Source organism: Caballeronia novacaledonica (genome assembly GCF_900258035.1).
Taxonomy (GTDB): domain Bacteria; phylum Pseudomonadota; class Gammaproteobacteria; order Burkholderiales; family Burkholderiaceae; genus Caballeronia; species Caballeronia novacaledonica.
In genome coordinates, this window is sequence record NZ_OGTP01000011.1 from 57,378 (window position 1) to 172,720 (window position 115,343).

Below are 115,343 nucleotides of genomic sequence, written 5' to 3' on the forward strand. Positions count from 1 at the left end.
AAGGCGTCATCGCGATCGAAACCACGGCGATCGGCGCGGAAACGACGCTCGCGCGCATCATCCGGCTCGTCGAATCGGCGCAGGCGGAGAAGGCGCCGATCCAGCGGCTCGTCGATCGCGTGTCGGCGGTGTTCGTGCCGGCGATTCTGGCGATCGCGCTCGTCACGCTCGCCGGCTGGCTGCTGCACGGCGCGAGCGCGGAAACGGCGCTGCTCGACGCGGTCGCCGTGCTCGTCATCGCGTGCCCGTGCGCGCTCGGCCTCGCCACGCCGACCGCGATCATGGCGGGCACGGGCGTCGCCGCGCGCCAGGGCATTCTCATCAAGGACGCGCAGGCGCTCGAACAGGCGCATGCGATCCGGATCGTCGCGTTCGACAAAACGGGCACGCTGACGGCCGGCAAGCCGGCTCTCGTCGCGTTCGATGCCGCGCCGGGGCAGGACCGGACCGAAGCGCTGGGGCTCGCCGCCGCCGTGCAGCGCCTGAGCGAACATCCGCTGGCGAAGGCCGTCGTGGCCGCCGCGAACGATGCGCCGCGTTTCGATGCGAGCGCCGCGCGCGCGGTCGCCGGGCGCGGCGTGGAGGCGAAGGTCGGCGCGCGGCGCATGGCGATCGGCAGCGCGCGCTGGGTCGCGGAACTGAAGCTCGACGTTTCGCCGTCGCTCGCCGGGCGCGCGCGTGAACTCGAAGCGCAAGGCAACACGATCTCGTGGCTCATCGAACCCGATGGCGCCGTGCTCGCGCTCCTCGCGTTCGGCGACACGATCAAGCCGACCGCGCGCGCCGCCATCGACCGGCTGGCGAGCATGGGCGTGAAAAGCGCGCTCGTCACCGGCGACAACGAAGGCAGCGCGCGAAGCGTGGCGCGCGCGCTCGGCATTCCGTCGAATCTCGTGTTCGCGCAGACGCTGCCCGACGACAAGGCGCGCGTCGTCGCGCAACTGAAGGCGTCGGAAAGCGGCATCGTGGCGATGGCCGGCGACGGCATCAACGACGCGCCCGCGCTCGCCGCCGCCGACATCGGCATCGCGATGGCGAGCGGCACCGACGTGGCGATCGAAGCGGCCGGCCTCACGCTGATGCGCGGCGATCCGGCGCTCGTCGCGGATGCGATCGACATCTCGCGGCGCACGTACCGCAAGATCCGGCAGAACCTCTTCTGGGCGTTCGTCTACAACCTGATCGGTATTCCGCTCGCCGCGTTCGGCTTGCTCGATCCGATGTTCGCGGGCGCGGCGATGGCGTTCTCCAGCGTGAGCGTGGTGACGAACGCGCTATTGCTGAGAACGTGGCGCGCTCAGGCCGGCGCGGTCGAGGAAGCGCGTCCGGCCAGGCCGATCACGCGGCCGGCGTAACGCGCGTCCTTCAGCGCGACGGCCGGCTCGGCGGCGATGCGTGCGGCGATGTCGTCATCGAACGATGCGGATTTCGGCGCGCCGCTCGAATCGACGTGCAACATCATTTGCTCGCACGCCGACACCGGCTCGGCCGCATCGCCCTCGAACATCTCCATATAGAGATGCACGCGCTTCTTGTCATGCGCGACGACCCGCGCTTCCACGCGCACCGCCGCGCCTTCCTTGATCTCGCGCAGATAGCTGATGTGCGCCTCGAGCGTGTAGAGCGTGCGCTGCCGCGTGCGGCGGCCCGCGTCGTCGAGACCGATGCGGTCCATGAACGCGTCGGTCGCGAGGCTGTAGATCAGCATGTAGAACGCATCGCGCAAGTGGCCGTTGTAATCGACCCATTCGGGTTTGACGGTGTCGCGATAGATCATCGTTCGTCCTCTAGTCTTCGATGCCGTGACGCGCTTTCGCCTGAGCGATCGCCTCGATCACGCTCGCGATGCAGTCGTCGCGATAACGCTCCAGTTCCTTGATGCCGCGCCCGTTCGTCTGCCGCGACGTGCCGTCCACCACGCGGTCGATGAGCTCGTCGGTCAGCGTCGGCGCGACGAGCTTCGTCCACGGCAATTCGAGCGCGGGCCCGAACTGCTGCATGAAGTGTCGCATGCCCGCCTCGCCGCCCGCCAGCGTGTAGGTGAGGAACGTGCCCATGAAAGACCAGCGGATGCCCGCGCCGTAGCGGATGGCGTCGTCGATTTCGCCGGTGGTCGCGACGCCGTCGTTCACGAGATGCAGCGCCTCGCGCCACAGCGCTTCGAGCAGCCGGTCCGCGATGAAGCCCGGCACTTCCTTGCGCACGCGCAAGGGCCGCATGCCGATGGACGCGTAGAAGCTCATGGCGGCGTCGATCGACTCGCCCGACGTCGCTTCGCCGCCGAGCACTTCGACGAGCGGCAGCAGATACACCGGATTGAACGGATGCCCGACGACGCAGCGTCCGGGATTGACGGCGCGCGCATAGAAATCGCTCGGCAGGAGCCCGGACGTGGACGACGCGATGATCGCATCGGGTTTCGCCGCGCGGCTCACGCGTTCGTGCAGCGCGAGCTTCAGTTCCTCGCGCTCGGGCGCGCTTTCCTGGATGAAGTCCGCATCGGCGACGCATTCCTCGATGGTTTCGACGAAGCGCAATCTTTGCTGCGACGCGCCTTCCGCCAACCCGGCGCGTTCGAGCGCCGGCCACGCATTCGCGACGTTCGCGCGAAGCTGCGCTTCCGCTCCGGGCGCCGGGTCCCACGCGGTGACGTGAAGCCCTGCTCCCAGCGCGCGCGCCACCCAGCCGCTGCCGATCACACCCGCGCCGAGCGCGGCGAATTGCTTGACTTGCATATCGTCGTGTCCTTGTCCGTTCAGGCAAATTGTTCGAGCGCGCGTCTTTCCAGCAGGCGTTCGCCGCGCGGCGGCAGGCCGAGCTTTTTGCGTCCTTCGGCGGGCGTGAGCGCGCGTCCGCCCAGACGTTCGATGATTTCCACGGCGCGCTGCACGAGCGAGCCGTTGGTCGCGTGCACGCCGCGATCGAGCCACAGGTTGTCTTCGAGACCGACGCGCACGTGGCCGCCGAGCAGCATCGCCTGCGCGACCATCGGCATCTGCATGCGGCCGATGCCGAAGCCTGCCCAGTGGGCGCCGGGCGGCAGGTTGTCGACCATCGCTTTCATCGTGCCGGTGTCGGGCGGCGCGCCCCACGGAATGCCCATGCACAGTTGAAAGAGCGGCGGGTCGTCGAGCAAGCCTTCTTTCAGGAGCTGGTTTGCGAACCAGAGGTGGCCTGTGTCGAAGATTTCCAGTTCGGGCTTCGCGCCGAGCTCCTGGATGCGTTTTGCGCCGGCTCGCAGTTGCGCGGGCGTCGATACGTAGATGTAGTCGCCGTCGCCGAAATTGAGCGTGCCGCAGTCGAGCGTGCAGATTTCCGGGAGCAGTTCTTCGACGTGGGCGAGGCGCGTCAGGCCGCCGACCAGGTCCGTGCCCTTGCCGAAGCGCATCGGGTCTTCGCCCGGGCCGATTTCCAGATCGCCGCCCATGCCTGCGGTCAGATTGATGATCACGTCCGTGTCCGACGAGCGGATGCGGTCTACTACTTCCCGATAGAGCGCCGGGTCGCGGCTGCCTCTGCCGGTTTTTGGATCGCGGACGTGGCAGTGGGCTACTGTTGCGCCCGCGCGGGCCGCTTCTATTGCTGCTTCCGCTATCTGTTTCGGTGTTACCGGGATTGAGGGATGCCGGGCTGTGGTGTCGCCGGCGCCGGTTACCGCGCATGTCACTATCACTTCGTAGTTCATTTGGTTTCTCTCGTTGTTTTGAGTTTGGTTAGGGTTCCTATTTCTTTCTTTTTTATGAAATCCTGTTTTCTTAGTGGTCCATTAGCACTGCCCCTGTGCGGGGCGGCAGTCACTTTCTTTGCTGCTGCAAAGAAAGTAACCAAAGAAACAGCTATCCCCAGCCTAAGCACTTCACGCCGGCCGCGGCACAGGCGATTGACCGAATGGCCCCCAGAGTAGCGAGTGCCCTCAAAGGTCTTATCGGACTTGGCTCGCGCACGGTCTGACTCATCGCATCACACAACAAACTGGTTCAGCACAAAACAGCTCCGGCCCGCTTCGCGGCCGATGGGTCAGTCGGCGGGTGGGCTGCGTCCGCTTCTTTCTCGCTGGTTTCCCTCGCAGACCCGACGGCAGCGCGCAGCGCTGTGCCGAAGCTCTTTCGTGCTGAACCAGCGCGCTAAAACATATGGTGCGTCAGACCGTGCGCGATCCAATCCCGGTTGGTCCTTTGAGGGCGACACTTAGGCAAGTGCCATCTGCAAGGAGAAAATTGGCCAAGTTGCGTGTGACCGCGGGCTTGAAAAGCTGCTTTCTTTGGTTACTTTCTTTGCAGCAGCAAAGAAAGTGACTGCCGCCCCGCACAGGGGCAACGCTAATAGACCACAAAGAACACGGGATCCGGCGAAAACGAAAGCGAAAGCAAAAGCAAAAAAACCCATCAAAGCCCGAGATATTGCCGAACGGCCGGCAACCCATCCTTCCCATCGACCGTCTTGACGCCAGCAAGCCATGCATCCAGCACCTGCGGATTCTTCTTGAGGTAAGCCTTGGCCGCATCGGCAGGCCGCTCCTTGTTCATGACCGGCTGCATCAGCCGATTTTCCAGATCGGTCGTAAAGCGCAGATTCGAAACAAACTTCCCCGCATTAGGACACCGCGTCAGAAAATCCGTATTCGTCAGCGTATAGACGCGCGCCTCGCCGTAGTTCGGCCCGAACACCTCATCGCCGCCAGCGAGATAGTTGATCTTCATCTGAATGTTCATAGGATGCGGCTCCCAGCCGAGAAACACGACCGGCTTCTTCTCGCGGATCGCGCGCTCGACCGTCACCAGCATCCCCGCCTCGCTCGACTGCACCAGCTTGAAGCCGCCCAGTCCGAACTGATTGGTGTCGATCATCTTCTGGATCTTCGCGTTCGCGCTGCTGCCAGGCTCGATGCCATAGATCGTCCCGCCCAGCTCGTCGCGATGCTTCGCGATATCCGCAAACGTCTTGATGCCCGCGTCATACGCATACGACGGCACCGCGAGCGTCGCCTTCGCGCCCGACAGATTCGGCGGTTCGAGCTTCTCGATGCTCTTCGCTTCCAGGAACGGCTCGACCGCCTTCTGCTGCACCGGCCACCAATATCCGAGCGACACGTCGATCTGCTTGCTCTTCAAACCCGCGAGCGATATCGGCACAGACGCCACCGTGGTCCGCGGCGCATAGCCAAGCCCCTCGAAGACGACCGAAGCAAGCGCCGTCGTCGACGTGATGTCGGTCCAGCCGATATCGACGAAGCGCACCGTGCGGCAACTCGAATCCTCCGCGTGCGCGCCCGGCGCGACGGCGAACGCGGCGCAGATGCCGGCAAAGATCAGAGTGGAGATCAGACGTTGGGTCATGACAAGCCTTCCGTTGAGGGTTGAATCGATGCGCCGGTTCGAGTGCCGGCGTGCATCAAAAGTAACGCCGCATAAAAGCGCCCGAACGCCCGCGTGCGACCGTGACTTGACCGCTTGCGACCTCTTCGTCACGCGTGGCTTCCCGGACGCATAGCGTTAACGCGAATTGAAATAAAGAGTTTGGAATGGATACGCGTTCATTCCCGCCGTTCAGCATTCGAAAACACGCACTACGCGCTTACGCAAGCTCAATGTTTGCCGAAACGCCACGGCCTCTGTGGCGGGTCGCACATAGCAAGGATTTCTAACCGGGTAATGTCCCGGCAAAGGGCTATGCTCGGCTCGGCAGCGGCTCGGCCAAAGGAAACGGAGAGATTTCCCGCGATGCCGTCGGGCACAGCTATTTACTACACGCTTGCAAATCAAGGCCTGGATAATGGACCGTCAAGACGCTATCCGAGAAAGCGCGCAGCTCTACGCGCGCGAACCGCTTTTTTCGCCTTCCGCCGAGCAGATTTCCGCATCGCGCATGACGGCCTTTACGGAGGCCTTTCAGAAAGCGACGGGCGAGCAATTCGCCAACTACTCGGAATTGCATGTCTATTCAGCCCGTGAGTATCGCCAATTCTGGAAGTGCTTCCTCGAATCGGCGCAAGGGCTCGAATGGTCGGGATCCGATGAACCGGTCTGCATCGGCGATCGATGCGAAACGGCGCGGTTTTTCCCTCACGTCGAATTGAACTACGCCGAGAATCTGCTCGGCAAGCGCATCGCGCCCGACGACGCCCCCGCCATCACCTCCTGCTTCGCCGATGGCCGCCGCGTCACGTACACGCGCGGAGAGTTGCGCGAGCGCGTCATGCGGCTCGCGCAGGCGCTCTCCGAAATCGGCCTCAAGCCGGGCGACCGCGTGGTCGCGATCATGCGCAACGACTGCGAAGCGATCACCGCCGCGCTCGCCGTGACCGCGCTCGGCGCAACGCTCTCGACGGCCGCGCCGGAAAACGGCGTGCAGGCGATTCTCGACCGCTTCGCGCCGCTCGCCCCGACCATGATGTTCGCGCACACGATGCAGCGCCCGTTCGACACCGGCGGCTCGCTCGCGGGGCACGTCGCGGCCGTCGCAGCAGAGCTTCCGTCGTTGACCGACATCGTCTGTCTCGACGATACCGAACTGCCGAGCACGGTCACGCAACGCCATCACGAACTGAACTCGCTGATCGCGAGCGGCGACCCGATGCGCTTCGCATGGAAGCGCTTCCCGTTCAATCATCCGCTCTTCATCATGTTTTCGTCGGGCACGACGGGCAAGCCGAAATGCATCGTGCACGGCGCGGGCGGCACGCTGCTCGAACACGTGAAGGAGCATCGTCTGCACAGCGACTTCGGTCCCGGCGACAAGCTCTTCTTTCACACCAGTTGCTCGTGGATGATGTGGAACTGGCAGATGTCGGTGCTGGCGTCGGGCGTCGAAATCATCACGTACGACGGTCCCGTCGCCGCCGTGGACACGCTCTGGCGTCTCGTCGCCCGCGAACGCGCGACCGTCTTCGGCACGAGTCCGGCTTATCTGAAGATGAGCGAGGATGCGGGCATCGAACCGGCCGCGCAGTTCGATCTCTCCGCGCTGCGCGGCATGATGTCGACCGGCGCCGTGCTTTACGACTCGCAGTTCCAGTGGGTCGACGATCACGTGAAGCATCTGCAGTTGCAATCGATTTCAGGCGGCACGGACATCATCGGCTGCTTCGTGCTCGGGAATCCCAATCTGCCCGTCTTTGCGGGCGAAGCGCAGTGCCGAAGCCTCGGCCTCGACGTGCAGGCGTTCGATCAGGGCGCGAGCACGATCATGCCGGGCGAACTCGTCTGCACGAATCCGTTTCCGTCGCGGCCGCTCGGCTTCTTCGGCGATGAAGACGGCTCGCGCTTCCACAAGGCGTATTTCGCGGCCAACGAAGGCGTGTGGACACACGGCGACGTGATCGAGTTCTCGCCCGAAGGCTCCGCGCGCCTGCACGGGCGCAGCGACGGCGTGCTCAACGTGCGCGGCGTCAACGTGAGTCCGGGGGAGATTTATCGCATCCTGAGCGAGATTCACGAGATTCGTCATGCGATGGTCGTCGCCCAGACCGGCGCCAACGCGGGCGACGCAGGCCAGCGCATCGTGCTGTTGCTCGTGTTGCGGCCGGGCGCGCAACTGAACGCGGCGCTCGCCGCGCGCGTGCGCCGCGACCTCACGCGCCAGGGCTCCGCCGCGCTCGTGCCCGACGTGATCGTGCAAGTCGACGGCCTGCCCGTCACGCACAACAACAAGCCTTCGGAAGCCGCCGCGCGCGATGCGGTCAATGGCTTGCCCGCGCGCAACGTGTCGTCGCTGGCGAATCCGGAGTGTCTCGATCAGATTCGCGAGCATCCGTCGCTTACGCGCGTGAAGCGCGATCTGCCCGCGCCGGGCGAATCGGCCGAAGCGATCGAAGCGTATCTGTGCGCGCTCTGGGAGCAGCATTTCAGCTTCTCGCCGATCGGCCGCGACGACAATTTCTTCGAACTCGGCGGCCATTCGCTGCTCGCCGCGCGCATGCTCGCCGACGTGCAGCGCGCAACCGGCCGCACGCTGCCGCTCTCGACGATGATCGTCGCGCCGACCATCGCGCGTCTCACCACCGTGCTCACCGCCGATCCGAACACGCGCGCGGGCGACTCGACGCTCGTGCAGATGCGCGCGGGCAGCGGCCGGCCGCTCTTCATGCTGCACAGCATCACCGGTTCGGTGATGGAGTGCCTCACGCTCGCGGGCATGTTGCAGAACGAACGTCCCGTGTACGGCCTGCAGGCGCTCGGCCTCGACGGCGACGAAGCCCCGCAGCACAGCGTCGAAGCGATGGCGCGCGGTTACGTGCTGCGCATGCGCGAAGTGCAGCCGCACGGGCCGTATGCGCTCGTCGGCTATTCGTTCGGCGGCCTGGTTGCGTTCGAGATCGCGCAGCAGCTCGTCGCGGCGGGCGAGAAGATCGAAATGCTCTGTCTGCTCGATACCTACGTGCACACGCGCTGCCTGCCGCTCTCGCAATGGACGCGCTATCAGGCGGCCGTGGTCGTGGACCGGCTGCGCGAATTGCGTTCGCTCGAAGCCGGCGCGCGTTTCGGCTACATGCGCGGCAAGGCGGCGGTGATCACCGACCGCGTGCGCATGCGCATGGGCAAGCAGGCGCACAAGCCCGCGCCCGAAGCGGCCGGCCTGCCGCCCGTGCTTCAGCGCGTGCGCGAATCGATGCGCGTCGCGATGTCCACCTACAAGCCGCGCCGCTATGAAGGCGGCCCGATCGTCTACGTGCGCGCGAGTCTGCTCGACAACTCGCGCAGCGATCCGTTGCCGGTCTGGCAGCGCGTCGCGAAGCACGGCTTGCAGGTCATGCAGGTCGATGGCAGGCACACCGATCTCGTCGTCGAGCCGCAGCTCGCCAAGGTCGCGAACACGCTCACGAACGCGCTCGCGAGCGTCTGATCCGCACCGATGTCGGTATCGAATCCGGCCGCCCTACGGGGCGTGCCGGATTGCGCATGCTTTTTGCGCTTGCTAGCGTGGACGGCTTGCTCATCGACTTGCCTCTTTCGATCGAACCGATGTCCGCTCCCCACGATTTCCACTTCCTCTTGCTGCCCGAATTTTCTTCGATCGGCTTCATGTCCGCGATCGAGCCGCTGCGCGTCGCCAATCGCTTCGCGGGCGATCTGTACCGCTGGCATATCGTCAGCGCCGATGGCGGGCCGGTCGCCGCGAGCAACGGCATCACGCTCAACGCCGAAAGCGCGTTCGATCAGGTGAACGGCGCGCGCACGGTATTCGTCGTGTCGGGATTCGAGCCGCTCTCGGGCTACACGCGTGCGATCGGCGACTGGCTGAAGCGCCTCGACCGCGCGGGCGCGACGCTCGGCGGCATCGACACCGGCGGCTTCATCCTCGCCGAAGCGGGGCTGCTCGCGGGCAAGCGCGCGACGGTGCATTGGGAAGCGGCGGCGGCGTTCAACGAACGCTATCCGGGCATCGAGACGAGTCAGGAACTCTTCGAGATCGACACGCGGCGCATCACGTGCGCGGGCGGCACGGCTTCCATCGATCTGATGCTCGACGTGATCGCGCGCGAGCATGGCGCGAGCCTCGCCGCGAAGGTGTCGGAGCAGTTCGTGCTCGGGCGTATCAGACAGCGTTCGGATCATCAGCGGCTGCAGATCGCCGCGCGCTACGGCATTCACAATCGCAAGCTGATTCAGGTCATCGAGCTGATGGAGCAGCATATGGAAGAGCCGCTTTCGCCCGATGCGCTCGCCGAGTCCATCGGCGTGACGCGGCGTCAGCTCGAACGGCTCTTCTGCTCGTCATTGAAGGACACGCCGACGCATTTCTATCTCGGCCTGCGCCTCACGCGCGCACGCGAACTGCTTCAGCAGACCGATATGTCGATTCTTGCCGTGTGCGTGGCGTGCGGCTTCGAATCGCCTTCGCACTTCTCGCGGACGTATCGCGCGCGCTTTCACACGAGCCCGCGGCAGGACCGCAGCGCGTTGCGCGCCGTCCCGCCCGCGCGGCTCGCCGCCGCCTAGAACGAGTGCCGCATGCCGACACGCACATCGGACTGCGTGTTCGATGACGACGGCGTGAAGCTATAGCCGATGACCGCATCGATCGGACCGGACGCGCGCAGATAATCGCCGGAAACGTAGAGGTCCGTGCGCTTCGAGAGCAGATAGTGCAGGCCGAGCGAACCCTGGTTCCAGTGATTGCCTTCGAAGCGCGTGTGCTGATAGCCGCCGTAGAGACTGAGGTCGGGCATGAAGCTGTACGACGCGCCGCCTTCGTACACCTGCATGTGCGAGGTCTGGCCGAGACCCTTGATGGTCGTGTACGTGAAGTTGCCCGACAACATCAGCTTGCCGATGGTCCACGCCGCGCCCACGGCGAACGCACCTTGCTTGTCGACGGGGAACGCATTCGCGCTGTAGAGATCGGTGACGGCGCCCGTCGCCGGATCGACGGAGACGGTCGGCTGGCCGAGGAACGTGCGCGCGCCGATCATCGCGTAGGGATCGAACGCATAGATGCCGTTCGGATTGTTGAGCTGTGTATACGCCGCGCCGACGTTGAAGGTGTTCGCCGCATAGTGCGCGCCGACGCTCCACGCGCTGTTGCGATGGAAGTCGCCCGCCTGGTTGCCGAACGAATACATGCCGCCGAACGTGAAGCCGCCGAAATTGTTCGACAGGAACTTGATCGAGTTCGGCAAGCGGTCGCCGTTCATGCGGTCGAAGTCGCCCTGGTGAATCGCATAGCCGCTCGCCCACGCCGAGATGTTGTAGAGATAGACGAACTCCTCGGTCATGTCGAGCTGGTTGCCGAGCGACACCGTGCCCCACTGATTCTTAAGCCCCACATAGGCCTGCCGGCCGAACTCCGCGCCGCCGAATGCGTACCGGCCATTGCCGAGATGGAAGCCCGACTCCAGCACGAAGACCGCCTGCAAGCCGCCGCCGAGATCCTCCGTGCCGCGAAAGCCGATGCGGTTGCCGTAGGAGATGCCGTCGTCGAACTTCACCACGTGCGAGCCGCCGGTGTTGCTGACCCAGGTGACGCCCGCATCGAGGATGCCGTAGAGCGTCACGCTGCTTTGTGCATGCGCCGCCATCGGCAGGCTCGCCGTGCCCGCTGCGAACGCGAGGCCTGCGATCTTCGCGGCATGTCCTTTTCTCATTACTGGTCCTTTGCTCGTCTTGTTCGATATTGCGTTGGAAAAAGCGATCCCCCGCCTCGCGCGCGCGGCGTGAGGACATGGCGCAAGCTGACGTTGCCGGGAACGGCCGTTAAGCGGCTATCCGACGCGTAGAAACGTGGTGGCGTCGACGTCGTTAAAAATAAGGCCCCATATATGTCGCGGCTCGACCCGTTGCGACGCAAATCTGTCCAGTTGCGACTTGACGTGATGCAGCGTCTGGTCGATAGATTCATCGTTGCCAACCGGCTCGCGGTCAGCCGTTCCCCGCTTGCTCTCTGCTCACTTCACGCCGAGCGCCGTCTGAACGGCTTGCAGGCCGTTGCCGCCGCTCGCCGTGGTCACGCCGTCGAGCCACGACTTCAACAGTTCGGGATGACGCTTGAGCGCATCCGTCGCGGCGGCATCGACATTCGTTTTCTTCTCCAGCACGTCGGTGATCACGCCGTTTTCCAGATCGACGTTGAACGCCATCTGCCTGAAGAGCCGGCCCACGTTGGGACATTGCCGCTCGTAGCCGCTGCGCGCCACGGTATTGACCGTCGCGCCGCCGTAGTTCGGACCGAAGTATCGGTCGCCGCCATCGAGATAGGCGAGCTTGAACTTCGTGTTCATCAGATGCGGTTCCCACGCGAGAAACACGATCCACTTCTTGTCGCGCACGGCGCGCTCCACTTGCGTGAGCATCGCGGTTTCGCTCGATTCGACCAGCTTCCAGTCGCCAAGACCGAAGGCCTTGTCATCGACCATGCGCTTGATGTTCTGATTCGCAGGCGCGCCCGGCTCGATGCCGTAGATGCGGTTATCGAACTTGTCGGCGTTCTTCGCGAGGTCTGCGAACGAATGCACGCCGGCCGCCGCCACATAGTCCGGCACGGCGAGCGTGAACTTCGCGTTCGAGAGATTCGGGCGCACCACGTCGATCGATTTGTCCTCGAAGAACGGCTTCACGAGCGGCGCCTGAGCGGGCATCCAGTTGCCGAGGAAGACGTCGATCTGCCCTTTCTTCATGCCCTGATACGTGATCGGCACCGACAGGTTCGCGATGTTCTGCCGATAGCCCAGCGCCTTGAGTACGATGCCGCTCATCGCGTTGGTCGCGTCGATGTCGGTCCAGCCAGGCCCCGCCATGCGCACCTGCGCGCAGGCCTGCGGCTCGGCGGCAAATGTTTGAAACGTCACGCACGCCAGCGCGGCCGCGAAGAGCGCATGAATAAAGCCCTTTTTCATGGTGCTTTCCTGTCAGATGTGGGGGTTCGTGGGTGGATGATCAGCGCTCGACAGCGGGGAAACGCGCCATCGCTTCGAGATCGTCCAGATCGATGTGATTGCGCATATAGCGCTGGCTCGCATCGACATGCGGCTGCCAGTCCCATGACTGAATCGTGCCGCGTGTCGTCGCCGCGAAATGGAAATGCCGCCGCCGCTGACTCTTCAGTACGTTTTGATGCAACGCGTCGAGGTTCCAGCGGCGCGCGATTTCCGCGCGGAACTCGGCCACTTGCGCGGCGTGACGTTCATCGCTCGCGAGATTTTCGCGCTCGAACGGGTCCGCCTTCACGTCGAAGAGCTGATCGGGATCGACGCTCGTGTGAATGAACTTGAAGCGACCGCGCCGGATCATCACGATCGGCGCGATCGCGCCTTCCGCGAGATATTCGCCGATCGCCTCGTCATGGCCGCCCGTCCCGCGCAGATGCGGCACGAGGCTGCGACCGTCGATGCTGTCGGGCCACGATTGCGGCGCTTCTCCGCGTGCGAATTCGACGAGCGTCGGCAGCACGTCGAGATGCGAGACCGAGTCCGCCACGCGACGCGCGCCGAACTGCTTCGGCGCATGCACGATGAGCGGCACGCGGCAGCCGCCTTCGAAGAACGTCATCTTGTACCAGAGGCCGCGCTCGCCGAGCATCTCGCCGTGATCCGACGTGACGACGATGATCGTATCGTCGGCGAGGCCGGCCTGCTCCAGCGCTTCGAGAATCGACGCGAACTGATCGTCGACGTACGACACCGCGCCGTAATACGCGCGCCGCGCGTTGCGGATCTGACGCTCGTTCGGCGGCGTGCGGTCCGCTTCGTACACGTGACGCAGGCGCTTCGAATGCGGATCGCATGCATCGAGCGAATCGCGATACGAAGGCATGTCGATCTCTTCGTCGTCGTACATGTCCCAGTACTTGCGCGGAATCGCGTAGGGATCGTGCGGATGCGTGAGCGACGCGACCATCATGAAAGGCCGCGCGTCCCTGCCTGCATGGCGCTCGCGTGCGATATCGAAGAGCTTCTGACGCGTGGTGAACGTGACTTCATCGTCGAAATCGAGCTGGTTGGTGCGCACGCACAGCCCTGCGTCGATGACCGAGCTCATGTTGTGATACCACGTCGGGCGGGCGTCGAAGTTCTGCCAGTCGGGCGTCCAGCCGAAATCGGCGGGATAGATATCGGTCGTGAGACGCTCCTCGAAGCCGTGCAACTGATCCGCGCCGCAAAAATGCATCTTGCCCGAGAGAATCGTGCGATAGCCTTCGGCGCGCAGATAGTGCGCGAAGGTCAGCGTTTCGGAGGGAAATTCGGCGGCGTTGTCGTATGCGCCGATGTTCGACGGCAGCTTGCCCGCGAGCAAAGCGAAACGCGACGGCGCACACAGCGGACTTGCGCAATACGCCGATTCGAACACGACGCCTTCTTTCGCGAGCGCATCGATACGTGGCGTCTTCGTCACGCGATTGCCGTATGCGGAGAGCGCGAAGGGCGTGAGCTGATCGGCCATCAGCACAAGGATATTTTGTTTCGTTCCAAGCATGAATGCGTGCCTCGAATAGAATCGTTGACTGAGCGTTCCTGTCACTATTGCCGTTCAAATCGCGGCTGTGAAGACAGCAAAATGTTATGCGTTCATAAGGGGGAGTTATGCCGCGGCCGGACCGCCTGCCACCGATGCAGGCGCTATCGATGTTCGAATCCGCCGCGCGTCTCGCGAGCTTCACGGCGGCGGCGCGCGAACTCGGCTCGACGCAGCCCGCCGTGAGCCAGCGCGTCGTGCAACTGGAGGAATCGCTCGGCGCGCCGCTGTTCGAGCGCGGGCATCGCGGCGTCACGTTGACGGAAGACGGCGCGCGTCTTTTCGATGCGGTGCGTCGCGGCCTCGATCTGATTCGCGCGGCGACAGCCGATATCCGCTCGCGTCACGCGCAGCGCACGCTCACGCTCTCGACGGACTTCGGCTTCGCCACTTACTGGCTGATGCCGCGCCTGCCGCAATTCAAGGCGCTGATGCCCGATGTCGATGTGAAGATCATCACGTCGCAGAGCCTGCCGAGCGCATCGGGCGATCATGCGGATGTCGTGATCGTGTTCGGCGATACGCAAGCCGACTGGGGCGCGAAAAGCGCCGTCAAGCTCTTTCCTGAGCGCGTGATGCCGGTGTGCAGCCCGGCGCTGATCGCGGGCAGAGACGGGCCTGTTTCGCCCGCCGATCTGCTCGGACTGCCGCTGCTGCATCTCGAACCGACTTTCCCCGAGCGCTGGCTTTCGTGGAGCGCCTGGTTCGAGGCGCAAGGCCTTGCCGCGCCGCCGACGCAAGGCGGCTTCACGTTCAACAGTTACGCGCTCGTCGCGCACGCGGCGGTGATGGGTCAGGGCGTCGCGCTCGGATGGGCGCCGCTCATCGACGAACTCGTCGCGACGGGCCAGCTCGTCGCGCTCTGCGATACGCCGCTCGTCACCGATCGCGGCTATGTGCTCGTCACGCCGCGCGAGCCGGTTGCGGCGGTGCGTGCGTTCAGCGAGTGGCTGCTGGACGAATGCGATATCGTCGGCTGACGCTTTCGTACTATCCGCGCGGCGATTCGCTTCTATCCCGCGTGCGCTTGCGTTTGCTCTACTAATGCGTACGCTCGCCGCATTTCGCGGCTGCAACCATTGAATGTGGAGCACGCATGGCAGCCGATTCCCGCTTTGATCAACTGGTGCTTACCGTTTCGTGCCCGAGCGCGGCGGGTCAGGTCGCCGCCATCGTCGGCTTTCTGGAGCGGCATCACGGCTATATCGACGAGCTTACTGTCTTCGACGACGACTTGTCGGAACGCTTTTTCGTGCGCTGCGTGTTTCATGGCGCGCGGCCTGAAGAGGCGCTCGATCTCGCGATGCTGAAGCGGGAATTCGAGCCGATTGCCGCGCGTTTCTCGATGACCTGGGCGATGCACGATCTCGCCGTGCGGCCGAAGGTGCTGCTCATGGTGTCGAAGCTGGAGCATTGTCTTGCGGACTTGCTGTTCCGCTGGCGCATGGGCGAATTGAAGATGGATATTGTGGCTATCGGGTCGAATCATACTGATCTTGCGCATCTGGCCGAGCAGCATGGCTTGCCGTTCCATCATCTGCCGGTCACCGCCGATACCAAAGCGCAGCAGGAAGCGCGTTTGCTCGATTTGTTCGAAACGTCGGGCGCGGAGTTGATGGTGCTTGCGCGTTATATGCAGATTCTTTCGGGCGAGACAAGCCGCAAGCTGGCGGGACGGGCTATCAATATTCACCATTCGTTTCTTCCCGGCTTCAAGGGCGCGAAGCCCTATCATCAGGCGCATACGCGCGGGGTCAAGTTGATCGGCGCGACCGCGCATTTCGTCACCGATGATCTCGATGAAGGACCGATCATCGAGCAGGAAGTCGAACGGGTCGATCATTCTTATAGCCCTGAGCGGTTGTTGACCACTGGGCGAGATGTGGAATGTATTACGCTCGCGCGGGCTGTTAAGGCGTTTATCGAGCGGCGGGTGTTTATTAATGGTGAGCGGACTGTGGTTTTGAGGTAAAGGTTTTGAGTCGATTGGTGTTGCCCCTGGGCGGGGCTTCTGCTTTTCTTCTTGCTGCTGCTTCCTGATTCGCTTCGGACTTCGGGGAATCCTGTGTTCGCGTCGGTCTATAAGCACTGCCCCTGTGCGGGGCGGCAGTCACTTTCTTTGCTGCTGCAAAGAAAGTAACCAAAGAAACAGCTATCCCCAGCCTAAGCACTTCATGCCGGCCGCGGCACAGGCGATCGACCTAATGGCCCCCAGAGTAGCGAGTGCCCTCAAAGGTCTTATCGGGCTTGGATCGCGCACGGTCTGACTCATTGCACCGCATAACAAACTGGTTCAGCGCAAGACCGCTCCGGCCCGCTTCGCGGCCGACGGGTCAATCGGGTCGGCGTGCGCTTTCTTGCTAACAGTTCCATCTCACTGCAGGCGTACTTCGGCGGTTTCCCTTGCATACCCAACGGCAGCGCGCAGCGCTGTGCCGATGCTATTTCGTGCTGAGCCAGCGCGCTAAAACATGTGGTGCGGCAGATCGTGCGCGAGCCAAGTCCGATTGGGCCTTTGAGGGCGACACTTAGGCGAGGGCCAACTTGAGGGAGAAAATTGGCCAAGTTGCGTGTGACCGCGGGCCTGAGAAGCTGCTTTCTTTGGTTACTTTCTTTGCAGCAGCAAAGAAAGTGACTGCCGCCCCGCACAGGGGCAACGCTAATAGACCACTAAGAAAACAGGATTCCCCAAAGCCCAAAACAAAAAAGAAGCGCCGCAGGTAAAAAGAAACCCCCGACGGCGCTCCAGCGTTGCCCAACGCAAAAAAATCACTTAGAAGTCTTAACAAAATGACATTTGCAGCCGTCGCCAGCATATGACGCAGCAAGCGATTTTCATGAAGGCCTCGTGGATGAACGCAAGCCGTTCGAAGCGGATGCGCAGTCGGCGGAAGTTGTGAAGCCACGAAATGGTGCGCTCCACGACCCAGCGTGTTTTACCCAATCCGCTGCCGTGAGGCTGGCCGCGCCGAGCAATTTCCGTGGCGATGCCCGCGGCATGCAACGGGCGTCGATGTTTGTCGTGGTCGTAGCCTCTGTCGCCTTGAACGACCCGAGGCTTCGATAGTGGTTTGCCAGGCTTGCCGCTGATGGGCGGAATAGCCTCGACCAGTGCTTGAAGTTGAGTGACGTCGTTGCGGTTGGCGCCGGTCAGTATCACCGCGAGCGGGATGCCCTGCGCTTCGGTGATGAGGTGGTGCTTTGAACCGGGTCGCGCGCGGTCTGTGGGATTCGGTCCCGTTTTTGACCCGCACCCACAGCACGGATTGAAGAGGAGTCGACGATGACGCGAGACCAGTCGATTTGGTCGGCGGCCCGTAGTCGCGCAAGGAGCAACTCGTGCAATTCGTCCCAGACGCCTGCCTTCTGCCAGTCACGCAGGCGACGCCAGCAACTCATACCACTGCCGCAACCCATCTCGCGAGGAAGAAGGTCCCAGCGCAGGCCAGTCTGCAAGACGAAGAGGATGCCTGTGAGTACCGCACGATTGTCGAGCGGTTTGCGCCCTGGGTAACGGTGGCGCCGTAGTTTTGGAGGGGGCAGTAACGGTTCGATGAGTGCCCAGAGTTCGTCGTCAAGTATGGATTTAGCCATGTCCTTTTCGTCGTCGAAACAATGAAAAGGTTAACAGGATTTATCGAGCGTTAACAGCCCCTTTGTTCATTTTGTTAAGGGTTCTTAGTCCACGAATCCACGCGATCCGAATGAGCGCCGATCCACGCATCAGCCGCCGCCTGCGGCTTCTCGCCATTTTGCGTCGCAAGCATCACGCTATCGATCTCGCCCGGTTTCCACTGAAACTTCTTCAAGAACGCAACCACCTGCGGCGCCTTCTTTTCGAGGTCCGGATTGATCACGTTATCCACGTGCTCGGACTCGCCGAAAACCTTCTTCGGATCTTCAAGGAACTTCAGCTTGTACTTCGCGAACATCCAGTGCGGCTTCCAGCCCGTCACGATGATCGGCTTCTTCGCCGCCTCCGAACGCGCCAGTTCCGCCGTCATCGCCGAACCGGAACTCGGCAGCAGCTTATAGTCGAGGTTGTATGTCTTGATCGCCTCGCTCGTCTTCTGCATCACGCCCGCGCCCGCATCGATGCCGACAATGCGCGAATCGAATTCCGCCTTCTTCGCTTCGAGATCGGAGAGGCTATTGACGTCGACATTCTCCGGCACGATCAGCCCGATCTTCGCGTCCTGAAAGTTCGGACCCAGATTCACGACCTTCGACTTGAAGTTGTTCCAGTACGCGCCATGCGTGACCGGCAACCACGCCGAAAGCGTCGCATCCAGATCGCCGCGCGCCACGCCTTGCCACATCACGCCAGCCGCAACCGGCACGAGTTGCACCGGATAACCCAGCTTCTTCTCGATCACACGCGCCGCGACGTTCGACGTCGCCACGCTATCGTCCCAACCCTCGACGTAACCGATCTTGATCGTCGGCTTATCCGCGGAGTTCGCCACAAAGCTCGCTGCGAGGGCGGTGGTCATCGCCCCAAGCACGAGCATTCTTCTCATCGGTTTCATTCGGTTTCCCCTTAGCGGCCCCACGCCGTGTAGCGGACAGAATCACTAGCCAGAATTGGCGCGTAACGCACTTTTCCGACACCCAGTTGTCAAGAAACGACGCACCCCGATCACGGTCGCGAAGACTTTATTTGTCGACGACGAGATCGCTCAAAGGCTTGCTGCAACACAGCAGCACCATGCCCTGGTCGATCTCGCGCTGACGAATGCCGCCCGCATGCTTCATGCTCACTTCGCCCGACACGAGCTTCACCTTGCACGTGCCGCACATGCCCTGCGTGCACGAAGAAGGCAGACGCACGCCTGCTTTCTTCGCGGCATCGAGTACGTGCTCGCCGCTGCCGCATTCGATATCGCGCCGGCTCTTCGCAAAGCTCACCTTGAACTTCGTTTCGATGGGCGCGGCCTCTATCGTCTCGATGGGTGCAGGCTCGAAGCCCACCGCTTCCTCACGCGCTTCGACGAAATCCGTCTGCGTTGCGAGCGCATCGGCGACATGCGCCGTCGTCAGCACGGCCGCGACTTCTTCGACGACGCCGAACGAGAAGCTCTCCTCGTGATAATGCTTGCGATCGAAACCACCTTCGTCGAGCAGATCGCGCACCGCCTTCATATACGGCGCGGGGCCGCACGTGAAGATCTCGCGTTCGAGAAAGTCCGGCGCGATCAGCTTCAGCAAGGGCAGGCTCAGAAAGCCCGTCACGCCCGGCCAGCTCGTGCGCGCGCCCACACGCTCGCACACGAACGACGTCCGGAAGTTTCTGTGATTCGACGCGATCAGATCGAGCTCGCGCGCGAAGATGATGTCGTCGGGCGTGCGCGCGCTGTGCACGAACACGATGTCGGCATCGTCGCCGAGTTCGTGATGCGCGCGGCTCATCGACATGAGCGGCGTGATGCCCGAGCCCGCCGACAGAAAGAGATACTTGCGCGCTGGATGACGCGCGCACGTGAATTCGCCCGATGGTCCGAGCACGCGCACGGTCGAGCCCGCGACGACGTTATCATGCAGCCAGTTCGACACCTTGCCGCCCGGCACGCGCTTCACCGTGATCGAGATCGTATGCGGGCGCGTCGGCGCGGACGAGATCGTGTAGCAGCGGTTGATCTGCTCGCCGTCGATATCGAGTTCGAGCGTGATGAATTGCCCCGGCTCGAACACGAACGTGCGTTCGCCGGGCGCCTTGAAGAAAAAGCTCTTGACGTCGTGCGTTTCCTGCCGGACGTGACAGCAGACGAGCGTCTCGTCCGTGTCGCAATTCCAGCGCATGGGCAGCGTTCCCCAGAATGTCGGCTGGGTCACGCGGCTTGCTGTCGGCTCGAACGTAGCCTGATCGCGCATCATGTTCTGCTCCCGCTACGACTGCTTTAGCGCATGAAGGAAACGACTTTCTCACCGTGCGACGCATCGACGCCCTGTACCGGCGTATTGGCGTGATCGGCAAGACGTCCGATGTACCACTCGCAAAACTTCTCCACGAGTCCTTCCGTGAAGGGCGAATACGGACCCGGCTCGTACGCGTTGCTCGCGACGCCGAGTTGCGAATACTCGACGAGCGTGCGGTCCTGATCGTTCGTCGCGCGCCATACGGCGGTGAGGTTGTCGGCGTCGTAATCGATGCCTTCGCGCGCATCCTTGTGTACGAGCCATTTCGTGCGCACGAGCGTTTCGCCCGATGCGAGCGGAATCACGCAGAACGTCACGATGTGATCGCTCATGAAGTGATGCCACGAGTTCGGCTGCGTCCAGAACGAAAGCCCGCCCAGATCCGCGCGCTCGAATCCGCCGAGCAGTTTCTTCGATGCAACCTTCGCGTCGAGCGTCTGCGATTCGCCTTCGCGATCGAGCGGCAGGCGTTGCGTGCGAAAGCCCGTCACGAGATCGGCGAGGCGCTCGATTTCGGCGGACGGCAGGCACATGGCTTCCCATTGCTTCGTGCGCTCTTCGACGGTCTTCTCGAACGCCGCCATGCCTTCTTCATTCGCGGGCGAGCGCTGATAACCGAAGCCGTATTCATACAGCGAAATGGTCAGCTCCGGATGGTTCGCGACGCAGTGATAGCACTCGCGATTGTTCTCCATCGTGAGCTTCCAGTTGCCCTTCTCGACGATATCGATGCTCGCCGCGATCTTGCAATCCTTCAGGCCATGCGGCGCGAGATACGGTTCCATCGCTTCGCGCATCACGGCGAAATCGGCGGGCGGTTCATCGGCGAGACAGATGAAGATGAGACCCGCCAGATTCTGCACATGCACTTTCTTCAGGCTGTGTTTGCAGCGGTCGAACTGTTCGCCCATGTGCTCGGCGAACATCAGGTCGCCGGAGAGGTTGTAGGTCCAGCTGTGATACGGGCACACGATATTGCCGAGCGAGCCTTTCTCCTGATTGCACAGGCGCGCGCCGCGATGACGGCACACGTTATAGAAAGCGCGAATCTCCATGTCGTCGTCGCGCACGATCAGGATCGAATCGTTGCCGATTTCGACCGTGGTGTAATCGCCCGGCTCCGGAATGTCCGGTTCGACGGCGACCTGAATCCAGGTCTTGCGAAAAATGGCATCGAGGTCGAGCGCGTGAATTTCTTCGCTCGTGTAGAACGGCGCCTCAAGCGTATGGCCTTTTTTGCGGCGTTCGATCAAAGCGCGAACGTCTGCCGAAACTTTCATCGTGTGCACCTGTATGTGGATCGATGTGGGTCGATAGATCAGTAATCGACGAGTTGATGCTCGCGCAAATACGCCAGAATCACTTGTGCTTTTTCGACGGAACTCCCTTCAATTACGACGCTGCCGCCGCGGCTTTCGGTCGTCGTCGCGCCGAGCATGCGCGCGTGGCCCGAGCGCTTCTCGGGCGCGGCCAGCTTCTTCGGCTTCGCCGTGATCGGGCCGATGCTCCATGCCGTGCTTTCCTTGTCGACGGGCGCATTCGCCGCGACCGGCGCGACGCGGCCTTCACGCATGCGTGCATAGGCGTAGCGCGGCGCGGCGTTGGCGAGCGGATGCACGGCGACGAGCGCGGGCAACGGCGCACGCACGCGGCGGCGCAAGCCCTTCGGCATGAACTGGCGCACTTCGACACCTTCCTTCGTCACGCTGACATCGACGGCCGCGCCGACGAGCGGAACGTTCAGCGCATCCGCGAGCTTGTAGGGCAGCGTGCCGCTGTCGTAAGCGCCTTCGGCGCGCGTGCCGGTGAACACGAGGTCGTAACCCGCAAGCCGGGCGGCGAGCGCGGCGCACGCGTCGCCTTGTGTGTTGAGCACTTCGACTGTCGGCGCGCCGAGCGCGAGATATTCGGCGAGCGCCGGATTCGCGGGATCGCCCGCGTGCAGCACGTCGAGTTGCGCGCGCTGCGCCTTTGCAATGTCGATGGCGATGGTCAGCGCGGCCGCGTCGTTGCGGCTGTAGCGCGGCGTACCGCTGACCGGATGGCGGCCGATGGAAATCAGAACGGCGATCTTCATGCTGCAACTCCCTCGGCAACGTGCGCGGTCTCGACGATCGACGCGCCGCTGGCACGCGCGGCGCGCGCGGCGGCGGCGGCATCGGTCAATGCCTTGATCGTTTCCTGCGTGTCCGCGACGATCGTGAGATTCGCGCGCTTCGCGATCGGCGCGCTCGCATCGAGATTGACGGCGATCACGTGCCGGCAATCCTTGATGCCTTGCAAGTGCTGCACCGCGCCCGAGATGCCGAACGCGATATACACGCTCGCCTCGACGGTCTTGCCCGTTGCGCCGATCTGCTTGTCGCGCGTGAACTTGCCGTCGTCCACAGCGACGCGGCTCGCGCCGATCGCCGCGCCCAGCGTGCCCGCAAGCGTCTCGAATGCGGCGATGTCGGACACGCCGTTGCCCGCCGACACGATGAAGTCCGCTTCTTCCAGCGCGACCTGCGCGGCGTCCATTTCCTCGACGCCGAGATCGACGTAAGCGCTCGCTTTCGATGCGGGCACGATGCCCTCCGCATTCACGGCCTCGCCCGCGCCGACGAACGGCAGCTTCGCATCGACGGAATTAGTTGCAAGCAAAACTATATCGGGCAATGCGCGCGATGCGAGCGCGCGGCCCGCGTGCGCACACGACGCGACATGCGCCGCATCGAGTTCGACGACCTGCGTCGCGATCGACGCATCGGCGCGCGCGGCGTAACGGCGGCCGAGATCGCCGTCGCCGGTTGCGTTGTCGGGCATGAAGATATGCGCCGGCGTGAAAGCCGCGACGCATGCCGTCAACGCGCGCACTTCTTCATCCGGTGCGTAATTGCGCCGGTCGAATGCGGGCAGTGCGATATATCGATCCGCGCCCAACGCCGCGGCATCGTCCTTGAACTCGCCGAACGCGATCAGCACGACTTCCGTTTGATCGTCGGCGAGCAAGGCGGCGGCGGCCAGCGCCTGGCGCGCGTGATCGTCGAGCGCGCCGCGATCCGTGTGTGCGGCGACGAGCAGCGAGCGCGTCGCGGGCTTCGTCGTGCGGCGCGGCTTCAGCGCTTCCTTGTGACCGCCGTGCATGAAGTTCAGCACGACGCCATTGCCGATTTCGCCGAGCGTGATGCGCTTGAGTCCATCGGCCGTGATGATGAACGGCCGGCGCGGATCGATGCGTTTGATGTCGTTCATGGCTTCACTCCAGCGCTGCGGCGACGAGTTCCGCCACGTCGAGCACTTCGGGACGAGGACCGACCACGCCTTCGAGCATCGCGGTGCATTGAGGGCAACCGACCGCGACAACTTCGGCGCCGACCGATTGCGCATCCGCGATGCGGATATCGGGAATGCGCTGCTTGCCGGGGATATCCGTCAACGGCGCGCCGCCGCCGCCGCCGCAGCAGCGCGCGCGCATGCCGTGACGTTCCATCTCGACGACCTTGATGCCGATGGTCTTCAAGAGCTTGCGCGGCGCTTCCGTTTCGCCGTTGTAGCGGCCGAGATAGCACGGATCGTGATACGTGATCTTCTTGTCCGCGAACACGGCGGCGGCCTTCGGCGAGAGCTTGCCGCTCGCGACGAGTTCGGCCATGAACGCGGTGTGATGCTGCACTTCGTAATAGCCGCCGAGCGCGCGATATTCATTGCGCAGGCTGTGCAACACGTGCGGATCGGCGGTCACGATGCGACGGAACTGATACTGCGAAAGCGTATTCATCAGCTTCGATGCGCATTGCTGGAACGTGGCTTCGTCGCCGAGACGGCGCGCCGTGTCGCCGGTATCCGTTTCGACGCCGCCGAGCACCGCGTAATCGACGCCCGCCTTGTTCATCACCTTCGCCAATGCGCGCAGCGTGCGTTGATAGCGCATGTCGAATGCGCCTTCGCCTGCGATCAAGAGCACATCCACGGGACGGCCCGGTTGCGCGACCTGCACTTGCAGATCCACCGACCAGTCGTAACGCGCGCCGATGTCGTAGCCGTTCTGACTGCCCGTCTCGCGCAGATTCGCGAGCGTGACCGGACCTTTGCCCGGCAGGTCGCCTTCCACGAGCGTCTGATTGCGGCGCATGTCGACGATCGCATCGACGTGCTCGATCAGCATCGGGCACTCCTGCACGCAAGCGCGGCATGTCGTGCAAGACCAGATCGTGTCCGCTTCGATCATCTGCGAGATGAGCGGCTTGGCCGGACCGCCGCTGTGCCTGCCGACGGAAATGCCGGGCGTCGGGCTGCCCGCGTATTGCGCGTCCGATCCGCCGACCATGCCGACGACGAGATCCTGAATCAGCTTCTTCGGATTGAGCGGCTGCCCCGACGCGAACGCGGGACACGCGGCTTCGCACTTGCCGCATTGCACGCAGGCATCGAAACTCAACAACTGATTCCAGCGAAACTCGACCGGCTTGCCAACGCCGTATTCCTTCGCATCGAGCGCGGGCTTTTTCAGCGCGGTCGGCGGCACGACTTCATGCTCGGTCTGCGCCTTGAAGCGCTCCTGACGCGGATGGAACGCGAGATGCAGGAGACCGGCCATTGCGTGTTTCATCGGGCCGCCTTGCGCCGCGCCGAAGGTCATCGTGTACGCGCCCGCCGCGATCAGCAACGCGACGATGATCGCGAGCGCGCCGGACATCCACGACGCGGGCAGCAGCATGAACAACGCCAGACCGAGCGCGAACGAGCCGAGCAGAAGCGGCAGTCTGTCCCACGGCCCATGCGACAGACGCGCGGGCACGTCCTTCGCGCGACGGCGCCGGTACACGAACACCGCGCCCACGAGCATGACGATCGCCGCGATGAAGATCGCGCGGTCGAGCCAGACCGAGTAGATCGCGAGACCGTAGTTGATGAAGACGAGCGCCATCGCGAGGATCGCGCCGCCTGCGGTGGCGACGTGCGTCTTCGCGATGTACGGATCGCGCGCGACGACATGATGCAGATCGACGAAATAGCGCTTCGGGATGGTGAGCAGATTCGCCCATCCGTACAGGCCGGCGGTCGTCGCGCGGCCTTCGCGCCAGTAGGCCGCGCGCTTGAGCAAGGCGAACGCGAGGCCCGCCATCGAAAGCCACAGCAGCGCGGTGATGACAAACACGGGGTTCATCGTCGAATACCCTCGTCAGAAGTCTTTGCAGAGGCGCAGCGAATCGTAGATCGCGCTATGGATGTTGTGCATTGAGATACAGTCGCCGACGCGAAACAGCAGGAAGCGTCCGTTGCCGAGTTCTTCGCTCAGCGACGGCTGCGGCTCCGAAGCGAAGAGCGTGTGCACATCGATCTGCCCGCGATTGAGCGACTCGGGTTTCAGCTTCCAGTAGAGCGCGTCGTTCGGCGTGATGCCGTTCTCGATCACGACCTGATCCACCGCGCGCTCCTCCTGCTCTTCCGTGTATTCGTTGCGGATCACGGCGATCTTCTTGCCGTTCTCCTCGTACACCTTGTCGAGCCAATAGTTAGGAGTATGGATGACCCCTTGCGCGTAGAGCCGCCGATAGAAGATCGGGAACGTGGTGCCGCCGGTGTCGTCGGCGACCTTCACGTCCGGCGTGACGATCTCGACGTTATTGCCCTTCGACGCGATGAAATCCGCCACGCCCGCGCCCGCATGCGTCGATACGCCGTCGTACACGAGCACGTTCTTGCCCGGCTCGACCTTGCCCGAGAGAATGTCCCACGAACTCACCGCGAGACCCTGCTCGACACCCCACGCGGGCACCTGACCCGTGAACGACGAGCCGCCCGTCGCGAGCACGACGATGTCCGGCTTCTCGGCCATGATCGTCTTGTCGTCGGCGGCGACACCGAGACGGCGATCGACGCCGAGGCGCTTCGTCTCCATGTCGAACCAGCGCACGATGCCGGCCATCTGCTCGCGCTGCGGCGCCTTCGCGGCGAGCATGATCTGGCCGCCGACGTAGTCGTTCTTCTCGAACAGCACGACGTCATGGCCACGCGAACGCGCGACACGCGCCGCTTCCAGACCCGCGGGCCCCGCGCCGACGACCACGACCTTGCGCTTCGGTCCGCGCGTCTTTTCGATGACATGCGGCATCGTCGCTTCACGCGAAGTCGCCGCGTTCTGCACGCACAATACATCGAGCCCGTTGTACTGACGGTCGATGCAATAGTTCGCGCCGACGCACTGCTTGATCTCGTCCTCGCGGCCGTCGCGAATCTTGATGACCATGTGCGGATCGGCGATCTGCGCGCGCGTCATGCCGACGAGATCGACCATGCCGTTCGCGAGCAGACGCTCGGCCTGACCCGCATCGCGAATGCTCTGCGCATGCATGATCGGCAGCTTCACGACCGACTTGATGCCCGCCGCGAGATGAACGAACGGCTCGGGCGGGAGCGCCATCGGCGGCATGCAGTTGGCGAGCGTGTTGTGCGTGTCCGCGCCGGAGCCGATCACGCCGATGTAATCGATGAGGCCGCTTTCGGACATCGCCTGCGCGATCTCCTTCAGGTTCTCGTGAGAGAGGCCGTCTTCGTGGAACTCGTCGCCGCACATGCGCAGGCCGACGCAGAAGTCCGCGCCGACCGCTTCACGCACGGCCTTCAGGACTTCGGTGCCGAAGCGCATGCGGTTTTCCAGCGAGCCGCCCCATTCATCGGTACGGAAGTTCGTGCGCGGACTCCAGAACTGATCGATCAGATGCTGATGCGCCGCAGAAATCTCGATGCCGTCCATGCCCGCATCTTTCACGCGCTTCGCGGCTGCCGCGAAGTCGGCAATGATGCGCTTGATCTCTTCCACTTCGATGATCTTCGCGTTGCCGCGATGCACCGGCTCGCGCACGCCCGACGGCGACATCAGATGCGGCCAGTGCTCGCCATGCCACGCGGAGCGGCGGCCCATGTGCGTTGCCTGGATCATGATGAACGCGCCATGACGATGCATCGCTTCGGCGAGTCGCGAGAGCGGATCGATAACCTTGTCGGTCGCGAGGTTCACCGACTTCCACCAGCCTTGCGGGCTGTCGATCGAAACCGGACTCGAACCGCCGCACACGGCGAGACCGACGCCGCCCTTCGCCTTCTCCTCGTAATAGCGGATATAGCGGTCGCCGGGCAGGCCGCCCGGTTCGGCATAGACCTCCGCGTGCGCGGTGCTGACGATGCGGTTGCGCAACGTGAGCTTGTTGAGCTGAAGAGGCTTGAAAAGGTTCGGGTAACGCATTGCGATCGACCTCGGAATGAATGTGCTTCGGGCTTGCGCTTACAGCGGCGACACTTCAAACACGCAGTGATCGTGTCCTTCGGCGGCGCATTGCGTTTCGATCGACTTCGAGCGCGGACCCTTTTTCGCGCTGTCGGGCGCTGTGTCGTTGACCCAGTCCATCGCGCCGGCGAACCAGCCCGCGAACATGTAGCAGAGCTTGCCCCGCTTGCCCGGCTGCTGAAGCACGAACGACGAGTGACGCAGATGAATGCGCGCATGCGACGTCGCCGGATCGGCCTCGACGATGTCGAACAAGCCCCAGCCGCGCTGCGACAGACGCTTCAGGTAATGCTCGAACACGGCCATGCCGCTGATGCCGTGCTTCTCGGCTTCCTTGTCGCACCAGTGATACGCGGACTTGTAGCCGGCCTTGTAGAGAATTTCGGCGTACGTCTCGCGGCCGAGCGCTTCCTCCACGGCGACGTGATTGTTCGTGAAGAAATGACGCGGCACGTAGAGCATCGGCAGCGCGTCGGTAGTCCACACGCCGGTTTGCGGATCGACGTCGATAGGCAGTTGAGGTTGCATCGCAGGGTCCTTTGTATTTGTCGTTGGTGATCAGACGTTCCAGACTTCGCCGAAGAAGCGCATCCAGTTCTCGCCCATCACCTTCTTGATGCGCGACTCGCTCCAGCCCGCCTTTTCCATCGCGGCGGTGAGGTTCGGAAATTCGCCGATCGTGCGGATGCCTTCCGGATTGACGACCTTGCCGAAGTTCGTCAGACGACGATAGCGGCCCTTGTCGTGCGTGATCCAGTCGAAGAATTCGGTGCTATAGCCTTGCGTGAAGTCCGTGCCGATGCCGACGTTGTCTTCGCCGATCACGTCGATCGTGTATTCGATTGCTTCGAGATAATCGTCGACGGTCGCGTCGGGGCCTTTCTTCAGGAACGGCGAGAACATCGTCACGCCGACGAAGCCGCCCGCATCGACGATCTCGCGCAGTTGATCGTCCGTCTTGTTGCGCGGATGATCCTTCAGACCCGAGGGGCAGCAATGCGAATACGTGACCGGCTTTTTCGAGCAGGCGATTGCGTCGGAAGAAGTCTTCGCGCCGACGTGCGAAAGATCCACCATGATGCCGACGCGATTCATTTCATGAATCACTTCCTTGCCATAACCCGACAGGCCGCCGTCCGGCTCATAACAACCGGTGCCCACGAGGTTTTGCGTGTTGTAGCAAAGCTGAACCACGTTGACGCCGAGTTCCTTGAACACTTCGATATAACCGAGGTTGTCCTCGAACGCATACGAGTTCTGAAAACCGAAGATAATGCCGGTCTTGTTTTCCTTTTTCGCGCGCAGGATGTCGTCGGTCGTGCGCACGAGCGTGAGAATTTCGCTGTATTCGCGGATTTGCTGCTTCATTTCCGCGATGTTGTCGATGGTCTTCTGAAAGTCTTCCCATACCGACACGGTGCAGTTCACGGCGGTCACGCCGCCTTTTCTCATGTCCTCGAACACGGAGCGCTCGAACTTCGAGATGTTCAGTCCGTCGATGATGATGCTGTCATTGTGGAGGGTGCTCATCTGGGTGTGCTCCGCATAGCCGGGTAGAGGGGAAAGACGCAGGTTTCGCGGGCCTTGCGGCGCCTGATCGATGCCTTCGTCGTTGCGTCTATTCTTGACTTTCGCCCTGCCGGTCAATTTACGAATTTAGACGTGTTCTTTACCTTTTCCGACATGCGCGTCTGTTTTCGACAAGTGGCGATCCGGGTTTCGGTGTAGCGCATGAATTCGGGCGTTGTGCTGCACTGCATCGGAACGATCGTGCGCTGCGGCAGTGCGCGGCTATGTCGTATGGCCCCGCGTTTGTGCGCGCCCGCAGCGAAGCAATGTGCGAGGCCTCGCGTGCTCAGGGTTTAGCCTGATGGCATGGTAGTTGCACTCGCAACCAAAATTGCAAAAGTGGTGAAGCGCCGCATCGACGGCGCCAACAATCGATTCCAAGGAATCAGTTCTCACATGTCCTCCGACCGCACGGCGTCGTTGTCACACTTCGCGTTCATGCCGCTTCCCAACTTCACGATGATCGCGTTCACCAATGCGATCGAAGTGCTGCGCATGGCGAACTACCTGACCGGGCAGCCGCTTTATCGATGGTCGATCGTGAGTCCGGACGGCGGCCCCGTGACGGCGAGCAACGGCCTCTCCGTCGATACCGGACCGGTCGATTGCGTGGGACAGCCTGACATCGTGTTCGTGGTCGGCGGTATCGACGTGCAGCGCGCGACAACGCCCGCGCATCTCTCTGCCTTGCGCCGCTTCGCGCGCACGGGCAGCGTGCTCGGCTCGCTTTGCACCGGCACCTATGCGCTGGCGCGCGCGGGTCTGCTCGCCGGATATGCGTGCGCGATCCACTGGGAGAACATGTCGGCGCTCAAGGAAGAGTTTCCCGACACGCGCTTTCTAAAAGAGTTGTTCGTGATCGACCGCGATCGCGTGACGTGCACGGGCGGCGTCGCGCCGCTCGACATGATGCTGAATCTGATCGCCGCGCGCGTCGGCACGGCGCGGGTCACGCAGATCGCCGAGCAGTTCATCGTCGAACATGTGCGGGATACGAGCGCGCAGCAGCGCATGCCGCTGGTGGCGCGTCTCGGATCGGCGAACAAGTCGCTTTTCGAAGTTATTTCGCTGATGGAGAACAACATCGAAGAGCCGTTGTCGCGCGAAGAACTGGCGCGGCTGGCGGGCATGTCGCAACGGCAATTGCAGCGGCTATTTCGCGAGCATCTCGGCATGACGCCGACGCATTATTATTTGACGCTGCGTTTGCGGCGCGCGCGCGAACTGCTGCTGCAGACCGACATGTCGATCATGCATATCACGATGGCGTGCGGCTTTCAGTCGGCGTGCCATTTTTCGAAAAGCTATCGCGATGCTTTCGGCACGGCGCCGACGCGCGAACGGCGCAAGCAGGTGCCACCGCTTTCCTCCGTCTCCGCGATGGTGGCGTGATCGTTCAGATTGTTCAGATCGACATGTGAAGCCGCGTTTCGCAGACTTCGCATCCGCCGACTCTTTCCGTCCGGAACACGCCGTCCAGCGCGAAGCCGAGCGCTTTATAGAAGCGCAAGCCGTGCGCGTTTTCTTCCAGCGCCCAGAGCGTCATTTCCCGATAGCCTTCGCTCGCCGCGGCGTTGATTGCTTCGTCGATCAACATCCTGCCCGCGCCTTGGCGCCAATGCGCCGGATCGATATAGACGGCTTCGATCTCCGCGTCCGTCCTGCCTTTGTCGTGGTCACGCGAAGGACCCCATGCGATCCATCCGAGCATGACGTCGTTGCGTTGCGCGAGCATCACGCGTGGCGTGTTGCGCGCGATCATTTCGGTCCATAGGGCCCGGCGTTTTGCAACGGAAAGGGAATCGAGAAATTCGGCGGGAAAGATCGAACGATAAGCGGCCTGCCAGGCCCTGACGTGGATGCGCGCGATTTCCGCGGCGTCGTCGGGGCGCGCGAGGCGGAAGGTAAGCGCAGTGCGGAGATATTCGGCCTTCATGCGTCAAGTATGACGCGGATTTGGTTTTTGTTTGCTTGTGGTTTTGCCGGATTTCGGAATCCGGATTTGCTTTGGACTTCGGGGAATCCTGTTTTCGCGTCGGTCTATTGGCATTGCCCCTGTGCGGGGCGGCAGCCACTTTCTTTGCTTGCTGCAAAGACAGTAACCAAAGAAAGCAGCTTTTATCGCGCACGGCGTGGGGGCTTTTTGAGGCTTCGAAGGTGTGAGTGAAACTTGCTTTCGTGTCGGTTTATTAGCGTTGCCCCTGTGCGGGGCGGCAGTCACTTTCTTTGCTGCTGCAAAGAAAGTAACCAAAGAAACAGCTATCCCCAGCCTAAGCACTTCATGCCGGCCGCGGCACAGGCGATTGACCTAATGGCCCCCAGAGTAGCAAGTGCCCTCACAAAACTCACTCGGCTTGGCTCGCGCACGGTCTGACATATCGCACCACACAACAAGTTGGTTCAGCACGAAATAGCGCCGGCCCGCTTCGCGGCCGATGGGTCAATCGGGGGGGCGGGCCGCGTGCGCTTCTTTCTCGCTGGTTTCCCTCGCATACCCAACGGCAGCGCGCAGCGCTGTGCCGATGCTATTTCGTGCTGAACCAATCTGGCGGGAGGCGCGATGCGGCACACCGTGCGCGAGCCAAGCCCGATTGGGCCTGTGAGGGCGACACTTAGGCGAGGGCCAACTTGAGGGAGAAAATTGGCCAAGTTGCGTGTGACCGCGGGCCTGAAAAGCTGCTTTCTTTGGTTACTTTCTTTGCAGCAGCAAAGAAAGTGACTGCCGCCCCGCACAGGGGCAACGCTTATAAACCAATAACAAATCGGGATCCGGCGACACAACGAAGCCCCCGAACCCCAAGTGCCAAAATCCACCCTCAAGCCGCTTTCAACACCCCATGCGGATCGATAACAAACTTCCTCGGCGCACCGCCATCAAACTTCCGATATCCATCCGGCGCTTCATCAAGCGAAACGACCGTCACATTGACGATATCCGCAATCGGCAAACGGTCCCACAAAATCGCCTGCATCAGATTGCGGTTGTACTTCATCACCGGCGTCTGTCCGGTATGGAACGAGTGCGACTTCGCCCAGCCGAGACCGAATCGGATGCTCAAACTGCCCTTCCTCGCGGCGGCATCGACCGCGCCGGGATCGTCGGTCACGTAGAGCCCCGGAATGCCGATCGCGCCCGCCGCCTTCGTGATCTCCATCAGCGAGTTGAGCACCGTCGCGGGCGCTTCGTGACCGCTGTCGCTTCCGTGGCCGTGCGCCTCGAAGCCCACGCAATCGACCGCGCAATCCACTTCCGGCTTCCCCAGAATCTGCTCGATCTGCTCGCCGAGCGTCGCATCCTTCGACAGATTGATCGTCTCGAAGCCCATCGCGCGCGCGTGCGCAAGACGCTCCTCGTTCATGTCGCCGACGATCGTGCACGCCGCACCCAACAGCCGCGCCGATGCCGCCGCCGCCATGCCGACCGGACCCGCGCCCGCGATATACACCGTCGAGCCCGGCCCCACGCCCGCCATCACGGCGCCGTGATAACCCGTCGGAAGAATGTCGGAGAGGCAAGTGAGGTCGCGGATTTTCGACATCGCCTGCGCCTTGTCGGGAAACTTCAGCAGATTGAAATCCGCGTACGGAACCATCACGTATTCCGCCTGGCCGCCGATCCAGCCGCCCATGTCGACATAGCCATACGCGCCGCCCGCGCGCGACGGATTCACGTTCAGGCACACGCCCGTGTGCTGCGCCTTGCAGGTCGGACAACGGCCGCACGCGACGTTGAACGGCACCGACACGAGATCGCCGACCGCGAGCGTCTCCACATCGCGCCCCACTTCGATGACCTCGCCCGTGATCTCATGGCCGAGCACAAGGCCGACCTGCGCTGTCGTGCGGCCGCGCACCATGTGCTGGTCCGAGCCGCAAATATTGGTGCTGACGACTTTCAGAATGACACCGTGGCCGATGTCGCGGCCGCGTGGATCGACCATTTTCGGATAGTCGATGGACTGCACTTCGACCTTGCCCTGCCCCAGATAAACGACGCCGCGATTGCTGCTCATTGATCGTCTCCATGTCTCGTGGACGGCACGCGCGGTGCATCTCGACGATGACCACGCCCGTGCAACGAGGGTAGCGCTGTCGCCGAAGCGCGACTGTCACTCAATGCGACGCGCGTTTGACTGAAACCGACATCGTCTGTTTTTATTGATTGACCGTTCAATATAAAAAAACTAGTATCGGCGCAATCCTTCGGTAACGGAACACCATGCCCAAGCTCGGAATGCGCGAGATCCGCCGCGCGCAACTCATCGACGCCACGCTGCACACCATCGACCAGTCGGGGCTCGCGGGCGCGACGCTCGCCTCGGTCGCGCAGCGCGCAAGCACGTCGACGGGAATCGTCAGTCACTATTTCGGCGACAAGGACGGCCTGCTCGAAGCCACGATGCGTCATGTGCTGCGCTCGCTATGGCAAGGCACGTCGCGCCGGCGCAAGGCCGCGAAGCCCGATCCGCGCTCGAAGCTGCGCGCGGTCGTCGCGGCGAATTTCGACGTCGAACAGGTGAACGGACCGGTCATGAAGACGTGGCTCGCGTTCTGGTCCGAAAGCATGCACAAGCCGGAGTTGCGGCGGCTGCAGCGCGTGAACACGCGGCGTCTGCATTCGAACCTGTGCGCGGATTTCTCCAGAGCATTGACGAAACCGGCCGCGCGCCGGGCCGCGAGCGGTCTCGCCGCATTGATCGACGGCCTGTGGCTGCGCGGCGCGCTCGCGGGCGAACCGTTCGATACGAAAGGCGCGCTGCGGCTCGCCTACGACTACATCGACCTCGTGCTGGACGCGCGCGGTTGAGCCAACAATTTTGAAGGAGCGCGACATGTCCGCATTCGGAGAGCAACGGCTTTACATCGGCGGCGAATACGTCGATGCGACGAGCGGCGAAACCTTCGACACGCTCGATCCCGCGACGGGCGAAACGCTCGCGCGCGTGCAGCAGGCATCGCAGGCGGATGTCGATCGCGCGGTGCGATCGGCGCGTGAAGGCCAGCGCGAATGGGCCGCGATGACCGCGATGCAGCGCTCGCGCATCCTGCGCCGCGCGGTCGATCTGCTTCGCGCGCGCAACGACGAACTCGCCGCGATCGAAACGCGCGACACCGGCAAGCCGATCGCGGAGACGCGCGCCGTCGATATCGTCACGGGCGCGGATGTCATCGAGTATTACGCCGGGCTCGCGACGGCCATCGAAGGCGAGCAGATTCCGCTGCGCGAATCGTCGTTCGTCTATACGCGGCGCGAACCGCTCGGCGTGTGCGCGGGTATCGGCGCATGGAATTACCCGATTCAGATCGCTTGCTGGAAGTCCGCGCCCGCGCTCGCCGCAGGCAACGCGATGATCTTCAAGCCGAGCGAAGTCACGCCGTTGACCGCGCTGAAGCTCGCCGAAATCTATACCGAAGCGGGCGTGCCCGCGGGCGTGTTCAACGTCGTGCAGGGCGATGGCCGCGTCGGCGCCATGCTCGCCGAACATGCGGGCGTCGAGAAGATTTCGTTCACGGGCGGCGTCGAGACGGGCAAGAAAGTGATGGCGCGCGCGGGCGGCTCGACGCTCAAGGACGTGACGATGGAACTCGGCGGCAAGTCGCCGCTCATCGTGTTCGACGATGCGAACCTCGAACGCGCCGCCGATATCGCCATGAGCGCGAACTTCTTCAGCTCGGGACAGGTATGCACGAACGGTACGCGCGTGTTCGTGGAGCGCGGTGTCATCGACCAGTTTGAAGCGTTGATTCTCGCGCGTGTGAAGCGCATTCGCATCGGCGCGCCCGATGATCCCGACACCAACTTCGGGCCGCTCGTGAGCGCGGCGCAATTGCAGAAGGTGCTCGGCTTCATCGAGAGCGGCAAGCGCGAAGGCGCGCGGCTCGTCGCGGGCGGTACGCGCATGACCGATGGCATTTTCGCTCGCGGCCAGTATGTCGAGCCGACCGTGTTCGCCGATTGCCGCGACGACATGCGCATCGTGCGCGAGGAAATTTTCGGTCCCGTGATGAGCATTCTCGCGTTCGATGACGAAAGCGAAGTCATCGCGCGCGCCAACGATACGGACTACGGTCTCGCGGCGGGCGTCGTGACGGAGAACCTGTCGCGTGCGCATCGCGTGATTCATCGGCTCGAAGCGGGCATCTGCTGGATCAATACGTGGGGCGAATCGCCGGCGGAAATGCCCGTGGGCGGCTACAAGCAATCGGGCATCGGGCGCGAGAACGGCATTACTACGTTGCATGCCTATACGCGCGTCAAGTCCGTTCAGGTCGAGCTCGGCCCCTATCAGCCCGTGTTTTAAGGAGCATTCTCGATGAGCGCGAACGAATACGACTACATCGTCGTCGGCGCGGGATCGGCGGGCAACGTGCTCGCGTCGCGTCTCACCGAAGACGAGGACGTGACCGTGCTGCTGCTCGAAGCGGGCGGGCCGGACTATCGCTTCGACTTTCGCACGCAAATGCCGGCGGCGCTGGCTTATCCGCTTCAAGGGCGGCGCTATAACTGGGCGTACGAAACCGAGCCTGAACCGCATATGAACAACCGCCGCATGGAATGCGGGCGCGGCAAGGGGCTCGGCGGATCGTCGCTCATCAACGGCATGTGCTATATCCGCGGCAATGCGCTCGACTACGACAACTGGGCGTCGATGCCCGGCCTCGAAGACTGGAGCTACCTCGACTGCCTGCCCTATTTTCGCAAGGCCGAGACGCGCGACGTCGGCGCGAACGCGTATCACGGCGGCGATGGCCCCGTGCATGTCACGACGAGCAAGCCCGGCAACAATCCGCTTTTCGCCGCGATGGTCGAGGCCGGCGTACAGGCGGGCTATCCGCGCACCGAAGATCTGAACGGTTATCAGCAGGAAGGTTTCGGGCCGATGGATCGCACCGTAACAGCGAACGGACGGCGTGCAAGCACGGCGCGCGGGTATCTGGATCGCGCGAAACATCGCGAGAATCTCACGATAGTTACGCATGCAACTACCGACCGCGTGTTGTTCTCGGGCAAGCGTGCGATCGGCGTCGCGTATCTGCAGGGCGGGCAGCGTGTCACGGCGCACGTTCGGCGCGAAGTGCTCGTGTGCGGCGGCGCGATTGCTTCGCCGCAGTTGTTGCAGCGCTCGGGCGTGGGGCGGCCGGCGTGGCTGAAGGAGCTGGAGATTCCGGTGGTGCACGATCTGCCCGGCGTCGGTGAGAACTTGCAGGATCACCTCGAGATGTACATGCAATACGAATGCAGGGAGCCCGTGTCCCTGTATCCGGCGTTGCAGTGGTGGAATCAGCCGGCGATCGGGCTCGAATGGATGCTCAACGGCACGGGCATCGGCGCGAGCAATCAGTTCGAAGCAGGCGGGTTCATCCGCACGCGCGACGACGATCTCTGGCCGAACATCCAGTATCACTTTCTGCCGGTGGCGATCAACTACAACGGATCGAACCCGATCAGGATGCATGGCTTTCAGGCGCATGTCGGATCGATGCGCTCGCTAAGCCGTGGCCGCGTGAAACTCAAGTCGCGCGATCCGCAAGCGCATCCGGGCATTCTTTTCAACTACATGGCCGATCCACTCGACTGGCGCGAGTTCCGCGATGCGATTCGTATCACGCGCGAGATCATGCGTCAGCCTGCGCTGGACCGGTATCGGGGACGCGAGCTTCATCCTTCCGACGACCTGCAAAGCGATGCGGAACTCGATGCGTTCGTGCGAGCGAAAGCGGAGACGGCTTTTCACCCTTCCTGTTCGTGCAAGATGGGCTATGACGATATGGCTGTCGTCGATGGCGAAGGACGCGTGCACGGGATGGAAGGACTGCGCGTCGTCGATGCGTCGATCATGCCGCAGATCACGACCGGGAATCTCAATGCGCCGACCATCATGATGGCGGAGAAGATTGCGGATCGGATTCGGGGATTGCAGCCGTTGGAGCGCGTTGCTACGCCCTACTTCGTGGCGCATGGGAAGCGGGCGCGGGGAGGTGGATCGTTGCGGAGGGAGCCGATGGAGAGGGTGTGAGGGGCTTGGTTCTCCCGCCCACGCGGAGCCAGATCACCCTCGCGAAAAATCCATCAACCGCCAAACCGCGCGCGCGCCGCCGCCGCAACCTGCATCAACGCCTCCACGCTCAGGCGCGCAGCAATCGTCTTCACATACTCATGATGCCGCGCTTCGAGCGGCGCATCGAGATACTGCGCGTGCAGATAGCGAATCAGCGCAATCCGCCGATGCTTCAGCGCGATGCTCCGATCAAGCAACGCGAGCGCCGCGTCCGCGTCGTGTTTCTTGCACGCACGCTCGGAGAGTCGCGCGGCGGCATCGCGCGACGCGTTCATCGCATGGACGCGTGAAAAGCAGCGGCATTCAAGCGCCACGCCTCGAAATCCGCACGCCGCCAGTCGAGTTCGAGCCCCAGCCGCTTCGTGCCTTCGCGAATCTTCGGCTTGTGCAGCGTGAGCGTGATTGCATCGAGCGCGGGCCATTCCTCGAACGACAGCGCGGCAATCTCCACCGCGAGCGTTTCCAGCAATCGCGTATGCGCCTTCGCTTCGAGAAAGGCACTCACGCGATTGCACCACGCTTCGTAATCGATGAGACCATCGTCCGATTCATGCGGCATCCCGCGATAGCGCAGGCTCGCATCGATGCAGACGACTTGCGGCCCTTCATGCTCATGTTCGTACAGGCCGACGCGCGTCTTCACGATCAACTCGTCGACGATCACGCGCCAGCCCTGTCCACCCGCTTCGAGCGGTTCGAACGGCTTCATGAAAGAAGCGGCTCGGCGGCGTCGAGCATGATCTTCACGAAGTAATCCGCGAAGCTGCGGCGCACGATCATCTCGAAGCGATCGCCGCCGAGCGGCACGAGCGTGAGAGAGGCCTTGAAATAGTGGCTCTGCGCGCACTGCCCCGCGCCGAAGACCTGCGGATGCAGATCGAGCGGACAGCCGCGCGCAAGCACTTCACGCGTCTTCGGGCCGTCGATTTCGAGCATCGTATAACCGCTGCCGATATCCACCGCCGCCGAGAACTGGCCGACGAACGCCTCGCGCAACTTCGCTTCGAGCGGTGCGGGACGCGACGCATCGTGCGACGCATCCGAACACACGAGCCATTCGTCGGGGCCGAGCCACAGCATCGTGTAGCCGTTGCCGCGCGCGACGGTGTTCGCCTTCTCCGGCGGCGTGCAGCCGATCACGTTCTGCACTGCCTTCACGAACGCCGCATCACGCGTGTCGCCACGCACGTTCACGAGTTCGAGAAACGGCCGCTCCGTCAGACGAAACTTCTTCGGCGAGCCGCTTTGATGCGCCTTCATCAACGCATCGGCGCCGACGAGCGGGGACTCCTGCCAGGTGCCCGTGAGGCCTTGCCCGCCGATGGCGCGGTCGACGACCGTCGCGGATGCCTTGATCTCATTCAACATGCTGACGTGCTCCTTCGCTGTCGTAGAACACCGAACTGGTGATCGTTGCGTTGACCCGCTTGCCGTTCGCGAGCGGAATCATGACCGATTCGCCGATCTTGTCGAGACCGCCCTTCACGACGGCCAGCGCAATCGAGCGCTTCAAAATAGGGCTGTAATAGCTCGACGTGACATGACCGAGCATCGGCGCGGTATCGCCCTGAAACGGACCCGCGACGATCTGCGCGCCTTCCGGAAGCACGAACGCGGGATCATCGGTCAGGAGTCCGACGAACTGCTTTCGCCCTTCTTTTGCCGTATCCGAACGCGTCAGCGAACGCTTGCCGATGAAGTCCTTCGACTTCGCGACCAGCCCGCCCATGCCGAGGTCGTAAGGCGTCATCGAACCGTCCGTATCCTGGCCGACGATGATGTAGCCCTTCTCCGCGCGCAGCACGTGCATCGTTTCCGTTCCGTACGGCGTGATGTCGAATTCCGCGCCCGCAACCATGAGCGCTTCCCACACCGCACGTCCGACATTGGCCGGCACGTTCACTTCATACGCGAGTTCGCCCGAGAAGCTGATGCGCATCACGCGCGCCGACGCGCCCGCCACCGTGCCATCGCGATAGCTCATGAACGGGAACGCCGCGTTCGCGAAGTCGATGTCGTGGCACACCTTCTGCAACACCTTGCGGCTGTTCGGGCCGACGACCGCGAAGGTCGCCCAATGATCCGTCACCGATGCAAGCCGCACGCGCATGTCGGGCCATTCCGTCTGCAGCCAGCGTTCGAGCCACGTCAGCACGCGCGCCGCGCCGCCGGTGGTCGTCGTCATCATGTAATGCTGTTCGCCCAGGCGCACCGTGACGCCGTCGTCGAAGATCATGCCGTTTTCGTCGAGCATCAGGCCATAGCGGCACTTGCCGATTTCGAGCTTGCTCCACGGATTCGTGTACATCCAGTTCAAGAGCTTGGCGGAGTCCGGGCCCTGAATGTCGATCTTGCCGAGCGTCGATGCATCGAGAATGCCGACGCTCCGACGCACCGCCAGCGATTCGCGCGCAACCGCCGCGTGCATGTCTTCACCGGCCTTCGGGTAGTACCACGGACGCTTCCAGTTGCCGACGTCCTCGAACATCGCGCCGTTCTCGACGTGCCATTCGTGAATCGCGGTCTTGCGCACCGGATCGAGAAACTCGCCCAGCTCGCGGCCCGCGAAGGTGCCGAAAGTGACGGGCGTGTAGTTCGGGCGGAACGTCGTCGTGCCGGTCTCGGGAATCGTCTTGCCGAGCGCCTGCGCGAGAATCGCCATGCCGTTGATGTTGCCGAGCTTGCCCTGGTCCGTACCGAAGCCCATCGCCGTATAGCGCTTCACGTGCTCGACGGATTCGAAGCCTTCACGCGCCGCCAGATAGATGTCCGCTGCGGACACGTCGTTCTGGAAGTCCACGAACTGCTTCGGGCCGCGCGTCGACATGTCCCGGTCGCCGACGATCCACAGCGGTATCATCGGGGCTTCGACGATTTCAGCGACCTGCACCGGATTCGGCTTCACGACGATATGACCCGCCGCACGCGCCGCTTCCGCGCCCGCATCGCCGCCGAAACGGATGCCGCGCGCCAGCGAGAATTCGCCCGCGCATGCGCCGACGCTGCTTTCGAGCTGCATCGCCTTGCCCGGAACGAAGCACGCCTTTTCTTCGTGCCAGTGCGCCTTGCCGCCCGATTGCGCGAACAGGTGGAGCACCGGGCTCCAGCCGCCCGACAACGCGACGAGATCGCATTGCAGTTCCGTCTGCTTCTGGCCGACCTCGCCCTTCGCATACGAAGCCACTTCCACCGACGCGACGCGCAGCTTGCCGCGCGCAACGGTGATCACCGCGTCGTTCATCACGCGCACGCCGTAGCGGCGCGCCGCCGCGGGCAACGTGCCTTTCGATTCGGCCGGACGCGGATCGACGACGGTCACTTCGGCGCCTGCCGATTTCAGATCGAGCGCGCATTGATACGCGTCGTCGTTGTTCGTGAAGACGACGGCCCGACGACCGGGCAGCACCGCATAGCGATGCAGATACGTCGACACCGCCGACGCCAGCATGACGCCCGGCAGATCGTTGTTGCCGAAAACGATGGGACGCTCGTGCGCGCCGGTCGCGAGCACCACGCGCTTCGCACGCACTTTCCACAGCAGTTCGCGCGTGCCCTTGCGGCGCGACACGGGCAGATGTTCCGTCAGGCGCTGCGTGATCGTGACGAGGTTGTGATCCTGATAGCCGAACGCCGTGCTGCGCGCGAGGATCTTCACGTCGGGCATCTTGCGCAGTTCGGCTTCGATTTTCTGCGCCCATTGCAGCGCGGGCTTGCCGTCGATCTCCGCGCGGCACGACAGGAGCGAGCCGCCGAGTTCGCGCTGATCGTCGACCAGAATCACGCGCGCGCCCGACAGACCCGCCGCATGCGCAGCCGCGAGACCCGAAGGCCCGCCGCCGACCACGAGCACATCGCAGTGCGCGAAGCACTTGTCGTAACGATCGGCGTCGAGCTGTTTCGGCGCTTCGCCGAGACCCGCCGCATCGCGGATCACTTCTTCGTACTTCGGCCAGAGTTTGCGCGGCCACATGAACGTCTTGTAGTAGAAGCCCGCGGGAATGAAGCGCGCGATCTTCTGATTGACCGCCATGCGATCGTTCTCGATGTTCGGCTTCGCGTTCACGCTCGCAGCAACGAGACCTTGATACAGCTCGACTTCCGTCGCGCGCGCATTCGGCACCGTGTACGCGCCGGTTTCGAGCTGCACGACTGCATTCGGCTCTTCCACGCCCGCCGTGACGATCCCGCGCGGACGGTGATACTTCCAGCTACGCGCGACGAAGCGCTCGCCATTCGCGAGCAGCGCGGACGCGAGCGTATCGCCTTCAAAACCCTGATACGTCTTGCCGTTGAACGTGAAGGTCACGGGAATCGCGCGATTGATGCGCCCGCCCGTGCCGAGTCGGTCTTTCTGGCTCATTTCGACGTGCCTCCGTTAGTCGTGTCCATCACAGCCAGAGGACGGTCGAACGTCTCGTAGCCTTGAATCTCGTATGAAACCGTATCGCGCTGCGCCTTGAACCAGCGGCGGCATCCTTGCGCGTGCATCCATTGCTCGCGATGCACGCCGCGCGGATTCTTGCGCATGAAGAGGTAGTCGCCCCATTCCTTGTCGGTGAGCTTTTCCGTGTCGAGCGGACGCGCGATATCCGCTTCGCCGCCGCACGAGAATTCGGTTTCGGCGCGCGGCCCGCACCAGGGGCATTCGATCAGCAACATGTCTTGTTCCTCGATGCGGTTAGTGAGCCACGGCAGCCGCGCCGTGTTCGTCGATGAGATGTCCGGTATAGAAGCGATCCAGCGAGAACGGCGCGTTCAACGCATGCGGCTCGTCCTTCGCGATGGTGTGCGCATACGCCCAGCCCGAACCCGGCGTTGCCTTGAAGCCGCCCGTGCCCCAGCCGCAGTTGAAGTAGAGACCCTTCACGTCGGTCTTGGAGATGATCGGGCACGCATCCGGCGAGACGTCGACGATGCCGCCCCACTGCCGATTCATGCGCACGCGCGAGAACACCGGGAACATTTCGACGATCGCCTCCAGCGTGCCTTCGATGATGTGGAAGCTGCCGCGCTGACCGAAGCCCGTGTACTGATCGACGCCCGCGCCGATCACGAGATCGCCCTTGTCGGACTGGCTGATGTACGCGTGCACCGCGTTCGACATCACGACCGTATTCACGACCGGCTTGATCGGTTCAGACACGAGCGCCTGCAACGGATGGCTTTCGAGCGGCAGACGCACGCCGGCCATGTCGGCGAGCGTCGTCGTGTTGCCCGCCGCAACGACCGCGACTTTCTTCGCCTTGATGAAGCCCTTCGTCGTATCGACGCCCGTCACCTGATTGCCGTCGCGGCGAATGCCGACGACCTGGCAGTTCTGGATGATGTCGACGCCCGCCTGATCCGCGCCGCGCGCGAAGCCCCACGCGACCGCATCGTGCCGCGCCACGCCGCCGCGACGCTGAATCGACGCGCCCAGCACCGGATAGCGGCTGTTGAGGTTGATCGTCGGCTCGATTTCCTTGATCTGCTGCGGCGTGAGGAACTCGGCATCGACGCCGTTCAGGCGGTTGGCGTTCACGCGGCGCTCCGTGTCGCGCACGTCCTGCAGCGTGTGCGCGAGGTTCATCACGCCGCGCTGCGAGAACATCACGTTGTAGTTGAGGTCTTGCGAGAGCCCTTCCCACAGCTTCATCGCTTTCTCGTACAGCGCGGCCGATTCGTCCCACAGATAGTTCGAGCGCACGATGGTCGTGTTGCGCGCCGTATTGCCGCCGCCTATCCAGCCTTTCTCCAGAATCGCGACGTTCGTGATGCCGTGCTCTTTCGCGAGGTAATACGCGGTCGCGAGACCATGACCGCCGCCGCCGACGATCACCACGTCGTACTCGCGCTTCGGCTCGGGACTTCGCCACTGGCGCTCCCAGTTCTCGTGATACGACATGCCGTTGCGCAAGAGGCTGAAGATGGAATAGCGGCTCATGGTGTTTCTCTTCCTTCGTGGTGTCCTGAATTCAGCATTCGATGACGTTGACGGCGAGGCCACCGCGCGACGTCTCCTTGTATTTCGTCTTCATGTCGGCGCCGGTTTCGCGCATCGTCTTGATGACCGAATCGAGCGACACGTAATGCGTGCCGTCGCCCTTCATCGCCATGCGCGCGGCGTTGATCGCCTTGATCGCGCCCATTGCGTTGCGTTCGATGCACGGAATCTGCACCAGCCCGCCGACCGGATCGCAGGTCATGCCGAGGTTGTGTTCCATGCCGATTTCCGCGGCGTTTTCCACTTGAGCGGGCGTGCCGCCCATCACCGCGGCAAGCGCGGCGGCGGCCATCGAGCACGCGACGCCAACTTCGCCCTGACAGCCGACTTCCGCGCCGGAGATCGAAGCCGTTTCCTTGTAGATGATGCCGATGGCCGCAGCCGTCAGAAGAAAGCGCACGATGCCTTCGTCGTTCGAGCCGTGCATGAACTTCACGTAGTAGTGCAGCACGGCGGGAATCACGCCGGCCGCGCCATTGGTCGGCGCGGTGACGACGCGGCCGCCCGCCGCGTTTTCTTCGTTGACGGCCATCGCGTAGAGATTGACCCAGTCGAGCATCGACAAGGGATCTCGCAGCGATTCTTCGGAACGCGAGCGCAACGAGGCGCTGAGATCGGCCGCGCGGCGCTTCACGTGCATCGGACCGGGCAACTCGCCGCGTTCCTTGCAGCCACGCTCGACGCACGCGGCCATCACGCGCCACACCGCAAGCAGGCCTTCGCGCACGTCGGCTTCGCTGCGATTCGCGCATTCGTTCTGCATCGTCACGTCCGCGATAGACAGACCTGTCTCCTGACAGACGCGCATCAGGTCGTCGCCGGTGCGAAACGGATGCGGCACGACGTTGCCCGCGCGCAGACCGTTCACGCGATCGCCTTCGCGATTCACGACGAAGCCGCCGCCGATCGAGTAATACTCTTTCTCGACGAGCAACTGGCCGTTCTCGTCGAACGCCTGAAAGCGCATGCCGTTCGGATGCACGATGCTCGATCCCGGCGCGCCCGGCATCAGCTTGCGATAGAAGCCGATGTGCTCGCGCTCCTCGAACGCGACTTCGTGCGTGCCGAGCAGCTTGAGGCGCTTCGACGCGCGAATGTCGGCGAGGCGCGGCGCGATCGTGTCGGGATCGATGAGGTCGGGCAGATTGCCTTCGAGACCGAGCAGCACGGCCTTGTCGGTGCCGTGGCCCTTGCCGGTTGCGCCGAGCGAGCCGAACAGCTCGGCGCGCACGCGGGTGACGAAGGCGAGCAGATTGGCGTCCTCGATATGCGACGCGAAACGGCACGCCGCGATCATCGGTCCGACGGTATGCGAGCTCGACGGTCCGATGCCGATCTTGAACAGATCGAAAACGCTGACGTTCATGGGCGAGTCCCTGGTTTGGCGTTGCGCACGATGCGCGACCGTGGTTTCGGTATGTCGCTCATTGCACCAAACCCTGAAAAGACCCGATAGAACAAAGACGCCATCGAAATGGGATCGCGGCGTCAGGGCTTCATCGCCGCCTGCTGCTTCGCGACGGTTATCGACGCCGATCGCGCTAACAGAGCATTTCGCATCTGGCGCGTTTTTGCGCACTTTCGTTGCACTTTCCTGATTTTTGAGACTGGTCCGAATCGCTGCGCGGGCATGCATCGGTATATTCCCTAGGTTCCCGGACGGACCGCGCCACGCGGCTTCCGTCCGCTTCCTCCTTGTCTCGCTTCTCTGGTTTGCATCGATGGAATCTCACGCTCTTCCCGATCAGTTCTTGAAATCCTGGGTTCTCGCTTTCCTCGTCGGCGTGGCTGTCGTCGGCACGCTTCAGGCAGCGGACCTTCTCGCAGTCGATCACGTGCTCACGCGCCAGGCGCCCGTCTGGGGCGCGCTCATGCTGCTCTGTTCGATCGATCCCGTGTTGCGCTACCTCGGCGTGTTGAAGGCCGAAGTCGAGCAGCGCTGGGGCGATTACACCATCGCGAGCCTGCTCGGACGCTCGACCGGCGCGCTCGTCGGCGGCGCCTTCGCCTGGGCGTTCGCCGTGCTCGGCGGCTGAAGGCCTTCGCTTTCCAGTCGTTCGCAATCACGCGGCGGCCGTCTTTCTGACACGCTCCCGGCGCTCGCGGGCGAGTGTTATGCTCGCTGGATAACCTCCAGCCGCATGTCTTCCGCATGAACGCCGCAGAGCCTCTTCCGCCGTCTTCCGTCGACGGTCAATCGAAATCGCGCATTCGCTTCGGCATCATCCTGCTGCCGAACTTCACGCTGACCGCGTTCTCCGGTTTCGTCGACCTGTTGCGTCTGTCCGCCGACGAAGGCGATTTCAGCCGTCCGGTGCGCTGCTCGTGGAGCGTGATCGGCGAGACGCTCGCGCCGGTGCGCGCGAGCTGCGGCATTCAGATCACGCCGTGGGAAACCTACGATCAGGCCGAGCCGTTCGATTACGTCGTCGTGGTGGGCGGCCTGCTGCATTCCGGACCCGCCACCAGTGACGCGACGCTGCAGTTCATCCGCCGCGCGGCCGCGTCGAATGCGACGCTCGTCGGCATGTGCACGGGCGTGTTCTCGCTGATGCGCGCGGGCGTGCTCGAAGGGCATCGCATCTGCGTAAGCTGGTTTCACTACTGGGATTTCATCGAGCGCTTTCCGCACGCCGACGAGAAATCATTGATCGCGGATCGCCTCTTCGTGATCGACAGAAGGCGCATCACGTGTTCGGGCGGGCGCGCATCGATCGATGTCGCCGCCGCCATTCTGCTGCGTCACTTCGAAACGGCGACGGTGCAAAAGGCGCTGCGCATCCTGCTCGTCGACGACATGCAGAAGGGCAACGCGCCGCAGCCGCATCCGCCCGGTCTCGCGCCCGCGACGCATCCGAAGGTGAAACGTGCGATCCTGCTGATGGAGCAGCACGTCGGACGTTCGCTCACGCTCGATGAACTCGCGCACAAGCTCGATCTGTCGACGCGGCAACTCGAACGCCTCTTCAAGGCGGAAACCGGCAAGGCGCCGCAGGCGTACGCGAAGCAGGTGCGGCTGCGCACCGCCGCGTGGCTTCTGACGAGTTCGGACAAGACGGTGGCGGATATCGCGTCGAGTTGCGGTTTCTCCGATGCATCGCATCTCGGCCGCGAATTCCGCAAGCAATTCGGCTTGCCGCCGATGATGTATCGCGAGCAAGGCGGCGCGCCGGATGCGCAGGAAGCCGATCAGGCAATGGACTACGACGAAACTTTCCCGGGCCGCGCCCAGGCGATCTAGCAGAATCTGTTCACGTTTTCCGCGGCTCATCAAACCAAGGAGGAACGGCATGGAGACTCACGGATTTTCGCAGGAAGAATGGCAGGTGCGGTGCGAACTGGCGGCGCTTTATCGCGTGATCGGCCACTTCCGCTGGACCGACATGATCTTCACGCACATCAGCGCGCGCGTGCCGGGAGCGGATCATCACTTTCTGATCAACCGCTATGGCGTGCTATTCGACGAGATGCGCGCATCGGATCTCGTGCGCATCGACAGCGAGGGACGTCCGGTCGAAGCGCGCGCAAGCGACGATCCCGCGCGCTATCGCGTGAATCCGGCGGGCTTCACGATTCACTCGGCCGTTCATATGGCGCGTCCCGATGTGGCGTGCGTCGTACATACGCACACGGCGGCGGGCGCGGCGGTATCGGCGCAAAAGCAGGGCCTTCTCCCCATCAGCCAGCATGCGCTGAAGTATTACGGGCATCTCGCCTATCACGACTATGAAGGGATCGCACTCGATCTCGCGGAACGTGACCGGCTCGTCAACGATCTCGGATCGCACAACGCCATGATTCTGAAGAATCACGGCTTGCTGACTTGCGGGAAGTCGATTCCGGAGGCGTTTCAGGAAATGTACTTTCTTGAAAGGGCCTGCGAGATTCAGATTCGCGCATTGGCGGGCCATGCGGAATTGAATCTGCCGTCGCAGAGGGTTTGCGAGTTGACGGCCGAGCAATATCGGCGGGACGAGTCCGACGGGATCATGGCGCTGCAGTGGGAAGCGGCGTTGAGGATGATCGAAGGCGCGAAGCCCGATTACCGGAGCTGACGCGCCTTCTTCGCATCACTGCGTTCAGTTGCCGGCGACGTAGGCCTTCACCGCCGGCAACCCATCCTTGCCATCGAACGTCTTCACACCCGCAAGCCATTTATCGAGCACCGCCGGATTCGCCTTGAGCCATTCACGCGCCGCCTTGTTCGCATCGGTCTTGTTCATGATCGGCAGCATCACGTGGTTCTCGATGTCCGTCGTGAACTGCAGGTTCGACACGAGCTTCGCGACATTCGGGCAGCGCGCATCGTAGTCCGTCGGCGTGACGCTCAGCACCTTCGCCTCGCCGTAGTTCGGACCGAACACGTCGTCGCCGCCGGCGAGATAGTCGATCTTCATCTGCACGTTCATCGGATGCGGCTCCCAGCCGAGGAACACGATCGGCTTCTTCTCGCGGATCGCGCGATTCACCTCGACCAGCATGCCCGCCTCGCTCGATTCCACGAGCTTGAACTTGCCGAGCCCGTACAGGTTGTTGTCGATCATCTTCTTGATGAGCGCATTGCCGTCGTTGCCCGGTTCGATGCCGTAAATCTTGCCATCCAGCTTGTCGTAGTTCTTCGCGATGTCGCTGAAGTTTTTGATGCCCGCCTGATACGCGTAATCGGGCACGGCGAGCGTGTACTTCGCGCCGGTCAGATTCGGTGTCGGCAGAACTTTGATTTGATTAGCTTTCCTGAACGAATCGATCATCGGGTCCATTGTCGGCGACCAGTAGCCGAGGAATACGTCGATCTGCTTGCTCTTCACGCCCGCGAACGTGATCGGCACGGACGCGATGGTCTTCGTCGGGTTATAGCCGAGTCCCTGAAGAATGGTCGATGCGAGTCCGGTCGTCGCGGCGATATCCGTCCAGCCGACATCGGCGAAACGCACGTTTTTGCATGCGGCGGGTTCGGCGGCATAGGCTCCCGACAAACCGGATATCAAAGCTGCCGCGATCCACAAGCGTTTCATCTATCTCTCTCCCGATTTTTTTAAGGCATGAAGCGGCCCGCGCGCGCGACCCGAAAGCCCGCGCGGACCGAAGAAAAAACAGACTGGAAAGACGTCAGGCCGACAAGCGGCGCTCCACGCTCGGCGCATGCCCGAACTGCGCGCGATACGCCTTGCTGAAGTGACAAGGCGAATGGAATCCGCAGATGCTCGTCACGCGCGCGATCGATGCATCCGTGTTGCGCAAGAGTTCACGCGCGCGGCGCAAACGCAGCGTCAGGTAGTAATGCGTCGGCGATACGTTGAGGAACATCTTGAACATGCGCTGCAAGTGCCGCTGCGACAGATGCACGAGGCGCGCGAGTTCTTCGAGCGACAGCGGCTCTTCGATATTCGCCTCCATCAGCCGCACGACTTCGACAAGCTCGGCGCGCGAGAAACCGACGCGCGCATCGACGGGAATGTGCTGGTAATCCGTCGATCCGCGTATGCGCTCGACGATGAACTGCTCCGACACCTGCGCCGCGTGCGCCTGCCCGAGCCGCATGCCGACGAGATTGAGCATCAGATCGAGCGGCGCGGTGCCGCCCGTGCAGGTCAGGCGATCGCGATCGATCACGAAGAGTTCGTCCGCGAATCGCACATGCGGGAAGCGCTTGTTCACCGGCGACATGTCTTCCCAGTGCAGCGTGCAGCGATAACCGTCGAGCAGCTTCGCCGCGAGCAGCGCATACGGCCCGGTGCAGATGCCGCCGAGCGGAATGCCCGCTTCATGCGCGCGCCGCAGGAGTTCGATCACCTTGTCGTCGACATAATCGGCGACATGCCAGCCCGCGCACACGATCAGCACGTCCGGCATGCCTGCCTCGTCGAGCGTCACGGTCGGCTTCACGGTGATGCCGTTGCTCGCGCGCGCGGGCTCGCCTTCCGGCGTGATGATCGACCATCGATAGTGCTGCTCGCGGCCCACGTAGTTGGCCATGCGCAGCACTTCGACCGCGCTCGTGAACGCGATCATCGAAAAGTTCGGCAAGGTGAGAAAGCCGAAGTGCGCGAGATTGGACAACGGTGAATCGGTAACCGCTGGAACGATCGCGTCGCGCTTCATGGGTCGATGCCTTCCTAGCTTTGTTGCGTCGCCGGTTCGCGGCGCACTTTCATCACGCTCTTCAGGCCGGCGAACAACGGGGCGCGCGCCATGCCGGGCGAACGTCCGAAGCTCTCGGTGATGCGGTCGAGAATGATCGCCAGCAACACCACCGACAAGCCGCTCTCGAAGCCGAGGCCGATATCCAGGCGCTGAATCGATGCAAGCACGTCGTTGCCCAGGCCGCCCGCGCCGACCATCGACGCGATGATGACCATCGACAACGCCATCATGATCGTCTGGTTCACGCCGGTCATGATCGAAGGCAGCGCGTTCGGAATTTGCACCTTGTAGAGCAATTGCCACGGCGTGCAGCCGAACGCCTGACCCGCCTCGACGATCTCGCGATTCACCTGCTTGATGCCGAGCGCGGTGAGACGCACGGCAGGCGGCATCGCGAAGATGACCGTGGCCAGAATGCCCGGCACGCGTCCGAGGCCGAACAGCATCGCGGCGGGAATCAGGTAGACGAAGGCGGGCATCGTCTGCATCAGGTCGAGGACCGGACGCACGGCCATTTCGACGTACTTGCTCTTCGAGGTCCAGATGCCGAGCGGAATGCCGAGCAAGAGACTGATGAACGTCGACGACAACGTGAGGCCCAGCGTGATGACCATCTGGTCCCAGAAGTTCGTCGCGTAGATCAGCAGCAGCGAAGCGAGCACGAACGCCGCGAATCGCCAGCCGACACGCCACAAGCCGATGCCGACGAAGATCGCCATCAACAGCCACATCGGAATGGCCTGCAGGCCGTGCTCGATCGCCGCGGCGAACGTTTCGATGACCTTGCCGATGGAGTCGAAGGTTTTCGCGTCGTGATCGAGGAGATAGTGGACGCCGTGGTCCACCCAAGTGCCAAGCGGAATGATTTCAGACATGGGAACCTCGATGGTGCGTAAGGACCTTCAGGACGTTGGTCTTGTTGATCGAACCGCAATACAGACCGTCGGCATCGACGACCGGCAGCGGCGCCGGGCTCGCGACCACGCGATTCACGACGTCGTCGAGCGCCATGCTGCACTCGACGCATTCGATGGGATTGATCTGCGGCGCGGCGTTGCCGTTCGCATCGCGCCCGACGAAGCCGCGGATGCGGCGCTGCGCATCCAGCACGAACGCGTAGTCCGCGCTGCCGTTGAGCGTCGCCGCGATGCTCGACGCGTCGATCTGCGGCGAGTGCCTGATGAGCGGCACGTCGTCCGTCTGCATCAGGTCGCCCGCGGTCAGATAGCGGCTCGTGTCGATGCCTTCGAAGAACGCTTCCACGTAGTCGTCGGCCGGATTGGTGATGATTTCCTGCGGCGTGCCGATCTGCACCACGCGGCCGCCTTCCATGATCGCGATGCGCGTGCCGATGCGCATCGCCTCTTCCAGATCGTGCGACACGAACAGAATCGTGCGGCGCTGCTCGCGTTGCAGTTCGAGCAGCACGTTCTGCATTTCCTTGCGCTTGAGCGGATCGAGCGCGGAGAACGCCTCGTCCATGATCATCAGCGACGGATTCACCGCCAGCGCGCGTGCAAGACCCACACGCTGCTGCATGCCGCCCGATAGTTGCGCGGGCAACTTCTGCGCGAACGGCGCCAGGCCGACTTGTTCGAGCACCGTCATCGCGCGCGCCTCGCGCTCCTTCTTGCCGACGCCCGCGACCTCGAGGCCGAATGCGGCGTTGGAAAGAACAGTGCGCTGCGGCATCAGTGCGAAGGACTGGAACACCATGCTCATGTCCTTGCGGCGCAGGGACGTGAGCTCCGAACGCGGCACGGCGGCCACGTCGCGGCCGTCGATCAGCACTTTGCCGGCCGTCGGTTCCACGAGCCGGTTGATGAGGCGGATCAGCGTGGATTTGCCCGAACCGGACAGACCCATGAGCACGAAAATCTCGCCTTCCTTGACGTCGAAGGAGACGTTATGGACGCCGACGATCTGTCCGGTGCGCTTGAAGACTTCTTCCTTCGTCGCGCCACCGGCCAGCATGTCCAGCGCCTGTTTGGGACTGTTGCCAAATACTTTGCACAGTCCTTCGACTACTACCTTGGGGGAATTCATCGAATATCTCCTGGCGTGGGCGGACGCTCGTCCGCGCTGTGCATACATAGTTGCCAGAAAAAAGTCACATCAGCCGACTATTTGCGACAACCACCTGTGGAAATACGACACCGGAATAAGGGCGAAAGTGCCAACTGATATGCGAAGCCTTGCTGGACAAGGGTTTGCGGGGAGCGAATAGAACGAACTTGCGCTTTTCGGCGTGTCGCGCAAATACAAGTCGCTGCGCCATTTTGCGATGCAGGCGCCTTGTGATGACGCTGTCAGCGAGTCGAAAGGAGTCGCGCGCGAGACGCGAATGGGAGATGCGTCCGGCAAAAAGCCGAAGCGGTGTGAAAACTGCTAGAAAAACTACAGGAAGAGGAAGAAGTGGCGGGCGGGTCGTACGGCGAGTGCCGTCGTATGTTGCTCGTGTTCTGTTTCCCGCGCCGCCTCAGCTACGCATTACAGACGGAAGCCGAAAGCCGTGCCGCGTGCCTTGCGCTGACGCTCGGATTCACGGAAACGTGCTTGATACGAATAGTCTTTGTCCATCGGCAGGTGCGCCGGTTCGAACATCGAAGCGAATTTTTGCAGCAGGGCGAAGAGGTAGCTCATGACTGACTCCGGTTAGCGGTAGAGGGTTTTCCCTTAGAAAGAAGTATAGGGTTAAGCCTTATGGATTTCTAGTGCAATGCAACATTTCTTGGAAAGAAATTTGGTAGTTTTTCTACCAAATTGCCGATTTGGCTTGCTCGAAAAAAAGGGTCAACCCGGAGAAGCCCATACGAACGGCTCCGATCGCCAGGACGAGCGAAAACGCGACACACCGCCGCACGGCGGGGTGTCGCGCGAATGTGACAGCGGGGATCAGTGCGCCGAAGAAGTGGCGCGATGGTGCGCGTGACGCGCGTGCTTTTTCGGCGCGGAATCGGGCTGCGCGGCGCTGACGGGCTGCACCGGCGCTGCGTCGGCGGAATCGCGGTGCATGCTGACGGTCGCCGAATCGGTGTCGAAAAGCGAGGCGAGCGTCGCCTGCTGGTTGAGCATCAACTGCTCCGTGCGGTCCTGCTGCAGCTTGCCGTCGCGGCTCATGCGCAGCAGCACGGCCGTCTGCGCAATGCCCGTCGCCACCGTGACGAGCATCACGCAGACGATGATCGTCAGCATCGTCTTCATGCGGCGCGCGTGGGCGGCGGCGGACGTGCGCTGCTCGGCGATCACCGCGTAGAGCGCGTCGATCGTGTCCGCGAAGGCTGTTGCGCGGGCGCGGTCGAGTTCAGGCGCGGCGGCATCGGGGGCGCTGGTCTTCGCAAGCGGCTCGGCGGCGATGCGTTCCCCGCGATCGCGTCGATCGCGTCGGTCGCTCGCGATCAGCGCCGAAGCGAGCACGGCCGGCGACGGCGATGCGCTCTCCGGCGCGACGCACGTGCTGATGTTCGCCGATCGCGTCGCGGCAGCGGCGATCGCTGCGGTCTTCACGGCGGATTGGCGCTCGTCCGGCTGCGGCGCATCGACGTTCGGCAGATCGTCCTGGAACAGGCCCGGCGCCGGCTCGACCGACGCCAGGCTCCCGCGCGCCGCGCGTTTCGCGACAGCGGAATCGGCCGCATTGCCGCCCGGCGACGCCGTCGCGCCATTCGATTGCACCGCCGCGAGAAACACGTCCGGCAACTCGAAACCTTCGAATGTGCCCTGGCGGATATCGGTGTTCATCGCCTGAACGTGCGCGCGTTCGGCGTCTTCGGCGAACAGGTCGAGCGTCGCGCCGCCGCGCGCACCTTCGCTCAACTGCGCGAGGCGCTGCGCCGAGCGCGCGGCGCGGGCGAGTTTCTTTTCGGTGTCGACACTGGCTCGCGTGGCCTGCGATTGATGCGTTTGCGCCGCACGCCGGCGCGCGTCGGAATCTCTCTTTACTGCGGAATCTGGCATAGGTTCGAAAGGCGGCGGCGTTTATCACCGGCGCGCAAGGCACACCAGCGCTCTGGCGATGATTTCGAGAGGCCGCATTGTCGCATGGCTGCGCGCGCAAACCAGCAACCTTCAGGCGATTTCAGGCCGCATCGTTCTCGCGAAACCGGCATGTTGTGTTCTCCTCGCGCCGAGAGGCTCAAAGACGCATCGCGCGCCGGGCCGCGTTTGCTATGCTTTCCAGTTGCGCAGGCCTCGCACGGCCGCGCGCCCATCGAAACAATCAGGTGTTCCTATGCAGGATCAGCAATCAAACGATTCGTCGCGCACGCCATCGACGAACCCGGAATCCGCCGCGCCGTTGCGCGCGCATTACGCGAACGTCGTGTTGCCCATCTGGCGCGGGCGCGGCTTCAACGCGGCGCTCGGCCTCGCGCATGAAGCCGTCGCGCCGGGCGATCACACGCCGTTGCCGCCGAAGCGCTATCGCGCGATGGCCTGCGCGCGCCAGCTATTCGTGTTCTCGGAAGCCGGCGATCTCGCGCACGCCGCGACGCTGTTCGAATCGCTGCGGCACTATTTTCAGGACAAGCGGAACGGCGGCTGGTTCTATAGCGTGGATGCAAGCGGCGCGCCGCTCGAGCGTCAGAAAGATCTGTACACGCATGCGTTCGTCGTTTTCGCGTGCGCGCATTACGCGAAGAAAAGCGGTTCCGCCGACGCCTTCGCGCTGCTCGATGAAACGTCGCGGCTCGTCGAAGCGCGCTTTTCGGGCGACGGCGATCTACTGAACGCGGCGCTGTCCGAAGATTTCGGCGCAACGATCGAAACGCCGTTGCAGAACCCGCTGATGCATCTCGCCGAAGCGTGGCTCGCCGCGCGCGAAGCAACCGGCGACGCCGCCTACGACAAGCGTCTCGCGCAACTCGCGCAATCCGTCGCGAATACATTCGTGCATGCGCAGAGCGGTTCCATCGCCGAATTGCCGATGGGCGCGGCGGGCAACCGGCTGGAGCCGGGTCATCAGTTCGAGTGGTATTTCCTGGCGCTCGGAAGCGGGCATCCGGCGTTCGAGGCGGCCGGGCTCAACGCGGGGCTCGCGCGCGCGTTCGATTTCGCGCAGCAGCGCGGCGTGGACAAGGAAACGGGCGGTGTGTATGCCGCCATCGACGAAGCCGGAAATGTGATCGACGGCACGCAGCGCATCTGGGCGCAGACGGAGTATCTGCGCGCGCTGGCCACGCGCGGCGATGCGCTCGGCGGGCAGATCGAGCGCTTTCGCGCGCGCTTTCTGCATGAAACCGGCTGGGTCGAATGCCGCTCGGCGCAGGGCGACATCATCCGCGCGGAAATGCCGTCGACGACGCCGTATCACCTCGCGACGTCGTACGCGGCATTGCCGCTCTGAGCCGACTCAGGCGAGCTGGAACACCGAGACAGCCGCCTTCAGTTGCCGCGTCTGTTCGTGCAAGGACGACGCGGCCGCCGCGGCCTCTTCGACGAGCGCCGCGTTCTGCTGGGTCATCTCGTCCATCTGCGTAACGGCCTGATTGACCTGCTCGATGCCCACGCTCTGCTCCAGCGACGAGGCGCTGATCTCCGCCATCATCTGCGTGACGCGTGAAATCGACGTCGATACTTCGCGCATCGCTGCGCCCGCGCGCTCGACGAGCACGGAGCCGTCGCTCACCTGCGCGACCGATTCGCCGATCAGTTCCTTGATCTCCTTCGCCGATTGCGCCGAGCGCTGCGCGAGGCCGCGCACTTCGCCCGCCACGACCGCGAAGCCGCGTCCCTGCTCGCCCGCGCGCGCCGCCTCGACCGCCGCGTTCAGCGCGAGGATATTCGTCTGGAACGCGATACCGTCGATGACCGAGATGATCTCCGCGATCTTGTCGGAACTCGACGCAATGCCGCGCATCTTCTCGACGACATCGTCCACCACGCTCGAACCGCGCGATGTCGCATTGAGCGCCTCGCCCGCGAGCGTGTTCGCCTCGCGCGCGTGTTCGGCGTTCTGACGCACCGTCGCGGTCAGTTCTTCCATGCTCGACGCGGTTTCTTCGAGCGACGCCGCCTGATTCTCCGTGCGCGCGGACAGATCCGCGTTGCCGCTCGCGATTTCATCGGCGCCGAAATTGATCGAATCCGACGTCTCGCGCACGGTCTTCACGGTGCTCGCGACGCTCGCCTGCATCGTCGCGAGACCCGCGAAAAGGCGGCCGATTTCGTTCGTGCCGCGATCTTCGATGCGCTCGTCGAGACGTCCCTTCGCGATGCGTTCGAAATGGCGGCCCGCCTCTTCCAGCGGCTGAATCACGCCACGGCGCAGCGCGACGTGCACGAGCGCGATGCCCGCGACGAGCGCCGCCAGAATCACGATGCCCACCGCGCGGAACCACGCGTAGCGCGTGTCGATCGACGAGAGATAGCCGCGGCCCGCTTCATCGCCGAAATTGACGAAATTCTGCTGTTCCGCGAGATAGCGATCCTGGAAACCCTGCGTCGGCTGATCGAGGAACGCCTGGATATTGCCGGCGTCGAGATACTGGACGAGCTCGCTCAGCGCCTTCGAGTATTCGGCGTATTTCGCCTGCAGCGCGGTCGTGCGCGCCGTGTTTTCGTCGCCGGTCTTCGGCGCGTTCAGGAACGCGGTGAACGACTTGTCCGCCGCCGCGATCTGCTCGCGCGCGTGCTGCACGATTTCCGTCGGCTCGGTGCCGCCGCGCACCATGCGCGTGCCCGCGCGCGACAGATTGATGCGCGCGTCCATCAGATGCTGCGTGGTCTTGTTGACCGCGTTGACCTGCTTCAAGGCGATATCGGACAGGCTGCCGACGTCGTCATGCGTGCGCGAGAGCGACCAGAAGCCGAGCCCTTCGGTCACCAGTTGAAAGAGACAGAACACCACCAGAACTGCGAGCAAACCCGATGAAACCTTGATCTTTCCGAACATCACTGGCACCCACGCTTTCCAAATTTAGGCCCGCTGCTGCGGGGACAGTGCGGGTTTACGGCAGTCGGGCCGGAAAGCTTGAATCGTTTGCCTCGAGATGGGTCTACACCAATGACGCACGCCAGCCGAAACGCACCATTGCACAATTTTTGCGTGACTTCCTTGCAGTGCGGCCGAACGCTTCCTATTGTCTTTGCAGGACGGCACCGAACCCACCAAGGAGTGTCCGAATGGCCGAAATAGTCGATATCGCGCGCGGTGCGCTGAATGCGCAACCGTTCAGCGCCTTGCTCGGAACCAAGCTGATGCAGGTCGATTCAGCGAGTCTCACGCTGTGTCTCACGATCAGGGACGAGCTGAGGCAACAACACGGCTACGTACATGGCGGGGTGGTGAGTTATCTCGTGGACAACGCGCTGACCTTTGCGGGCGCGCTGCGGCTCGGGCCGAAGGTCGTCACGGGCGAATACAAGATCAACTATCTGCGGCCGGCCGTTTCAGGCACGCTGATGGCCCGCGCGCGCGTCGTTCACGCGGGCATGACGCAGGCGACCTGCCAGTGCGACGTATTCGTCACCGATGGCGGCGCCGAGCGGCTCGTCGCGGTCGCGCAGGGCACGATTACGCGCATCGGCGAAGGCGTCTCCACCGAACCGGTTTTTCACGCCTGATTCCTCAATCCCCGTCCTCCAAAGCAAAAAACCTCGCCGTGGCGAGGTTTTTTGTTTGCCGCACGCGTGCGCTTACTGCGCGGCGACCGTCTTCTGCGTCTGCTCGCCCAAGCCCTGAATGCCGAGTTTCATCGTCTGGCCGGCCTTCAGATACACCGGATTCGGCTTCACGCCCATGCCGACGCCCGGCGGCGTGCCCGTCGAAATGACGTCGCCCGGCTGCAGGCTCATCACTTTCGACAGATACGCGACGAGTTGCGCGACCGTGAAGACCATCGTCTTCGTGTTGCCGTTCTGATAGCGCTTGCCGTCGACTTCGAGCCACAAATCGAGCTTCTGCGGATCGGCGACTTCGTCTTTCGTGACCATCCACGGACCGATCGGGCCGAACGTGTCGAAGCCCTTGCCCTTGTCCCATTGCGTGCCGTGTTCGAGCTGCCATTCGCGCTCGGAGACGTCGTTGATGACGCAATAGCCCGCGACGTAGTCGAGCGCGTTCGCTTCGTCGACGTACTTCGCTTCCTTGCCGATCACCACGCCGAGCTCGACTTCCCAGTCGGTCTTGACCGAGTTGCGCGGAATTTCGACGTCGTCGTTCGGGCCGCAAATCGCGCTCGTCCACTTGCCGAAGATGACCGGCTCGGTCGGCACGGGAAGGTTCGATTCGGCGGCGTGATCCGCGTAGTTCAGGCCGATGCACACGAACTTGCCGACCCGGCCGACGCACGGCCCGATGCGCGGATTGCCATCGACGACGGGCAGCGACGCGATATCGGCTGCGCGCAGTTTCGCCAGGCCCGCTTCGGTCAGCGTCGCGCCGGCGATGTCATCGACGATCTTCGACACGTCGCGAATCTTGCCCTCGGCGTCCAGCAAACCCGGTTTTTCCTGACCCTTGGGGCCGTAACGAAGCAGTTTCATCTGGTTTGATCCTCCTGGTTCGGATAAAGAATGCGCGGTTGGTCAGTTCGACCAGCCGCCATCGATGACATGAATCTGGCCCGTCGTGAACGACGATTCGTCCGATCCGAGATACAGCGCCAGCGCCGCGATCTCTTCGGCGCGGCCGACGCGTCCCATCGGCTGGCGCGCGACGAACGCCGCGTGAACCTGATCGACGCTCGCGCCCTGCGCCTTCGCCTGCTCCGCGATGCGGTCCTTCAGCGACGGCGACTCCACCGTGCCGGGACAGATCGCGTTGCAGCGCACGCCGCGCGTGACGAAATCGGCCGCGACGGACTTCGTGAGCCCGATCACCGCCGCCTTCGACGCACCGTACACGAAGCGGTTCGGCACGCCCTTCACGCTCGACGCCGCCGACGACATGTTGATGATCGAGCCGCCGCCCTTTTCCAGCATCTTCGGCAGGAACGCGCGAATCGTACGATACATCGCCTTCGCGTTCAGGTCGAAGGCGAAATCCCAGTCTTCCTCGCTCGCTTCGAGAATCGAGCCGGCGTGCACGAAGCCCGCGCAGTTGAAGAGCACGTCGATCGCGCCGATTTCGTCGGCGAGCGCGTTGATCGCTTGCGGATTTCGCACGTCGAGCGTGCGCACGTCGAACGGCTTGCCTTCGAGCGATCCCGTGCGGATGTCCGTGGCGATCACGCGCGCGCCCTCCGCCGCGAAAAGCTCGGCCGTCGCGAGCCCGATGCCTTGTCCCGCCGCCGTGATCAGCGCCGTCTTGCCTGCCAGTCTTTGTACCATCTACCGCTCCAGTCGAAAGTGTTTTTGAGACATGCCGGGTATAGCAGCCGTTTCAGAGGCGATAGAACGCGCGGGCGTTCGCGCCGAAAATCGCGGCTTGGTCGGCTTTTTCGAGATGCGACGTGAGGTTGCGGGCCGTGCTGTGCCATGCAGTGTAACTGCCGTTCATATCGAGCACGGGCCAGTCGCTGCCCCACATCAGGCGCTCGGGACCGAAATGTTCGAGAAGATGCGCGACGTAGGGTTTCAAGGTTTCGCCGGTCCAGTTCGCGTTTGCTTCTGTCGCGAGACCGGAGAGTTTGCAATGAATTCGTTGCGGCAAGGCGGCGAGTTGCGCGATGCCATCGGCCCAAGGTTGCCATCCGGATGACAAGCCGTCGCGGATCGGCGGCTTTGCGCCGTGATCGATCACGACGCGCAGCTTCGGATACCGCTCCACGAATTCGATCAGCGACGGCACATGCCGCGCGAAGATCAGCGCATCGAAAGCGAAGTCGAGGTCGATGAGGCGTTCGATCGCATCCTTGCGCGGCGCGTGCGCGATCCACGTGTCGTCGGGCAAGTCTTGCAGCATCGGGCGCACGGCCTTGAACTTCGGCTCGGGCGCGAATTCGTCGATGAACTTCGATGCATCGGGCGAATCGAGCGGAATCCAGCCGACGACACCGGCGATCGATTCTTCATGGCGCGCGAGATCGAGCAGATAGCGCGTTTCATCGAGCGTCGGCGCAGCCTGAACGACGACGGTTCGTTGAACACCGACAGACTCGCGAAGCGGCGCGAGATCGTCAGGACCGAACACGCGATACAGCGGCTTCATGTCCGGCGTGAGCCATCCATAATCGCCACGCGACGGATCCCAATAATGCTGATGCGAGTCGATGTTCATCGCGGCACCGGCGCGTTCGCGTGAAGCAGACCTTCGGCACGCAGCGCGTCCCATAGCGCGGACGGAATCGGCGTCGCGAACGATGCCGCGTTCTCGCGCACTTCATCCGGCGTGCGCGCGCCCATCAGCACCGTGGCCACAACTTTATGCGCATAAGGAAACTGGATGGCCGCCGCGGACAGCGCGACGCCGTGCGCACGGCACACGCGCTCCAGCTTGCCGACGCGCTCGACGATTTCCTTCGGCGCTTCGCCGTAGTTGAACTTGAGGTCGCCGTGCGCGTTCGCATCGAGACCGCGCGCGAGAATGCCCGAATTGAACGCGCCGCCGAGCAAAATGCTCACGCCGCGTTTTTCGCATTCGGGCAAAAGATCGTCGAGCGTGTTTTGTTCGAGCAGCGTGTAACGGCCCGCGAGCAATGCGCAGTCGATGTCGAATTCGGCCATCGCTTCCATCACGGCCGCGCCTTCGTTCACGCCGAGGCCCACGGCCTTCACGCCGCGAGACTGCTTCAATTCTTCGAGCGCGCGAAAGCCGCCTTCATCGGCGAGTTGCTTCCAGTAGTGCGCGTTTTTCTCGCCGTGCGTGACGCGGCCGATGTCATGAATCAGCACGATATCGATATCGATCATGCCGAGCCGCATCTGGCTGTCTTCGAACGAGCGGAGAATGCCGTCGTAGGTGTAGTCGTAGATCGCCTGGAACGGCAGCGGCGCGGCCCAGCCTTCGCTGCCGTCGTAGGCCGCCGTGCGCGGGACGAAGCGCCGGCCGACCTTGGTCGAAAGAACGAAGTCGCCGCGCGGATAGCGTCGCAACGCATCGCCGAGACGATGTTCCGCCTTCGTGTGACCGTAGTGCGGCGCGGTATCGAAGCAGCGGATGCCGGCTTGCCACGCGGCATCGACGGTCGCGCGCGCCTCGTCTTCCGTCAACTCGTGATACAGCCCGCCGAGCGGCGCGGTGCCGAGCGACAGCGCCGTGACTTCCAGCGCCGTCCGGCCGATTTTGCGTCGACTTGAAACTGTCATCTGCAAACCTCGAATGAATTTGAGGTGGCGAAACTCAAGCCGCCACAGTAACGCGTACCGCGCCGCCGGGCAAACACGCGGGGCCGACCGGTTCGAAGGTTTTGTAAGTCAGGATGAATTCCTGATGCCCGAGCGCCTCCGACTTCGACGCCGCGCCCGCCGCCACCGCGACGGTGACATCGACGATTTCGCGGCCCACTTCGTCGAGCGTCGCGCGGCCTTCGAGGATGCGGCCGGCGTCGATATCCATATCGCCGGACAGGTTGCGATACGTCGACGGATTCGCGCAGACCTTGATGACCGGCGATATCGCCGAGCCGACGACGGAGCCGCGCCCCGTCGTGAAGAGAATCACGTGACAGCCGCACGCGATCAACTCGCCGATCTCCGCGTTATCGCTGATATTGGGAAAGCCGAAGCGCGGCTCGCCATCGGGGACGACATCGAGCAGATAGAGCCCGCCCGTCGGCGGCACGTCGCCCGGCTTGATGATGCCGACGATCGGCGACGCGCCGCTCTTCGAATACGCGCCGAGTGATTTTTCTTCCTGCGTCGTCAGCCCGCCGTCCGCGTTGCCGACGGAGAACGAGCCGTGGCCCATCGTCGTGTAATAGCGCGCGGCCTTCTGCACGCACTCGACGATCGCGTCGCCGAGTTCGGGCCGCGCCGCGCGCCGCTTCATATGGAACTCGCAGCCGACGAGTTCGCCCGTTTCCTCGAACACGCACGACGCGCCCGCGTCGATGAACGCATCGAATGCGCGCCCCACCGCCGGATTCGCCGTGATGCCGCTCGTGCCGTCCGAACCGCCGCAGATCGTGCCGACGATCAGCTCGTCGAGCGCCATCGGCACTTTTTCTTGCGCGGCAAGCGATGCGCGCGCCTCGCGCACCCAGTCGAGTCCGTTCTGGATCGTGCTGCGCGTGCCGCCTTTTTCCTGAATCGTCAGTACGGCGGCGGGCCGCCCGCTCGCGCGCACGACATCGGCGAGATAGTGCTTGTTCATGCTCTCGCAACCGAGCGACACGAACAGCACCGCGCCGACGTTCGGATGCGTGCAGATGCGTTCCAGCATTCTTTCGGCGTAGCTGTTCGGATAGCAGCCCGGAAAGCCGATCAGATGCACGGGCGGTTCGGCTTGCGGATCGAAGGAATCGAAGTCATCGAACGATGGACGAAAGTGCGCGACGATCTCGCGCGCGACGTGATGCGCGCATTCGACGAGGTACGCCACCGCGACGACATTGCGGACGCCCTTCCTGCCATCCGCGCGGAGATAGCCTTGCAGTGCGGGAGTGTTCATTGAAAGTGTTCAGTGCTGCACGTAGGCGTGTCCGGCATCGTGCGTGTAAGTGGGGATGTAGTCGCTTTCCAGATTGTGCGTATGCAAGTGCTCGCCGCATGCGACATCGACACTGACGTGACCGATGATCGCGCCGTAGCGCAGCACTTTCTCGTCCTTCGACAACGCCCGCCGCGCGAGCTTGTGCGCGAGTTCGATGGTCGTCGCGAGCGTGACCGACTGGCCTTCGATCATCAGCGTTTCGCCCGCCGGCAAACGCGCGGCGGCGATCAGGCAGTTGTCTTCCGGACTCAGCAGGATGAGGCGCGGGTCGGTTGGCTTTTGCATCGTCGATATCTCAGTTTTGCGCTTCGCCGCCCGCGATTCGCGCCACCATCAGCGAGCCGAGGATGATCGCGCCGTAGATCGCCTGAATCCAGAACGAAGGAACCTGCGCAAGTGTCAGGAGGTTTTGCACGACGCCCAGCAGCAAAACGCCTGACAGTGCGCCGAGCATCGTGCCCTTGCCGCCATCGAGCGAGATGCCGCCGATCACCGCTGCGGCGAACACCGTGAAGATCATGCCGTTGCCCTGATTCGCGTTGATCGCGCCGACGTAGCCCGTGACGATCAGACCGCCGATCGACGCGAGCACGCTGCCCAGAACGAACACGCCCCACGTGATGCGCTCGACGCGAATGCCCGCCGCGCGCGCCGCTTCCGGATTGCCGCCGATGGCGTAAAGCGCGCGTCCGAGGCGGTGATAGCGCAGCAAGAACGCAGCCACGGCGAACGCCGCCGCCGCGAGCCACACGGAAACCGGCAGGCCGAGCACCAGCGTGGTCGCGAGTGTGAAGAACGACTGCGGCATGTCGAAGAGCGTGCCGCCCTTCGTCGCGCCGACGAGCATTCCGCGCAGCACGATCAGCATCGCGAGCGTGACGATGAATGCGTTCAGCCGTAGCCGCACGACCAGAAAGCCGTTGACGAAGCCGATCAGCGCGCCGACCGCCACGATCGCCGCGAGACCGGCCGCCGTCGGCCATTCGAGGCCGAAGCCCGCCGACGCCGCCGGCATCACGAGCATCGCGCCGACGGCGGGCGCGATGCCGACCGTCGATTCGAGCGACAAGTCGAACTTGCCCGTCAGCACGATCAGCGATTCGGCGAGCACGACGAGCGCGAGCGCCGCCGACGCGCCGAGAATGCTGATCAGATTCGCCTGCGTCAGAAAACTCGGGCTGACGAACGCGCCGATCGCGAGCAGCAACGCGAGCGCCGGCAAGAGCGCGAGATCGCGAAACCGCGCGAGTTCGATGCGCGGGCGCTGGCGCTGCATCGGCAGACCGGCCATCGCGGAACTGGAAACGTCATGCTTCATGGAGACTCACTCCTTCGACGGATGCGATGAGTTCATGGTCCTGCCACCCGGCAGGGAATTCGGCGGCGATCGCGCCACGGAACATCACGAGGACGCGGTCGCAGGTGCGCAGGTCGTCGAGTTCGCCGGAGACGACGAGCACCGCCTTGCCTTCCTCGCGCACACGTTCGACGACGCCGAGCAGCGCTTCCTTCGATTTCACGTCCACGCCCGCAGTCGGATCGATGAGCACGAGCACGTTCGGATCGGTCGCGAGTGCGCGCGCCATCACGACCTTTTGCTGATTGCCGCCCGACAGACCTGACACTTCGTGCTCGGGCCCAGGTGTTTTGATGCCGAGCGCCGCGATCATGCGGCGTCCGAACGCGTTTTTCTTCGCGGGCGTCGCAATTCCGAAGCGTCCAAGTGTTCGCGCGATCGTCATCGACGCGTTTTCCGCGACGGACTGGCTGAGCACCAGACCTTCGCGATGCCGGTCCTTCGGCACGCAACCGACGCCGCTCGCCAATGCGCCGGGCACGTCGCCAGGCGCGAGCGTGCGGCCGTCCACCGTGATCGTGCCGCTGCGTTGCGCCTTCAATCCGGCGACGGCTTCCGCGACGCTCGTGCGGCCGCTCGTCGTCGCGCCCGTCAGGCCGATGACTTCGCCGCGCCGCACCGCGAAGCTGACGTCGGCGTAGTCGGCGCCGGAGAGCCCGGACACGGAAAGCGCGATCGATGCGTCGGCGGGCAAAGGCGCGCGCGTCGCCGCATCGGTGACGGCGAGACCGCCTTGTTCGCCCGTCATCGCTTCGATCAGCTTGTCGCGCGGCAACGCCGAAACCGGTGCGCTGACGATATGCCGCGCATCACGCAATACGGTCACCGCCTGACAGATTTCGTACACTTCCTGCAAGTGATGGGAAATGAACAGGAAAGTGACACCTTCTGTCTGCAACTCTTCGATACGCCTGAAGAGACGCTTGATCTCATCGCCGTCCAACTGTGCAGTCGGTTCGTCGAGGATGATGAAGCGCGCGCCATAGGACAGCGCCCGCGCGATCTCGACGAGCTGCCGCGCCTCGACGGTCAGATCGCCGGCGCGCGCGTCCTCGCGCACGTCGATCTTCCAGTGATCGAGCAAGGCGCGAGCGTCGCGACGCATCGTGCGCCAGTCGATCAAGCCGCCGCGCCGGTGCTGCCGGTTGATGAACAGGTTCTCGGCGACCGACAACTCGCGGATGATCGTCGAATGCTGATAGACGCACGCGACGCGCTCGCGCCATCCGTCACGATCCGCGAGCGGCGGCGCGGGCTCGCCGCCGAAGCGGATCTCGCCGGCGTCGGGCTTGCGCAGGCCGGTGATCATCGAGACGAGCGTCGACTTGCCCGCGCCGTTGCGCCCGACGAGCGCATGCGACTCGCCGGGCAAGACGCGCATCGTGACGTCGGAAAGCGCTGCCGTCGAACCGTAGCGCTTCGTCAGCCCGAGTGCTTCCACGACCGGCGCGCTCATTTGATGTTGTTGCCCCAGAGGGACTTGTCGTCGACGTTGGCTTTCGTGACGAGCGGCGCGGGCAACTGATCCTCCAGAATGCCGGGCGCGCGCTGGACGATAGTGCTGCCGTGATCCGTCGGGCCGGGCTTGAAGGTCTGCCCGGCGAGCGCCGCCTTGATATAGAAGAGACCGTATTTCGCGTACAGATCGGCGGGCTGCGAGATGGTCGCGTCAATTTCGCCGCGGCGGATCGCATCGTATTCCTGCGGAATGCCGTCGTTGCTCACGATCACGATGTGCTTCGGATCGCCCGCCTTCACGAGCAGTTGCTTGCGGCGCAGCGTCTGCAACGTCGGCGACAGATAGACGCCGCCCGCTTGCATGTAGATGGCCTTCACATCGGGATTCGCGGTCAGCAGGCTGTCGAGCGCGGTCGCGGCGGCGTCGCCTTTCCATGCGGCCGGAATTTCCAGAAGACTCAGCGACGGATATTTCTTCAAGCACGCGCGAAATGCCTCGGACCGGTCGCGGCCGTTCACCGACGCCAGATCGCCCATGATCTGCACGACCTTGCCCGACTTCACGTGCTCGCCGATGTACTCGCACGACTTCGTGCCGTAGGCGCGGTTGTCCGCGCGAACCACCATCGCGACCTTGCCCTGCGTCGGCGCGACGTCCACCGCGACGACCGGCACGCTCTTCGCCGACGAAGCATCGAGCGCGCGGCTGATCGCCGCCGAGTCGAGCGGCCCGACGACGATGCCCTTCGCGCCGAGGTTGAGCAGGCTGTTCATGTCGGTGATCTGCTGCGCGGGGTCGCCGTTCGAGTTGACGGGCGCGAGGATATCGAGGCCCATTTCCTTCGCGTATTTCGGCAGGTAGTTGTTGTACGACTGCCAGAACGGCGATGTCAGCAGCGGCAAGCCGAGCCCGACTTTGCCGCTCTCGGCGGCGTGCGCCAGACCGATGGTGCCGGCCGCAGCGAAGGCTACGGCGAGTGTCTTCGTGAATCTCATGCGTTTGTCTCCTGATGTGTGCGGTTCTTCGTGACTGCAACGTGGGGCTTCGGGAAACTGCCGGTGCATCTATTCATCAGTGAACGTATTATTCATATACGCACAAATCGAAGTCAAGGACGAAGCGCGGCGAAACGGGTCGGTAATTTCCCTAGCCGTTTTCGTCGACTGACAGAAGGCTTAAACTCGGCGCGAATTCATGAACCGACTCAGACTGCCCATGGACCTGGAAGACAACGACGCCGACCGCTATCGGGCGCCCGCCCTCGACAAGGGGCTCGATATCCTCGAACTGCTTTCGGAGCAGAAGTCGGGACTGACGCGCGCGGAAATCACGAAAATGCTCGGGCGCAACGCGAGCGAGATGTATCGGATGCTGGAGCGGCTCGTCGCGCGGCAGTATGTCGTGCGCTCGCCCGAAGGCGACCGCTATTCGCTGAGTCTGAAGCTCTATGCGCTCGCGCATCGCCATCCGCCGATGAACCGGCTGATTTCCGAGGCGTTGCCGGTGATGCAGCGTTTCGCCGATTCCGCCGAGCAATCGGTGCATCTCGCCGTGTACGACCGCGGCAATCTGCTCGTCATCGCGCAAGTGGATGGCCCCGGCACGTGGGGCATTTCGGTGCGGCTCGGCTCGCGCGTCGGCCTGATCGACACCGGCTCGGGCCGCGTGATGCTCGCTTTCCAGACCGGGGAGCAGCGCGAGCACATGCTTGCGGAGCACACCAAGGTCAAAGGTGAGCTTGCGCTTGATCGCGCGATGCTCGACGCGGACTACCGGCGGATTTGCGAACTCGGCTATTCGAAGAAGGACAGCCAGCAGACGTTCGGCGTGACGGACGTGACATTTCCGCTGCTCGGTCCATCGGGCCAGGCGATCGCCGCCCTCACCTGCCCGTATATGCGGCGCATCGATGAATACGTGGCGCCGTCGGTCGACGATGTCACGGCGTTGCTGAAAGACGCTGCGGCATCGCTTTCGATGATGCACGACTGAGCGGCACGCGCCGCGCGCGTTAGAATGGCGGCCCTCTCAAAAAGCCGGCGCGCGGCGTAAAGCGCGCCGCCGTATTCAATTCGACGCATTCCCGATGGCGAAACTCCTTTCCGATTCCGAATTCCTCCGATTCACCGACCTTCAGCAAAAGCAGGCGAATTTCACGATCACGTCCGACGAAGCCGACGAGCTGCGCGAGATCGTCGCGCGCGCGCAGAAAACGCGCGACGATCGCGCGGCCGCGATGCAGGCGATCGAAACGTATATCGCGCAGTTCGACATCACGCCCGACGAGCTTTTCTCGGCCGAGCAGATCGGCGATGCGGCGCGCACGTTCGGCCTGATTCCCGCCGCCAAGAAGGAGCGCACGCTCCCGCCGCAACTGACGCACAACGGCAAGCCGTATCAGTGGACGTCGCGCGCGCTGCCCGATGACATCCGCGTTCCGCTCTTCGACGCGTTCACGTCGGGGCAATCGGTCAAGCCGTTCATCGCGACATTGAAGGACACGTCGCGTTGCGCGTTGACGATCGCGCGGCTCGAAAAGGAAACCGGAAGTACGTACGCCGAAACATTGCTCGACGAGCTTTCGCTCTCGCGCGCGCAGATCGACGAAGCGCTCGCCCGGCTCGCGGCCTAATCCGCGCGCGGCTGTGCCGCCTTATCGCACAGCCGCATCCTGAAACCGACGACACCCGGATCTTCGGTCTTCGTCAGCTCGAAGCCGCTGTTGCGTGCGAGCGCGATCATGCCGGCGTTCTCGCGCAAGGCTTCGCCGACCATCCAGCGCGTGCCGCGCTGCTTCGCATAGTCGATGATGCGCGACAGCAGCAGCTTCCCCAATCCCTTACCCTTCATGTCCGAGCGTGCGGCGACGGCGAACTCGGCGGTCTCGTTGTCCGGATCGGCGATCGCGCGCGCGACGCCGAGCGTCTCGCCCGCGCCCTCGCCATTCGTCCGCGTGACGATCAATGCCATCTCGCGGTCGTAGTCGATCTGCGTCATGCGCGCGAGTTGCGAGTGATCGAAGCTGCGCACGGCGCCGAAGAAACGCAGTCGCAAATCTTCGGCGGTATTCGCGGCGACGAAAGCAACGTGCGCGTCTTCGTCCTCGGGGCGAATCGGCCGCACGGTGATGCGCATGCCGCGCCAGTCGAGCGTTTCTTCGAGGCTGCGCGGATACGGCACGATCGCAAGCGGCTTGCGATGCGCGCCGAGCGTGAGCTGCGGCTCGTGAACTGCGACCGAATCGCGCGTGACGCGCAGCGTGAGCCGCAGCGCAACGATTTCTTCGATATAGCAAACGAGTTGCGAAAGCGCGGTCAGCGCATTGAGCAGCGTCTCGGCGGGCAGTTCGCGTGAGCGCGGCGAACGCATGACGAGATCGCGCGAGAGTACGGGATTGAGCGGCGGCAGCGCGAACTCGTGAAGCGCGTCCGCGAGTCCGAGCGCGCCTTCGGCCCTGAACTCGAACACGGGACCGAACACACGATGATTGAGGAGCCGCGTTTGAATTTCGACGGCGTCGCTCGTCAGCGAGTCCGGCGGTCCCGGCTTCACCGTGATGCCGAAGCGAGCGAACACGCGCGCCGCGCGCTCCCCGTTCAACTCGGCGATGCCGTTTCCCAGCGCGTTGCGGATCTCGCACTGCGCGGCGTCGATATCTTCCGGGATGTCGGCGGGGAGGCCGTCGGGTGTTTGCATCAGCAATTCGCGGCCTTGCCGGAAATCGACGAGACGCGCGAAACCGCGTGCGAGCCGGTGCGGCGTCGTGTGCACTGGAATGCCGTTCGCGTGCAGTTCGTCGCGCGTGGCCGAATCGACGCAACCGAAAAAGCACGCCAGCAATCCGCGATACGCGTGACGCCGCTCGGCGATCAGCGTGCGCGCGACGTCCGCGACGGGGGCGCTGTGGGTCGGCGCGTGCACGACGAACACGGTGCCGGTTTCGCGATGCGACGCCAGCGCCTCGAGCGCGGCGCCGAAGTCGGCGGGCGTGGCATCGTCGCCGAGAAGAAGCGGGTTGCCCGCGCGGGCGCGAGGCAGCGCGGCGGCCACGGCATCGCGCGCGGCGGTCGGCCAGTGTGCGAGATCGGCGCCTGACGAGCCGAACGCGTCCTGCGCGAGCGTCGCGACGCCGCGGTCGCTCGTGATGACGGTCGCGACATCGCTTGCGGCCACGCGGCCGATGCCGAGCGTTTCGATTTCGTCGAGCAGGTCGTCGAGTGAATCGACACGCACGAGTCCGGCGCGACGGAAGGCCGCCCCGTAGAGACGATCGAAAGGATCGTCGCGACCGGTGCGAAGCACCAGGACGGGCTTGTTTCGCGCGGCGGCGCGCGCGGCGGACATGAACTTGCGCGCAGAGCGGACGGTTTCGACGGCGAGGAGGATCGCGCGTGTCGACGCATCGCTTGCGAGGAAATCGAGGATGTCGCCGGAATCGACGTCGGCTTCATCGCCGAGCGCGACGATACGCGAGAAGCCGAGACCCCGCGCGCGCGCCCAGCCGAGCACGCCGTTCGTCAATGCATTCGATCCGGACACCCATGCGACGCCGCCTGGTTTGACGCTGCATGCGGGCGCTCCGAGACATGCGCCGATCGCGGGCGTCACCACGCCGAGACTGGCCGGCCCGATGATGCGCAGGAGGAAAGGCCGGGCGGCGGCAAGCGTGCGAACGGTCCATTCGTCGGCTTCGGCATGGTGCTTGTCACTTGATGACGATGAACGTCCGCGCTGCTTCGCATCGCCAACGATCACGACAGCTTTCGTTCCTCGTCGGCCCAGACGTTCGACGAGTTCCGGCCACGTGTGCGGCCGTGTGCAGAGCACGGCGACGTTCGGCGCTTCGGGCAACGCATCGACGTCGGCGTACACGGTCTCGCCGCCAAGCGATTCATGTTTCGGATTGACTGGCCAGAGGCGGCCTTTGAATCCCGCGCACTGGATCCGCGCCCATACCATCTCGCCGATGCTGCCCGCACGCGACGAGGCCCCCACGATAGCGATCGACTTCGGTGCGAACAGGATATCCAGATTGCGAACGGTCATGGCGTGCTCCGGCACGAGCGGCTGTTTGAACAGCGCTAAGGATAGGCGATTTTGGTTTGCGGCTGATGACGAGACGCCGAGGTGCTCGGTCGGACTTTATGCGCATAAAGTTCCGGCGGCGCGGCTTAGTCGTGCGCCGCTTTCCGAACGGACTCATGCCGACTTTATGCGCATAAACCTCGTCCGAATGGCCAACGAAGTTCATTTGTTGTCGTTATCACTGGAAAAAAAACTACGCCAATGTAGAATTCAACGAACTTCAAAATTCGGAGCAAAACGTGGCGGCGGAAATCATAGCGATCACGCAGCAGAAGGGCGGCGTCGGCAAAAGCACGATTGCAATGCACCTCGGTGCAGCCTTTCACGAAAAGAAGAAGCGTGTGCTGGTGGTCGACGCGGATGGTCAGAACACACTCATCCATTGGTCGAGCGCCGCCTCGGATGGCGCGAGCGGAATTCCGTTCCCGGTCGTCAATCTCTCCGAAGCGGGAGGGCAGATTCACCGCGAGATCAAAAAATTCGTAAACGACTACGACATCATCGTGGTGGATTGCCCGCCGTCGATTACCGAGAAGGTGTCCGGCGTCGTGTTGCTCGCGGCGAGCGTCGCCGTGATTCCGACGTCGTCATCGCCGGCGGACTATTGGTCGAGCGTCGGTCTCGTCAAACTCGTTCAGCAAGCACAGGTGATGAACGAAGACTTGCGCGCCGTCTTCCTCCTCAACAAAACGGAGGAGAAGCGAATGCTGACGCGCGAGCTTAAGGTCGCGCTCGAAGAACTCGGCTTCCCGCTGCTGAAAACCCAGATTCCAACGCGCGAGTGCTACAAGCAGGCGATGGCACTTGGTGTGACTGTCCTTCAAATGAGCGATCGCGGGTCGCGTCTGGCGGCGACGGAGATCCGCGCCGTGGCGGATGAGATCCTCGACATGCTCTCCTGACTTTATGCGCATAAAGGACCCTGAATGAAACCGTCCCAGTTTGCAAAGGGCTTCAAGGCTCGCCCCGATTCGACAAGCAGCGAAAAACGCACGGCACTTGATCGCCTCAATGCGATCGATGGCATCGTAGACATTCAGCACGTCGGGCAGGCTGCCGCGAACGGCCGGTCGAGTGCATTCGTCGCCGAAGATACCGCCGAGACCAATGCCGGGCCGGAGTCCGATGAATATCGGGCCTGGCGGCGCGCCAATCGTTATACGGCTGGTCAAGTGATCGAACTGCCGCTCAAATCGATCAAACCTAGCCCGTTCAACCCGCGCCATTTCTATCTCAAGACTTCGATTGCGGAACTGGCGGTCAATCTGGCGAAGCAGGGACAACAGCAGGCGATCCACGTCATTCCTGACTATGAAAGCCCCGGAACGTTTTTCGTCAGCGATGGCGGCCGGCGTGTGCGGGCGCTGAAAGGAGCGAACAAGGAAACGGTCAAGGCGGTGGTCGTCGATCTGCCGATCGGCATTCAGAGCTACAAGCTGGGTTATGACCTGAACGTTCAGCGCGATTCGCAGACCGTGTTCGACAACGCCGTCGTCTGGCGACGCTTCCTCGACGAGCAGCATTTTCAGAGCCAGCGCGAACTGGCAGATCACCTGGGCCTCGACGAATCGACGATCGCCGTGGCATTGTCCATCGCGAAGCTTCCCGAGAACGTCATGCAAGAGATGGTCGCGCGACCGGATCGATTCGGCTCGAACATGGCTTATCAGATCACGCGATATCACACGGCCCGCGGCAGCGATGCCACATTGCGACTCATCAACAAGATCACCTCGGACGATCTGAGTACGCGTCAGGTCGCCGACATCGTCAAAGGTCGCGCGAGCGCTCAGGAAACGCCGAAGACGCCAAGCCGTCAGCGCTATGCGCAGCGTCTCGAAATCAAGCTGGATGGCGTTGCGGTCGGCGATCTGAAGTCATATGGGGAAGATCGTCTCGAACTTCGTTTGCGGGGATTGTCGCGGGAGAAGCGTGACGCATTGCTGCATCAGATCGAACTCATGCTTCAGCCTGCCGGAACCAAGGAGTGATGGTGCGAAGGGGTGCCGTAACCGTCGTTCGGCAGCCCTTCCGATTTGAGCGCAAATCAGCGCGACTGATTCAGCGTAAATGCCAGCAAGTCGCCATCGGTAGGCTCGCCCCAGGTTTTGCGAGCCAGCCAGTCAAAGAAGGATGTCTCGGCGAGCTTCGAATCCAGCCCGCGCTTGCGCCAATCGTCGCGCATGTGGGTGCCCAGCCCCGGCAGCACGTCCTCCTCGAACGACTGTCGCGCGATCTCCCGTTCTTCCTCACCTTGCTCGTCGTACAGCACGCGCGCTTCCTTGCGACGGTAGGCGGAAAACTCGCTTAGCAAGCGAGCCTTGAGATCGTCGGCGGCGGTGGCGCTCACTGGCGGGCGCATGCCGGTACCGGTCGATGCAGCAGGCAGCGCTTCCACCGGCGGCGCATAGCCCTTCTTCAGCGCGTCCTTGAAGAGCGCCGCGGCGCTGCGAACCGGCGGCAGCGTCGTGCTGCGCATGCGCTGCTCCGTCATCTGCAACGCGGCGCGGATGCGATTTTCTTCGCTGTCCGCGTACAGCGTCTGCGCGTCTTTTAGCGGAATGCCAATCTTCACCATCCGATCCACGAGCGTGCTGTCGAACACGTTCGGATGTTCATCGAGCGCGAGCATCGGCTGCTTTCGTTCGGTCACGCGGAACTGAATCTCGGCGACACGTCGCCCTTCACGATGTTCGACCAGTTCGACGAATATGTTCGTCACCGCATTCACTTCTGCAATCGCGGGACGCAGATAATCGCGCTTGAAGTATTTGTACTCGCGCTTGGCTTCGTCGCCGGCTTCTGTGTCGGGCGTGCCGGAAAGAATCGGGCGCCACCATTCCCACGTCTCGCGCATCGTCAGATGACTGGGATTGGTCAGGTAACGCACGCAAATCTCGTACAGCGCAAGGCCAGCGCTGCTGCGCAACTGGCTTTGGAACTGCAGACTCAGGCGAGCATATTGGACGGGATCCAGCAGCTTCTTTTTGATCTTGGGCGCGAAGGAGAATTCGACCCAGACGCGACGAGTCGTTGGATCCTCGAGAATTTCGGCGTCGGCGATCAGCGTCGAAATTCCCCATTTCCGACCGGGCTTCTGGCTCGACGTACCCGTACTCCACTCGACCTGCACCGACACCATGCGGCGCAGATGCTCTTTGACAAGCGCGGTATCGTTCGAGTCGAACGCCGAGTTCGCGACGATATCCGACAGCAGCGCGCGATACGTGTCGCCGGCTTCGTCGGCTTGCTGCGCAACCGCGAGGAGCACGTTGAAGAGCTTTCTGGTGAGCAGCGTGATCTTGCCGCTCTTCGGCTGTATCGCAATGGCCTCGACCGCCTTGCGCAATTCCGCCGAACTCGGGCTGACTACGTCGGTTTTCTTCGCGCGCTTGGTGGCCATGAAATGGTCGGGATCGATATTGCGAGCAAGGATACCGACCGGGGTGAACGACGTCTATAGGGGTGTCATCACCTTAAAGGGGTGAAGTTTGGCCGAACGATCCGACTCACTGCGGTGCGTTCCCGTAAACCCTCACCGCTCACCAATCCAATTCATCTCATATATGCAAGCCCCACGCGGGTAAACGCAATACAGCATTTTCGACGCCTCTCTGCAAAGCCTCGACAGGGGTCCCGAAAACACTCACCTGAAAATTTTTAGGTGCTTTCCCGACTGTGGTACGTGTGACACAGACGGCGCTGCGCAGGTTTGTTGCACATAACTCGCGGCGGTTGAGGTGCATTTCCTGCGATAAAAGGTCTCACTCATAGATCGAGTCAGCGGTGTGTCCCGAATAGCCTCACCTTCGAAGAGCGCTTCCCCGCAGGGCGGGCCCGTCGTATCTAGATTCAGCGCACATCCTCTCCCGAAGGTTCTCACCTCAGCCGAGATTCGATACTCCGCCATGGATCTTAAAGGTCCAGTTTTCTGCTCCCGCAAAGACTCACCTTTGAGCGCGGTCATCGAGAAAATGCGCAGATCCGGGCACTTATGTCACTTTCTTCACAAAGATATGAACGCGTTGGGCTCCCGCAAATTCTCACCGGTCGATACACCATGAGATATGCAGACGCTGCGCATCACTCCCGGATCTCCTCACCATACCGTGCTTCGGAAGCGTCGGCATTGTTCTAGACTGTTGATTTTATTGACTTTTTTGCGATGACGCTCGAGATTTCCCTCGGTTTCGGTTTCGAATCAGCAAGCCGCATCCTGCATTTCCTCACCTTGCGAGCCGACACAGCAGGGCAATGAAGCGAGGGAGTCGCCCAATCCTCTCCTGGAAACACTCACCTTTGGCACTCAAAACTCAGAGAAATCGAGTCAACCGGCCAAATTTGAGGGACGGCGGCGACGATAGTTCTGTAGTCACTCCCGCAAACGCTCACCTTTCGCCATAACGGAGCAAAATTTGGACTCGAAAACGGCGGCACACCTGAAAAGACTCACCTTCTGCTCCACTTCTTCCCTGAAAGTGCTCACCTATAGGCATAAATTACCGATTCCACGCCGTTTACCGTGCTTCGTCGGAACTCCTGCAAACTATCACCCCTTAACAACGAATCAACGCGACTCTGTCCCGAGCTATCGGGGTTGTCGCGGCTTGATCCCCCGAATTCGCTCACCTTCACGTTTTCGTCCTTTCCCGAACCCGCTCACGTTCCTTCCCGCGAGTACTCACCGAGCATCCCGAAGCCCGCCACCGATCGCTCCCGGAGAGTTTCACCATAGTTCCCGTATGCTCTCACCCGGCCACCCGCAAAGCCTTACTGCATAAGGCTTTGCCTTGGCGTTAACAGGGTTAACAAGGGTTCAAGGGTGTTTACTTCTAATACTCTCAAAGACAACCGAGCCATTAGCGACCAGAGCACCATCCAAATCGCGTGAAACAACAGCAGAAAGTGTCGATCGGGCTAAAATCGTCGATAATTCAGGCAGTTGTAGGGACAATCTCAGGATGTTTCACAGAAAGCCCCACCGCGAGTAGGTTGAATTGGCTCAAACGCAGCAACCGATCCAGGAGCGAGGTCAACGTGTGTCAGTCGACGAAATTGGTAACGTTCAACACGTAAAGCGTTATGATCGCGATGTTGAGAGCAGCCAACTAGCCCTATGAATCAGCACACCCGCGACACACTGCGCCAAGAAATCGAAGCGATGCGAGCCGAAGGCGCCCGTCGCCAAGATCTCTCGCAACACGCGTGCAAGCGACTTTTTTTCGACCTCGGAATCCGACCTTCGGTCGCAACCGTCCGCGAACTCACCCAAACGGGCAGCGCGAGCGATATTCCCAAAGATATCGAAGCCTTCTGGGCCGGTTTGCGTTCGGCGCTGCGCGTGCGCATCGACGCCGGGGCGATGCCGGAGTCGCTCCAGCAACGCGCCGGCGAACTCCTAGCGGCGCTTTATGACGAGGCCCAAAAACTCGCGCTTTCGACCCTCGACGACGACAAAGCTCGTCTCGACGCCGCCGTCCAGGCCGCGCAGGCGCAGGTGCGCGACGCCAACAGTCGGCGAGAGGCGATCGAGCAAGCTCATCAGCGAGCCGAGGCGCGCGCCGAGGCAAACGCCGCCCAAATCGCCGCTTTGGAAGCCGACCTGAAGGTACTGCGAGATCAGAAATCCGGCGCTCAATCAGGCTTGCGCGAAGTCATCGCGCGTTGGGAAAAGGAAAACGAGACGCTGTCGGAGCGACTGCGGCGGGAACAAGAGTCGTCCGGGCGTCTGCGCGACCGTGTCGATGAACTTCAGGGCGAACTTCGCCACAAAACGGAGCACTACGCGCAGCAGATCAAAGACGCGATCAAGGAAGCCGAGCGACGCGTTCACCCGATGCTGGTCGAGCTAGATTCCTTGCGCGGCATGGCCGCCACCCATCAGGCGGTCTCGCGCGAGGCGAGTCAGAAAGAATTCGATTTCATTCAACAACTTAGCGCCGCAAGGACGCGCGCCGACCGGCTCGAATCCCAAGTGCGGGCGCAGTCCGACGAAATCGATGCCCTTGTTCTCGAGCGCGACGCCCAGCGCGTCCAGTCCGGTGCCAGCGCCGAAGTCGGCGCGTTGATCGCGTCGCTGGTGACCGAGGGCCGTCTGAGCGCCACCGAAATCGCCAGTTTGGGAACCCAAGTGGATGCGCATGTCGTCGCGCCCGCCGCCTGTCCGGCGTGCGAGACCGGCGAACCGGAACTTCAGCGCCACGAAGACGAATACGAGCTCTCCTGCCCAAATTGCGAGCGGACATCGGGCGAGGCGTCATCCAAGATCGCGGCGGCCGACGGTTTCATCCGGTCGGCGCGCGTCAACGCATCCTGATCGCTCGTCAAAGGTGAGAGTTTTCGGGATCGTCGGCAAGTCCGGGCAAATCCGCGTCCGGAGTGCCATCGGCGCGCGCCTGAGCGATATCCCGCTCCCGTATTTGCTCACCCATCCATTCCTGCCACGCGCGAAGCAGCCGATGGACGGAGATCGTCTGCTGAAATCCGAGCCACTGACCGACGCGGTCAGGATCCGTTCCGTTCTCGAAGTGTTCGGCTGCGTACGTGTTGCGCAACGTCTGCGGACTGGCCCGCGCGACGCGTGATTCGGCGATGCCCGACGCGGCCACGACCGCGTCGATCGCGCGCAGCATCGTGGCTTTGTGCATGGAGCGCCCGGACGGCGCCGCCGGGAACAGCAAATCGCCCGCGAGCTCGGCCGTCTTGCGCTCGCTGATCCAGTTGTCGAGCAATTCGACGGCGAACGGCGCGAGCCGCGCCTGCCGGATCAGCAGCGGATTCGACGCATCGACGGTAATATACGGCGCGCCCGCCGCGTAGCACTCGACGGTCAACTGCGCCGCCTCGCCCGTCTTCACGCCTCCGCCCAGAAATACGGCGACCAGTGCCCGGTCGCGCCGCTCGCGCCAGCGCTGTCCGGCCGGCAGAGCGCCCATCGGTGAAAACAGGTGCGCGACGAGCAGCGTGCGCTCGTCGTGTGTGAGAAATCCGGTCGGCTCGTTGTCGCGCGCCTTGCGCCACGCGGCGTCGCCATCCTGGGCGATGAACCGGGCCGGGTTCGTCGCCGCCGATTCCACTTCGCGCACATGATCCAGCACGCGCTCGATCAGTCTCAGATAGCGCATGCGTTGCGGACGGCGGATGTCGAGTTGCGCCACGAATTGTTCGATGACTGGACGTTGCACCGTATGCAGCGTCGCGCGCTTCGCGGCCAGCCACTCCAGAAAGTTGCCCCACTGCGCGCGATACACATCGGCCGACGACGCCCGGAACGATTGTTGGGCGAGCCACGCATCGAATGCGGCATGAGGATCGGCCTGCCAGTCGGCGCGCTGTTGATCGAAGAGATCGGAAGTGTTCGGCATGGTGTCGATAGGCGCATTGCGCACTGTATTGCACTGCGCACAGGGTCGGGCTTCGAGCGCTGGACGTCAAGCGGAGGTGTTCGCCAAAGTGTCAATCACTGTCTTGCCGCGCGTGCGGTTCGGTGTTCAGGAGCAAAGTGAGTGAGCGATGGCCCGGTAATCCTGTCGGGAACGCCGCGCGTGAGCACACGTCGCGGGGCGCGCAAACCCTTCAGCGACGACACGATTCGCGAATCTGCCACGCTTGCAGTTGGGCAATCGCCCGCGCACACGCGAAGTGGCAAACGAAGACGAGGCGTTCCGATGCGGATACGTTGGCTGACCTTGGCCCTGAAGCTGCTCGATGCGGGGTGAGTTGAACCAGGGCACGCGAGCCTTGCCGCGTGCCGGACGGGTGCGCGCTAATGCGCGGCGATGACGGCCTGCGCTTGTCGCTGTCGCGCCGCGCGCTCGTAAGCGTCCACGGCGAAACCGAAAACGGCGGGCAAGGCGTCGGACGATGCGACGTCGACTACATCGTCAGTCTCGGGGAAATGGAAGTCATCGGGACGCGCGAACAGTTCGCGCAACGCGGCCTCGTGCCGTCCGGCAAAGCCAAGGTCCGCCACAGCCTCGGCCTCGATTGCGTGCAATAGCCGCCACGTCAACGGCACGCCCTTGTCGATGTAACGTCCCGCGATCTGACGCGTGATCCGCTCCAAGTCACGCACCGCGCGGGCAAACTGTCTCCTGCTCAGGTTTTCGCCATTCGAATCCATGATTCACCCCCTTCTCCAACTGGTCTTATTATACTGTATAAACATACAGTACTTGTTGCAATGAAAATAGCGTCGCGCTACTCGACCCGGGTGTATGTGCGATTCCGCCTACGTGCGTTTCAGACATGCGCCGCTATGCGCGCCGGCGGACGAAGCGCATCGTTGAACCATGCTTAGGAAATCGCCTGAGCGGAACGGGAAAGCGCTACTGCGTTCGTTCGACGGCACTGCGCGGCCAACAGCGCTGCAAACCACGGGAGAACTGAGATGAACAAGGATCAAGTCGAAGGCGTCGGCAAGCAGGTCAAGGGCAAGATCAACGAGGGTGTCGGAAAAATGACCGGCGACACGGCTCAGGAAGCCAAGGGCGATCTGCAACAAGCGGCGGGCAAGGTCCAGAAAGGTGTGGGCGATGCGCGCGAAGATCTGAAGGACACTGTAAAGAAGAATCCGTAAGGCGAGCACATCAGCGCCGCGAAGCCGGCGCGACTTCGAGCGGGACGTGCGTGGAGTGCGTCCCGCTTTCTATTGCCGCCGCGCGACTTTACGCGCATAAAGTTCCCGGGCGGTGCGGCCTCTCAGCCGTGAATGACGACCAAAAGTGCCTTTGCGTCCGAGCGTCCCACGTTACGGATCGCGTGTGCTTCGTCTGCTGCGTAACGCGCGGTTTCCCCCGTTTTCAGCCGACGCGTCGCACCTGACGCGTTAACTTCGATCGATCCGTTCAGCACCGTGAGATGCTCGCGCGTTCCCGGCTCGTGAGCATTCGACGTGAGCGCCGCGCCCGATTGCAATGTGAGTTCGTACCATTCGAACTTGCCGGCGAGTTCTATCGGTCCCCAGACACGTAACTGGTAGCCGCCGTTATCGCCGGACAATGTCGGTATTTCGTGCGGCCCGGCAACGCGGATCGCTTCGACGGGCCTTTGCTGCGCGAACAATTGATCGAGGCTGATGCCGAGCGCGTTGGTCAGTCGCCAGGCGACCGCAATCGTGGGATTGGCCTTGTCGCGCTCTATTTCCGAAAGCATCGATTTCGATACACCCGCCGCCCGCGATAAATCGTCGAGCGTCAGCTTTCGTTCATTGCGCAGGCGTTGAATGATCTCTCCGACGCGCGGCGGCGTTGCACCTGCCGCCGCCGAATCGCCTGCTTTTCCATCTGCACTCGTGCTTGCCATGAATCGACCAATCCCGTAGAGTGTTCGGTATATCGGAAAAACGTTCGAAATATCGAACATGTCCGATGTGGTGAATGCACTATAACAGGGACAAGGGCCGCCCGCGCGCACTGTGCGGGCCGGGCGCTACGATCAGCCAAAACAAGGATAGCGATGAAAGACCGATACCTCTCCCATTTGCGTTCGACGCTGGACGAGATCCGCGCCGCGGGCTTCTACAAAACGGAGCGTGTTATCGCGAGCCCGCAGTCATCGGATATCCGGCTCGCGAACGGAACCGGCGTACTGAACTTCTGCGCGAACAATTACCTCGGTCTTGCCGACGATCGCCGTCTCGTCGAAGCTGCAAAGGCCGGACTCGACGCCGATGGCTTCGGCATGGCGTCCGTGCGGTTCATCTGCGGCACGCAGACCGTGCACAAGGAACTCGAACATGCGGTCGCGCAATTCCTCGGCACCGACGACGCGATTCTCTATTCGAGTTGCTTCGACGCGAACGGCGGCCTTTTCGAGACGCTGTTGACCGAGGAAGACGCCATCATCAGCGACGAGTTGAATCACGCGAGCATCATCGACGGCGTGCGGCTTTCGAAGTCGAAGCGCTTGCGTTACAAGAACAACGACCTCGCGGATCTCGAGGCGCGCCTTCAGGAAGCCGACGCGGCCGGCGCGCGCTTCAAACTGATCGCGACCGATGGCGTCTTCTCGATGGACGGCATCATCGCGAACCTTGCCGGCATTTGCGATCTCGCCGACCGTTACGGCGCGCTCGTCATGGTCGACGATTCGCACGCAGTGGGTTTCATCGGGGAAAACGGGCGGGGCACGCCGGAGCACTGCGGCGTGCTGGACCGTGTGGACATCATCACCGGAACGCTCGGAAAGGCGCTCGGCGGCGCGTCGGGCGGATATGTCGCCGCGCACAAGGAAGTCATCGATCTGCTGCGTCAGCGCAGTCGGCCGTATTTGTTCTCTAATACTTTGGCGCCGAGTATCGCGGCGGCATCGCTGAAAGTGCTCGAATTACTCGACAGCGACGAGGGCGCTGCTCTGCGCCGTCGCGTCCGCGAAAACGGCGCGCACTTCCGCCACGCGATGTCCTCGCTGGGCTTCGATCTGGTTCCCGGCGAACATCCGATCATTCCGGTCATGCTCGGCGATGCGCAACTCGCCTCGAAGATGACCGATGCATTGCTCGAAGAAGGCGTCTATGTCATTGGCTTCTCCTATCCCGTCGTACCCAAGGGACGCGCACGCATTCGTACGCAGATGAGTGCGGCGCATACGCCGGAACAGATCGATCGCGCAGTCGATGCGTTCGCGCGCGTCGGCCGATCGCTCGGCGTCATCGGCTGAGCAAGCCGCGGACCTTTATGCGCATAAAGCACGAGGCACGGGTCACGAGTCCGCAGCCTTCGAAGCAGAACCAGAAGACCAACCGTCAGGATCAAACGTAATGAAAGCCCTCGCCAAACTCGAACGCGCACCCGGCCTCACCTTGACGCGCGTGAAGCGGCCCGAAGTCGGCCACAACGACGTTCTCATCCGCATCCGCAAGACAGCGATTTGCGGCACCGACATCCACATCTGGAAATGGGACGACTGGGCGCAGAAGACGATTCCTGTGCCGATGCATGTCGGTCACGAGTATGTCGGCGAAATCGTGGAAATGGGTCAGGAAGTACGCGGATTCGCCATCGGCGATCGCGTGTCTGGCGAAGGCCATATCACCTGCGGTTTCTGTCGCAACTGTCGCGCGGGCCGTCGCCATCTGTGCCGCAATACAGTCGGCGTCGGGGTGAATCGCGAAGGCGCCTTTGCGGAATTTCTCGTGATTCCCGCGTTCAACGCATTCAAGATTCCGCCCGATATCTCCGACGACCTCGCCGCCATCTTCGATCCGTTCGGCAATGCGACGCACACGGCACTTTCTTTCAATCTCGTCGGTGAAGACGTGCTGATCACCGGCGCCGGGCCGATTGGCGTGATGGCCGCCGCGATCGCGCGGCATGTCGGCGCACGCAACGTCGTCATCACCGATGTCAACGACTATCGCCTCGAACTTGCACGCAAGATGGGCGCGACGCGCGCGGTCAATGTGGCGAACGAAGACTTGCGCGACGTGATGAGCGAACTCGGCATGACCGAGGGCTTCGACGTCGGTCTGGAAATGTCCGGCGTGCCGAGCGCATTCACGGCAATGCTCGAATCGATGAATCACGGTGGCAAGATCGCACTGCTCGGCATTCCGCCGGCGCAGACCGCGATCGACTGGAATCAAGTGATCTTCAAGGGCCTCGAAATCAAGGGCATTTACGGACGGGAGATGTTCGAGACCTGGTACAAGATGGTCGCGATGCTGCAAAGCGGTCTCGACTTGTCGCCGATCCTCACGCACACCTTTCCTGTCGACGACTATCAGCAGGCGTTCGACACGATGCTCTCCGGCAACAGCGGCAAAGTCGTGCTGGATTGGACTACGGCGTGAAATACGCTGCTCGTCATTGAGCAGAATCCGCCGGCGGCTTCGAGAACTCGGCCTGGATGGCGACGTGCACATCGTCGCCGACGGCCGGATACCACGTCGTCAATCCGAACTGCGCGCGGCTGAAATGTCCGTCGGCCGAAAAGCCCAGCGTTTCCTGCTTTGTGAGCGGATTGATCGCGTGCCCGTTGAAAGTCACGTTCAGCGTGACCGGCTTCGTCGTGCCGCGTATCGTCAGATCGCCAGTCAATACGCCCTTGTCATCGCCGGTGCGCTGGAACGCCGTGCTGGCAAAGACGATGCTCGGATAACGCTCGACATCGAACATGTCGGGCCCTTTCAACATGCGATCGAGCAATGGCACGTTGGTGTTGACGCTCGACGCGTCGATGGTCGCTCGCACCGTGCTTGCGGACATTCCGTCCGCATTCCAGTCGAGTTGTGCCGTTGTCTTGTCGAATCGGATGACGAAGCGCGAGTAGTGAAAATGATCGACGTCGAAGCTCACGTTCCAGTGATGCGGATCGAGCTGATATCGCCCCGGCGGCACGCTCGATTCGCTCGACGACACGCGATGCGTGACGACCTGCAGCGGCGTACACGCCATCAATGCGGCCGCCGCCAGAAATGGAACGAGACGCTTATAAACGTTCATCGCGCTTTGCCTCGAATACAAGAAAGATTTCGACAAGTTTCGCCGAGATCGTAAAAGCCTGCGCAATCCGTCACGCGCTTTTCGTCAGCACACACGAAAATGCGGCGATCAGGTAGAGTTCGCCTCGACCTTCATCTTAAAAAAAGGCGCCATCGCGGACGCGCGACGGCGGAGAACCCATGCGCACAGGGCTGTCCCGTTTCCGAAACTTTCGCGCGCACTTGCTGACGGCCATCGCTCTCGCAGCGTCGGCCTGGACGCCCGCCGCTCACGCGAGCTGGTGTGGCGACGGTCTCTGGCTCGACGCGATGGTCGCCTCACATCACTTTCACCCGGACAAGGACTTCGAACAGTTCAATCCGGGCATCGGCGTGGAATGCTGGGTCGCGCCGCAATGGGCGGTGACGGGCGGCTACTTTCGCAACTCGCTCTCGAAGCCGTCGTTTTATGGCGGTGGCGTCTGGGGTCCGGACTTTCTTCACTGGAACTACATCAGGCTCGCGGTGATGGCCGGTCTCATTTCCGGCTATGACTACGGCAGCTACGGCATCGGGCATAACCATACGGTCGGTCCCGTGGCCGCGCCGCTCATCATGCTCGAATACAAGCACGTCGGCGCGAACATCATCCTGATTCCGCCGATTCCTTCGAGCGATCTTCCCTTCACGCTCGGTTTCATGCTCAGAGTGAAATTCTAGGGAATCCGAACTAAATCAAGTCGCCCGTCAAAGCGAACGCGCCGCATGCTGCAGGCATTCCAGGAACACGGTCGCGGCGGGCGTCAACGGACTATCCCGCCGCGTCACGACTCTCACCGACACCGCCGGCAACGGATCCGCGATCGGGAAAATGGCAAGCCCTTCGCTGACCCACGGATGTTCGAGCAATGCGGCGGGCAGCGCGGCCAGCACATCCGATCCGCGCAACAAGCCATGCGCGATGATGAAACTCGGACACTCGATCACGCGATTCGGCACCGCCAGGCCGCGCTCGGCATACGAATTGAGCAGCGCCTGCGTCGAACTTTCCGGCGACGGATTCAGCAACCATTCGGCATCCGACAGTTCCGCCAGCGACGTGCAGTGCCGCAACGGATGATCCGCGCGTCCGACAATGGCCGAGCGGCTCTCATACAGTTCGATGTGATCGAACTCCGGCGCGAGATGCTCGGGCACCACGACCGCGACGACGAAGTCGAGCGAGCCGTCGCGCAAACGCGGCATCGCGACGCCCGGAAAGCCTTCGATGAAACTCACGCGCGCGTTCGGCATTTGCCGGCGGAACGCGCGATAAGCCTGCGGCAGTATCGATAACGCAGCCGTCGGCGTGACCGCCGCGCTCACGCTTCCCGCACCCGCGCCGTTCATCTGCATGATGTCGTCTTCGGCGCGGCGCACTTCGCTCAGGATGAGATGCGCGCGCACGCGCAACTGCTGCCCGAACGCGGTCAACTGCACGCCGCGTGCGGTGCGCAGAACGAGCGGCACGCCGAGATCCTGCTCCAGTTCCTTGATCGCTTTCGTCAGCGCCGCCTGCGACAAATGAAGCGCGCGTGCCGCCGCGCGGATGCTGCCTTGCTCGGCCGTCGTCAGAAACGCGCGCAACTGGTGGATCTTCATGCTCATGGGCGACACCTAAGGGTTAGCACCGACAACTAATCGTATTCACGCAATAAATTTACCGTCTTTTGGTTTGCTTTTAGGCTTTATATGCTTGGACCACGTTGATTTCGCATCGAGCAAGGAGTGTCACATGCTGTCAGTCGAGCCCGTCATCCCCGGCATTGCCGCCATCGCACCGGAATTCGTCGATGTGCGCCGGCGCATTCACGCGCATCCCGAACTTGCGTATGAAGAGACGCAGACGAGCGATCTCGTCGCCGGATTGCTCGCGCAATGGGGCTACGAAGTGCATCGCGGGTTGGGCAAGACGGGCGTCGTCGGCGTCTTGACGGAGGGCGCGGGCGGCAAGCGCATCGGCCTGCGCGCGGACATGGACGCATTGCCGATCGAGGAAGCGACCGGCCTGCCGTACACCAGCAAGCACGCGCGCACGATGCACGCATGCGGCCACGACGGCCACACCGCCATGTTGCTGTGCGCCGCGCGCTATCTCGCCGAGAGCCGCCAGTTCTCGGGCACGCTGATCGTGATCTTCCAGCCCGCCGAGGAAGGCGAGGCGGGCGCCCGCGCGATGATCGAAGACGGCCTCTTCGAAAAGTTTCCGTGCGATGCCGTGTTCGGCCTGCACAACATGCCCGGCCTGCCCGCGGGCGACATGTTCTTCACGCCGGGCCCGGGCATGGCCTCGTCGGACCGCGTGAACATCACGGTGCGCGGCGTCGGCGGTCACGGCGCGATGCCGCACGTCGCGTGCGATCCGATGCCCGCCGTCGCGTCGATCATGCTCGGGCTCAACAGCATCGTCGCGCGCGAAGTGGATGCGCAAAAGCCCGCCGTCGTCACCGTCGGCAGCGTGCAGGCGGGCGAGGCGTGCAACGTGATCCCCGAGACCGCGCTGATGAAGCTCTCGGTGCGCGCACTCGACGCCAACGTGCGCAAGCAGCTCCAGGAACGCATCACGGCGCTCGCGAACGCGCAGGCGCTCGCGTTCGGCTGCACGGCCGAGATCGATTACGAACTCGGCTATCCGGTGCTCGTGAATCACGCCGGACCGACCGCCTTCGCCACCGATGTCGCGACGAAAATGCTCGGCGCGCAACGCGTCGAACCTGCCGCGCGGCCGCTGATGGGCAGCGAGGACTTCGCGTTCATGCTCGAAGCCTGTCCGGGCACGTATGCGTGGATCGGCAACGGCGTCGGCTCGAAGGGCGGCTGCATGGTCCACAACCCGGCCTACGATTTCAACGACGACATCCTCGCGATCGGTGCGAGCTACTGGGTGCGCCTGGCCGAAGCCTGGCTCGCCGACTGATCCCTTCGGAGCACATCATGAACGCACCCACCCTCGCCAGCGCGCCGGCGAATGCATCGACGAAGACGAGCCGCGCAGCGCGCACGCGGCTCGTCATGGCGGCGGCCGTCGGCAACGCGCTCGAGTTCTACGACTTCACCGTCTATGCGTTCTTTGCGCTCGTCATCGGCAAGGTGTTCTTTCCGGTGAACGATCCGGTCGGCCAGTTGCTGCTCGCGGTCGCGAGCTTCGGCGTCGGGTTTTTTACGCGGCCCGTGGGCGGCCTGCTAATCGGCATGTACGCCGACCGCGCCGGCCGCAAGAAGGCGATGCTGCTCACGCTCGGCCTGATGGCGCTCGGCACCGCGATGATCGCCGCCGCGCCGACGTTCGCGCAGGTCGGTATCGCGGCGCCGGTGATTCTCGTGATCGCGCGCCTGATTCAGGGCTTTTCGGCGGGCGGCGAAGTGGGCGCATCGACCACGCTTCTGCTCGAACAGGCGCCGTCGAATCGACGCGGTTTCTACGCTTCGTGGCAGTTCGCGAGCCAGGGACTCTCGGCGCTCGCGGGCGCGCTGACGGGCGTCGCGCTGACGGCGACGCTCTCGGCGTCGCAACTCGAAAGCTGGGGCTGGCGCGTGCCGTTCGTCGTCGGCACCGCGATCGTGCCGGTCGGCTGGTGGCTGCGCCGCACGATGGAAGAAGCGCCGCGCGAATCCATCGAAGCCGCGCCGAAAGCGCCGAAAGCGCCGAAGCTGCCGCTCGTCACCGTGCTGCGCGAGCATGGCCGCGCGGTGCTCAACGGCCTCGGTCTCACGATCGGCGGCACGTCGGCGCACTTCATCATCGTGTTCTATCTGTCGATCTACGGCGTGAAGACGCTCGGCCTGCCGGGCTGGACGGCAATGCTCTCCGGCTGCGTATCGGGTGCGATTCTCTTCGTCGTCGCGCCGATCGGCGGCTATCTGTCGGATCGAATCGGCCGCAACAAGCTCGCGCAGACGACGCGCATTCTGCTCATGCTCGCGATCTGGCCGGCCTTCGTCATCCTGAATAAATCGCCGACGGCCGGCACGCTGCTCGCGGTCGTCACGGTGCTTTCGATCGTGCATTCGCTCAATGTCGGCCCGACCGGCGCGATGCTCGGCGAACTGTTCCCGCGTTCGGTGCGGGCGACGGGCGCGGCGATCGTCTACAGTCTCGGCGTCGCGATCTTCGGCGGCTTTGCGCAGTTTTTCGTGACGTCGCTGATCGTCATCACGAAGAGCGTGATGGCGCCCGCGTGGTACGTGATCGGCTGCGGCGTGCTGTCCGTGATCGCCGTGGCGTGCATGCGCGACAGAGCGAAGGAAGCGCTCGACTGATCGTCGAAATCTTGCGATTCGCGCGCGCCGGATGCGAAGCGAGGTGTATAACTCGACGTATCCGGGTTTCGAAAGGCCGCCCACGCGGCCTTTTTTCACTGGATCCCACACTATGAAGAACGCGCGATAGAAGGGGACATCCATGCGCAGACTCCGCTCGCAAAGCTGGTTCGGCGGCAACGACAAAGACGCCTTCATTCACCGCTCGTGGATGAAAAATCAGGGCATTCCTCACGATCAGTTCGATGGCCGGCCGGTCATCGGCATCTGCAATACGTGGTCGGAACTCACGCCCTGCAACGCGCATTTCCGCGAGCTCGCCGAATACGTGAAGCGCGGCGTGCGCGAAGCGGGCGGGCTGCCGCTCGAATTTCCCGTGATGTCGCTCGGCGAATCGAATCTGCGGCCCACGGCCATGCTGTTCCGCAATCTCGCGTCGATGGACGTCGAAGAGTCGATTCGCGGCAATCCTATCGACGGCGTCATTCTGCTCGTCGGCTGCGACAAGACCACGCCCGCGCTGCTGATGGGCGCGGCGTCGTGCAATCTGCCCGCGCTCGCGGTATCGGGCGGGCCGATGTTGAACGGGCGCTTTCGCGGCGGCACGATCGGCTCGGGCACGGGCGTCTGGCAGATGTCGGAGGAAGTGCGCGCGGGCAAGATGACGCAGGAAGCGTTCGTCGAAGCCGAGTCGTGCATGAACCGCTCGCGCGGCCATTGCATGACGATGGGCACCGCATCGACCATGGCGTCGATGGTCGAAGCGCTCGGCATGGGCCTGCCGCACAACGCCGCGATTCCCGCCGTCGACGCGCGCCGTCAGGTGCTCGCGCATATGGCGGGACGGCGCATCGTCGACATGGTCAAAGAGGATCTCACGATGGACAAGATCCTCACGCGCGAGGCTTTCGAGAACGCGATCCGCACGAACGCGGCCATCGGCGGATCGACGAATGCGGTCGTGCATCTGATCGCGCTGGCGAAGCGTATCGGCGTGGAACTTAAGCTCGAAGACTGGGAGCTCGGCTCCGAGGTGCCGTGTCTCGTGAACCTGCAACCATCGGGCGAGTATCTGATGGAAGACTTCTATTACGCGGGCGGCTTGCCCGCGGTGCTGCGTCAGCTCGGCGAACAAGGCTTGCTGCATCGCGATGCGCTCACGGTGAACGGCCGCGCGATCTGGGACAACGTGAGCGAAGCGCCGAACTACGACGAGAAGGTCATCACCACGTTCGAACAGCCGTTCAAGCCGCACGCGGGCATCGCGGTGCTGAAGGGCAATCTCGCGCCGAACGGCGCGGTCATCAAGCCATCGGCGGCGACGCAATCCCTGCTGAAGCATCGCGGGCGCGCGGTCGTGTTCGAGAACGTCGAAGCGTTGCACGCGAAAGTCGACGACGATTCGCTCGACATCGACGAGCACTGCGTCATGGTGCTGAAGGGCGCGGGACCGAAGGGTTATCCGGGTTTCGCGGAAGTCGGCAACATGCCGCTGCCGAAGAAGGTGCTGCAAAAGGGCATCACCGACATGGTGCGCATTTCCGATGGCCGCATGAGCGGCACGGCATACGGCGCGGTCGTGCTGCATGTTTCGCCGGAAGCGGCGGCGGGCGGACCGCTCGCGCTCGTGCAGACCGGCGACATGATCGAACTCGATGTCGCGGCGCGCCGTCTGCATCTCGAAGTCTCCGACGAAGAGCTGGCGAAGCGCCGCGCCGCATGGCAGGCGCCCGAGCTGCCGAAGCGCGGCTATTACCGCCTGTATGTGGAGCACGTCTTGCAGGCGGATCAGGGCGCGGACCTCGATTTCCTCGTCGGTTCGAGCGGCGCGCCCGTGCCGCGCGATTCGCATTGAGCGGAGGCGATCGATGTCCGTACATGCAACGCCGCCGTCCGGCATGTGGCCCGTGCTCTATGCCTATTTCGACGCGCTCAACCGGCTCGACCGCGACGCCACACGCAAACAGATCGACGCGACCATTGCGGCGGGCGCGCCCGCCATCGTCACGCTGGGTCTCGCAACCGAAGTGAATCGTCTGTCCGACGCCGAAAAGCGCACGATGATCGACGACTGCGCCGCGCACATCGCGGGACGCGTGCCGCTCGCGGTCACGATCACCGGCGACAGCGTCGAGCGGCAAGTCGCGCTCGCCGACTATGCGCAGGAACGCGGCGCGTCGTGGCTCATTCTTCAGCCGCCATCGATGCGCGGCGAGCCCGAGGCCTTCTACTACGAGTTCTTCGCGTCCGTGCTCGAACGCACCGGCGCGAACGCGGGCATTCAGAACGCGCCGGAATATCTCGGCGTCGGTCTGTCCGCCGATTCGATCGCCGCGCTCGCGGCCGAGCGGCCCAACTTCCGTCTGCTCAAAGGCGAAGGCCCGGCCGTGACGATCCGCGCGACCATCGAACGTTTGCGCGCGCTCGAACAGACGCTTGCGGTGTTCAACGGGCGCGGCGGACAGGAACTCGTCGACAATTTGCGCGCGGGCTGCGACGGACTGATCGTCGCGCCGGACGCGTACGATCGTCAGGTCGCGATTTATCAGGCGTTCGCCGAAGGGCGCGAGCACGACGCAGAGTCGCTGTATGCGGACACGCTGCCGGAAATCGTCTTCGTGATGCAGTCCCTGGAAACGCTCACCTGTTACGGCAAGCGCATCGCGGCATGGCGCATGGGCTTCGATGTCGTACACGATCGCGGCGCGCGGCCGAGCCCGTTCGGCATCGAATGCGCGCGGCGCTTCGCGCAACACCTCGGGCCGGCAACGCGCGTCTTGCGCCGATGAATCATCGGACCGGGCGGCGCGCGAAGCGCTGCTCGGTCACCGGCGTGCCCCAGCGCGCGCCTTCGGCTTCGTCGGTCAAGGTGAAGCCGAAGGACTCGTACAGATGGCGCGCCGTGTCGAGACTCTTGAAGGTCCAGAGATACGTCTCGTCGTAGTGCGCATCGACGAAGTCCATCGCGCGCGCCATCAATTGCCGGCCCATGCCGCTGCGGCGCAATGCATCGTCGACGATGAACCAGCGCAGATGCGCGACGCGCGTCGACGCATCGCCGTCGATCGCCAGCGAGCCGAGCGTGCGCTCGCCCTCCACGACGAGCCACAGCGCCTTGCCGGGCGCGGGCAGGCTTTCGGCGAACGCGGCCAGTTCCGTCGCGACCTTGCGCTCGAAGAACACGCCGAAGCCCGCATGATGCGCATAGAAGCGCGCGTGCAGGCTCGCCACGTCGCCGATGCAGCCCGGCCGATACCCCTCGACGATCCGCGCGCCGTGCGCATGCGCGGCGTGCGGCGTCTTGCGATCGTGACTGTGCGCGAGCGCATCGGCGTAGAGCGCGAGCGAGCGCACGAGCGTCTGCTGATCTTCGGGCACCATGCGGCGCAGCGCATCGGAAACCTGATCGGTCGCGAACTTGTCGATTTTTCTGCGCAGCTTCTGGCCTGACGTCGTGAGATACAGCTCGGACGAGCGCGCATCCACGCCCGATGTCTGCCGCGCGATGAGCCCCGCCGCTTCGAGCCGCGCGATCTGCCGGCTCGCGTTGGACTTGTCCAGCCGCAGAATCTGCGCGATATCGCGTGCCTGAATGCCGGGCGTCGCGCCGATCTCGATGATCGCGTGCACCGCCGATGGCGCAAGGCCGCTGTCCGCGAGCGTGTTGCGCATGAAGCCCAGTTCGCGCACGAGTTTGCGCGAGAACTCACGCAGTTCGAGGATGGTTTTGTCGCGCGGCTGAACGGGTGTGTCGATGAAATCCATGACGTCTCCATCGGTTGCGAAGCGCAACCACATCCGTTCAATTTAGTTGCGGATTGCAACTTTCGCAAGAAAAATCGCGCTCCCGAAAGAACTCACCTTTGGCGGCGATCGCCCGAATCTTGATAGATGCTTAGGTAAGCAAACTAATTACTATTGAAATGCCCGTGACGCGAGGAAATCGTCGTGGACGAAAAAAACCCGGCGGAGAAGCCGGACGAAGGCGATCGGGCGAATTCCGAGTTCACTCCCGACCGCGTGGCACTCTGGCGGACGCCGCCGTGCGCGGACAATCTCGTGCGGCGCTCAGCCGTGAGCCTGCCGGATGAAGTTCCACATGAAGTTGCACGAGCCAGCCGCCGGGACAGCTTCCGTCGATCACGAGCCGGTCCGCGGCCCATGCGATGCGATGCGCCGTGCGGGCGGCATCGAATGCGAGCTTCGCGATGCGCCGCACGACGATCACGATGCCCAAGGCGCTCGCGAGCGTCGCCACGCGCATGGCGGTGTGTTCGAGCGCATGCACGTGGCCCGAGCAGCCGCATACCGTGAGCCACGCGGCATCCGACACGGCGATGCACAACGCGATCAGCACGGTATTCGCACGCAGGGCAACGAGAGTGGACGATCGCACCGGCATCTCCGGGTCGCGCGGCCGCGAATCGGCGCGCTCGACGGTATAGTGCGGGGATGAAGCTTATGCAATGCTTAAGCAGAACGCGCGCAACGCCGACAACGAAGCCGCGATGTGCGGCGGCGCGCATGGCTTAAGCGCCGCGTAAGCGTGCAGGCCCGAGAATCGGTGGGCATTGGTTCGAGCCTGGAGAAAGCGCATGCGCCTGTTAGTGGTGGAGGACGACGAGATGATCGCGGAGAGCGTGCTCGCTGCATTGCGCCGCGCGAACTACACCGTGGACTGGGCACAGGACGGCCGCGCGGCGGAGCTTTCGCTTGGCAACGGCGTGTACGACCTCGTGCTGCTGGACCTGACTTTGCCCCGGCGCGACGGCCTCGACGTGCTCGGCGCCTATCGCAAGAATGGCGGCGATGCGCCCGTGATGATCCTGACGGCGCGCGATGCAGTCGATGACCGCATCCGTGGACTCGATGCCGGCGCGGACGACTACCTCATGAAGCCCTTCGATCTCGACGAACTCGCCGCCCGCGTGCGCGCGCTTCTGAGACGCCGCACGGGCCACAAGCATCCGGTGTACTCCCACGGCGAACTGAGCCTCGATCCCGCCGCGCACGAAGCCAGCAAGGGCGGCGTCGCGCTCAATCTCGTGCCGCGTGAGTTCGCGCTGTTGCAGGCGCTGATCGAGGAGCCGTCGCGCGTGTTTCGCCGACCGGAACTCGAAGAGAAGCTGTACGGCTGGGGCGAGGAGATCGGCAGCAACGCGATCGAAGTCCACGTGCACAGCTTGCGGCGCAAGATCGGCGCGGAGGAAATCGTGACCGTGCGCGGCGTGGGTTATCGACTGAAGAGGGTCGGATGACGTCCATTCGCCGATGGCTGCTCGGATGGCTCATTTGCGGCCTCGGCATCGCCTGTCTGATCGCGGGCGTCGGCATATTCAGCACCGCGCGGCTGGAAGCGGGCGAGCTCTTCGACTACGAGCTGCGCACCGTCGCACTCTCGCTGCCGCACAACATCGACGCCGACGACGTCGCGCAGGGGCGCAATCCCGAACTGCACGGCATTTCGGACGACCGGCTCGTCATCGACATTTGGGACCGCTCGGGCCGGCTCATTTATCACTCGCCGCACGAGCCTGCGCTGCCGCGCCTGGGCGTCGGCTTCGAATCCGCCGAGCGCGAAGGCTTTCGCTGGCGGGCGTTCGGCGTCGAGCAGCCGGACCGCTTCGTGCAGGTCGCGCAGCCGTATTACATTCGCGACGACCTCGCCATTTCGCTCGCGCTGCGCACGATCTGGCCGCTCGCCGTGCTGATTCCGGTGATCGTCGTGATCGTGCTTTTCGTCGTCGCGCGCGGGCTTTCGCCGGTGCGCTGGCTGTCGCACTCGGTCGCCGCGCGTTCGCCGGAGTCGCTCGAACCCATCGCGTTCGACAAGCCGATGCCCGACGAACTGCATCCGCTCGTCAACGCATTGAATGATTTGCTCGCGCGTCTGGGCGACGCGTCGCAGGCGCAGCGCACGTTCGTCGCGGATGCGGCGCACGAACTGCGCACGCCGCTCACGGCGCTCAAGCTGCAAATCCAGGGCGCGATCGGCGACGGTTCGCTTCAGGTCGATGCCGCGACGATCGCGAAAATCGACGGCCGCTTGAACCGCCTCATCCATCTCGCGCAGCAATTGCTCAGCATGGCGCGCGAGGATGCCGCGCGCGAGGCGGCCATCGCACCGATGAGCCTGCGCACGCTGTGCGAAAGCCGCGTGAGCGATTTTTCCTTGCTGGCCGAAGCCCGTTCGATCGACCTCGGCCTCGAACTCGAACAGGCGCGGGGCGAGCACGACGCGTTCACGATCATGGGCGATACGCACGCGCTCGCCGTGCTCGTGAACAATCTGCTCGACAACGCGATCCGGCATACGCCGTGCGGCGGCCGCGTCGACGTGACGTTGCGGCGCGAAAGCGAACGTATCGCGCTGACCGTGCTCGACTCAGGTCCAGGCATTGCGGAAAGCGAGATCGATCGCGTATGCGACCGCTTTTATCGCTGCGCCGGCACGTCGGGGCATGGCGGCGGACTCGGCCTTGCGATCGCGCTGCGCGTCGCGCAACGGCATCACGCGACGCTCGAAATCACGAATCGCGTTGACGCGAGCGGGCTTATCGTCAGAGTGCGCGGCTTGCGGGCGATTCCGTCGACAGCCCACGCGAAGGATATCGTCAGTGGAATGCATGCCTGAATGAAAGCGCAAGAAGCGGGGCGTCGCGCGTGTCGGGCGCGATCACGCTTGTCCTTTCATCGCTTCATGCCGGGCTTATCATGAAGACGTTCTTCCTTCTATGCGTATGTCTCGTGTGGACCGGCGCCGCGTCTGCGGCCGATGCCGCAGCACCCGACGCGGCTTCCGCTGCGGCATCCGAGCCCAGGACGCTGAAAGAGCGCCTCGGCGACAAGGCGAGCGACGAACAACGCGTCGACAATTGCCGCGTGCCCGCCGATCAACGCGGCACGAAGGTTCGCCCCGACCGATGCGCGCCCTGATGCGCAGGCGAATGTGTTACCTTTCGAGGATGAACCATTTGGTACAAACTCAAGGAGCCCGCCTTGTCTTCTGCTCAAACTTCATCCGTCCTGCGCCTCGGCATTCTCGGCGGCGCGAACATCGCAAGGCAGTTCGCGCGTGACGTCAGGCCGAGCGAGCGCGTGCGCGTCGTCGCCGTCGCGAGCCGCAGCGACGAGAACGCGAAAGCCTTCGCGGAAGCGAACGGCATCGAAAGCTGGTTCGGCAGCTATGACGCGCTGCTCGCAAGTCCGGATATCGATGCCGTCTATATTCCGCTGCCCAACAGCCTGCATGCCGAATGGGCGATCAAAGCGGCGGATCACGGCAAGCACATCCTGTGCGAAAAGCCGCTCGCGCTCGATCGCGACGAAGCCGCGCGCATGTTCGAAGCCGCCGATCGCAACGGCGTGATGCTGCTCGAATCGTTCCCGTACTACTTCCAGCCGCAGACCGCCGCGATGATGACGTTGATCGGCGAAGGCGCGATTGGCGAAGTGCGCGCGATTCAGGCGTGCTTCGGCTTTACGGTGGGCAATCCCGGCGCGAACATCCGCATGAAGCCCGAGCTCGGCGGCGGCGCGCTGCTCGACGCGGGCAGCTATCCGCTGAGCTTCATCCGTCTCGTAATGGGAAGCGCGCCGCAGCGCGTCGATGCGATCGCGACGTGGGCGGACAGCAAGGTGGACATCAGTCTCATGGCGACGCTCACTTATGCCGATGGCCGTCGCGCACAAGTCTCGTGTTCGATGGACGCGGCGAATCATCGTTACGCGACGATCATCGGTTCGCAGGGGACCATCGACACCGAGTATCTCAATTACACGAGCGCGGAAACGGCCGGCGACCGTTACGGCTATCTGCCGAGCCAGATGCGCGTGCGGCGCGGCATACCGAATTCGGTGCCGTTCGAGCCGGTTGCCTCCGATGTCGGCAGCGGCTTCTTCTTCGCGGCGGAAAGCTTCGCGCGCATGGTCGCGGCGCGCGACGCCGCTGCGATCGAGTACTACGCGCAAGTGAGCCTCGACAATGCCGCGACGCTCGCGGCGATCATCGAAAGCGCGCGCGGCGGGAAGTCTGTGACGCTCTGAGCGACGAGCCTCATGCGGATCGCTCGTTCGAGAGACGTTGCGTCGAGGCGTCTCGTCAGTTCGCGCCCGTCAACGCGATGACGAGATCGAGGAACGCGCGCGTCTTCGCCGGCGGATGATGCCGCGACGGATAGAACGCATAGAGCGGAAAGCGCTCGTCGGGCCAGTCGGGAAAGAGATCGACGAGCTTGCCGTCGGCGAGCAGGTGTTCGTGGCCGAGCAGCAGAATCTGCGCGATGCCGTAGCCCGAGAGAATCGTGCCGAGCATCGTGCCGGGATCGTTGAGCGTGAGCCGGCCGCGCGTCTGCACAGTCAGGCGCTTCTTCTTGCGATGAAACTCCCACGCGAACGGCCGCCCCGTGCCGGGATCGCGAAATTCGATGCACGTGTGCGTATCGTCGGCGAGCGCTTGTGGCGTCGCGGGCTTGCCGTGCCGCTCGATGTACGAAGGCGCGGCGACGGTGCGCACCGGCGTATCGAGCAGCTTGCGCGCGACGAGGCTCGAATCGCGCGGCTCGCCGAAGCGCACGGCGAGGTCGAAGCCGTCCGCAATGATGTCGCCGAGACGATCGCTCGTGATGAGCTCCAGTTGCAGATCGGGATGCGCGTGCAGGAACGCGTCGAGCTTCGGGCCGAGCAATAGCCGCGAGAAAATCGGATCGACATTCACGCGCAGGCGGCCGCGCACGGCCGTCGCGCCCTCCGACGCGGTGGCGGCGGCTTCTTCCAGTCCCGCGAGATGCGGCATCACGTGTTCGAAGAAACGCCGGCCGTCATCGGTGAGCGAGACGCTGCGCGTGGTGCGGTCGAACAGACGGATCTTCAGGCGCGCTTCGAGCCGTGCGATCGCGCGGCTCACGCCGGGCTGCGACATGCCGAGACGATCGCCCGCGGCGGCGAAGGTGCCCGCATCGACGATCGCGGCGAATACGCTGATGCCGTTGAGGATGCGTTCGTTGAAAGCGGGCATTCATGCCTCTATGTCATGAACTGAAAGGCATTCATGTTAGCGCGATGCGATCGGCTTCGCGCTCATCGCGGCTGGCGATCGCCCACGGCGACTGTTGCTCGTTTCCGATCTGGAAAAAGAAAACGCTTGCCAAGCGCTCGCTGAAACGATATCGCTTTGACGCTGCGAGTATCAGCGTCGAATTTTTGTCGCGCGACCGCTGCCCGGGCGCACGGGTGAGCCGTTTCCATCTAGGGGATGAACATGAACCTTGGTGCATACTTCACGACGCTGGCCCAGCCGGTCAAGCGCGCGCCTTTTGCACTCGTGGCAGCCGGCTTGCTGAGCGTGGCGATCTCCGGGCAGGCGCAGACCAGCTCGCAGCAGACGTCGAAGCCGAACATCGTATTGATCGTAGGCGACGATGTCGGCTGGGGCGATCTCGGCGTCTATGGCGGCGGCGAAGGACGTGGAATTCCGACGCCCAATCTCGACAGAATGGCCGACGAAGGCATGACCTTCTTCGACTTCTATGGCCAGCCGAGCTGCACGCCGGGCCGCGCGGCGCTTCAGACGGGGCGCAATCCGAACCGCAGCGGCATGACGACCGTCGCGTTTCAGGGCCAGGGCGGCGGGCTTCCTCATGCAGAGTGGACCTTGGCGTCGGTGCTGAAGCTCGGCAACTACAAGACCTATTTCACGGGTAAATGGCATCTCGGCGAAGCCGATTACGCGCTGCCCAACGCTCAGGGCTACGACGACATGAAATACGTCGGGCTGTATCACCTGAACGCCTATACCTACGCCGATCCGAAATGGTTCCCGGAAATGGATCAGCCGACACGGGACATGTTCACCAAGGTGACGAAGGGCATGCTGTCCGGGAAGGCCGGCGAAAAGGCGCATGAAGATTTCAAGCTGAACGGTCAATATCAAAACGAACCGGATAAACGGATCGTCGGGATTCCGTTTGTCGACCGGTACATCGAAAAAGCCGCGCTCGACGATATCGACGAAGCTGCGCAGAGCGGGCAGCCGTTCTTCATCAACGTGAATTTCATGAAGGTTCACCAGCCCAACATGCCCGATCCCGATTACATCGGCAAATCGCTGGCGAAGTCCAAGTACGCGGACTCGCTGGTCGAGCTCGATGCGCGGGTCGGCCATATTCTCGACAAGCTGCGCGAGAAGGGGCTCGACAAGAACACGCTCGTGTTCTTCACGACCGATAACGGCGCCTGGCAGGACGTCTATCCCGACGCGGGCTATACGCCGTTCCGCGGCACGAAAGGAACCGATCGCGAGGGCGGCACGCGCGTGCCCGCCATTGCGTGGTGGCCCGGCAAGATCAAGCCGCACTCGCGAAACTACGACATCGTGGGCGGTCTCGACTGCATGGCGACGTTCGCCGCCGTGGCGGGAGTCGATCTGCCGAAGAACGATCGCGAGGGCAAGCCCATCATCTTCGACAGTTACGACATGTCGCCGGTGCTCTTCGGCACGGGCAAGAGCAAACGCACGGCATGGTTCTATTTCACCGAGAACGAGTTGACGCCGGGGGCGGTTCGCGTCGGTCAATTCAAGGCCGTATTCAATTTGCGTGGCGACGCAGGCGTGAAGACGGGCGGTCTCGCAGTGGATTCGAATCTCGGCTGGAAAGGGCCCGAGAGCTACGTCGCGACCGTGCCGCAAGTGTTCGACCTGTACCAGGACCCGCAGGAGCGCTACGACATCTTCATGAACAACTATACGGAGCACACCTGGACGCTTCCGGCGTTAAGTGGCGCAGTGAAAGACGAGATGAAGACATACGTGCAATATCCGCCACGCAAAGCGCAGAGCGAAGCCTATGCGGGCCCGATTACGCTCAGTCAATACGAGCGCCTGAAGTTCGTTCGTGACGAACTGGAGAAGAACGGGTTCAGCATTCCGCTGCCGACCGGGAACTGACATATCGGGGATTCCGGAACATCCGGTTATCCAGCAGCAAGCGACCAGCGGGAATCGACATGCATGAGATCAGCGACGGCACACGGGTGCAGCCGGTTTCTTTTCACAAGGCGCGGCCGCGCGCGCCGGAACCCGTCGCGCCGGCGCAGAAAGGGCGCTTTCATACGATGGCGAAGGCCATCGGTTCGACGTGCAACATCGACTGCACTTACTGCTATTACCTGCACAAGGAACATCTGCTCGATCAGCATCGCGGCCGCCGGATGGAAGTGTCGATGCTGGAGCGCTACATCCGCCAGTACATCGAAGCGCAAAACGGCGACGAGATCATTTTCTCGTGGCAAGGCGGCGAGCCCACCATGCTGGGCGTGGAATTCTTCCGCGACATCGTCGAAATCCAGAAGAAATATGTCCCGGAAGGGCGCCGCATTTCGAACGATCTTCAGACCAACGCGACGCTGCTCGACGACCAATGGTGCGCATTCCTGAAGGAACATGACTTTCTGGTGGGCGTCAGTATCGACGGGCCGCGCGAGTTGCACGACGCGTTTCGACGGGATCGCAAGGGCATGCCCACCTTCGACAAGGTGATGCAGGGCGTCGGCTATCTTCGCAAGCACGGCGTGGCGTTCAATACGCTCACGGTCGTCAACCGCGTCAACGCGAAAAGGCCGCTCGACGTCTATCGCTTTTTGCGCAACGAACTGGATTCCCGCTACATCCAGTTCATTCCGTGCGTCGAGCCGAAAGACTTTCACAGCGTCGCGCCTCAGCACTGGCCGGCAGAATCGCTGCCGACGCTCGGAAGCAGCGCCGCCAGGCCGGGCAACCCGGACTCCGTCGTGACGGACTGGTCGGTCGATCCGGACGACTGGGGCTACTTCCTGTCGCGGACCTTCGACGAATGGCACAGAAAGGACGTGGGCCGCGTGCTGGTCAATCTCTTCGAGACGGCCGTCGTCCAGACGATGGGACGCCCCGCGCAGACCTGCGTGACCGCCGAGTTCTGCGGCAAGGCGCTGGCGATCGAACACGACGGCGAGGTCTATGCCTGCGATCATTACGTGTACCCGGCGTGGTCGCTCGGCAATATCCGGACGACGCATCTGGGCGAGATGGCGTTCTCGCCGCAACAGCAAAGCTTCGGCTACGCGAAGCGGGATACGTTGCCGGCGTACTGCCGTCAATGCAGGCATCTGAACGTGTGCTGGGGAGAATGCCCCAAGAATCGCTTCGTCCGCAGCCCGGAGGGTGAAGCCGGCCTGAACTATCTGTGCAGCGGCATCAAACGATTTCACGATCACGCGGGGCCTGCGCTCAGGCAACTCGCGAGGCAGTGCGCTTGAGGGAGCATGTCGCCCGCGCGACGAATGCGACGCGCCTAGCATCTCCGATGTCCGTTTCGCTCTGAGCGTCGAGCGTCCAAAAAAAAACGGGCCCCACGGGGCCCGGCAAATCACTCCAGCACGGTCACTTTTACGCGTGGCGCGCCTTCGCCACCTTATCCACGGACATCGAGTCGGCGCGCAAGCGCTCATACTCCTGCTCGCTCATCGGCACGGCGTCCTTCTTGCCCAGATCGTTCAGGCGGATGCGATACGTCTCACGCGCCGAGTAAGCCGCGATCGCCGCGATGATCGTCACGCCGAACGCAATCGCGCCGACCGTCAGCGGGATGTTGTTCGATCCCGGCGGCGCGACCGCCGCGAACAGCGCGGGCAGGAGCGCGGTGATCGTCGTGCCGATGTTCTGCGCAATCGCCATCGCCGAAACACGCGAGCGGGTCGGGAACAGTTCCGGATAGAAGCTCGGGAAGATCGCGTTATAGCCTTGATACACGACGCCCCACATCAGGAGCGACATCAGGAACGCGAGCGGCACGCTGTGGATGCTGATCGCATAGAGATACGCGAACGCGAGCAGACCCGAGATCAGCGAGCCGCCGATCATCATCGGGCGACGGCCGATCTTGTCCGACAGGTTGCCGACGAACGGAATCACCAGCACCGCGACGATGTTGCCGACCACCGGAATCCACAAATACACGCTCTTGTGGAAGCCGATGCCATACGAAGACTGCACCGCGTACGCCGCGCCGAAGATCGTCGCCACGACCGGAATCACGTTCATCAGCGCCATGCAGACGACGCGGATCATGTCGGGCGTGCTGTTGGCGAACGCTTCCTTGATCGGCGACTTCGGCAGATCGCCGTGCGATTCCTCGGACGTGAACGCCGGCGTTTCATGCACTTCCTTCCGGATGATGTAGCCCGCGACCAGCACGAACGCCGACAGCAGGAACGGCACACGCCAGCCCCACGCGTTGAACATGTCTTCCGGCATGAACGTGGCGAGCGGCAGGAACACGGCGGCGGCGAGAATCTGGCCGGCCTGCACGCCTTGCAGCGTGAAGCTCGCGTAGTAGCCGCGGCGTCCGAACGGCGCGTGCTCCAGAATCATCGAACTGGCGCCGGAGATTTCACCGGCCACCGCGAAGCCCTGAATCAGGCGCAGCACGACGAGCAACGCCGGAGCGAGCATGCCGACGCTGTGATACGTCGGCAAGAGACCGACGGCCATCGTCGAAAAACCCATCAGGAACATGCAGATGAGCAGCACGTTCTTGCGGCCGTGCGTGTCGCCCAGATGGCCGAGCACGAATGCGCCGATCGGACGCGCAACGTAGCCCACGCCGTACGTCGCGAGCGACGCGATGATCGCCACCTTCGGATTGCCCGACGGGAAGAACAACTGCGGGAAAATGAGCGCTGCTGCCTGGGCGTAAATGAAGAAGTCGTAATACTCCAGCGCCGAGCCGATCCAGCCGCTCGCGGTCGCTTTTTTCGCCTGGCGGCCGCCGTGCGCGTCTTCCTTAGGGCTAGCCATAGAGATGTCTCCGAAATGGGTTTATGGAGTTGAGCCTGGAAACCTGGTCGAGCGGCGGAGCAGTCGAAACCGTGAAATCGCGCGTCGCTCTGAAAGTGATTGGAGAATAAAAGCGCAGCCCTTCCGGATCAACGCTTTGTGACAAATTTTGCGCGATTATCGTACGCAAGTGTCCGATAATCGATCACTTTGGGGGTTAGCACTAGCAAATGGCTTTGGTGGATCGCCGAAACATCCGTTCTTCCATAACTAAACAAGCATGTCAGCATGACTAAACCGGAACTCGACAAGCGCGACTGGATCGCCGGTCTCGAAAAGGGTCTTGCGATCCTCGAAGCCTTCGACGATCAGCACGCGCGCATGACGCCCACGCAAGCCGCGATGCGCACCGGACTCACGCGCACCGCCGCGCGCCGCTATCTGCTGACGCTCGCGCATCTCGGCTACGTGCAGACCGACGGCAAGCTCTTCAATCTGACGCCGCGCGTGCTGCGCATGGGCTGGTCGTATTTCGAATCGGCGCGGCTGCCGCGCATCGTCCAGCCTTATCTGCAGCAGTTGAGCGCGCTGATCCACGAATCGGTGTACGTGAGCGTGCTCGATGACTGGGATCTCGTGATCATCGCGCGCAACGGCTCCACGCGCGTCATGACGACCGGCTTCGTGCTGGGCGCGCGCGTGCCGGCCGCGCTGATGTCGGGCGGCATCGCGATGCTCGCGTACATGGACGAGACGGCGGTGCGCGGATGGCTCGACGCCACCGAGTTCAAGCCGTTCACGCCGCTCACGATCACCAACAAGGAGCGGCTGTACGACAAGATCCGGCAGGCGCGCGTCGACGGGTACGTCGCGATCGAGCAGCAATTGCAGATGGGCGTGCGTGGCGTCGCGGTGCCGATGAAGAACCGTCATGGCGAAGTGATCGCGGCGTTGTCGGCGAACATGCCGATCGGCAAGGAGACGAGCGAGGCCGCGCTCGCTCGCGTGTTGCAGCCGTTGCAGGAAACGGCGTTGTCGATGCTGAACGTGATCTGAGGTGAGGGTTTTCGGGAGGATGCCGCCGGAAGGCGTCCGAGGCTTATGTCTGAAGGCTTTCGGCGGCATGAATCGCGCTAAAGGTGAGGGTTTTCGGGGCATCGATGGGTGTTATCATGTATCGCAATTGCAATACAGAGAGGCGATCATGAAATCCGCGACCATTCCGGCATTGCGAGTCGAACCCGAACTGCGTCAGGCCGTTGAAGACGTGCTCGGCGAGAACGAAACGCTTTCGTCATTCATGGAGTCCGCATTGCGCGCGGGCGTTGCCCGACGCCAGCTCCAACGCGAGTTCATTGCGCGCGGACTCGCGGCACGCGAGGAAGCACGGAGAACCGGCGAGTATTTCGACGCAGACGATGTGCATGCCGAACTCCAGGCGATGTTGAATGCGGCGAAGTCCGAACGGGAGCGTCATTGACTTACACCGTCAGATACACGCGCGCCGCACGCGACGATTTGATTCGCCTGTTCCAGTTTCAGCTCGAGCGCGATTTGCAGGTCGCGGAACGAGCCGTGGAAGCCATCCGCGAAGGCATCGGAGTATTGAAGAACTTCCCCTTTACCTGCCGGAAGGCGGACGAGAAGAATCCCTTTCTACGTGAATTGCTCGTCTCGTTCGGCACTTCGGGCTATGTCGTGCTTTTTGAAATCGACGACGACACGGCCGTGAGCATCCTCGCTATCCGCCATCAGTTGGAAGAGGACTATCACTGATACGCGACGTGCGTGTCATCGAGAGGGCAGCGCTCGACGTGCCGGCCACGCCCTCACTCTCACCTAATTCCCGGTCCCTACACTCCTTTCCATGGTTGCGGCGACAAACCCGGTCAACCACATCGCACATCGACAAAAGGAAAGGGGAACGAAATGACCCAGCTCAACGCATCGGCGAACGCACGCAAGGCGCGCAGCACGGGCTTGCTTCTCAAGCTTTCGGCGCTATCCGTCGTCACCGCGCTTTCGCTCGGGCTCGGCTCCGCGCCGGTCTACGCGCAGGCGCTGCCGATGGACAACGCCGCGCCTGCCCACGTGCAGCCGCTCGACATGCGCACGCTTCACACTCAACTGAATCTCACGGCCGATCAGGAAGTGCAGTGGCAAGCCGCGCTCGACGCGATGCGCGAAAGCCACTCATCGGAACGCATGAACGCCGACCAGATGCAGGCGCGCATGCAGACGATGCTCAAGCAGCCGATCCTCGATCTCTCCGCGCTGCACGCGATGGACCAGAAGATCCGTCAGCAGGACGCGCCGCTATCCGAGCAGTCGGCGAAAGCGTGGCTCACGTTCTACGGCAGCCTGAACGATCAGCAGAAGACCGCCTTCAGCGATGCGATCAGGCCGCAGTTCGAGAACATCGCGCATCATCCGGCGCGGCCCTACGATCCGCGAACCGGGCTCTGACGCCGCGACGCTCAGGACGCGCCCGTGAAGATCGGCCCTTGTCCGCCCGGCACGAACGCGCGCGGCGCATGGTCGACGCTCGCGCCGGAATGGTCGCGCGCCGCCGGCGCCGGTGCGGGATCGCGCAACGTGACGGCGGTTTCCGGCGTGATCGGCACGCTCGGTTGCGCGAGCAGTTCGGTCTTGCGCATCGAACCCGCCGACGTCCCGAAGTAATACCCGATGATGCTGATCCACGCGGTCCCGAGCGCGCCGACCACGACGTTCACGAGATCGCGATTCGCCTCGGGCAACGCACGCAGCGCCATCAAAAGCAGGATGCCGAAAAAGCCGGCGGTGACGAACATCGCGAGGACTTTCGGCACCCAGTCCTTGTTCGCGGTGCCCATTGCGCGCGCATCGGCGCGGTCGCCCGCCGCGATGCGCGCCATGTCCGCTTCGAACGACAGGCGCGCCTGCGCCGCCGCCACCACCAGTTGTTGCAACTGCAACGAGTTCGCGCTTTCGGCCTGACCGATCTTGTCGAGCGCGGCGGGATCGTTGAGCGCGGTCTCGACGACATCCGGATCGTTCGGCGTGTCGAGCGCATGCGAGATGATCGCGGCCGCCGTCGTCACGCCGAGCCCGACCGGCCCGCCGACGAGCCCCGCGAGCAGAGGCGCCTTCGCGCCGATGGTTGCCGCCACTTTGGTCCAGTCCATCATGCTGCTCCCAGAAGAAGATTCGTCGCCATGCGGTCGGTCCAGCCGCGGCTGAACGTCGGCCACGCATGCAAGCCCTTCAGATAACGCAATCGATACGCGATGAAGCGCAGCACGAAGCGCATCGGATCGGCGGCTTTCACGGCATCGACGGTATCGGGGCCGAACTTGCCGTCTTCCTTCGCGCCCGATGCCTTCTGCATCCACAGCACGACGAGGCCGCCGTTGTAGTTCGCATCGAAGATCTGGAAGGCGACGCGCGGATCGAATTCGTCGAGATGCAGCGGATCCCAGTACTTCTGCTTGGCGATGCGTTTCGCTAGGTCGAGCGGCAGGTCCTTCATCGCGCCTGCATAGCCGTAGCCGCGCGCGACGCGCGCCGTCACGCCCCACATCGTTTCGCCGCCGGGGTCCGCCGGATGAAATGAGTAGCCGCCTTCGCTGCCGATCAGCGCTTCGAAGGCGTCGTCGAAATTGTTCATGGTGATCTCCTTGGCGCCTGCGCGTGCCGCCGGTAACTCGCGATACGAAGGCCGCGGCGCCGGAAGAAACGGGCCGGCGCACGAGGTGGCCGGCCCGGTCGCGTCGAACAGTGGCAGGCAGTCATGACGCGACGGCAGAGCCTTATGCATCGGCTATGCCAGCCGCGCGATGAAACGTGCGGGAGCCTTGTCCAGCAAGGCTCGGGCTTCACAGGACGACGAGCGAAGAAAAGCGAACTGTCGTGCGCCGGCCAACGCTTTCGAGCGCGATTGTTCGGGCTGCTCAGACATCGACGTCCCGCGCGGCGCGCTCATTCGATGCTCATTGTCCGAGCCTACGATGCGAAGCAATCAGGCGGCGCGGTCCTTATCGAAACCATCGCACTGCCTTTCGTTGACGACGTTTCATCGAGGAGAAATGCCATGCGCCACTATCCATCGGACAGTCCCCGCGCCGCTGCGCGCATCGTCGTGATGTCGCTGATCGCGGACGGACATATCGGCAGTGCGGAAATCGAAGAGCTCGAACGGCGCGGCTTCTATGCGCGGCTCGGGCTTCATGCGGGCGAGTTGCACGAGGTCGTGCGCGAAGTCTGCGAAGACCTCACGCGTTGTTCCTTTCTCACGTGGGACGACGTGTGTCGCGTCGATCCGCGCGTCGTGCAAGCGCTCGCGGGCGAAGTGCGCGACGCGCGCATACGACGCGACGTGCTCACGCTCTGCGAATCGGCGGTGGTCGCGGACGGCATGATGACCTGCACCGAAGCCGCCGTGATCGATGCCGTCAAGCACGCGTGGCGCATGCATTGAAGCGCAAACCATCCAACGGAGACGACATCATGCAAAAGCACATTCTCGTTGCAGTGGGTCCGGGAAACAGCCATGCCGCGCTCACGCTCGGCATCGCGCGGGCCCGCGAATGCAATGCGCGCCTCACGGCGCTTCATGTGGTGGACCGCATGCCGTTCTGGGCGATATCGTCCGCGCAGTACGACTTCGGCGCGGCGCTCGCGCATGTCGACGAACTCGCGCGCGAAGTCGAGAAGCGCACGCTTCAGGCGATACGCGCGTCGAGCATCAACGGCGTATGCGTGACGATGGACCTGCCAGGCGGCACGACGCTCGGTCGCGTGATCGCGCAGGCGGCGCGCGAGTTCGACGCGGACCTCATCGTGATCGGCCGCACGAAGGCCGCGAACTGGCGCTTCTGGGAAGAGCGCGTGTCCGACGCGGTGAGCCGTCACAGCAATCGCCGCGTGCTGATCGCAGCGAATCATGCGGGCAATGTAGCTCCCGTTGAAACAAAAGCGACACCGTTGCGTTTTACCATCGTCGATTCGACGCAGCGCGTCACGTCCCCGTAACGTTCGAGAGGAAGCTCGCCATGCCGGATCGCATCAAGCCGTCCCGACGCACCTTGCTCAAAGGTCTCGTATCCGGCACGGGGCTCGCGCTCACGGGCGCGGGTCTCGCCGATGCGCTCGCGCAAGGCGTCGCGCCCGGCGTCGTCACCGCCGACAAGTTGCGTCCGCAACTACCCGGCGGCGTGATGAGCGGCGACGTCACGGCGACGAGCGGCATCGTCTGGAGCCGCACGGACCGGCCGGCGCGTATGATCGTCGAGTACTCGACGAGCGAGCGCTTCGACACGTTCCAGCGGCGCATCGGGCCGGCCGCGCTCGAGGGCAGCGGTTTCACGGCGCGCGTCGATCTGACCGGCCTGCCGCCCGCCGCCGACGTGTTCTATCGCGTGCGCTTTGCCGATCTCGTCGATGGCAAGGCCTACAGCGAGCCGGTGACGGGACGCCTGCGCACGGCATCGCTCGATGCGAACAAACCGATCACCTTCGTCTTCTCCGGCGATGAAGCGGGGCAGGGCTGGGGCATCAACGAGCGCTTCGGCGGCTATCGCATCTATGAGGCGATGCGCCGCGAAGCGCCGGACTTCTTCATCCATCAGGGCGACCAGATCTACGCGGACAGCGTGATCGAACCGGAAGTGAAGCTGCCCGACGGCACGATGTGGACGAACATCGTCACCGAAGGCAAGTCGCATGTCGCGCAGACGCTCGACGACTATCGCGCGGCCTTCGCCTACAACCAGCTCGACAGGAACAAGCGCCGCTTCGCCGCCGAAGTGCCGTTCCTCGTGCAATGGGACGATCACGAAGTGCGCAACAACTGGTATCCGGGCCAGCAGATCGGCGAGGCGGAGAAGCGTTATCAGACGCGCGCGATCAACCTGCTCGAAGCGCGCGCGAAGCAGGCGATGTTCGAGTACAACCCGTATCGCATCAATCAGCTCGATCCGGAGCAGGTGTATCGCGGCTTTCAGTTCGGTCCGCTGCTCGATGTGTTCATGCTCGACGAGCGTTCGTATCGCGGCGCGAACTCGCCGAACAGACAGACCCGTCTCGATGCCGATTCGGCCTTTCTCGGCTCGCAGCAGACGGCGTGGCTCAAGCAATCGTTGAAGGCGTCGCGCGCGACGTGGAAGGTGATCGCGAGCGACATGCCGATTTCGCTCGTCGTCCCCGATGCGAACCCCGACGTGCCGAAGGGCACGTTCGAGGCATGGGCCAACGCCGAAAACGGCGCGCCGCTCGGGCGCGAACTCGAACTCGCGGAGATCCTGCGCTTCATCAAGCGGGAAGACATCAGGAACGTCGTGTGGATCACCGCCGACGTTCACTACGCACAGGCGACGCACTACGATCCGTCGCGGGCGAAGTTCACGGAATTCAAACCGTTCTGGGAATTCGTCGGCGGGCCGATCAACGCGGGCACGTTCGGACCCAACGATCTCGACACGACGTTCGGTCCGGAACTGCGCTACGTGAGCGTGCCGAAGGACAATCCGCAGAACCGCTCGCCCGCGGCGCTGCAGCAGTTCTACGGCCGCGCGAAGATCGATCCCGCCAGCCGCGCGCTGACGGTTTCGCTGCACGATCTCGACGGCAAGTCGCTCTACGAAGTGAAACTCGACGTCGAGGCCTGAACGTAGCGCTTATCCTGCGAGCTTCGCCGCCAGTTCGGCGACATGCTTGCCCTGATAGCGCGCGATATCGAGTTCGTTCTGCGTGGGCTGGCGGCTGCCGTCGGCGGAGGCCATCGTGGTCGCGCCGTAGGGCGTGCCGCCCGAAACGTCGCTCATGTTCGTGAGCCCGGCGCAGGCATACGGCACGCCGACGATCACCATCCCGTGATGCAACAGCGTGGTATGAAACGACGTGATCGTGGTTTCCTGCCCGCCGTGTTGCGAAGCGGTCGATGAAAACACGCTGCCGATCTTGCCGATGAGCGCGCCTTTCATCCACAGCCCGCCGGTCTGGTCGAGGAATGTGCGCATCTGGCCCGCCATGTTGCCGAAGCGCGTCGGCGTGCCGAAGATGATCGCGTCGTAGTCCGCGAGCTCGTCGACGGTGGCGACGCTCGCCTGCTGATCGAGCTTCACGCCGATCTTCGCGGCCTGCTCGGCGGGAATCGTTTCGGGCACGCGCTTCAGCGTGACTTCCGCGCCCGCGACGCCACGCGCGCCTTCGGCTATCGCGTGGGCCATCGTTTCGACGTGACCGTACATCGAGTAGTAGAGAACGAGTACCTTCGCCATGATGTGTCCTTGTGTGAGGGTGCATCGGATGGAGACGCGCGGCTCCTTGCGCGCCTTAAAAGATAGCACCGCCTCGCGCATCCGCAAGGAACTGGCCTGCCCGCGCGCACGCGATGCGTTCATGGGCGGGCGGCGTTTCTCCGGCGAAAATATCGAAAATCGAAACGGAGACGCAATCGCCATGAACGGCCACGCCTTGCTCAGCGCAAATCTGCTCATCGCCTATTCGGCGTATTTCGTCGGCACGGCGAGTCCGGGGCCGAGCAATCTCGCGATCATGTCGATCGCCAGCACGTCCGGGCGGCGCGCGGCGTTCACCTTCGCGGCGGGCGTGATGTCCGGCTCGTTCTTCTGGGCGATGCTCGCGGCGCTCGGCCTCTCCGCCGCGCTGACCGCGTACTCGGGTTTTCTGATCGGCGTGAAGATCTGCGGCGGGCTCTATCTGCTGTGGCTCGCGTTCAAGTCGGGACGCGCGGCGCTGAAGCCTCCGCTGCGGGACGCATCGGCGGATGCGCAAGCGCCGAGCGGGCGCAGGCTCTATGCGCGCGGCGCGCTTCTGCATCTCACCAACCCGAAGGCGATTCTCGTGTGGATGTCGGTGGCGGCGCTCGGTTCGTCGGCGGGCGAGGGGCCGGGGCATATGCTCGTGGTCGTCGCGGGGTGTCTTTGCATCGGCGCGTGCGTGTTCGGCGGCTATGCCGCGCTCTTCTCGATGGCGTCCGCGCGGCGCATCTACACGCGCATCCAGCGCGGCCTCGATGCGTGCCTCGCGCTCGTGTTCGGCGCGGCGGGCATTCGCCTGCTGACTTCGCGCGTGTAGCGGATTTGCCGCACCTCGCGCGGTTCGGCTTTGCATCCGGTCGATGGGCGGCTACGCTCAAGCCAGACGCCTGAAATCGCCAGAACGATGCCGACCGACGACTCCTCCCGCAACGCCCGCCCGATTCCGCGCGAAAGCGCCGTCGCGGTGGGCGCGTTCGTCCACATCGTCGGCGACGCATTTGCCGCGCTCGGACGCGAACTCGCGGCGATCAGACCGACGCCCGCCCGCGCGCTCTTCGCGACGCAGGCGATGCTGTCCGTCGGGCTCGCCGTGGCGCTCGCCTACGCTTTCCACCTGAGCAACATCTGGTGGGCGGCGATCAGCGGCTTCGCGGTGATGCAGTCGAAGTTCTCCGCGTGCGCGCAGCGCGGCGTCCAGCGGGTGGTCGGAACGGTCGCGGGCGCGATCATCGGCGCGGTGGCGGGCGCCTTGATCGGCGACGTTCCGTGGATCTTCGTGCCGTTTCTCGGCGTGATCGTGGGCGTGTCGGTGTATCGCGCGCTCGTGTCGGACGCGGGCTACGCGTGGGTGCTGGGCGCGGTGACAGCGCTGATGGTGACGTTCGAGGCGCATCGGCTCGTCTCCGCGGCGGCGACGGCGTCATTCGCGCTGTTGCGGGTCGCGGAAGTCGTCGTCGGGACGGTGGCGTGCGTGGCGGTGTCGGCGCTCTTTCATGCGGGCGTGCAGCACTATCGCAAGTCGCGGGGCGCGCCGCCGGTGCCGCGCGCGCAGGCGGCATCCACGGTGGATCGCGTCGATGGCGCCAGCGCGCAAGCGGTCACCGTCATTCCGTCCGATGCGGCGCAGGCCGTGCAGGCGCTCGATGCGATGCACGTCGCGCGCGCGGAGCAGATCGCGCTCGCGATGCGCAAGCGGCTCGCGTGGCAGAGCGCGTGGTCGGTGATGATCCTGGCGGCGCTCGCGTACACGTGGGACCTGTCCGGCTTCGCGCAGGCGATGGTGACGGCGGTCGCCGTGCTGATCCTGCCCGCATCGGCGCTCGGCAAGCCGACGAGGAAGCCGATCGCCGAGCGCATGATCCAGCGCTTCATCGGCTGCCTGCTTGCGGGCGCGGTGAGTCTCGCGCTTCTGCCGTTATTGGGCGATAACGCGCTCGCCTGCATGGCGGCGCTGTGCGCGGGCGTGTGGCTCGGCTGTCACGTGCAGACGGGCACGCAAGGCGCGAGCTATGTCGGGCGGCAGTTCGGCATCGCGTTCATCATGGTGTTCGTGCAGGACCATCACTGGTCGTCGGACCCGATGCCGGCGCTGATGAGGCTCGTGGGGATTCTGGGCGGGATCGTGGTGTTGTCGGGGGTGATGGCGGCGGGCGCGGCGTTGGCGGCGAGAAGGGCATCGCACGTCGCGATGCGGTGAACAACCATCACCGCATCGCGCGAAACCTCAAGCCTCTTCCGCCCAGGCCTGATTTTCCCTTGCCATCAACGCACTCGAAGCCGCCGGTCCGAATGTTCCCGCCGTATACCCACGCGGCCGGTCGCCCAGTTCCTTCCAGCCGTTGAGAATCGGTTCGACCCACGTCCACGCCGCTTCGAGTTCGTCGCGACGCATGAAATGCGTGAGCCTGCCGCGAATCACGTCGATCAACAGGCGCTCATACGCTTCCGCGCGGCGTTGCGTCATGGCCTGCTGCAGATCGAGATTGAGCGTGACCGGCTGCATGTGCATGCCGCTGCCGGGCTCCTTCGCCATCATCTGCAACTGGATCGATTCCTCCGGCTGCAGCATGATCGTCAGCCGGTTGCCATAGTGACGCGGACCGTCGGGAATGATCGAGAACGGCAGATCCGCGAAATCGATGACGATCTCCGAGCGGCGATTCTGCATGCGCTTGCCGGTGCGCAGGAAGAACGGCACGTTCGCCCAGCGCCAGTTGTTGATATGCGCACGCAACGCGACGAACGTCTCCGCGCGGCTGTCGGCGGGCACGTTCTGTTCTTCGAGATAGCCCTTCACTGCTTCGCCGCCCACCGCACCCGCCGTGTACTGGCCGCGCACGGTGTCGCGCGCGATATCGGCGACGGTCATCGGCCGCAGCGACTTCAGCACCTTCAGCTTTTCGTCGCGCACGGCGTCCGGGTCGAGCGACACCGGCGGTTCCATCGCGACGATGCACAGCAGTTGCAGCAAGTGGTTCTGCACCATGTCGCGCAACGCGCCGGTGTGATCGTAGAAGCCCGCGCGGCTGCCCACGCCGACCGTCTCCGACACCGTGATCTGCACGCTCTTGATATACGGCGCCTGCCACAGCGGCCCGAAGATCGCATTGCCGAAACGCAGCACCATCAGGTTCTGCACGGTTTCCTTGCCGAGATAATGGTCGATGCGGTAGATCTGCTCTTCCTTGAAGTGCTTGCCGACGGCGTCGTTGATCGCGCGCGCGGACGCGAGATCGTGGCCGAGCGGCTTTTCCAGCACCACGCGCGCGTGGTCGTCGAGAATGCCGGCGCCGTCGAGGTTCTCGCAGATGGTCACGAACAGTTCAGGCGATGTCGACAGATAAAGCACGCGCTGCGAAGCGGGGCGCACGGCCTGCGCGAGACGCTCGAAATCGCCGGGATTCTCGACGTCGATGCGCACGTAGTCGAAGAGCGCGAGGAATTTGTCCCACGATTGCGCATCGAACGCCTTCGCGTCGATGAACGGACGCGCCTGCGATTCCATGAAATTCCTGAGGTAATCCTCGCGCGTCCAGTCCTTGCGGCCGATCGCGAGAATGCGCGTGTCGGCGGGAAGGTTGCAGTGGTTGTGCGCCATGTAGAGCGCCGGCAGCAGCTTGCGCGCCGCCAGGTCTCCGCCGCCGCCGAAGATGATCATGTCGAGCGGGCGTTCATTCGAAGGAGAAGTTGAAGTCGTCATGGTGCGTGAGCCGGTAAAGGTTCAGGAAAGCCGAAAGCGCGCCGATCGGTGCGATCGTTCGAGACAGCTATGTTGCATGTTTTGCCGGTACTTTGCACGGCGGGCGTGCTAACGGACGTTCGATTCGCCGGCCGATGGACGAAATGTCACCGAAGGCGCGTATGCCCGGCGCGCGTCAGCGCAGCGAGGTGTCCGAGCGCAGCGTCGTCACGGCAAGATCGAGAAACGCGCGCACCTTTTGCGTCACGTGACGTCCTTCGCGATGCACGAGATGGATCGGCAGCGGCGGCGGCTCGAACTCGGGCAGCACGATCGCGAGACGCCCCTCGTTCACATGTTGCGCGACCTGATACGACAAGAGCCGCGCGATGCCGAAATCCGCGAGCGCGGCGGCAATCGCGGAATCGTTGGTGGTCGTCGTGAGGCGCGGGTGAGCGCGCACGGTGACCTGCCGCTCGCCATCGAACAGGCGCCACTCCGGCGGCGTCGATGCGCCCGTCGACGCGATGACCACGTGTTCCGCGAGATCGTCGGGATGACGCGGCGTGCCGTGCGCTTCGAGATAAGCGGGCGATGCGCACAGCACGCGCCGCACGCGCCCGACGTTGATCGCCTGCAACGACGAATCCGGCAATTGCGCGATGCGCACCGCCACGTCGATACCCTCGTCGACGAGATTCACCACGCGATCGACGAACCAGCAGCTCGCATCGGCTTCGGGATAGCGGCGCAGATAGTCGAGCACGACCGGCGTGACGTGCAGCCGGCCGAACATCACCGGCGCGGTGATCGCGAGCAGGCCGCGCGGCGACGAATGCGTGCCGGTCGCGGAGAGATCGGCGGTCTCGATTTCGCCGATGATGCGCCGGCAGTCCTCGAAATAGCCGCTGCCCGCGTCGGTGAGACGCACGACGCGCGTCGTGCGCGTGAGCAGGCGCACGCCGAGATACTCTTCGAGCTCCGTCACGACGCGGCTCACGACCGACGGCGATACATCGAGCTTGCGCGCCGCCGATGCAAAGCCGCCCGTCTCGACCACCGTGACGAAGGTCGTCATTGCCTGTATACGGTCCATGGGAAAACGCGAGGCATCCAAGCATGAAAGATGCCGTGCATTCTCGGGGATATGCGCGCGGCGCACAATCGGCAACCGCTTCACCGCGGGATCAAAGATCGAGCGCCAGCTTGCCGCTGTTATCCGCGGCCGGCACGGCGCAGCAGATCAGCGCTTCGTCGTCGCCGGCATGGAAGGCCGGCTCGCTTTCATACGACACCGCGCCCTGCACGACGCGCGTCCTGCATGTGCCGCACGTGCCGCCCCGGCAGTTGAATTCGGGCGACAGGCCGCTCGCTTCGGCGAGTTCCAGCAAGGTGCCCGCGCCGGGCTTCCATTGCGCGCTCGTGCCCGACTTCAGAAATTCGATCTTCACCGGCTGCGTCGCGGCGGGGCGCATCGGCTTGACGTCGGCGCCGCGATCCGCCGTGCGCTTCAGCGCCGAAGGACCGAACGCCTCCGCGTGGATGCGCCCGTCGGCGACGTTGAGCGCGCGCAGGCCGTCGTAGGTCGTCTGCATGAACGCGCCCGGACCGCACAGGTAGAAGTCGTAGTCGTTGAAGGGCAGGCGGCTCGTCAGCAGGTCGATGTCGATGCGCCCCGATGCATCGTAATCGCGCCCGAACTGCGCGCCGTTCGTGTCGCTCAGCACGCGGATCACGTTCACCGCGCCGCCCGCGCTCTGCGCGAGGGCCGCGATTTCCTGCTCGAACGCGCGGCTCGCGAGCGAATGCGCCGACACGATCATCCACACCGGACGGACGCGCCGCTTTCTCAGGCCTTCGTAGACCACGTGACGCAGCATCGCGAGCATCGGCGTGATGCCGACGCCCGCCGCCATCAGCACGGCCGGACGACGCTCGAACGGATCGATCGTGAAATCGCCGGCGGGCGCGCGCGCTTCGATCACGTCGCCGGCTTTCAGCGTGTCGTGCAGATGCGCGGATACGCGTCCGTCGCGCTTCACGCTGATGCGATACAGCCCGTCCGACGGCGCGACCGACAGCGTGTATGTGCGGATCAGCGGCTTCGCGTCGCCCGGCAAGGTGACGCGAATCGGCAGATGCTGGCCGGCCTTGTGCGCAACGATGCCCGCGCCGTCGGCGGGTTCGAGATGGAAGGAGCGGATCGCGTCGCTTTCATCGACGATCCTGCTCACGCGAAACGTCCGCCACACGTTCGCGAGCGCGGCCGCCCTGAGGCGCTCGGCAACCTGTTCCCAGTCGCCCGTCATCAGTGAATTGGGCGACGCGCCCTCGCTGCGCGCCTTCCACCGCAACGGCAGCGCGCCCGCGCGATACGCGACGCGGCGCGGCGTGAAGCGCCACAGCCGCTCCGCGCCCTGGAACGCGGCGGTTTCGGGGGAATCGAGCAGCACTTCGGCGTCGCCCGAGAGTTGCAGGACGTCGCCGGATTCGAAATCCGCGAACACGAGTCCGGCGCGGCCGTTCACGAGAATGTTGCCGAGCGTGTTGAAGAAGAGATTGCCCGCGAAATCCGGAATGGTGAGCGTGCCGTCGTCCGCGAGGCGCACGAAGCCCGGCTTGCCGCCGCGATGCGACACGTCCACTTGCCGATGCCCGTCCTCGCGATCGAAATACGACGCGACGAAAAACGTGTCCGCGCCCGCGATCATCGCTTTTGCGCGCGGCGAAAGCGTGCCGGAGACGACCGGCTGCGCGGGCGAGGGCGCGGCCGGATCGCGCACGAACTCGAAGTCGCGCAACTGGATGTACTGTGGGCAATTGCCGAAGCTCTGCTCGACGGCCACGTCGAATACGGCGTTCGCGCCATCGCGATGAATCACGCCGTTCATGCGGTTGCGGCGGCGCGTGTGCAACTCGATGCCGAGCAGCCCGATCGACGCGCCATCGTTCATGCCGGCGTCGGCGGGATCGAGCGGATCGCGCGCAAGGCTCATCGACAAAGTTTTCGCGTCGGGCGCGCGCATGAAGCCGGGATGCCCGGCGAGCAGCGTCGCCCAGGGATCGCCGCGCTCGTCGACCGCGCCCGCGACGACGAACGGCAACTGCGCGAAAAACTGGCGATGCTGATCCGGCATGTGATCGCGCACGATGCGGCGGCCGACGCCGTCCATGCGTTCATCGACGCCGAAAGCCTTCTGGATGGCGATTTCGCCGCGATGCCACGGCGAGGGCGTGGCAACGGTTGCAACATCGGCGAGCGTGGAAGTGGACATGATCGTATGCCTCTTCGATTCAGGCGCGGCGGCGAGCCGCCGCGCTCACTTTACGCCGCGAGACCCGCGGCTGTCTTCTGGAACGGCACGAAGCCGGGCAGCGCCTCGACACGCTTGAGCCACGCGTTCACGTGCTCGTAGCCGGCGATATCGACGTTGCCTTCGGGCGCGCTCGAGACGTAGCTGTAAAGCGCGATATCCGCGATGGTCGGATGCGCCGCGCCGATGTCCGCGATCCAGTCGCGCTGCGCGAGTTCCGCATCGATCACCTGGAGCACGCCGTGCGCGCGGGCGATGACTTCATCCGCGTCGAATTTCGCGCCGAACACGGTGACGAGACGCGCGGCGGCGGGTCCGAACGCGATCTGACCGGCCGCGACCGACAGCCAGCGCTGCACGGCGGCGGCTTCGGCGGGCGTGTCGGGCAGCCAGTTCGCGTCGCCGGATTTTTTCGCGAGATAGACGAGGATCGCGTTCGAATCGGCGATCACGATATCGCCATCGACGAGAACGGGAATCTGGCCGAAGCGGTTCAGCTCGAGAAATTCGGGCGTCTTGTGGGCGGCGGCGGCGAGATCGACGAATTCGGCGTCGTGGTCGATGCCGAGCAGACTCAGAAAGAGACGCGCGCGGTGCGAATGCCCGGACAGCGGATGGTGATAAATCTTCACGGCGGATTCCCTGATTCGGTTGGCGGCCGGGAGAAGTCCCGTCCTGTGAATCAAGTATCGGTTCTTGCCGTGAGAAGGAGAATAGCGGTGAAATTCAAATCACCATTCTTGAAACGCGAATGGTGAAGGCGAAGTGGCAGTGTCGGCTCACGCCGGATTTATTCGCCGCGAGGCACGTTCGCCTTGTTGCCCGCGAGCGGCGAGCCGTAGCCGCCGCTGTTGGCGTTGTTCGGCAGACCGTTGACGAGTTGCGCGCGCGGATCGCTCGGATTGAGATTGAGTTCGCCCGCCTGCGCGTTGCCGTGCGTCGGATACTGGCTGCCGAGCGGCGCGTTCGGCATGAGCTTCGTGTTGTTCTGCGGCGCGTACATGTCGGTTTCGACGCTCGGGTGCAACTGCGCGAAAGCCGATGCGGCGGCAAAGCCCGATGCGAGAACGAATGCGGCACAAATCACTTTCATGGTCGACTCCTGCAAAGTCGCATTCAGTGTAGTCCGCGTGCGCGCTGAAAATCGCCATCACCCTTTCGCCGACCAGTCCAGCCTTTGTTCTTCCGCGCTGCCTACTTCTTGTGCTTCTTGAGCTTCGCCTTGCGCCACGGCCGT

103 protein-coding genes and 2 pseudogenes (2 of these 105 cut by a window edge) are annotated in these 115,343 nt (G+C 63.4%); 43 read left to right on the forward strand and 62 right to left on the reverse strand.

What is annotated here, in order from left to right:
* On the forward strand, positions 1-1,355 hold the 3' portion of the coding sequence (locus NOV72_RS17145; protein ID WP_245933073.1) for a heavy metal translocating P-type ATPase. It extends 886 nt beyond the left edge of the window; the window shows 1,355 of its 2,241 coding nt (coding positions 887-2,241); its start codon lies off the left edge, out of view; the stop codon is at positions 1,353-1,355.
* Here NOV72_RS17145 and NOV72_RS17150 read toward each other — a convergent pair.
* From NOV72_RS17150 to NOV72_RS17170, 4 genes are all read right to left on the reverse strand, one after another.
* Positions 1,298-1,777 (reverse strand): thioesterase family protein, encoded by a 480-nt coding sequence (locus NOV72_RS17150; RefSeq protein ID WP_106855798.1) that lies wholly within the window; start codon positions 1,775-1,777, stop codon positions 1,298-1,300. The two genes, NOV72_RS17145 and NOV72_RS17150, sit on opposite strands and share 58 nt — an antisense overlap.
* Before the next feature lie 10 nt (positions 1,778-1,787).
* On the reverse strand, positions 1,788-2,735 hold the full coding sequence (locus NOV72_RS17155; protein ID WP_106855799.1) for an L-carnitine dehydrogenase: 948 nt from the start codon (positions 2,733-2,735) through the stop codon (positions 1,788-1,790).
* A 20-nt stretch (positions 2,736-2,755) separates the two neighbouring features.
* Positions 2,756-3,685, reverse strand: coding sequence for a 3-dehydrocarnitine:acetyl-CoA trimethylamine transferase CdhC (gene cdhC / locus NOV72_RS17160; protein ID WP_106855800.1), 930 nt, complete (start codon positions 3,683-3,685; stop codon positions 2,756-2,758).
* 700 nt (positions 3,686-4,385) lie between these two features.
* Positions 4,386-5,336: a choline ABC transporter substrate-binding protein gene (locus tag NOV72_RS17170; RefSeq protein WP_106855802.1), complete on the reverse strand. Its 951-nt coding sequence runs from the start codon at positions 5,334-5,336 to the stop codon at positions 4,386-4,388.
* Between the two features lie 436 nt (positions 5,337-5,772).
* Here NOV72_RS17170 and NOV72_RS17175 point away from each other — a divergent pair, with 436 nt between their 5' ends.
* Together NOV72_RS17175 and NOV72_RS17180 are read left to right on the forward strand one after the other, a co-directional pair.
* Positions 5,773-8,841 carry an acetoacetate--CoA ligase gene (locus tag NOV72_RS17175; RefSeq protein ID WP_106855803.1) on the forward strand — a complete coding sequence of 1,023 codons (3,069 nt, stop codon included), beginning with the start codon at positions 5,773-5,775 and terminating at the stop codon, positions 8,839-8,841.
* Positions 8,842-8,960: 119 nt separating this feature from the next.
* A complete protein-coding gene (locus NOV72_RS17180) occupies positions 8,961-9,938 on the forward strand; it encodes a GlxA family transcriptional regulator (protein WP_106855897.1) in 978 nt (325 codons plus the stop codon).
* Here the strand turns inward: NOV72_RS17180 and NOV72_RS17185 are convergent.
* The 3 genes from NOV72_RS17185 to betC form a co-directional block, all read right to left on the reverse strand.
* Positions 9,935-11,083, reverse strand: coding sequence for a porin (locus NOV72_RS17185; protein ID WP_106855804.1), 1,149 nt, complete (start codon positions 11,081-11,083; stop codon positions 9,935-9,937). The genes NOV72_RS17180 and NOV72_RS17185 overlap by 4 nt on opposite strands.
* A gap of 300 nt (positions 11,084-11,383) precedes the next feature.
* A complete protein-coding gene (locus NOV72_RS17190; protein WP_106855805.1) occupies positions 11,384-12,331 on the reverse strand; it encodes a choline ABC transporter substrate-binding protein in 948 nt (315 codons plus the stop codon).
* A 40-nt stretch (positions 12,332-12,371) separates the two neighbouring features.
* Positions 12,372-13,907, reverse strand: coding sequence for a choline-sulfatase (gene betC, locus NOV72_RS17195; RefSeq protein WP_106855806.1), 1,536 nt, complete (start codon positions 13,905-13,907; stop codon positions 12,372-12,374).
* Between the two features lie 107 nt (positions 13,908-14,014).
* Between betC and NOV72_RS17200 the strand changes: the two genes are divergently transcribed.
* Positions 14,015-14,926: a choline sulfate utilization transcriptional regulator gene (locus tag NOV72_RS17200; RefSeq protein ID WP_106855807.1), complete on the forward strand. Its 912-nt coding sequence runs from the start codon at positions 14,015-14,017 to the stop codon at positions 14,924-14,926.
* Positions 14,927-15,042: 116 nt separating this feature from the next.
* Positions 15,043-15,918, forward strand: coding sequence for a formyltetrahydrofolate deformylase (gene purU, locus NOV72_RS17205; RefSeq protein ID WP_106855808.1), 876 nt, complete (start codon positions 15,043-15,045; stop codon positions 15,916-15,918).
* Between the two features lie 810 nt (positions 15,919-16,728).
* On the opposite strand, the gene NOV72_RS17220 is transcribed toward purU, so the two are convergent.
* The 10 genes from NOV72_RS17220 to NOV72_RS17265 form a co-directional block, all read right to left on the reverse strand.
* A protein-coding gene (locus NOV72_RS17220; protein WP_181291084.1) for an IS5 family transposase occupies positions 16,729-17,540 on the reverse strand; the annotation gives its coding sequence in 2 pieces (ribosomal slippage) (positions 16,729-17,192 and positions 17,192-17,540; 813 coding nt in all).
* Positions 17,541-17,614: 74 nt separating this feature from the next.
* Positions 17,615-18,457 carry a glycine betaine ABC transporter substrate-binding protein gene (locus tag NOV72_RS17225; RefSeq protein WP_425428737.1) on the reverse strand — a complete coding sequence of 281 codons (843 nt, stop codon included), beginning with the start codon at positions 18,455-18,457 and terminating at the stop codon, positions 17,615-17,617.
* Between the two features lie 145 nt (positions 18,458-18,602).
* Positions 18,603-19,820, reverse strand: a complete 1,218-nt coding sequence (locus NOV72_RS17230) for an FAD-binding oxidoreductase (protein ID WP_425428733.1) — start codon at positions 19,818-19,820, stop codon at positions 18,603-18,605.
* A 23-nt stretch (positions 19,821-19,843) separates the two neighbouring features.
* Positions 19,844-21,142, reverse strand: a complete 1,299-nt coding sequence (locus NOV72_RS17235; protein ID WP_106855813.1) for an aromatic ring-hydroxylating oxygenase subunit alpha — start codon at positions 21,140-21,142, stop codon at positions 19,844-19,846.
* A 38-nt stretch (positions 21,143-21,180) separates the two neighbouring features.
* A complete protein-coding gene (locus tag NOV72_RS17240; protein ID WP_106855814.1) occupies positions 21,181-21,939 on the reverse strand; it encodes a drug:proton antiporter in 759 nt (252 codons plus the stop codon).
* The gene (locus NOV72_RS17245; protein WP_106855815.1) at positions 21,936-23,096 is read right to left on the reverse strand and encodes an electron transfer flavoprotein subunit alpha/FixB family protein; all 1,161 of its coding nucleotides are present in this window, start codon (positions 23,094-23,096) and stop codon (positions 21,936-21,938) included. Before NOV72_RS17245 ends, NOV72_RS17240 begins: the two co-directional genes overlap by 4 nt.
* A gap of 4 nt (positions 23,097-23,100) precedes the next feature.
* Complete coding sequence (locus NOV72_RS17250; RefSeq protein ID WP_106855816.1) at positions 23,101-25,011, reverse strand: (Fe-S)-binding protein; 1,911 nt, start codon at positions 25,009-25,011, stop codon at positions 23,101-23,103.
* Between the two features lie 15 nt (positions 25,012-25,026).
* Positions 25,027-27,090, reverse strand: a complete 2,064-nt coding sequence (locus NOV72_RS17255) for an NADH:flavin oxidoreductase (protein WP_106855817.1) — start codon at positions 27,088-27,090, stop codon at positions 25,027-25,029.
* Between the two features lie 39 nt (positions 27,091-27,129).
* Entirely contained in the window at positions 27,130-27,660 is a 531-nt protein-coding gene (locus NOV72_RS17260) for a DUF5943 domain-containing protein (protein WP_106855818.1), read from the reverse strand.
* 30 nt (positions 27,661-27,690) lie between these two features.
* Positions 27,691-28,662, reverse strand: coding sequence for a dipeptidase (locus tag NOV72_RS17265; RefSeq protein ID WP_106855819.1), 972 nt, complete (start codon positions 28,660-28,662; stop codon positions 27,691-27,693).
* Positions 28,663-29,097: 435 nt separating this feature from the next.
* Between NOV72_RS17265 and NOV72_RS17270 the strand changes: the two genes are divergently transcribed.
* Positions 29,098-30,093, forward strand: coding sequence for a GlxA family transcriptional regulator (locus NOV72_RS17270; RefSeq protein ID WP_106855820.1), 996 nt, complete (start codon positions 29,098-29,100; stop codon positions 30,091-30,093).
* A 13-nt stretch (positions 30,094-30,106) separates the two neighbouring features.
* Here NOV72_RS17270 and NOV72_RS17275 read toward each other — a convergent pair whose 3' ends face one another.
* Both NOV72_RS17275 and fdhA read right to left on the reverse strand, forming a co-directional pair.
* Positions 30,107-30,637, reverse strand: coding sequence for a GNAT family N-acetyltransferase (locus tag NOV72_RS17275; protein WP_106855821.1), 531 nt, complete (start codon positions 30,635-30,637; stop codon positions 30,107-30,109).
* Between the two features lie 880 nt (positions 30,638-31,517).
* Positions 31,518-32,714 carry a formaldehyde dehydrogenase, glutathione-independent gene (gene fdhA / locus NOV72_RS17285; RefSeq protein ID WP_106855823.1) on the reverse strand — a complete coding sequence of 399 codons (1,197 nt, stop codon included), beginning with the start codon at positions 32,712-32,714 and terminating at the stop codon, positions 31,518-31,520.
* Positions 32,715-32,920: 206 nt separating this feature from the next.
* Between fdhA and betI the strand changes: the two genes are divergently transcribed.
* Genes betI through betA form a run of 3 tightly spaced genes read left to right on the forward strand, consistent with a single transcriptional unit; the run spans position 32,921 to position 36,719 of the window.
* Positions 32,921-33,508, forward strand: a complete 588-nt coding sequence (gene betI / locus NOV72_RS17290) for a transcriptional regulator BetI (protein ID WP_106855824.1) — start codon at positions 32,921-32,923, stop codon at positions 33,506-33,508.
* A gap of 25 nt (positions 33,509-33,533) precedes the next feature.
* Positions 33,534-35,003, forward strand: coding sequence for a betaine-aldehyde dehydrogenase (gene betB, locus NOV72_RS17295; RefSeq protein ID WP_106855825.1), 1,470 nt, complete (start codon positions 33,534-33,536; stop codon positions 35,001-35,003).
* 12 nt (positions 35,004-35,015) lie between these two features.
* On the forward strand, positions 35,016-36,719 hold the full coding sequence (gene betA, locus NOV72_RS17300; protein WP_106855826.1) for a choline dehydrogenase: 1,704 nt from the start codon (positions 35,016-35,018) through the stop codon (positions 36,717-36,719).
* A gap of 53 nt (positions 36,720-36,772) precedes the next feature.
* Here the strand turns inward: betA and NOV72_RS17305 are convergent, their stop codons facing one another.
* From NOV72_RS17305 to NOV72_RS17335, 7 genes are read right to left on the reverse strand one after another with little or no spacing between them, the layout of a single operon-like run.
* Positions 36,773-37,036 carry a hypothetical protein gene (locus NOV72_RS17305; RefSeq protein WP_106855827.1) on the reverse strand — a complete coding sequence of 88 codons (264 nt, stop codon included), beginning with the start codon at positions 37,034-37,036 and terminating at the stop codon, positions 36,773-36,775.
* Entirely contained in the window at positions 37,033-37,470 is a 438-nt protein-coding gene (locus NOV72_RS17310; protein ID WP_106855828.1) for a dihydroneopterin aldolase, read from the reverse strand. Before NOV72_RS17310 ends, NOV72_RS17305 begins: the two co-directional genes overlap by 4 nt.
* Positions 37,467-38,129 carry a sarcosine oxidase subunit gamma gene (locus tag NOV72_RS17315; protein ID WP_106855829.1) on the reverse strand — a complete coding sequence of 221 codons (663 nt, stop codon included), beginning with the start codon at positions 38,127-38,129 and terminating at the stop codon, positions 37,467-37,469. Before NOV72_RS17315 ends, NOV72_RS17310 begins: the two co-directional genes overlap by 4 nt.
* On the reverse strand, positions 38,119-41,121 hold the full coding sequence (locus NOV72_RS17320) for a sarcosine oxidase subunit alpha family protein (protein ID WP_106855830.1): 3,003 nt from the start codon (positions 41,119-41,121) through the stop codon (positions 38,119-38,121). Before NOV72_RS17320 ends, NOV72_RS17315 begins: the two co-directional genes overlap by 11 nt.
* A complete protein-coding gene (locus NOV72_RS17325; protein WP_106855831.1) occupies positions 41,118-41,420 on the reverse strand; it encodes a sarcosine oxidase subunit delta in 303 nt (100 codons plus the stop codon). Before NOV72_RS17325 ends, NOV72_RS17320 begins: the two co-directional genes overlap by 4 nt.
* A 19-nt stretch (positions 41,421-41,439) precedes the next feature.
* Positions 41,440-42,684 (reverse strand): sarcosine oxidase subunit beta family protein, encoded by a 1,245-nt coding sequence (locus NOV72_RS17330; RefSeq protein WP_062259847.1) that lies wholly within the window; start codon positions 42,682-42,684, stop codon positions 41,440-41,442.
* 31 nt (positions 42,685-42,715) lie between these two features.
* Positions 42,716-44,110 carry an L-serine ammonia-lyase gene (locus NOV72_RS17335; RefSeq protein ID WP_106855832.1) on the reverse strand — a complete coding sequence of 465 codons (1,395 nt, stop codon included), beginning with the start codon at positions 44,108-44,110 and terminating at the stop codon, positions 42,716-42,718.
* 385 nt (positions 44,111-44,495) lie between these two features.
* On the opposite strand from NOV72_RS17335, the gene NOV72_RS17340 reads away from it, so the two are divergent.
* The 3 genes from NOV72_RS17340 (at position 44,496) to NOV72_RS17350 (ending at position 46,799) form a co-directional block, all read left to right on the forward strand.
* Complete coding sequence (locus NOV72_RS17340) at positions 44,496-44,780, forward strand: hypothetical protein (protein WP_245933074.1); 285 nt, start codon at positions 44,496-44,498, stop codon at positions 44,778-44,780.
* Between the two features lie 116 nt (positions 44,781-44,896).
* Positions 44,897-45,985 carry a GlxA family transcriptional regulator gene (locus NOV72_RS17345; RefSeq protein WP_106855833.1) on the forward strand — a complete coding sequence of 363 codons (1,089 nt, stop codon included), beginning with the start codon at positions 44,897-44,899 and terminating at the stop codon, positions 45,983-45,985.
* A gap of 49 nt (positions 45,986-46,034) precedes the next feature.
* Entirely contained in the window at positions 46,035-46,799 is a 765-nt protein-coding gene (locus NOV72_RS17350) for a class II aldolase/adducin family protein (RefSeq protein ID WP_106855834.1), read from the forward strand.
* Positions 46,800-46,823: 24 nt separating this feature from the next.
* Here the strand turns inward: NOV72_RS17350 and NOV72_RS17355 are convergent, their stop codons facing one another.
* The 6 genes from NOV72_RS17355 to NOV72_RS17375 all read right to left on the reverse strand — a co-directional run bounded on the left by NOV72_RS17355 (position 46,824) and on the right by NOV72_RS17375 (position 52,845).
* Complete coding sequence (locus NOV72_RS17355) at positions 46,824-47,759, reverse strand: choline ABC transporter substrate-binding protein (RefSeq protein ID WP_106855835.1); 936 nt, start codon at positions 47,757-47,759, stop codon at positions 46,824-46,826.
* Positions 47,760-47,853: 94 nt separating this feature from the next.
* Positions 47,854-48,846 carry a GlxA family transcriptional regulator gene (locus tag NOV72_RS17360; RefSeq protein WP_035502687.1) on the reverse strand — a complete coding sequence of 331 codons (993 nt, stop codon included), beginning with the start codon at positions 48,844-48,846 and terminating at the stop codon, positions 47,854-47,856.
* Positions 48,847-48,860: 14 nt separating this feature from the next.
* Positions 48,861-49,763, reverse strand: a complete 903-nt coding sequence (gene choW, locus NOV72_RS17365; protein WP_106855836.1) for a choline ABC transporter permease subunit — start codon at positions 49,761-49,763, stop codon at positions 48,861-48,863.
* Positions 49,756-50,934, reverse strand: coding sequence for a quaternary amine ABC transporter ATP-binding protein (locus NOV72_RS17370; RefSeq protein WP_106855837.1), 1,179 nt, complete (start codon positions 50,932-50,934; stop codon positions 49,756-49,758). The genes choW and NOV72_RS17370 overlap by 8 nt, the downstream gene beginning before the upstream one ends.
* 444 nt (positions 50,935-51,378) lie before the next feature.
* Entirely contained in the window at positions 51,379-51,531 is a 153-nt protein-coding gene (locus NOV72_RS32350) for a hypothetical protein (RefSeq protein ID WP_181291086.1), read from the reverse strand.
* Positions 51,532-51,783: 252 nt separating this feature from the next.
* On the reverse strand, positions 51,784-52,845 hold the full coding sequence (locus tag NOV72_RS17375; protein ID WP_106855838.1) for a hypothetical protein: 1,062 nt from the start codon (positions 52,843-52,845) through the stop codon (positions 51,784-51,786).
* 274 nt (positions 52,846-53,119) lie between these two features.
* Here NOV72_RS17375 and NOV72_RS17380 point away from each other — a divergent pair, with 274 nt between their 5' ends.
* Complete coding sequence (locus NOV72_RS17380; RefSeq protein ID WP_106855839.1) at positions 53,120-54,232, forward strand: AGE family epimerase/isomerase; 1,113 nt, start codon at positions 53,120-53,122, stop codon at positions 54,230-54,232.
* Between the two features lie 6 nt (positions 54,233-54,238).
* Here NOV72_RS17380 and NOV72_RS17385 read toward each other — a convergent pair whose 3' ends face one another.
* On the reverse strand, positions 54,239-55,780 hold the full coding sequence (locus NOV72_RS17385; protein WP_106855840.1) for a methyl-accepting chemotaxis protein: 1,542 nt from the start codon (positions 55,778-55,780) through the stop codon (positions 54,239-54,241).
* Between the two features lie 230 nt (positions 55,781-56,010).
* Between NOV72_RS17385 and NOV72_RS17390 the strand changes: the two genes are divergently transcribed.
* A complete protein-coding gene (locus NOV72_RS17390) occupies positions 56,011-56,451 on the forward strand; it encodes a PaaI family thioesterase (protein ID WP_106855841.1) in 441 nt (146 codons plus the stop codon).
* A gap of 72 nt (positions 56,452-56,523) precedes the next feature.
* Here the strand turns inward: NOV72_RS17390 and NOV72_RS17395 are convergent, their stop codons facing one another.
* From NOV72_RS17395 to NOV72_RS17435, 9 genes are read right to left on the reverse strand one after another with little or no spacing between them, the layout of a single operon-like run.
* The gene (locus NOV72_RS17395) at positions 56,524-57,372 is read right to left on the reverse strand and encodes an ureidoglycolate lyase (protein WP_106855842.1); all 849 of its coding nucleotides are present in this window, start codon (positions 57,370-57,372) and stop codon (positions 56,524-56,526) included.
* Between the two features lie 42 nt (positions 57,373-57,414).
* A complete protein-coding gene (locus tag NOV72_RS17400) occupies positions 57,415-58,158 on the reverse strand; it encodes an SDR family oxidoreductase (RefSeq protein WP_106855843.1) in 744 nt (247 codons plus the stop codon).
* A 52-nt stretch (positions 58,159-58,210) separates the two neighbouring features.
* Positions 58,211-59,047, reverse strand: a complete 837-nt coding sequence (locus NOV72_RS17405) for an amidohydrolase family protein (RefSeq protein ID WP_106855844.1) — start codon at positions 59,045-59,047, stop codon at positions 58,211-58,213.
* Complete coding sequence (locus tag NOV72_RS17410) at positions 59,044-60,075, reverse strand: aldo/keto reductase (RefSeq protein ID WP_106855845.1); 1,032 nt, start codon at positions 60,073-60,075, stop codon at positions 59,044-59,046. Before NOV72_RS17410 ends, NOV72_RS17405 begins: the two co-directional genes overlap by 4 nt.
* A gap of 34 nt (positions 60,076-60,109) precedes the next feature.
* Complete coding sequence (locus tag NOV72_RS17415; protein ID WP_106855846.1) at positions 60,110-61,378, reverse strand: UxaA family hydrolase; 1,269 nt, start codon at positions 61,376-61,378, stop codon at positions 60,110-60,112.
* Between the two features lie 9 nt (positions 61,379-61,387).
* A complete protein-coding gene (locus NOV72_RS17420) occupies positions 61,388-61,705 on the reverse strand; it encodes a UxaA family hydrolase (protein WP_106855847.1) in 318 nt (105 codons plus the stop codon).
* Between the two features lie 10 nt (positions 61,706-61,715).
* A complete protein-coding gene (locus NOV72_RS17425) occupies positions 61,716-62,738 on the reverse strand; it encodes an ABC transporter permease (protein ID WP_106855848.1) in 1,023 nt (340 codons plus the stop codon).
* Positions 62,728-64,233 carry a sugar ABC transporter ATP-binding protein gene (locus NOV72_RS17430; protein ID WP_106855849.1) on the reverse strand — a complete coding sequence of 502 codons (1,506 nt, stop codon included), beginning with the start codon at positions 64,231-64,233 and terminating at the stop codon, positions 62,728-62,730. The genes NOV72_RS17425 and NOV72_RS17430 overlap by 11 nt, the downstream gene beginning before the upstream one ends.
* Positions 64,230-65,231, reverse strand: coding sequence for a sugar ABC transporter substrate-binding protein (locus tag NOV72_RS17435; RefSeq protein ID WP_106855850.1), 1,002 nt, complete (start codon positions 65,229-65,231; stop codon positions 64,230-64,232). The genes NOV72_RS17430 and NOV72_RS17435 overlap by 4 nt, the downstream gene beginning before the upstream one ends.
* 220 nt (positions 65,232-65,451) lie before the next feature.
* On the opposite strand from NOV72_RS17435, the gene NOV72_RS17440 reads away from it, so the two are divergent.
* Positions 65,452-66,228: an IclR family transcriptional regulator gene (locus tag NOV72_RS17440; RefSeq protein WP_106855851.1), complete on the forward strand. Its 777-nt coding sequence runs from the start codon at positions 65,452-65,454 to the stop codon at positions 66,226-66,228.
* 94 nt (positions 66,229-66,322) lie between these two features.
* Entirely contained in the window at positions 66,323-66,868 is a 546-nt protein-coding gene (locus NOV72_RS17445) for a hypothetical protein (protein ID WP_106855852.1), read from the forward strand.
* Here the strand turns inward: NOV72_RS17445 and NOV72_RS17450 are convergent.
* A complete protein-coding gene (locus tag NOV72_RS17450) occupies positions 66,865-69,282 on the reverse strand; it encodes a GNAT family N-acetyltransferase (RefSeq protein ID WP_106855853.1) in 2,418 nt (805 codons plus the stop codon). The two genes, NOV72_RS17445 and NOV72_RS17450, sit on opposite strands and share 4 nt — an antisense overlap.
* A 278-nt stretch (positions 69,283-69,560) precedes the next feature.
* Between NOV72_RS17450 and parA the strand changes: the two genes are divergently transcribed.
* From parA to NOV72_RS17460, 3 genes and pseudogenes are all read left to right on the forward strand, one after another.
* Entirely contained in the window at positions 69,561-70,223 is a 663-nt protein-coding gene (gene parA / locus NOV72_RS17455; RefSeq protein ID WP_106855854.1) for a ParA family partition ATPase, read from the forward strand.
* Between the two features lie 24 nt (positions 70,224-70,247).
* Positions 70,248-70,353 (forward strand): annotated as a pseudogene (locus NOV72_RS33140) (ParB/RepB/Spo0J family partition protein); the annotation flags it as partial.
* A gap of 77 nt (positions 70,354-70,430) precedes the next feature.
* Positions 70,431-71,312 (forward strand): annotated as a pseudogene (locus tag NOV72_RS17460) (ParB/RepB/Spo0J family partition protein); the annotation flags it as partial.
* A 56-nt stretch (positions 71,313-71,368) separates the two neighbouring features.
* On the opposite strand, the gene NOV72_RS17465 reads toward NOV72_RS17460, so the two are convergent.
* A complete protein-coding gene (locus tag NOV72_RS17465; RefSeq protein WP_106855856.1) occupies positions 71,369-72,724 on the reverse strand; it encodes a replication initiation protein in 1,356 nt (451 codons plus the stop codon).
* 1,713 nt (positions 72,725-74,437) lie between these two features.
* On the opposite strand from NOV72_RS17465, the gene NOV72_RS17470 reads away from it, so the two are divergent.
* Complete coding sequence (locus NOV72_RS17470; protein WP_106855857.1) at positions 74,438-75,637, forward strand: DNA-binding protein; 1,200 nt, start codon at positions 74,438-74,440, stop codon at positions 75,635-75,637.
* Positions 75,638-75,644: 7 nt separating this feature from the next.
* Here the strand turns inward: NOV72_RS17470 and NOV72_RS17475 are convergent, their stop codons facing one another.
* Positions 75,645-76,685, reverse strand: coding sequence for a tyrosine-type recombinase/integrase (locus NOV72_RS17475; RefSeq protein ID WP_106855858.1), 1,041 nt, complete (start codon positions 76,683-76,685; stop codon positions 75,645-75,647).
* Positions 76,686-77,086: 401 nt separating this feature from the next.
* Positions 77,087-77,443 (reverse strand): DUF2471 family protein, encoded by a 357-nt coding sequence (locus NOV72_RS17480; RefSeq protein WP_106855859.1) that lies wholly within the window; start codon positions 77,441-77,443, stop codon positions 77,087-77,089.
* Positions 77,444-77,710: 267 nt separating this feature from the next.
* Between NOV72_RS17480 and NOV72_RS17485 the strand changes: the two genes are divergently transcribed.
* Positions 77,711-77,899, forward strand: a complete 189-nt coding sequence (locus tag NOV72_RS17485; RefSeq protein WP_106855860.1) for a CsbD family protein — start codon at positions 77,711-77,713, stop codon at positions 77,897-77,899.
* A gap of 122 nt (positions 77,900-78,021) precedes the next feature.
* Here the strand turns inward: NOV72_RS17485 and NOV72_RS17490 are convergent, their stop codons facing one another.
* The gene (locus NOV72_RS17490) at positions 78,022-78,624 is read right to left on the reverse strand and encodes a helix-turn-helix domain-containing protein (protein WP_106855861.1); all 603 of its coding nucleotides are present in this window, start codon (positions 78,622-78,624) and stop codon (positions 78,022-78,024) included.
* A 153-nt stretch (positions 78,625-78,777) separates the two neighbouring features.
* Here NOV72_RS17490 and NOV72_RS17495 point away from each other — a divergent pair, with 153 nt between their 5' ends.
* Together NOV72_RS17495 and tdh are read left to right on the forward strand one after the other, a co-directional pair.
* Positions 78,778-79,980 carry a glycine C-acetyltransferase gene (locus NOV72_RS17495; RefSeq protein WP_106855862.1) on the forward strand — a complete coding sequence of 401 codons (1,203 nt, stop codon included), beginning with the start codon at positions 78,778-78,780 and terminating at the stop codon, positions 79,978-79,980.
* A gap of 100 nt (positions 79,981-80,080) precedes the next feature.
* Positions 80,081-81,112: an L-threonine 3-dehydrogenase gene (gene tdh, locus NOV72_RS17500; protein ID WP_106855863.1), complete on the forward strand. Its 1,032-nt coding sequence runs from the start codon at positions 80,081-80,083 to the stop codon at positions 81,110-81,112.
* A gap of 13 nt (positions 81,113-81,125) precedes the next feature.
* Here tdh and NOV72_RS17505 read toward each other — a convergent pair whose 3' ends face one another.
* Positions 81,126-81,764 (reverse strand): YceI family protein, encoded by a 639-nt coding sequence (locus tag NOV72_RS17505; protein ID WP_106855864.1) that lies wholly within the window; start codon positions 81,762-81,764, stop codon positions 81,126-81,128.
* 179 nt (positions 81,765-81,943) lie between these two features.
* Between NOV72_RS17505 and NOV72_RS17510 the strand changes: the two genes are divergently transcribed.
* Entirely contained in the window at positions 81,944-82,462 is a 519-nt protein-coding gene (locus NOV72_RS17510; protein ID WP_106855865.1) for a hypothetical protein, read from the forward strand.
* A gap of 27 nt (positions 82,463-82,489) precedes the next feature.
* Here NOV72_RS17510 and NOV72_RS17515 read toward each other — a convergent pair whose 3' ends face one another.
* Positions 82,490-83,383 carry a LysR substrate-binding domain-containing protein gene (locus NOV72_RS17515; protein ID WP_106855900.1) on the reverse strand — a complete coding sequence of 298 codons (894 nt, stop codon included), beginning with the start codon at positions 83,381-83,383 and terminating at the stop codon, positions 82,490-82,492.
* 133 nt (positions 83,384-83,516) lie between these two features.
* On the opposite strand from NOV72_RS17515, the gene NOV72_RS17520 reads away from it, so the two are divergent.
* The 4 genes from NOV72_RS17520 (at position 83,517) to NOV72_RS17535 (ending at position 88,830) form a co-directional block, all read left to right on the forward strand.
* Positions 83,517-84,698 carry a M20 aminoacylase family protein gene (locus NOV72_RS17520; RefSeq protein ID WP_106855866.1) on the forward strand — a complete coding sequence of 394 codons (1,182 nt, stop codon included), beginning with the start codon at positions 83,517-83,519 and terminating at the stop codon, positions 84,696-84,698.
* A 17-nt stretch (positions 84,699-84,715) separates the two neighbouring features.
* Complete coding sequence (locus NOV72_RS17525; protein WP_106855867.1) at positions 84,716-86,041, forward strand: MFS transporter; 1,326 nt, start codon at positions 84,716-84,718, stop codon at positions 86,039-86,041.
* Positions 86,042-86,183: 142 nt separating this feature from the next.
* Positions 86,184-87,896: an IlvD/Edd family dehydratase gene (locus NOV72_RS17530; RefSeq protein WP_106855868.1), complete on the forward strand. Its 1,713-nt coding sequence runs from the start codon at positions 86,184-86,186 to the stop codon at positions 87,894-87,896.
* Positions 87,897-87,909: 13 nt separating this feature from the next.
* Positions 87,910-88,830, forward strand: coding sequence for a dihydrodipicolinate synthase family protein (locus tag NOV72_RS17535; RefSeq protein WP_181291087.1), 921 nt, complete (start codon positions 87,910-87,912; stop codon positions 88,828-88,830).
* A 1-nt stretch (position 88,831) separates the two neighbouring features.
* On the opposite strand, the gene NOV72_RS17540 is transcribed toward NOV72_RS17535, so the two are convergent.
* Both NOV72_RS17540 and NOV72_RS17545 read right to left on the reverse strand, forming a co-directional pair.
* Entirely contained in the window at positions 88,832-89,806 is a 975-nt protein-coding gene (locus NOV72_RS17540; RefSeq protein WP_106855869.1) for a bifunctional helix-turn-helix transcriptional regulator/GNAT family N-acetyltransferase, read from the reverse strand.
* Between the two features lie 241 nt (positions 89,807-90,047).
* A complete protein-coding gene (locus NOV72_RS17545; RefSeq protein WP_146150016.1) occupies positions 90,048-90,437 on the reverse strand; it encodes a hypothetical protein in 390 nt (129 codons plus the stop codon).
* 199 nt (positions 90,438-90,636) lie between these two features.
* On the opposite strand from NOV72_RS17545, the gene NOV72_RS17550 reads away from it, so the two are divergent.
* From NOV72_RS17550 to NOV72_RS17565, 4 genes are all read left to right on the forward strand, one after another.
* Positions 90,637-91,299, forward strand: a complete 663-nt coding sequence (locus NOV72_RS17550) for a response regulator (protein ID WP_106855871.1) — start codon at positions 90,637-90,639, stop codon at positions 91,297-91,299.
* Positions 91,296-92,675: an ATP-binding protein gene (locus NOV72_RS17555; RefSeq protein ID WP_106855872.1), complete on the forward strand. Its 1,380-nt coding sequence runs from the start codon at positions 91,296-91,298 to the stop codon at positions 92,673-92,675. Before NOV72_RS17550 ends, NOV72_RS17555 begins: the two co-directional genes overlap by 4 nt.
* 80 nt (positions 92,676-92,755) lie before the next feature.
* Positions 92,756-92,977, forward strand: coding sequence for a hypothetical protein (locus NOV72_RS17560; RefSeq protein WP_106855873.1), 222 nt, complete (start codon positions 92,756-92,758; stop codon positions 92,975-92,977).
* Between the two features lie 63 nt (positions 92,978-93,040).
* Entirely contained in the window at positions 93,041-94,087 is a 1,047-nt protein-coding gene (locus tag NOV72_RS17565; RefSeq protein WP_106855874.1) for a Gfo/Idh/MocA family protein, read from the forward strand.
* 55 nt (positions 94,088-94,142) lie between these two features.
* Here NOV72_RS17565 and NOV72_RS17570 read toward each other — a convergent pair whose 3' ends face one another.
* The gene (locus NOV72_RS17570; protein WP_106855875.1) at positions 94,143-95,057 is read right to left on the reverse strand and encodes a LysR family transcriptional regulator; all 915 of its coding nucleotides are present in this window, start codon (positions 95,055-95,057) and stop codon (positions 94,143-94,145) included.
* A 243-nt stretch (positions 95,058-95,300) separates the two neighbouring features.
* On the opposite strand from NOV72_RS17570, the gene NOV72_RS17575 reads away from it, so the two are divergent.
* Together NOV72_RS17575 and NOV72_RS17580 are read left to right on the forward strand one after the other, a co-directional pair.
* Positions 95,301-96,986, forward strand: a complete 1,686-nt coding sequence (locus NOV72_RS17575; protein ID WP_106855902.1) for an arylsulfatase — start codon at positions 95,301-95,303, stop codon at positions 96,984-96,986.
* Between the two features lie 59 nt (positions 96,987-97,045).
* Positions 97,046-98,332, forward strand: a complete 1,287-nt coding sequence (locus NOV72_RS17580) for an anaerobic sulfatase maturase (RefSeq protein ID WP_245933075.1) — start codon at positions 97,046-97,048, stop codon at positions 98,330-98,332.
* A 130-nt stretch (positions 98,333-98,462) separates the two neighbouring features.
* Here the strand turns inward: NOV72_RS17580 and NOV72_RS17585 are convergent, their stop codons facing one another.
* Complete coding sequence (locus NOV72_RS17585) at positions 98,463-99,872, reverse strand: MFS transporter (RefSeq protein ID WP_106855876.1); 1,410 nt, start codon at positions 99,870-99,872, stop codon at positions 98,463-98,465.
* 267 nt (positions 99,873-100,139) lie between these two features.
* Between NOV72_RS17585 and NOV72_RS17590 the strand changes: the two genes are divergently transcribed.
* From NOV72_RS17590 to NOV72_RS17605, 4 genes are all read left to right on the forward strand, one after another.
* Positions 100,140-100,907, forward strand: coding sequence for an IclR family transcriptional regulator domain-containing protein (locus tag NOV72_RS17590; RefSeq protein WP_106855877.1), 768 nt, complete (start codon positions 100,140-100,142; stop codon positions 100,905-100,907).
* Between the two features lie 19 nt (positions 100,908-100,926).
* Entirely contained in the window at positions 100,927-101,331 is a 405-nt protein-coding gene (locus tag NOV72_RS17595) for a YlcI/YnfO family protein (protein WP_425428734.1), read from the forward strand.
* On the forward strand, positions 101,328-101,627 hold the full coding sequence (locus NOV72_RS17600) for a type II toxin-antitoxin system RelE/ParE family toxin (RefSeq protein ID WP_106855879.1): 300 nt from the start codon (positions 101,328-101,330) through the stop codon (positions 101,625-101,627). The genes NOV72_RS17595 and NOV72_RS17600 overlap by 4 nt, the downstream gene beginning before the upstream one ends.
* A 153-nt stretch (positions 101,628-101,780) precedes the next feature.
* Positions 101,781-102,317, forward strand: a complete 537-nt coding sequence (locus NOV72_RS17605) for a Spy/CpxP family protein refolding chaperone (RefSeq protein ID WP_106855880.1) — start codon at positions 101,781-101,783, stop codon at positions 102,315-102,317.
* An 11-nt stretch (positions 102,318-102,328) separates the two neighbouring features.
* Here the strand turns inward: NOV72_RS17605 and NOV72_RS17610 are convergent, their stop codons facing one another.
* A complete protein-coding gene (locus NOV72_RS17610; protein ID WP_106855881.1) occupies positions 102,329-103,018 on the reverse strand; it encodes a hypothetical protein in 690 nt (229 codons plus the stop codon).
* Positions 103,018-103,500: a glycoside hydrolase family 108 protein gene (locus tag NOV72_RS17615; protein ID WP_106855904.1), complete on the reverse strand. Its 483-nt coding sequence runs from the start codon at positions 103,498-103,500 to the stop codon at positions 103,018-103,020. Before NOV72_RS17615 ends, NOV72_RS17610 begins: the two co-directional genes overlap by 1 nt.
* Positions 103,501-103,923: 423 nt before the next feature.
* Between NOV72_RS17615 and NOV72_RS17620 the strand changes: the two genes are divergently transcribed.
* Genes NOV72_RS17620 through NOV72_RS17630 form a run of 3 tightly spaced genes read left to right on the forward strand, consistent with a single transcriptional unit; the run spans position 103,924 to position 106,498 of the window.
* A complete protein-coding gene (locus NOV72_RS17620) occupies positions 103,924-104,310 on the forward strand; it encodes a hypothetical protein (RefSeq protein ID WP_106855882.1) in 387 nt (128 codons plus the stop codon).
* Positions 104,311-104,339: 29 nt separating this feature from the next.
* A complete protein-coding gene (locus NOV72_RS17625; protein WP_106855905.1) occupies positions 104,340-104,864 on the forward strand; it encodes a universal stress protein in 525 nt (174 codons plus the stop codon).
* A 20-nt stretch (positions 104,865-104,884) separates the two neighbouring features.
* Entirely contained in the window at positions 104,885-106,498 is a 1,614-nt protein-coding gene (locus tag NOV72_RS17630) for an alkaline phosphatase D family protein (RefSeq protein WP_106855883.1), read from the forward strand.
* Between the two features lie 9 nt (positions 106,499-106,507).
* Here the strand turns inward: NOV72_RS17630 and wrbA are convergent, their stop codons facing one another.
* The gene (gene wrbA, locus NOV72_RS17635) at positions 106,508-107,110 is read right to left on the reverse strand and encodes an NAD(P)H:quinone oxidoreductase (protein WP_106855884.1); all 603 of its coding nucleotides are present in this window, start codon (positions 107,108-107,110) and stop codon (positions 106,508-106,510) included.
* A 181-nt stretch (positions 107,111-107,291) separates the two neighbouring features.
* Between wrbA and NOV72_RS17640 the strand changes: the two genes are divergently transcribed.
* The gene (locus NOV72_RS17640) at positions 107,292-107,930 is read left to right on the forward strand and encodes a LysE family translocator (protein WP_106855906.1); all 639 of its coding nucleotides are present in this window, start codon (positions 107,292-107,294) and stop codon (positions 107,928-107,930) included.
* Positions 107,931-108,017: 87 nt separating this feature from the next.
* Positions 108,018-109,310, forward strand: a complete 1,293-nt coding sequence (locus NOV72_RS17645; protein ID WP_106855885.1) for an FUSC family protein — start codon at positions 108,018-108,020, stop codon at positions 109,308-109,310.
* Positions 109,311-109,337: 27 nt separating this feature from the next.
* Here the strand turns inward: NOV72_RS17645 and zwf are convergent, their stop codons facing one another.
* The 6 genes from zwf to NOV72_RS17675 all read right to left on the reverse strand — a co-directional run.
* Positions 109,338-110,813, reverse strand: coding sequence for a glucose-6-phosphate dehydrogenase (zwf, locus tag NOV72_RS17650; protein WP_106855886.1), 1,476 nt, complete (start codon positions 110,811-110,813; stop codon positions 109,338-109,340).
* Between the two features lie 175 nt (positions 110,814-110,988).
* On the reverse strand, positions 110,989-111,888 hold the full coding sequence (locus NOV72_RS17655) for a LysR family transcriptional regulator (RefSeq protein WP_106855887.1): 900 nt from the start codon (positions 111,886-111,888) through the stop codon (positions 110,989-110,991).
* A gap of 91 nt (positions 111,889-111,979) precedes the next feature.
* Complete coding sequence (locus NOV72_RS17660) at positions 111,980-114,067, reverse strand: 2Fe-2S iron-sulfur cluster-binding protein (RefSeq protein ID WP_106855888.1); 2,088 nt, start codon at positions 114,065-114,067, stop codon at positions 111,980-111,982.
* A 50-nt stretch (positions 114,068-114,117) separates the two neighbouring features.
* Entirely contained in the window at positions 114,118-114,738 is a 621-nt protein-coding gene (locus NOV72_RS17665; protein WP_106855889.1) for a glutathione S-transferase family protein, read from the reverse strand.
* Positions 114,739-114,896: 158 nt separating this feature from the next.
* Entirely contained in the window at positions 114,897-115,199 is a 303-nt protein-coding gene (locus NOV72_RS17670; protein WP_106855890.1) for a hypothetical protein, read from the reverse strand.
* Positions 115,200-115,300: 101 nt separating this feature from the next.
* A protein-coding gene (locus NOV72_RS17675; protein WP_106855907.1) for a DUF1289 domain-containing protein crosses the window boundary here: on the reverse strand, positions 115,301-115,343 show its 3' end. 140 nt of this gene lie beyond the right edge of the window; only the last 43 of its 183 coding nucleotides appear in the window; its start codon lies off the right edge, out of view; it ends in the stop codon at positions 115,301-115,303.

Coding starts and splice junctions, on each gene's coding strand:
- NOV72_RS17505 (WP_106855864.1), bottom strand. CDS start 81,764: ATGAACGTTTATAAGCGTCTCGTTCCATTTCTGGCGGCGGCCGCATTG.
- NOV72_RS17190 (WP_106855805.1), bottom strand. CDS start 12,331: ATGAAAAAGGGCTTTATTCATGCGCTCTTCGCGGCCGCGCTGGCGTGC.
- NOV72_RS17615 (WP_106855904.1), bottom strand. CDS start 103,500: ATGAACAATTTCGACGACGCCTTCGAAGCGCTGATCGGCAGCGAAGGC.
- tdh (WP_106855863.1), top strand. CDS start 80,081: ATGAAAGCCCTCGCCAAACTCGAACGCGCACCCGGCCTCACCTTGACG.
- NOV72_RS17175 (WP_106855803.1), top strand. CDS start 5,773: ATGGACCGTCAAGACGCTATCCGAGAAAGCGCGCAGCTCTACGCGCGC.
- NOV72_RS17185 (WP_106855804.1), bottom strand. CDS start 11,083: ATGAGAAAAGGACATGCCGCGAAGATCGCAGGCCTCGCGTTCGCAGCG.
- NOV72_RS17155 (WP_106855799.1), bottom strand. CDS start 2,735: ATGCAAGTCAAGCAATTCGCCGCGCTCGGCGCGGGTGTGATCGGCAGC.
- NOV72_RS17310 (WP_106855828.1), bottom strand. CDS start 37,470: ATGAAGCCGTTCGAACCGCTCGAAGCGGGTGGACAGGGCTGGCGCGTG.
- NOV72_RS17200 (WP_106855807.1), top strand. CDS start 14,015: ATGCCGCGGCCGGACCGCCTGCCACCGATGCAGGCGCTATCGATGTTC.
- NOV72_RS17270 (WP_106855820.1), top strand. CDS start 29,098: ATGTCCTCCGACCGCACGGCGTCGTTGTCACACTTCGCGTTCATGCCG.
- NOV72_RS17420 (WP_106855847.1), bottom strand. CDS start 61,705: ATGCAAAAGCCAACCGACCCGCGCCTCATCCTGCTGAGTCCGGAAGAC.
- betA (WP_106855826.1), top strand. CDS start 35,016: ATGAGCGCGAACGAATACGACTACATCGTCGTCGGCGCGGGATCGGCG.
- fdhA (WP_106855823.1), bottom strand. CDS start 32,714: ATGAGCAGCAATCGCGGCGTCGTTTATCTGGGGCAGGGCAAGGTCGAA.
- betI (WP_106855824.1), top strand. CDS start 32,921: ATGCCCAAGCTCGGAATGCGCGAGATCCGCCGCGCGCAACTCATCGAC.
- NOV72_RS17370 (WP_106855837.1), bottom strand. CDS start 50,934: ATGAATTCCCCCAAGGTAGTAGTCGAAGGACTGTGCAAAGTATTTGGC.
- NOV72_RS17430 (WP_106855849.1), bottom strand. CDS start 64,233: ATGAGCGCGCCGGTCGTGGAAGCACTCGGGCTGACGAAGCGCTACGGT.
- NOV72_RS17660 (WP_106855888.1), bottom strand. CDS start 114,067: ATGTCCACTTCCACGCTCGCCGATGTTGCAACCGTTGCCACGCCCTCG.
- NOV72_RS17150 (WP_106855798.1), bottom strand. CDS start 1,777: ATGATCTATCGCGACACCGTCAAACCCGAATGGGTCGATTACAACGGC.
- NOV72_RS17630 (WP_106855883.1), top strand. CDS start 104,885: ATGCCGGATCGCATCAAGCCGTCCCGACGCACCTTGCTCAAAGGTCTC.
- NOV72_RS17240 (WP_106855814.1), bottom strand. CDS start 21,939: ATGAAGATCGCCGTTCTGATTTCCATCGGCCGCCATCCGGTCAGCGGT.
- NOV72_RS17250 (WP_106855816.1), bottom strand. CDS start 25,011: ATGAACCCCGTGTTTGTCATCACCGCGCTGCTGTGGCTTTCGATGGCG.
- NOV72_RS17360 (WP_035502687.1), bottom strand. CDS start 48,846: ATGAAGCGCGACGCGATCGTTCCAGCGGTTACCGATTCACCGTTGTCC.
- NOV72_RS17525 (WP_106855867.1), top strand. CDS start 84,716: ATGAACGCACCCACCCTCGCCAGCGCGCCGGCGAATGCATCGACGAAG.
- NOV72_RS17465 (WP_106855856.1), bottom strand. CDS start 72,724: ATGGCCACCAAGCGCGCGAAGAAAACCGACGTAGTCAGCCCGAGTTCG.
- NOV72_RS17490 (WP_106855861.1), bottom strand. CDS start 78,624: ATGGCAAGCACGAGTGCAGATGGAAAAGCAGGCGATTCGGCGGCGGCA.
- NOV72_RS17260 (WP_106855818.1), bottom strand. CDS start 27,660: ATGCAACCTCAACTGCCTATCGACGTCGATCCGCAAACCGGCGTGTGG.
- NOV72_RS17605 (WP_106855880.1), top strand. CDS start 101,781: ATGACCCAGCTCAACGCATCGGCGAACGCACGCAAGGCGCGCAGCACG.
- NOV72_RS17390 (WP_106855841.1), top strand. CDS start 56,011: ATGGCCGAAATAGTCGATATCGCGCGCGGTGCGCTGAATGCGCAACCG.
- NOV72_RS17620 (WP_106855882.1), top strand. CDS start 103,924: ATGCGCCACTATCCATCGGACAGTCCCCGCGCCGCTGCGCGCATCGTC.
- NOV72_RS17405 (WP_106855844.1), bottom strand. CDS start 59,047: ATGAACATCGACTCGCATCAGCATTATTGGGATCCGTCGCGTGGCGAT.
- NOV72_RS17255 (WP_106855817.1), bottom strand. CDS start 27,090: ATGCGTTACCCGAACCTTTTCAAGCCTCTTCAGCTCAACAAGCTCACG.
- wrbA (WP_106855884.1), bottom strand. CDS start 107,110: ATGGCGAAGGTACTCGTTCTCTACTACTCGATGTACGGTCACGTCGAA.
- NOV72_RS17640 (WP_106855906.1), top strand. CDS start 107,292: ATGAACGGCCACGCCTTGCTCAGCGCAAATCTGCTCATCGCCTATTCG.
- NOV72_RS17610 (WP_106855881.1), bottom strand. CDS start 103,018: ATGGACTGGACCAAAGTGGCGGCAACCATCGGCGCGAAGGCGCCTCTG.
- NOV72_RS17535 (WP_181291087.1), top strand. CDS start 87,910: ATGTCCGTACATGCAACGCCGCCGTCCGGCATGTGGCCCGTGCTCTAT.
- NOV72_RS17345 (WP_106855833.1), top strand. CDS start 44,897: ATGAACGCCGCAGAGCCTCTTCCGCCGTCTTCCGTCGACGGTCAATCG.
- NOV72_RS17315 (WP_106855829.1), bottom strand. CDS start 38,129: ATGTTGAATGAGATCAAGGCATCCGCGACGGTCGTCGACCGCGCCATC.
- NOV72_RS17325 (WP_106855831.1), bottom strand. CDS start 41,420: ATGTTGCTGATCGAATGCCCCTGGTGCGGGCCGCGCGCCGAAACCGAA.
- NOV72_RS17265 (WP_106855819.1), bottom strand. CDS start 28,662: ATGAGCACCCTCCACAATGACAGCATCATCATCGACGGACTGAACATC.
- NOV72_RS17580 (WP_245933075.1), top strand. CDS start 97,046: ATGCATGAGATCAGCGACGGCACACGGGTGCAGCCGGTTTCTTTTCAC.
- NOV72_RS17625 (WP_106855905.1), top strand. CDS start 104,340: ATGCAAAAGCACATTCTCGTTGCAGTGGGTCCGGGAAACAGCCATGCC.
- NOV72_RS17245 (WP_106855815.1), bottom strand. CDS start 23,096: ATGAACGACATCAAACGCATCGATCCGCGCCGGCCGTTCATCATCACG.
- NOV72_RS17480 (WP_106855859.1), bottom strand. CDS start 77,443: ATGGATTCGAATGGCGAAAACCTGAGCAGGAGACAGTTTGCCCGCGCG.
- NOV72_RS17330 (WP_062259847.1), bottom strand. CDS start 42,684: ATGAGCCGCTATTCCATCTTCAGCCTCTTGCGCAACGGCATGTCGTAT.
- NOV72_RS17380 (WP_106855839.1), top strand. CDS start 53,120: ATGCAGGATCAGCAATCAAACGATTCGTCGCGCACGCCATCGACGAAC.
- cdhC (WP_106855800.1), bottom strand. CDS start 3,685: ATGAACTACGAAGTGATAGTGACATGCGCGGTAACCGGCGCCGGCGAC.
- NOV72_RS17400 (WP_106855843.1), bottom strand. CDS start 58,158: ATGGTACAAAGACTGGCAGGCAAGACGGCGCTGATCACGGCGGCGGGA.
- NOV72_RS17275 (WP_106855821.1), bottom strand. CDS start 30,637: ATGAAGGCCGAATATCTCCGCACTGCGCTTACCTTCCGCCTCGCGCGC.
- NOV72_RS17520 (WP_106855866.1), top strand. CDS start 83,517: ATGCTGTCAGTCGAGCCCGTCATCCCCGGCATTGCCGCCATCGCACCG.
- purU (WP_106855808.1), top strand. CDS start 15,043: ATGGCAGCCGATTCCCGCTTTGATCAACTGGTGCTTACCGTTTCGTGC.
- NOV72_RS17415 (WP_106855846.1), bottom strand. CDS start 61,378: ATGAACACTCCCGCACTGCAAGGCTATCTCCGCGCGGATGGCAGGAAG.
- NOV72_RS17440 (WP_106855851.1), top strand. CDS start 65,452: ATGGACCTGGAAGACAACGACGCCGACCGCTATCGGGCGCCCGCCCTC.
- NOV72_RS17305 (WP_106855827.1), bottom strand. CDS start 37,036: ATGAACGCGTCGCGCGATGCCGCCGCGCGACTCTCCGAGCGTGCGTGC.
- NOV72_RS17225 (WP_425428737.1), bottom strand. CDS start 18,457: ATGCTCGTGCTTGGGGCGATGACCACCGCCCTCGCAGCGAGCTTTGTG.
- NOV72_RS17435 (WP_106855850.1), bottom strand. CDS start 65,231: ATGAGATTCACGAAGACACTCGCCGTAGCCTTCGCTGCGGCCGGCACC.
- NOV72_RS17485 (WP_106855860.1), top strand. CDS start 77,711: ATGAACAAGGATCAAGTCGAAGGCGTCGGCAAGCAGGTCAAGGGCAAG.
- NOV72_RS17385 (WP_106855840.1), bottom strand. CDS start 55,780: ATGTTCGGAAAGATCAAGGTTTCATCGGGTTTGCTCGCAGTTCTGGTG.
- NOV72_RS17335 (WP_106855832.1), bottom strand. CDS start 44,110: ATGAACGTCAGCGTTTTCGATCTGTTCAAGATCGGCATCGGACCGTCG.
- NOV72_RS17425 (WP_106855848.1), bottom strand. CDS start 62,738: ATGAAGCATGACGTTTCCAGTTCCGCGATGGCCGGTCTGCCGATGCAG.
- NOV72_RS17180 (WP_106855897.1), top strand. CDS start 8,961: ATGTCCGCTCCCCACGATTTCCACTTCCTCTTGCTGCCCGAATTTTCT.
- NOV72_RS32350 (WP_181291086.1), bottom strand. CDS start 51,531: ATGAGCTACCTCTTCGCCCTGCTGCAAAAATTCGCTTCGATGTTCGAA.
- NOV72_RS17645 (WP_106855885.1), top strand. CDS start 108,018: ATGCCGACCGACGACTCCTCCCGCAACGCCCGCCCGATTCCGCGCGAA.
- NOV72_RS17170 (WP_106855802.1), bottom strand. CDS start 5,336: ATGACCCAACGTCTGATCTCCACTCTGATCTTTGCCGGCATCTGCGCC.
- NOV72_RS17555 (WP_106855872.1), top strand. CDS start 91,296: ATGACGTCCATTCGCCGATGGCTGCTCGGATGGCTCATTTGCGGCCTC.
- NOV72_RS17560 (WP_106855873.1), top strand. CDS start 92,756: ATGAAGACGTTCTTCCTTCTATGCGTATGTCTCGTGTGGACCGGCGCC.
- zwf (WP_106855886.1), bottom strand. CDS start 110,813: ATGACGACTTCAACTTCTCCTTCGAATGAACGCCCGCTCGACATGATC.
- NOV72_RS17575 (WP_106855902.1), top strand. CDS start 95,301: ATGAACCTTGGTGCATACTTCACGACGCTGGCCCAGCCGGTCAAGCGC.
- NOV72_RS17655 (WP_106855887.1), bottom strand. CDS start 111,888: ATGGACCGTATACAGGCAATGACGACCTTCGTCACGGTGGTCGAGACG.
- NOV72_RS17355 (WP_106855835.1), bottom strand. CDS start 47,759: ATGAAACGCTTGTGGATCGCGGCAGCTTTGATATCCGGTTTGTCGGGA.
- NOV72_RS17585 (WP_106855876.1), bottom strand. CDS start 99,872: ATGGCTAGCCCTAAGGAAGACGCGCACGGCGGCCGCCAGGCGAAAAAA.
- NOV72_RS17230 (WP_425428733.1), bottom strand. CDS start 19,820: ATGATGCGCGATCAGGCTACGTTCGAGCCGACAGCAAGCCGCGTGACC.
- NOV72_RS17550 (WP_106855871.1), top strand. CDS start 90,637: ATGCGCCTGTTAGTGGTGGAGGACGACGAGATGATCGCGGAGAGCGTG.
- NOV72_RS17350 (WP_106855834.1), top strand. CDS start 46,035: ATGGAGACTCACGGATTTTCGCAGGAAGAATGGCAGGTGCGGTGCGAA.
- betC (WP_106855806.1), bottom strand. CDS start 13,907: ATGCTTGGAACGAAACAAAATATCCTTGTGCTGATGGCCGATCAGCTC.
- NOV72_RS17495 (WP_106855862.1), top strand. CDS start 78,778: ATGAAAGACCGATACCTCTCCCATTTGCGTTCGACGCTGGACGAGATC.
- NOV72_RS17510 (WP_106855865.1), top strand. CDS start 81,944: ATGCGCACAGGGCTGTCCCGTTTCCGAAACTTTCGCGCGCACTTGCTG.
- NOV72_RS17595 (WP_425428734.1), top strand. CDS start 100,927: ATGCCGCCGGAAGGCGTCCGAGGCTTATGTCTGAAGGCTTTCGGCGGC.
- NOV72_RS17570 (WP_106855875.1), bottom strand. CDS start 95,057: ATGCCCGCTTTCAACGAACGCATCCTCAACGGCATCAGCGTATTCGCC.
- NOV72_RS17470 (WP_106855857.1), top strand. CDS start 74,438: ATGAATCAGCACACCCGCGACACACTGCGCCAAGAAATCGAAGCGATG.
- NOV72_RS17395 (WP_106855842.1), bottom strand. CDS start 57,372: ATGAAACTGCTTCGTTACGGCCCCAAGGGTCAGGAAAAACCGGGTTTG.
- NOV72_RS17235 (WP_106855813.1), bottom strand. CDS start 21,142: ATGAAAGTTTCGGCAGACGTTCGCGCTTTGATCGAACGCCGCAAAAAA.
- NOV72_RS17320 (WP_106855830.1), bottom strand. CDS start 41,121: ATGAGCCAGAAAGACCGACTCGGCACGGGCGGGCGCATCAATCGCGCG.
- NOV72_RS17515 (WP_106855900.1), bottom strand. CDS start 83,383: ATGAAGATCCACCAGTTGCGCGCGTTTCTGACGACGGCCGAGCAAGGC.
- NOV72_RS17445 (WP_106855852.1), top strand. CDS start 66,323: ATGGCGAAACTCCTTTCCGATTCCGAATTCCTCCGATTCACCGACCTT.
- NOV72_RS17530 (WP_106855868.1), top strand. CDS start 86,184: ATGCGCAGACTCCGCTCGCAAAGCTGGTTCGGCGGCAACGACAAAGAC.
- choW (WP_106855836.1), bottom strand. CDS start 49,763: ATGTCTGAAATCATTCCGCTTGGCACTTGGGTGGACCACGGCGTCCAC.
- betB (WP_106855825.1), top strand. CDS start 33,534: ATGTCCGCATTCGGAGAGCAACGGCTTTACATCGGCGGCGAATACGTC.
- NOV72_RS17475 (WP_106855858.1), bottom strand. CDS start 76,685: ATGCCGAACACTTCCGATCTCTTCGATCAACAGCGCGCCGACTGGCAG.
- NOV72_RS17375 (WP_106855838.1), bottom strand. CDS start 52,845: ATGCCAGATTCCGCAGTAAAGAGAGATTCCGACGCGCGCCGGCGTGCG.
- NOV72_RS17590 (WP_106855877.1), top strand. CDS start 100,140: ATGACTAAACCGGAACTCGACAAGCGCGACTGGATCGCCGGTCTCGAA.
- NOV72_RS17670 (WP_106855890.1), bottom strand. CDS start 115,199: ATGAAAGTGATTTGTGCCGCATTCGTTCTCGCATCGGGCTTTGCCGCC.
- NOV72_RS17410 (WP_106855845.1), bottom strand. CDS start 60,075: ATGACAGTTTCAAGTCGACGCAAAATCGGCCGGACGGCGCTGGAAGTC.
- NOV72_RS17450 (WP_106855853.1), bottom strand. CDS start 69,282: ATGACCGTTCGCAATCTGGATATCCTGTTCGCACCGAAGTCGATCGCT.
- NOV72_RS17540 (WP_106855869.1), bottom strand. CDS start 89,806: ATGGATTTCATCGACACACCCGTTCAGCCGCGCGACAAAACCATCCTC.